This is a genomic window from Mixta sp. Marseille-Q2659, from assembly GCF_940807255.1.
Classification (GTDB): domain Bacteria; phylum Pseudomonadota; class Gammaproteobacteria; order Enterobacterales; family Enterobacteriaceae; genus Mixta.
This window is the reverse complement of the sequence record NZ_CALNWY010000004.1, coordinates 114,249-209,341: the sequence shown is the minus strand read 5'-3', so window position 1 is coordinate 209,341 and position 95,093 is coordinate 114,249. Positions and strand designations below refer to the sequence as shown.

Here is a 95,093-nt window from a genome sequence, read left to right as displayed (position 1 = left end):
GCCGAGCAATATCTGCTGGAAAACGAAACCACAAAAAATTACCTCAGCATTGATGGCCTGGCAGACTTTGCTCGCTGTACTCAGGCCTTACTGTTTGGCACGGATAGTGCAATTATCAGCGCCAAACGCGCTCGTACAGCCCAGACGCCTGGCGGCACCGGCGCCCTGCGCGTAGCCGCTGATTTTCTGGCAACTCAGACCAGCGCGAAGCGCGTCTGGATCAGCAATCCCAGCTGGCCAAACCATAAAAATGTATTCCATTCCGCTGGCCTCGAAGTGTGCGAATACGATTATTATGACGCTGCGAATCACCAGCTTGATTTTGACGCTATGCTTGCCAGTCTGCGTGGCGCAAAAGCGGGTGACGTAGTGCTGTTCCATGGCTGCTGCCATAACCCAACCGGCATTGATCCAACGGCAGAACAGTGGGCTCAACTGGCGGAGCTGTCTAAAGCGAGCGGCTGGCTGCCGTTATTCGACTTTGCCTATCAGGGCTTTGCACGCGGTCTGGAAGAAGATGCGGAAGGTTTACGTATTTTTGCTGCCAGCCATAGCGAATTGATTGTCGCCAGTTCCTATTCCAAAAACTTTGGCCTGTATAACGAACGCGTGGGCGCTTTCACGCTGGTTGCCGCTGACAGCAGCGTCGCGGATACTGCCTTCAGCCAGGTAAAATATACCATTCGCGCAAACTACTCTAACCCACCCGCTCACGGTGCCGCCGTTGTTGCGACTATTCTTGGCAATGACGCGCTGCGTGCAATTTGGGAGCAGGAATTAACCGACATGCGTCAGCGTATTCATCGTATGCGCCAGCTGTTTGTTAATACCTTGCAGGAGAAAGGCGCTAACCGTGATTTCAGCTTTATCATTCGTCAAAACGGCATGTTCTCTTTTAGCGGGTTAAATAAAGATCAGGTTATTCGTCTGCGCGAAGAATTTGGCGTTTATGCCGTCAATTCAGGACGTGTTAACGTGGCAGGTATGACGCCAGATAATATGGCGGCGCTGTGCGAAGCTATCGTGGCGGTTCTGTAAGTTCTGCTGTAAAAAATGGGCCAGGCGGCCCATTTTTTATAATCAAATTAAAAAAGGATTACTGATCCGTTCACGTCCCAGGGTTGACAGAGGGCCATGGCCAGGAATAAAGGTAATATTATCGCCCAGCGGCAGTAATTTATTTTTAATAGCATCGATCAGGGCCTGATGATCGCCCTGCGGAAAATCAGTTCGGCCTACGCCGCCGCTAAAAATCACATCGCCGGAAATTAATAAGCGCCCTGCACGATCGAAAAAGACGATATGGCCAGGTGTATGACCAGGGCAATGTAAGACTTCCAGTCTCGTATTACCCACCTGTACGCTTTCACCCTCTTCCAGCCAGCAATCGGGGACCAGTGGCGCGCATTCCGCCAGTCCAAACATTTGACTCTGCACCGGCAGCGCCTCCAGCCAAAACGCATCCTGCTTATGCGGACCAATAATCTGCACGCCATAATGGGCAGCCAGTTCAGCGGCTGCGCCCACATGGTCAAGATGTCCATGGGTAAGCAGCACTGATTTTACCGTAACGTTCTGCGCTTCAACCTGTTGTTTAATCAGTTCCGCATCGCCGCCCGGATCGACTAGCGCCGCCTCGCGCGTTTCACTACACCAGATCAACGAACAGTTCTGCGCAAATGCCGTAACGGGAATAATATGATAATCCATAAAGCTCCATGACCCGCCCGGTCAAAAAGCCGTCGGGGTATTCTCTGCATTACCAGTGGCGCACCGGCCCGGTATCAATATGCACAAAGTTACTACGTGGATAATATCCTACACCACCAGCACGCATTTTCAGCGCCGCTTTACGAATATTGCTCAGAGAAATTCCTTCAATATGAAAATCCATGGCTTGCCCAAGCGTATGGTAGCTATGTTTCGCCACGCCGCTGCCTTTTTCACGCAGCATATTATTGGTCGCTAATGAGCGGTAGCCAGAAATAAGCTGTACGGGCTTGCGAGTTTCCAGCATGGCCTGGAGACGATAAAGCTGATCAAACAGACCGGGATCGATACTCTTAACCTTATTAGCCCGATAATCACGGAAAAAATGATTCAACCGCGCCAACTCATCCTTATCGTAACTTTTCCCATTAAAAAACTCGGTTTTAAGGGTTTCACCGGTATGAAGATTATTAAGCGTAAGTATACGAGGGCGAGAAGTCGAAACTGAGGCAAGAGCTGAACCTGGCAGCAGCGCAAGCCCAGCTGCCGCACCACCTAAAACCAGCAGCTTACGACGTTGTGAATCAAAATTAGCCATAAAATGCGTTTACCTGCAAAAAGAAAGCGAAGCGTGTAAAAAGTACACAAGCCCGCACCATAACCGCCACTTTTAAACACGTCAAGGTACTAAACGGCAGTAATGTGAAGATAAACGGAGAAGGGATATATAAGACGATAGCCTGCAATTGCAGGCTATCGGAGAAAAGTTTAACGAATCAAGGATTAAAGCATGAGCTGACCGGCCTGAGTCAGGATACGCGTACCTGACTGAGCGGTAGTATCATAATTGTAAATATCTGTGCGGAACTGTGTCATACCATCATCGGATACCCAGGCGGTAAGATAAAAGAGATTGACCGGGATCCGGTGTCGAATCGGAACGTAACGGGTGTCGCCCTGCTGCAGGCTGCTGGAGATACGCGCATTATTCCAGCCGGCATCCTGTAACAGCAAATTGGCCAGTTCTGAGGCTTTATTAACGCGTACGCAGCCGGAACTCAGCGCCCTTATATCCTTCTGGAAAAGATTATGGTTCGGCGTGTCATGTAGATAAATGGCATCCGAGCTGGGCATATTAAATTTGAAGCGTCCCAGGGAGTTATTGGCGCCGGGAGCCTGGCGAATTCGATACGGGAAAGTTGCAGCGGAAACCATGCTCCAGTCAATCATGCTCGGATCGATAACTTCTGCATCATTACTCCAGCCGGAAAGTAATGTATACCCGTGCTTATACAGGTAAGAGGGATCGCGTTTCACCTTAGGAATAATATCCTGACGTACCAGCGTAGTGGGAACATTCCAGGGCGGATTTAATACCACGTTATTTAAAGCGCTACGCATCAGAGGCGTCTTACGATCGGGACGCCCGACAATGACACGGGAAGAGAGAATTTCATTGCCGTTGGCGTAATAGACCAGCGAATAGTTGGCAATATTGACCATAATTCCATTGCGCATATCATCCGGCAATAAACGCAGACGTTGTATATTCAATGCCAGCAGCGAGGCGCGCAACTGAGGTGAAACATTTAGCCACTCCCGCGTGCGTGGGCCAATGGCGCCGTCAGCCTCAAGCCCTTGCCAGCGCTGAAAGCGTTTAACGGCTTCGATTAGCGTTGGGCTATAAATATTGCTGCTTGCTGCCACCGGCTGTGAAGGCGCAACATTACCCCGATTAGTCGGCGTAGAGGTAGCCATATCAGTCACGTTAGCTGCCGAAGGACTGACGGTAAAAGATTGATCGCTGTGGCTGACATCCGAAGTAGCAACGGCATCCTCATCAGGTGCCGGTACATCTTCAGCTTTTAACATACCGGTACGCTGCAAAATCTCTTCAAGCGCAGGCACATCATCGCTTACCTGCCCAGGCCGCAGCGTCTGCTTATCTTTCAACTGTGGCCACGGACGATTATCCGCCAGCAGCTGTTTTAACGCTTTATGCATAGGTGCATATTGCGGATGTTGAGGAGCCAACGAATTCACGAAGCTGGCTAAATTGCCGTTATCTACTGCCGACAGCCATTGATTGGTTACCGAGAGCGGCGGCAATGCCATTTTGTAAGGTACGCGGCTGTAAAGCCAGTTCTCGCCCTGCTTCGGCACGTTAGCGACAAATTGCAGATAACCGAGCATAGCGTCCGACAAAATAATATCGCGCGCCATACCGGTAATATCGGAACGGGTTAATAACTGTACCCACTGAGTAAACTGCGGCTGAACACCTGAGATAGCGACTTCGGCCAGCTGTTGTTGAAAATGCTGTACTGCCTCTCTGTCCTGCCATACCGGCTGCATATGGCGCGCAGCATACAAGGAGGCCAGCGTGCCGGTATAGAATGGTTTAACGCCTTGCGGTAATGCGGCCAGCATTTGCTGTTGGCTCGCCGCAGCGCTCATGGTTTCACTGGCCCGTTCTCCCGGCACGGCCGTAATAATAGCCGCTTCAGCAGTACATACCTGTAACAGGCTGATTACGATAGCCCAGGCCAGCGTTGTTTTTTTCAGTGCCTTACATTTTGCCAGCAACATCCTTGCCCCCTGCCAGTTTTGGTTCACGGTTAACAAACCGTCAAGATTGTTAATTATTATAATAAGTATATAAACGAACAACGGCATTTGTCTCATAGAGCAAATGCCGTTGATTAGATTAAACGCGGGGCAACAGTTTTACCACATTTATACCTGCGTTTTTTCGTCCTCCAGCTGGTCCTGCCCGGAAGGCGATGTCGTTGCGCCAGGCAGCGGATCGGCAGAGAAACCTCTCAATCCAACAACATGGACATGTTCAGTATTATTAAAGACCTTACGCACCAACTTATAGGTGGTGCCTTTCTCCGGACTGATATTTTCCGGCGCGGCAATAATAAGCTGCATTTCCAGACGTTCGCAGAGTTCAAACAGGGTAGCAATAGACTTGGCGTCGAGACGCGCGGCTTCATCAAGAAACAGCAGGCGGCACGGGCTAATATCTTTACCACGCAGACGGCGCGCCTCTTCCTCCCAGCTCTGTACAACCATCACCAGAATAGACATCCCGGTACCGATCGCCTCACCGGTTGAAAGCGCCCCGCTCTCAGCACGCAGCCAGCCGTCCGAACCACGGTTAACCTCAACTTCCATTTCCAGGTAGTTACGGTAATCCAGCAACTCTTCGCCGATGGTTTGTGCCGTGCGCTGTCCCATATCAATCTGTGGATTGAGACGCTGCCAGAGCTTCGCCAACGCTTCAGAGAAGGTAAGGCGATTGCTGTTAAACAGATCCTGATGCTGCTCATGTTGTTCAGACAGCACATCCAACAACGTCGCATGACTTTCACGTACGTTCACATTCAGGCGAACGCTGCGTACCTGACCAAAGCTAACGCTTTGCAGCCCCTGGTTAAGCTGACGAATGCGGTTTTGCTCACGCTGAATGGTTTTACGAATAATGTTCGCTACGCTGCGCGAGCTGATAGCCAGCATCTGCTCGCGTGCGGTCAGCTCCTCAGTCAGACGGCTCAGCTCGATTTCCATCTGTTCGATAGCTTCAACCGGATCGTCGGTACGGATGATGTCCTGACGAATACGTTCGCGCAGATGTTGATACACGGCGATAAAAAACTGAATTTTACGCTCAGGCCGCTTTGGATCCTCCGAAAGGCGCAGCACATCACGCAGGTGTTCATTATCGGCCACCGCCAGACGCAGCGCGCCCAGCGCTTTATCCGACATTGAACGTAGCTCATCACCGCCCAGATAGGCCAGTTCACGGCGATGCAGTCGGCGTTCGACGCCATTATCTTTCACCAAACGCATCACAGCGCACCAGCCTGCCTTAGCGGTCACGACCTGTTCACGGCTGATATGGTAATCACGCTCCAGGCGACGCAGTTTCTTCTGCAGGCCATCCATTTCCGCTTCGCAGAATGTCAGCTGTTTTTCCAACTGATTGCGGCGAGAACGGTTATGGCTTAAGGCATTATGCAGCTCATCGCGACGTATTCTGGCGCGCTCTTCAGCACTGGAGTCCGCCTGGACGCCAATCTCCTGCATCTCCTGTTGCAACTCTTTCAGCATATCGCGCTTGGCATCGTAAGCGCTTTTTAGCGAAGCCAGCACCTGCGAATACTGCGTCAGTTTTACCTGATGCTCGCGCAACTGTTCACGCGCCCGCGCACGTTCCGCTTCCGCATGTTCCAGACGCTGACGCAGTTTTTCATTTAGATCGCTGTTGCCGGTAAGCATACCGGCGGAGTCCGCATAGTTAAAATGTGCGCGACGCTGCACGACTTCGGTGATAGCAAAGGCCTGCTGTCGCGCTTCGCGCTGTGCCTGCTGCGCCTGCTGATAATCAGCTTTGAGCTGCTCATGCTGTTGCGGATCGCTTTGCAGCACCGACAGCAGCGGTTCCAGACGCGCCAGGTGATTGCCGTGCTGTTGAATAAAGCGCGCGGCTTCCTGCGCTTCGCTTACCAGCTCACGCAGCTCTTCACAACGATCGGCCAGCGTCTCATCAAGGAGCAGACTGACGCGCGGCAAAAGGCGGTTCAGCTGTGCCACGCCCTCTTTCGCCTGCTCGAACTGCTGACGATGCTGCTGGTTTTCGCTTTCATGAGCGTTTAGCGCACGTTCGATTTCCCCACGACGCGCGTTTAGCTGACGAATTTGCGCTTCCGGATCTTCTTCAAACGCGACGGCCAGGTGGCTGCCGATAAAACGGCTAAAGGACTGATGCAGGCGCTGCGTTTTTTGCACGTCAAACGAGAGCGTGGCATAGGTTTCCGCCAGCTGCTCGCGTTCGGCATGTAACAGCTCCAGCTGTTTTTCACGGGCAGCGCGGCCAAACAGCGGCACCTTAGGAAAACGCGAGTAGCGCCACTGGCGCTCGGCAACCTTCACAACCACCGCTTTTTCCAGCTCTTCCGTGCTGAAAACGCTGTCATCAAAAGATTGCGGATCCCCTTCGATCAGATAGAGATCTTCCGGGCAATCTTCCAGGCCGTCCAGCTGTTCGCGCACCAGTGAAAGATCGGGCACCACGATGGCATGACGAGACGGCCCATACAGCGCCGAGAAGTAAGGCGCGTCTTCCAGCGTCACATCATCGTAAATTTCTGAAAGCAGCACGCCGCCGAAACGCTCCGCCAGCGCATTGAGCCGCGGATCCTCTGAACCACCGGGCTGGCTTAAGCGCTCAATTTGCTGTTCTGTTTCACGCTTGCGCGCCGCTATTTCATCACGCTCAACCGTGGTTTCACGCTCGCGTTCCAGCAGCTGCTGCATAAATTCAGTCACCTGCTGGCTGCTTTCCAGCGGCTGGCCGGTCTGCTCGCTAAGCTGCGTCAGAATCTCCTGCGCTGCCAGCCAGTGCGGCGCACGGGCGGTCAGCTGCGCGATCCGTTCGCGTACCTGCTCCAGCTCCTGGCGCATCATCATGCGCTGTTCGCCAGCGTCCGCTACGCTCTGTCCAAGTTGCTCAATGCGCGCTTCCAGCTCCTGCTGCAACGCCTCAAGCTCGTGAGCGTCGTACTGCTGGCCCTGACGTTTGCAAAATTCATTAAGCAAACGCTCAGCTTCATACTGCTCGCGCAGACGCTGTTCCATTTCGGACAGGCGCATACGCAGCGAGGCAAGCTGATCGGCCTGATGGCGCTGGTTAGCCGCGTCACGCAACAGTTCCCGTCCGGTCTGCCAGGCTTCGCTGCGACTGACCGGGCCGGCAATTTTACATACCAGTTCGAACGCCTGTTCGAACTGGCTGTGCGCCGCCTCAGCAACGCTCATTTTCTGCTCAAGCAGCAACAGATTTTCTGTCGTTTCCTGCTCGCGCGCCTGGAATGTTTCCTGCCACTCTTCCGCGTTATCCACGTTCAGTTCAGGCAGACGGCAAATCTCCTGGGCGCGCTGTAACGCCTGAAGCGCCTGCTGATACTGAATAGCACGCGTTTGCTGGACATCCAGCGCCTGCTGGTAATCCGCCAGCTGGCTTTTTAGCTCATCAACTTCCAGCTCCGCCGCTTCCCGACGCGCCTCATTCTCTTCCTGGATTTCCCGCGCTTCGGTTACGACCTCGTTCTGCTCTTCCAGCCGATAGGTCAGCTCGTCAATATCGGCCTCATAGCGCTCGATTTTCTCCTGCTGACGCACCGCTGTTTGCACCAAATTAAGATGGTCGCTGGCAGCCTGATAATCGGTTTCCAGATCGCTTTCGGCCGCGCTGTGTTCCGCCAGCTCGCGCGCCATTTCAACGTGGCGGTACTGTTCGGCAGCCAGTTGCTTACGGCTGGTAAACAGATCGTTACGCAACGCCAGCGCGCTATCCAGATGAATGCGGCGCTCGTTAGCGTGGCGCATATAATCCGCCGCCACATAGTTGGTCGCTTCAGAGATCAAATGCTTAAACAGGTCGCGGTCGGACTGGGTAACGCGAATCGCCTCCAGCGTCATGCGGTTTTCGCGCAGCGCCGCTTCCATATCCTGAAACGCTTTGCGCACGCCGCTGTTTTCCGGCAGCAGGTAATCGCGCAGCGAGCGGGTAATAGCGCTGGAAATCCCGCCGTATAGCGAAGCTTCAATCAGGCGATAGAACTTGCTGCGATCGCTGGCCGAACGCAGACGACGCGCAACGATGCCCAGTTCAAACATCAGGCTGTGGTAATCAGTAATGGAGTTGTACTGTTTAAACTGCACCCCTTCCATCGCCTCAACGCGATCTTTCAGTTCGTTAAGCGGCAATACGCGCGCCTGACGGGTGCCTACGGTTTCCGTCAACATTTCCGTAGGATGCAGCGCGGTCGGCAGGCCGTGAATGCTGAAAGGACGAATATCCACTTTCTTATCGCGTCCGGCGACCTGTTGCAGGCGCACGCCGACAATCACCCGCTGATGGCGCGAATTGACCACATCCAGCACCGAGTAACAGACGCCGGGCCGCAGTTTGCCGTGCAGCCCTTTGTCGCGCGATCCGCTGGTGGAACCCGCTTCGGTTGTGTTACGGAAATGGAGCAGTGTCAGATCGGGGATCATTGCCGTAATAAAGGCCGCCATCGTCGTGGATTTACCGGCACCGTTACCGCCGGAGAGCGTGGTGACCAGATTATCAAGCTCGAAGGTGCGTGCAAAAAAACCATTCCAGTTAATCAGCGTTAGCGAGCGAAACTTACCGCGTTCAATCATTCCTCTTCATCCTCCGCCGTTTCTGCCTGGCGTTGCTGCTCATCCTGTTCTTCCACACTGCTTTCCGCTGTTTCGAGCGTCATGGCTTCGCCAACGCGAATCATGCGCAACTGTGCTTCACGCGGATCGTCGCCGCTGCGCACATCGGCGCCAAAGCGAAAGACGGATTCCATAATGCGGAATTTACTGCTGTCGTTGCCCATAAACCACACCATACCAAGACGGCGCAGGCGGCTCAGCGAAGCGCGCATTTTTTCCTGCAGTTTTTGTCGATCGAGATCGGAGCCCGTTGAGCGCTGGTTAACGACTTTTAGCAATTTGCCCTCATCCGCCAGGCTCAGTAGCTCGTCATAAAGCTCCTGCTGGGTAAAAATCCCTTCGTTTGCCAGACGCTCCGGGCTGAGATAGAGGTAACAAAGAATTTTCCCCACCAGCATATCCAGTTCGGAAAGTACCGAACGCGGAATGAGTGTAGTGGAGCGCGGACGCAGATAGAAAAACCCTTCCGGCGCCCGCACCAGCTCTACGTTGTAGCGGGCATAAAACTCTTCAAGATATTCCTGGTAATCCATTAGAAAGGCATGGTTGTCCAGCTCTTCAATACCTATATGTCGTCCCGCACGCAGCTGGCTGTCCAGCGCGGGAAAAAGCGGATTCGCCAGTGCCTGTGCCAGTTTAACCGGCATCACTTGTTCAATATTTGTCGATGACATGTGCCTGCACCTTGGCTCCGTAATCATTAATGGGCTGCCATTGCGCCGGCAACCCTGAGAAATCAGCTTCCGCCACGCCTAAACGCACCGCCTGGTCGACGACAATGCGCGCCACGTCGAAATGACGAGCCCGTGGATACTGCGCCAGATAATCCCGCATCACCTCGGCAAGGTTAAGCGGTTTATTTTCCGCTTTGTAAATTTGCAGCGCTTCTTCGATCATCGCTGCAAGCTGTTCGCGGATTTCATTAAATTCTTCGTATTCCAGCTCAGAAGGCAGCTCGCCGGTTACCTCTTCATCGCGCAGCGTCATCTCTTCATCGCGCATATCGAACAGGCGATCGGCATTGGCATAGGTGAGCGCCCAGGGCTGTTCGAAATAGTTCTGAACCGACTGGCGTAAACGCTGCGCGAAAACGCGGTTTTTATCCATATCGATCGCGGTACGAATAAATTTATGAACGTGGCGGTCATAACCTATCCACAGGTCGATTGCCTGCTGGCCCCAGCTGATAATACGATCGAGTTTGTTCTGCAGATCGAACACCAGCTTATCGACAAAGCCGAGATCCGGGCTGCCGAGCGTGGCATCCTGAATGCGCAGCAGATTGGCCTGGAGCTTATCGCCCGCGGCTTCCAGCGTATCTTGTAATTCACGCAGGGTGCCGGAGGTTTCTGAAAGCAGCAGTTCACAGCTGGAGATAGCCGCCCGCCAGTCCTGATTCAGCAGTTCAGCGATGTCATTTTTCACCGTTTGCTGCTGCTCATCCATCAGACGCTGGGTTAAATCGATGCTGTCAAAGATTTCCGCAACGGAATATTTGAGCGGCGCGAAAACGTTGCGATGCCAGTGAAATTCATCACCGTCCTCTTCCGCCGCATCCGCCGCGCGTTTGAGTTCCTGTGCGACAATAGAGAGCTGCATCGAGAGACGCAGAGTGGAAAATTCGCGCTGGCGGATATAGTAATCGGTAATGCCGATCGCCAACGGCGTTAAACGATAGATCGCGTTGCCATCCGCCAGCTCGCTGGTAAAGCGATTAAGCAGACGCTGGCGAACCATATCGTTAATCGCGTTGTTTGCGCGTACCACCACGGTTTCATGGCTTTGCTCAAAGGCTTTACTGACGTGCCGAAACGCATCGATCAGCTCACCTTCGCTCATTTCGCCATCCATACGCTCGCTGTTTAACGTGGCGATAGCCAGCAAAAACGCCAGACGTTCGGTAGGTAACGAAACGGAAAAATCGTTTTTCCGCGCCCAGGAAACCAGTTCCGGGACGGTCTGGGAAAAATCACTCATAGTAAGTCCTTCGGGCCGGGTTTGCGCGCCGTGACATGGATATAACGCCCCAGGCTGATAAAAGGTTCCTGACGGCAATATTGGGTTTCCATTGCCAATAGCCGATCAAATTCATCTGTTCGTCGTTGTTTATCGTGCATGTAATCGTGAAATACCCGAATACCGGCGCGGCGTTCAATAATAAATCCGCAGGATTGCAGCCACTGATAGACCTGGTGAGGATCGCGCGGATAATCAGGCGAAAGCGTTTTCTTTTTACCTTTCTTCATGCCTGCTTCCAGCCAGCCGAAATTACCATGCGCTACCGTACTCAATATCTGCCCATGCAGATTAAAAAACATCAGCGATAATATACCGCCCGGCATCAGGGCATCATACAACGCCGTCAGGACCGCTTCAGGCTCGGCGACCCATTCCAGCACAGCGTGAAACAATACCAGATCTGCAGGCTTATCCAAATGTTGCGCCACCTGCTGAGCGCTAATTTGTTTAAACTGCATGTTGGCAATCACATTTTGCTGCTCTGCATTGGCACGGGCACGCTGCAACATCTCACCGGAAATATCACACAGCAAAACCTGATGGCCGCGCGCTGCCAGCCCACAGGCGACTTGCCCCTGACCACCGCCGACGTCAAGAATGCGCAGCGGCCGCTCCGGGAGCGTGCCTAACAGCGCATCCAGTTCCTGCCACAGGATCGCCTGACGGATACGCCCTTTAGTGGTACCGTAAATGTTTTGCGCAAATTTATCTGCAATATCGTCAAAATTACGATCCTGCATGCCTCAGCTCCGGTGGATTGCAGTTTCAGGGCGTCTATTTTGTCATACCCCGGCTCAGAATGAACCTTTGATGCAAAGTCTGGCTATCAGATGGTGTTTTTTCGGACAAAAGGAATTCGAAATCGTGCTTTTTACGCTAAAAAAAATAGTTGGCGGCCTGCTGTTACCTTTGCCGCTCCTGCTTTTAGTCATTGCAGTCGGGCTTTTACTGCTTTGGTTCACGCGCTGGCAAAAAAGCGGAAAAATTATCATTTCCGTTGGCTGGCTGGCGCTGTTCGCTTTTAGCTTGCAGCCCATAGCAGATGGCCTGTTACGTCCGCTGGAACAGCGCTACCCCACGCAGAATAAAACCACCTCTGTCGATTACATAGTGGTGCTTGGCGGCGGCTATACCTGGAATCCAGACTGGGCGCCCAGCTCCAATTTGATCAGTAATAGTCTGCCGCGCGTAACAGAAGGTGTACGTCAATGGCGTCTGAACCCTGGCGCGAAACTCATTTTTACCGGCGGGCCGGCGTTAACCAATCCGGTAAGCAATGCGGAAGTCGCCGCGCGGGTTGCCATGTCACTGGGCGTACCACAAACGGCTATTATTCGGCTCGATCGGCCACGTGATACGGATGATGAAGCGATAGCGGTAAAACAGATTGTCGGGGAGCGCGCTTTTTTACTGGTGACATCTGCCAACCATCTGCCTCGCGCCATGACCTTTTTCCATCATCAGGGACTGAAGCCGATTGCCGCGCCGGCAAACCAGCTGGCGATTAATTCGCCGCTTAACTGGTGGGAAAAAGCGCTGCCTTCACCGCTGTGGCTAAGCCATAGTGAACGCGCTATTTATGAAGGGCTTGGTGGCCTGTGGCAACGGCTGAATGGAAAAACCACCGCCGATCCGACAACGGCCAGCGAGTAAGCAAACCATAATCAAGGGAGAAGCCGGGCGGCCTCTCCCCTTTTGCTAAAAAATGCACGTTTTACCGTAAAACGGCGCGGACGCGAGCCAGGTCTTCAGCGGTATCAACGCCTGCGGCCGGCGTGGTTTCCGCGACATCGACATGAATCTTCTCGCCGTACCACAGCACGCGCAGCTGTTCCAGCAGCTCGATCTGCTCCAGCTGGCTTGGCTCCCAGCTGACATAGCGACGAATAAAGCCCGCCCGATAGGCATAAATACCAATATGGCGCAGTAGGCTGTCGCCGATGCTGTCACGCGACTGCGCAAAACGTTCGCGGTCCCACGGAATAGTGGCACGGGAAAAGTAGAGCGCATAACCTTGCGCGTCGCGTACCACTTTAACCGCGTTCGGATTAAAGGCTTCTTCGGCGCTGGTAATCGGCACGGCCAGAGTCGCCATTCCCGCTACCGATCCGGCCAGGTTATGCGCCACCTGACGAATAATCTCTGGCGGAATCAGCGGTTCATCGCCCTGTACGTTGACAATGATCGTTTCATCGCTGAACTGATACTGCTCAACAACTTCAGCCAGCCGTTCAGTACCGGACTGATGATCGGGGCGCGTCAGGCAAACCTCGCCGCCTGCCGCCGTCACGGCTGCCGCCACATCAGGATGATCGGTTGCGACGATAACCCGCTCGGCACCGGACTGAATGGCCCGCTCCATCACATGCACCAGCATGGGTTTACCGTGAATATCCACTAACGGTTTACCGGGCAAACGCGTTGATGCAAAGCGCGCCGGAATGATGGCAACAAAACTCATGGATGTATCTCGTCGGCTGACAGCGTACGCGCTTCGTTTTCCAGCAAAACCGGAATGCCGTCACGAACCGGATAGGCCAGGCCATCAGGTTTGCAAATCAGCTCCTGTTGCTCTTTGTTGTAGTAGAGCTTGCCGTTACAGACCGGACAAGCAACGATTTCAAGTAAACGATGATCCATGTTTCCTCCGTAATAGACCGAAGCCTTAGTGCGGCAAGCATAACACAGCCGTGAAAGGGGCGATAATGTCACGCCTGACCGGTTAATTCCCATCCTGCGCCCAGCGCCTGCGACAGTTTGTCCGGCGCCTTTTCCAGCATCACCTGCTCAGCACTCTGCCAGCGGGCAAAGCGACTAATGGTGGTGCGCAAATCATTAATCAGCGACGCATTGACCTTTGTTGCCTCTTCCAGCCACAGATTTTTTATTTGCAGGATCCGCTCATGGCGCAGCATTTTGGCATCCAGCCTTGCTTTTAATTCACCGCGATGCAGTAGCGGCAGAGTGAAATAACCATACTGCCGTCGAGAAGCAGGCGTATAGCATTCCAGGCGATATTCAAAATCAAACAGCTCCTGCACCCGGCGTCGGTGCCAGACCAGCGGGTCGAAAGGAGAGAGAATGGCGGTATGCGTCGCCTTTAGCGGTGCTTCAAGGTGAGCCAGCGCATCATGATGCAGCCACATCAGTCCCATATTTTCGACCATTACCGGCACCACAAATCCCTCTTCCTGCCAGCATTGCAGCGTCTCTTTTAGCGCCACGCGCTTCAGTCGATAATAGTCCGGCAACCATTCGGCACGAAAAATCCCCAGACTGCGGGCGCTGTTACGCAACATCTGTTCACGCGCCTCGCGTTCGCTGAGCATATGCAAGGCATCGTTCCATTCGGGCAGCACGCGCTGTCGCAAGTCATAAATGCGTTGAAAATTTTTCCTGCCGACCACCATTAGTTCTCCGGCAGTAAAAAGATTTTCCAGATGACGCTTATGGGGTTTCCATGACCACCAGCCGGGCTGATGCGATAAAGGCGTCGCGAAATCTGCTGATCGCACCGGGCCGTTTTCAGCGATATGTTGTAGCAGATCGGCAATTTCATCAGCATGCAGCCTCATCCAGTCAGCGTTGTATTTCCAGCCCATGGTTTCCGGCTGTAGCATTCGGTGGCGCAATAAAGGGTAATCTTCTGCCGGAATAAAACAGGCTTCATGTGCCCAGTATTCAAACAGATGCCCTGCAGCCAGCGCTTCCTCCAGCCATACCGTCGGCCAGTCTCCCAAACGGCTATAAACGACGAGATAAGGACTACGCGCAACGACATTAATGGTATCAATTTGCAAAAGCGACATGCGTCTGATGACTGCCAGCAGATCTTCATAACGCGCTTTACGTTTTGGCGTATGAAGCAGGCCTTGTGCGGCAAGATGCAGGTTACGGGCGGTTTGACGAGAAAGAGAAATGGGCGCCATCAACTTTTCCTTTCGTTCAGATAGCACCCAGTTTAGTGGCTCCGCTCAGCGCTGTTAAAAAATTAACGGCACAGCGCGATGATTTTTTGCAGCAGCGGTTCGGCGGAGGCAGACAGATGAGCGTCAACCGGTAAATACCACCAGTTGTCGTGCGCAAAGGCGCGGCATTTTACCGCATCCTTTTCCGTCATCAACAACGTCTCATTATTGGGCGTTAATGCGGTTAAAGCGGCTTCGCTGTAGGCCTGATGATCGGCAAAGGGAACGGTACGAATAACGTCTACCGCATGCTGGCGCAGCGTAGCAAAAAAGCGTGGCGGATGGCCGATTCCCGCCATTGCCACAACCGGGGATAATGCCGAGGCGGGCATGCTGGCGCCGGTTTTCAGGTTTACCGCTGCGCCGGGCTGTAATCCCATTGCGATCTCCCCTTTTCCCGCTTTACCGCCGTTAACAATAACGGCATCAACCTGACGCAAGCGTCCGGCGCGCTCACGCATCGGGCCGGCGGGCAGCCACCAGCCATTGCCAAAGCGCCTGACGCCGTCTACAACAACGATTTCTATATCGCGCGCCAGCGCATAATGCTGCAATCCATCGTCAGTAATAATGAGATCCAGTGGAGCTGCGGACAACAAAGCGCTGACTGCTTCGCTACGCACCGGCGATACCGCAACCGGCGCGCCGGTTCGTTGGGCGATCAGAACCGGCTCATCCCCTGCTTCCTGCGTGGTAGTCTCTGAGGACAGGACCAGCGGATAATGCGCGGCTTTACCGCCATAGCCTCGTGAAACGACGCCGACGCGCAATCCCTGTCGCTGCAGCTGCTCAACCAGCCAGATAACCACCGGCGTTTTTCCGTTCCCGCCTGCGGTTAAGTTTCCCACTACCACCACCGGTACCGGCGCGCGCCAGGCCCGGCGCAGACCCAGCAGGTAGCTAAGCCGGATTAACGTGGCGATCAGGCCATACAGCAGGCTGAATGGCAGTAGCAACACATATAGCGGCGAGCGCCCGCTCCAGATGCGTTCAATCATTGACCGAACTGCATTTTATGCAGCTGAGCATAGGCGCCCTGACGGCTAAGCAACTCATCATGCGTACCGCGTTCGATAATCCGCCCGTCTTCCACCACCACGATTTCATCGGCTTTTTCAATGGTTGACAGACGATGCGCAATAACCAGCGAGGTGCGGTTCTTTTGCAACTCATCCAACGCTGACTGGATAGCGCGTTCAGATTCGGTATCCAGCGCCGAAGTCGCTTCATCAAGAATTAAGATTGGGCTGTCACGCAACAGCGCGCGGGCAATGGCAATTCGCTGACGCTGTCCACCGGATAGCAGTACGCCGTTTTCGCCAATTACCGTGTCCAGGCCATTTTCCATTTTACGGATAAAATCCATGGCATGGGCCATTTCTGCGGCCTTTTCAATCTCTTCGCGGTTGTAAACGTCGTTACGCGCGTAGGCGATATTATTGGCGATAGTATCGTTAAACAGATGCACATTTTGAGAAACCAGCGCCACCTGATTACGCAGTGAACGCAGGGTATATTCACGCAGATCATGGCCATCCATCAGGATTTCTCCCTGCTGAATATCATAAAAGCGCGTCAGCAGGCTGGCGATAGTAGATTTACCGGAGCCAGAGCGCCCAACCAACGCCACGGTTTTTCCGGCCGGAAGGCTAAGGTTAATATCGCGTAAGGCTGGAATATCGCGTCCCGGGTAGCTAAACGTTACGTTACGGAACTCAATATCACCCTTCGCGCGCTTAATTTCGCGCGTGCCGTTATCGACTTCCTGTTCACTATCAAGAATTGAGAACAATGTCTGGCAGGCAGCCATACCGCGCTGGAACTGAGCATTGACGTTAGTTAATGATTTAAGCGGACGCATCAGCGCAATCATTGAGGAAAAGACCACGGTAATGGTGCCGGCCGTCAGCGTATCCATTACGCTGGGGAAGCTGGCGGCATACAGTACAAAGGCCAGAGCCAGAGATGCGATGAGCTGAATGATAGGATCGGAGATCGATGAGGCGGAAACCAGCTTCATCCCCTGGTGGCGCATGCGATTACTGACTTTATCAAAGCGTTTTGCTTCGACATCCTGCCCACCGAAGATCAGCACTTCTTTGTGCCCCTTCAACATCTGCTCTGCGCTGGTTGTCACCTGTCCCATGGTGTTCTGCATATTTTTACTGATACTGCGGAAACGTTTGGAAACGGTACGAATAGCCATTGAGACGACTGGCGCCAGGACAATAAGAATCAGCGAAAGCTGCCAACTGTAATAAAACATCATTATGAACAGGCCAATAATTGACGCCCCTTCACGTACCACCGTCACCAGCGCGCTGGAGGAGGAAGATGCTACCTGTTCAGAATCATAAGTGATGCGCGACAGCAGCGTCCCTGTAGACTGCTGATCGAAGAAGGAGACCGGCATGCCCATCATATGATTGAACAAACGACGGCGCATATTCATAACGACATTGCCGGAAACCCATGAAATACAATAGCTTGAAGCATAGCTGGTTACACCACGAACCAGCATCAGGCCGATTACGGCCAGCGGCATCCATATTAAGACCGATTTATCGGCCTTACCAAAGCCATCATCCAGTAAAGGTTTCAGCAATGACAGCATAAGGGTATCGCCCGCCGCGTTGAGGATCAGCGCTACGGCTGCCACAATCAGTCCCGCTTTGTGCGGTGCGATCATCGGCCAAAGGCGACGAAAAGTCTGCCATGTTGAGAGATCTTTATCTTGATGCATTATTTAACCAGCATAGTTTGAAATAGCCGCTCATTTTACCTGGATTCCCCCTGTACGCCAAACCACTGATGATACCAGCGGGGCATTATTTGTTCTCTTAATCCCTTGACTTGCCATCTGTCACGATAAAACTCGACGCTAAGCTGACCCGCATGCGCGGTATCAAACCATTGATAACCATTTTTACCATAGCGCTTGATAACGTTAGCTGAGGGCAGTCGCCAGGCGTTATAACGCGCAACGGACGCCAGCGCTACGCTGCCTTTAACATTGCGCAAAAAGGCCGGAGAGGAAGAGGTTTTGCTCCCATGGTGCGGCACCTGAATCAGATCGGCTTTAAGAGACCAGCGGTTACGCTTCAGTAAGTTTTTTTCGGCATCCGCTTCCAGATCGCCAGTTAAAAGCAGCTGATAACGCCCATCGTCAACTTTAAGGACACAAGAGTCATTGTTATTACCATGAGCGTTAACCGATAACGGCCATAGCGCACTAAAATGCAGGTTTTGCCACTGCCATCGCAGGCCGGCTATACAAGGCTGATGGCCAGGCAGCGTAAGCGCGCTGCGTATGGTGGCTTCAGGCCAGGCACGTTGCATATCATCTAAACCGCCAATATGATCGAGGTGCTGATGGCTGATAATAATCTCATCTACCGTAAGTCCCTGCCACTTTAGCCAGGGTAACAGCGCTTGCTGCGCAGCGCTTCCGCCAGGCCAGCGGTTCCCCGTGTCATAAACTAACGCGTGCCCATTACGTGAAATTACTGTCGCCAGGCCATGACCAATATCTAACATATCAAAGCGCCATTCCGGCTGGTCTCTGGTGATATGCCACAAGCAAGGGACACAACAGGCCGCAAACAACGCTGTCGGCGCCCGCCGCCACCAGCCCAGACGAAAAGCGATAAATAACAGCCATACCAGCAGACCGGCAATAAATGCCTTTTTACCAAGCCAAAACCAGCCTTCCGGCAAAAAATTGAGAAGCTTAAATACCAGCGCCAGGGAGCGATTGGCTAACCACCAAAGCGGGAATGCCAGAGACTCTGCGGGCATTAACAATGCCAGCAGCAGAGCAGGAACCGTAATAAAAGAAACAATGGGGATCGCGAAGATATTCGCTGGCAAGGATGTCAGGCTCACGCCATGAAAAATGAAAACCTGAACAGGGATGAGTAACAGCATCATTCCTGTTTGTAGATGCATTAGCTGTAAAAGCATCCAGCGTTTATGGTTGCGCCAGCGCGCGGGTAAAGGAAACCACTGAAACCAAAACAATAGTGTTGCCACCGCCAGAACCGAAAGCCAAAAACTATCTGACAGTACTGCTACAGGATCAAAAAACAGGATCCCGCCCACACCGACCAACCAAATGTGCCAACTGCTACAGTTGATACCCTGAAAACGGACTACCGCCCACAGCGTTAAAGCCGTCATCGCCCTTAGCGCTGGTGGGCCGTTGCCCGACAGCCAGCAGTAAATCCCGGCTATACTCAGACTGAATAACAGCGGCAGTGGATAGCGTATACGCCATGCAGGCATAAGGAACTGAAATATTCTTGCCGCAGTCCAGCCTAGCGAGGCGGCCAGGCTAATGTGCATACCGGAAATCGCCATTAAATGCGCGATGCCCGTATCCCGCAGAACAGCGCGTGTTTCTGCCGTAAGTCCCTGACGATCGCCGAAAAGTAAAGCTGTCATAACGCTATGCCAGGGCAAAAACTGATATTGCTTCTGGGCATGCGCCATAATGTCGTGTCGCCATGAACAACGGCTATCAAGCGGCTCAGCGGCAACCAGGATCCCGCGTAAAGGTGCGCTGTTTGCCAGCGCAAAATGCTGCGCATCAAAGCCACCTTCATTCAAGTTTCCATGCACCGGTCGTAAACGGAGCCGCATTTTCCAGCGCTGGCCTGCGCACCATGCCATGTTCAGCTGCCCTGTTAACACGCTGGCATAAAGGGGCGGAAATAATGGCCGCTTGCCATCATCACGCAGCTTTACCACCAGCCTGCCTTTTTCGTGTAAAACCTGAGTAATTTCAGCCGTTGCCGTAACGGTTCCGGCGCTTAGCTTACTGAGCGGCGCCAGCGACTGCTGCGCCGCCAGCATTGACCATACTGCCAGCATGCCTGTAATGCCGAGATAACGGAAAAATTTTACCGGCAACGCGAGTAACAGTAAGGAAGCTATCAGAAGGCTTATAAGTTTATTCAGCTCAGGCAAATGCGCTAAAAACAGTAAGGGAAGCGTTGCAGTGGCAGATAACAGCGCAAGAATATGAAGTGGATATGGCATGGTTTCATCCTTATAACCTTAGGATGAGTATGCCTGACTGGTTGAATTAACGCAGGCTATGCTGCTGATTAACGGAAGCTATTACGTAAAGAGATACTATTGCTTGCAGCCGTAAAAAATTCATTGAGAGACCGCTCGCATTTACAGAAACAGAAGACAAAAAAAAACGACACTGCGTGTCGTTTTTTATTTATCGTCATTTTGCCTTAACCGTAAATGTTCGCACGGTCGCGCAATTCTTTACCCGGTTTAAAATGCGGAACATATTTACCTTCCAGTTCCACTTTATCTCCCGTTTTCGGATTGCGGCCAACGCGCGGCGCACGGTAATGCAATGAGAAGCTGCCGAACCCCCGGATTTCGATGCGTTCGCCCTGAGCAAGGGTTGTGGCCATATGCTCAAGCATCTCTTTTACTGCATCCTCTACGGCTTTCGCCGGTATGTGAGTTTGCTGGGCTGCAAGTCTTTCGATAAGTTCTGACTTGGTCATTAATCCTCCGGTTAATCCCTGTTGGAATGGTCTGGCAGCTTGCTACAGGAACCGGGCGCCCAAAGGATGCCCGGAACCCAAAGACGATTATTCGCCTTTAGCGGCTTTGAAAGCTTCAGCCATAGCGTTGGAGAAGTTGCTTTCTTCCTGTTTGTTGTTAACAGTCGCGATAGCATCTTTCTCGTCAGCTTCGTCTTTAGCACGTACAGACAGGCTTACAACGCGGTTTTTACGGTCAACGCCAGTGAATTTCGCTTCAACGTCATCACCAACATTCAGCACCTGAGTTGCGTCTTCGATACGGTCGCGTGAAGCTTCAGAAGCGCGCAGGTAGCCTTCAACGCCTTCTGCTAATTCAACTGTAGCACCTTTAGCGTCAACTGCAGTTACTTTACCAGTAACAATCGCACCTTTCTTATTCAGAGAGATGTAGTTGTTGAACGGATCTTCTGCCAGCTGTTTAACGCCCAGGGAGATACGCTCGCGCTCTGCGTCAACCTGCAGAACCACGGCTGCGATTTCGTCACCTTTTTTGTACTCACGAACCGCTTCTTCACCTGTTGCGTTCCAGGAGATGTCAGACAGGTGAACCAGACCGTCGATGCCGCCTTCCAGGCCGATGAAGATACCGAAGTCAGTGATTGACTTGATTTTACCTTCAACACGGTCACCCTTGTTATGGGTTTCCGCGAACTGCTGCCACGGGTTAGCTTTGCACTGTTTCAGGCCCAGAGAGATACGACGACGTTCTTCATCAATATCCAGAACCATCACTTCTACCACGTCGCCAACGTTAACAACTTTGGACGGGTGAATATTTTTGTTGGTCCAGTCCATTTCAGACACGTGTACCAGACCTTCAACGCCTTCTTCGATTTCTACGAAGCAGCCGTAATCAGTCAGGTTGGTTACGCGACCGGTCAGTTTGGTACCTTCCGGATAACGTTTAGCGATAGCTACCCACGGATCTTCGCCCAGCTGTTTCAGGCCCAGAGATACACGGGTACGCTCGCGATCGAATTTCAGCACTTTTACAGTGATTTCGTCGCCAACATTGACGATTTCGCTCGGATGCTTAACGCGTTTCCATGCCATGTCAGTGATGTGCAGCAGGCCGTCAACGCCGCCCAGATCAACGAAGGCGCCGTAGTCAGTGAGGTTCTTAACGATACCTTTGACTTCCATGCCTTCCTGCAGGTTTTCCAGCAGCTGATCGCGTTCTGCGCTGTTTTCAGATTCGATAACGGCACGACGAGAAACAACAACGTTGTTGCGCTTCTGATCCAGCTTGATTACTTTGAATTCAAGCTCTTTGCCTTCCAGGTGCAGCGTGTCGCGCACTGGACGTACGTCAACCAGAGAACCTGGCAGGAACGCACGGATACCGTTCAGCTCAACAGTGAAGCCGCCCTTGACTTTGCCGTTGATAACGCCAGTTACAGTTGCAGCTTCTTCGTAAGCTTTTTCCAGCATCAGCCATGCTTCGTGACGCTTCGCTTTCTCACGAGACAGCAGGGTTTCACCAAAGCCGTCTTCTACTGCATCCAGAGCAACGTCAACTTCGTCACCAACCTGGATTTCAATCTCGCCCTGGGCGTTCTTGAACTGCTCAGCCGGAATGGCAGACTCAGATTTCAGACCGGCGTCAACCAGTACGACATCTTTGTCGATAGCAACAACAACACCGCGAACGATGGAACCCGGGCGGGTTTCGATTTCTTTCAGGGATTCTTCAAAGAGTTGAGCAAAAGATTCAGTCATATTTAATCTTTAGATAGGTAAATTTAACGTCCATCTGACTTCCTGCCGGATGGGGTTGTTTAACATGCCTGATGACGTTCCTTGTCACCAGGTTATTACATCTGTTAGCCGCCAGCCCTACGATAAAGCCAGTTTTTCACGGGCATAATTGAGGGCAGTATCAATCACCTGCTCGATACTCATGCTGGTTGAATCCAGCACCAGAGCATCTTCCGCCGGCACCAGCGGCGCAATAGCCCGATTACGGTCGCGCTCGTCGCGCTCCTTTATCTCGGCTAAAAGGCGTTCAAAGTTAACACTAAAGCCCTTTTCCTGCAACTGTAGCATGCGGCGATGCGCACGCTCTTCAGAACTGGCGTCCAGAAAAATTTTCACCGGCGCATCAGGGAAAACCACCGTTCCCATATCCCGCCCATCGGCAATCAGGCCGGGGACGTCACGAAACGCACGTTGGCGACGCAGTAACGCTTCCCGTACGCGAGGGAAAGCTGCCACTTTTGATGCCGTATTGCTAACTTCCTGGGTGCGAATTTCGCTGGTGACATTTTCGCCTTCAAGAATGACAGCCATTTCACCATCAGTTGAAATAAAGCGCACATCTAAATGCGCGGCGATAGGCACCAGTGCTTCTTCTGATTCGATATTTACCTGATGATGCAGGGCTGCCAGCGCTAATACACGATAAATTGCGCCAGAATCAAGCAGATGCCACTGCAGCGCCTCAGCCATTGCCTTACAGAGCGTGCCCTTACCCGCGCCGCTTGGACCATCAATGGTAATTACCGGGGCTGTTGCCGTCATTTTATTCTCCTGTCGCAGCTGGTCGTTCTTATGGCTACCTGCACTCATTCACAAGTCGCGGCATATTATACGCTGCAATCCTTCGGAACGATATCTTTAAGCATAGGCAGTCGGTAAATATTCTTCTTTTTAAGAACATCCGCTAACGGATAAAAAATGACGAAACGTGGATGCCGTCACTTCCTGAAGAGAAAATGACGGCGTTGATTGTTTAGGCTGGCGTACTGATGGCAGCGAGCCGCTCAAAATAATCAGGAAAGGTTTTGGCTGTGCATTTAGGATCAAGAATAGTAACGGGCGTATCCGACAACGCTACCAGCGAAAAACACATCGCCATGCGATGATCGTTATAGGTTCCAATTTCAGCGGCGATAAGCTGTTGCGGCGGAGTAATAAGGATAAAATCATGCCCCTCTTCAACTTCCGCGCCGACTTTGCGCAACTCAGTCGCCATCGCAGACAGACGATCGGTCTCTTTAACTCGCCAGTTATAGATATTGCGCAATACCGTCGTGCCTTCAGCAAACAGTGCGGTCGTAGCGATAGTCATCGCCGCATCGGGAATATGATTCATATCCAGATCAATGGCGCGGAGTTTGTTATGTGTGCAGGCTATATAATCATCGCCCCACTCGATTTCGGCACCCATCTTTTCTAAAACGTCGGCAAAACGAATATCGCCCTGAACGCTGTTACGACCAACGCCTGTAACGCGTACGGTTCCACCTTTTATAGCAGACGCGGCAAGGAAATAAGATGCAGAAGAGGCATCACCTTCCACTAAGTAGCTGCCGGGGGAAACGTAGCTTTGCTGCCCGCGGATAACAAACCGTTGATAGTTATAATTTTCTACTGTTACGCCAAAGGTCTTCATCAGATGCAGCGTAATATCGATATAAGGTTTTGATACCAGCTCACCTTTAATAGTGATTTGCGTATCCTGCATCGCCAGCGGTGCCGCCATCAGCAGAGCGGTTAAAAACTGGCTGGAAACGCTACCGTCAACGCTAACCTCTCCGCCGGTAAAACCACCGCGAATGCGTAACGGGGGATAATCGGTTTGCTCAAGATAATCAATCTGCGCGCCGCCCTGACGCAACGCATCTACCAGGTGGCCAATCGGGCGCTCTTTCATACGCGGCTCGCCGGTCAGCACAATATCATTGTTGGCGAGGCAAAGCGCCGCAGCCAGAGGACGCATTGCCGTTCCTGCATTCCCAAGGAAAAGTTCTAACGCTTTATCTGCCTGTAATGGGCCACCAGCGCCGTTGACTTCACAGAGAGTACGATCCGCTGACAATGTATAGCTGATTCCTAATGCGCTAAGCGCATTCAGCATATGTTTTACGTCATCACTGTCTAACAGGTTCGTCAGGCGCGTCGTCCCCTGAGCCAGCGCTGCCAACAGCAAAGCGCGGTTAGATACGCTTTTAGAACCTGGCAAATTTACCGTGCCGTTAACGCGTTTTATAGGTTGTAGTGTCAGGGATTCCTGCATGTAAAACTTTTCTCCGTAAAGCCCGTACGATAAAACCTCGCATCAAAGCGAGGTTTCTAAAGAATATTAAACTGGTGGTTAATCAGCCGTGCCGGCGTTCAAAATCCGCCATGAACTCGGTTAGCGCTTTTACACCTTCCAGCGGCATAGCGTTATAAATAGAAGCACGCATTCCACCAACGACACGATGCCCTTTTAACGCATGCAGGCCGGCAGCAAAGGACTCTTCCAGGAAGAGTTTGTCCAGCGCGGCGTCAGCCAGCTGAAACGGTACATTCATTCTTGAACGGTTACGGTCCGCGACATCATTGCGGTAAAAGTCGCTGCGGTCGATCGTGCTATACAGCAAGTCGGCCTTCGCCTGATTGGTTTTATCCATTTCACTAATACCGCCACGCTCTTTCAACCATTTGAACACCAGCCCGGAAAGATACCAGGCGAAGGTTGGCGGGGTATTGTACATAGAGTCATTTTCAGCCAGCGTTTTATAATCCAGCACCGAAGGCAGCGCCTGCTGCGCTTTACCTAACAAATCATCACGGACAATAACTAACGTAAGACCGGCCGGGCCGATATTTTTCTGCGCGCCAGCATAAATTACACCATAGCGGTTAATATCCAGCGGACGCGAGAGAATCGTAGAGGAGAAATCGGCTACCACGATTTTATCGCCAAAATCAGGTTGCTCATCAATGGCTACGCCATCGATAGTTTCATTGGGGCAAAAATGTACATAAGCGGCATCATCGCTTAATGCCCATTTACTCATCGGCAATAAAGCCCGCTTGCCGTCAATGTTTGATTTAATGTCGATTACATTCGGAGCGCAGTACTTTTTCGCTTCCTGAATCGCGCTATGTGCCCAGTAGCCGCCATCAATATAATCAGCGGTTTTGGCTGTCCCCAACAAATTCATAGGCACTGCGGCAAACTGCGCGCGTGCGCCGCCCTGACAGAACAAAACTTTATAGTTATCGGGGATTTTCAGCAAATCGCGTAAATCTTTCTCGGCTTCTTCTGCAACCTGAATAAATTCCTTGCTGCGATGGCTAATTTCCATCACTGACGTACCCAGTCCATTCCAGTTGCAAAGCTCTTGCTCTGCACGACGAAGCACTTCTACCGGCAACATTGCTGGGCCGGAGCTAAAATTATAAATCTGCGTCATTTCCCGTCACCACTGTCAGATCTGCTGTTTATGAATAGGCTATCGGTTTTATCACTGCCCTTCGCAGGCTGCAAACATTTATCCGAAAGCACGCCCATTTTTCAGGCGCTTGCCGCAACAGCTTATGTGGTGAAAGTAAACCAGTGCGATATTTTGTGAGGCTCCGCGCGTGGCGAAATTGTTGAAACAGAAAGAAAGCGATAATTTTGCCATGATGCAGAAAAGTAAATCGCAGCGCGCTAATAGCGCCGGCAAGGGAAAATACGTATCATTGCGCGCTTTACGCCCAACCAACATATAGCAGGCCACATGACCCAAACCTTTATTCCTGGCAAAGATGCCGCCCTGGAAGATTCCATCGCTCGGTTCCAGCAAAAACTGCGGGATTTCGGTTTCAATATTGAAGAAGCTTCCTGGTTAAATCCTGTTCCTCATGTTTGGTCAGTGCATATTCGCGACCGTGATTGCCCACTTTGCTTTACCAACGGCAAAGGCGCCAGCAAGAAGGCTGCGCTTGCTTCCGCACTGGGCGAGTATTTTGAACGCTTATCGACAAACTACTTTTTTGCCGACTTTTGGTTGGGCGAATCCATCGCTAACGGCGAGTTTGTACATTACCCTAATGAAAAATGGTTCCCGCTACCAGATGATGACAGCCTGCCAGAGGGCATTCTGGATCCCCGCCTGCGCCAGTTTTACGACCCGGAAAATGAGTTAAGCGCCAGCGACTTGATCGATCTACAGTCGGGGAATATCGAACGCGGAATCTGCGCCTTGCCCTTTATTCGTCAGTCCGATGAGCAGACCGTTTATATTCCCATGAACATTATCGGCAATCTGTACGTGTCCAACGGCATGTCCGCTGGTAATACGCGTAATGAAGCACGCGTACAGGGCCTCTCCGAAGTGTTTGAGCGTTATGTGAAAAACCGCATTATTGCAGAGGCAATCAGCCTGCCGGCTATCCCGCAAAATGTACTGGATCGTTATCCCGGTGTTGTCGAAGCCATTAACAGCCTTGAAGCTGAAGGCTTCCCCATTTTTGCCTATGACGCTTCGTTAGGTGGAAAATATCCCGTCATTTGCGTGGTGCTATTTAACCCTGCAAATGGCACCTGCTTCGCGTCATTCGGCGCCCATCCTGATTTTGGCGTCGCGCTGGAACGTACAGTTACAGAATTGTTGCAGGGCCGCAGCCTCAAGGATTTGGATGTGTTTACCCCGCCAACGTTTGACGATGAAGAAGTGGCGGAACATGCCAACCTGGAAACGCACTTTATCGATTCCAGCGGTTCGATTTCCTGGGATTTATTTAAAGAATCTGCAGATTATCCATTTGTTGACTGGCGCTTCGACGGCTCTACTGAAGAAGAATTCGCGACATTAATGGCGATCTTCAAAGCTGAAGATAAAGACGTTTATATTGCCGATTATGAGCATCTGGATGTTTATGCCTGCCGCATCATTGTTCCTGGCATGTCTGATATTTATCCAGCCGAAGATCTTTTACTGGCTAACAATAATATGGGCGCCAATCTGCGGGAAACACTGCTGGCATTGCCAGATAGCCAGTGGGATAAAGCCGATTACCTGGCGCTGATAGAACAACTGGACGAAGAAGGCCACGATGATTTTACCCGAGTCCGTGAACTGCTGGGGCTGGCCACAGGTAAGGATAACGGTTGGTATACGCTACGTATTGGCGAACTAAAAGCGATGCTGGCTCTGGCGGGCGGCGACCTTGAACAGGCGTTAATCTGGACAGAGTGGACGATGGAGTTCAATGGTTCGGTGTTCACCGCTGAGCGCGCTAATTATTATCGTTGCTTGCAAACGCTGTTACTGCTGACTCAAGAAGAAGAACGCGATCCATCACAGTATTATCACGCCTTTGTACGTATGTATGGCGCAGCGGCAGTTGAAGCAGCCTCGGCCGCAATTAGCGGCGAAGCGCCCTTCTGGGGCTTACAGGCTGTTGACAGTAACCTGCAAGCTTTCCCAGCGCATCAGGCATTACTTGCAGCGTATGAAAAGCTACAACAAGCCAAACGTAATTATTGGAAATAAAGGCAACACTTTTGAAATTTTAAGCCAGCTGATATAAATCAGCTGGCTTGTTTATTTAGGTTAAATATTTATTAAATAAACCACTCATTCATTATCAATTCATTTACTTTTAATAGAAATTAACTCACTTAAGAATAACGATACCTTTTGCATCAAATGCTATATTCAATTTTTAATGCATAAATTAAAATAATTTTTATTATTAAATTTCAATTATTTATATCAATATCGCCATTCAAAATTAGCGCTTCGCTTTCCAACGCTCTCGCCCAATATGATCTATATCAATTTTCGCGAAATACTCCTTTGTTAGTATCTCTACGAAAATTTTTTATGGGAGTCCGTTAGTGTGAATACTGACAATCCTTTCAATTTATTATTGCCACAGGCTATGGCAAAAGTTGCAGAAGAAGCGGGTGTTTATAAAGCCACGAAACATCCTCTCACCACCTTCTTTCTGGCCATTAATGCTGGTGTTTTTATCTCTATTGCCTTTGTTTTTTATATTACCGCCACGACAGGCACCGCGGATGTTCCTTATGGTCTGGCGAAGCTGGTTGGCGGTATTTGCTTTTCCCTTGGACTGATGTTGGTCGTTGTATGCGGAGCAGACCTGTTTACCTCTACCGTTTTGATTGTGGTCGCGAAAGCCAGCGGTCGCATTAGTTGGGGACAGCTGGCACGCAACTGGATTAATGTTTATATCGGTAACCTGTTTGGCGCGCTGTTCTTTGTTGGTCTGATCTGGTTTTCCGGCGAGTATGAAGTTGCGAACGGCGCGTGGGGATTAAATGTTTTACAAACCGCCGATCACAAAATGCATCACACCTTTATCGAGGCCGTTTGCCTCGGTACCCTGGCAAATTTAATGGTTTGTCTGGCTATCTGGATGAGTTATTCCGGTCGCAGCCTGACAGACAAAATGCTGGCGATGGTACTACCGGTAGCCATGTTTGTTGCCAGTGGTTTTGAACATAGCATCGCCAATATGTTCATGATCCCTTTAGGCATCATCATTCGTGATTTTGCATCACCCGAATTCTGGCAAGCGACTGGGACAACTGCCGCTCAGTTCCCAAATCTGACACTTAGCCACTTTATTATGGATAACCTTATTCCCGTCACTATTGGCAACATTATCGGTGGTGGTCTGCTGGTAGGGTTAACGTACTGGGTTATTTATCTGCGCGGTAACGCTGCACACTAGCAGCAACCGCACAACGAATTCGAACCGGCAGCCAGTCGCTGCTGGTTCAAAAAAAGAACTTTTATCAGAAGGTAGGTATATTATGACCGAGCTCAATGAAAAACTGGCTGCCGCCTGGGAAGGTTTTGCCGCAGGCGAATGGCAGAAATCAGTTAACGTTCGCGATTTCATCCAGAAAAACTACACGCCGTATGAAGGAGATGAATCCTTCCTGGCCGGCGCTACCGATGCAACCACCCAGCTTTGGAACAAAGTGCTGGAAGGCATCAAAATTGAAAACCGCACCCACGCGCCGGTTGATTTTGATACCAGCGTTGCTTCTACCATCACTTCACATGATGCAGGCTATATCGACCAAAGCCTGGAAAAAATCGTCGGCTTACAAACTGACGCACCACTGAAACGCGCCATCATTCCTTTTGGCGGTATCAAAATGGTGGAAGGTTCCTGCAAAGCGTATAACCGCGAGTTGGACCCGCAGCTGAAAAAAATCTTTACCGAATATCGTAAAACCCATAACCAGGGTGTGTTCGATGTTTATACGCCGAATATTCTGCGCTGCCGTAAATCTGGCGTCCTGACTGGCTTGCCGGATGCTTACGGTCGTGGTCGTATCATTGGTGACTATCGTCGCGTAGCGCTGTACGGTATTGATTATCTGATGCAGGATAAGTTTGACCAGTTCACCTCTTTGCAGAGCGATCTGGAAAACGGCGTTAACCTTGAAGCGACGATTCGTCTGCGTGAAGAGATCTCTGAACAGCATCGCGCTCTGGGCCAGCTGAAAGAGATGGCAGCTAAATATGGTTGCGATATTTCTCGCCCGGCAACTAACGCTCGTGAAGCCGTACAGTGGACCTACTTCGCTTATCTGGCCGCAGTGAAATCACAGAATGGCGCAGCGATGTCCTTTGGTCGCGTGTCTACCTTCCTTGATGTCTATATCGAACGTGACATGCAGGCAGGTAAACTGTCTGAGCTGGAAGCGCAAGAGCTGATTGACCATCTGGTAATGAAGCTGCGTATGGTGCGCTTCCTGCGTACACCAGAATATGATGAACTCTTCTCCGGCGACCCAATTTGGGCGACAGAGTCTCTGGCTGGTATGGGCGTTGACGGCCGTACGCTGGTTACCAAAACCACGTTCCGTTTCCTAAACACCCTGTACACCATGGGGCCGTCTCCAGAGCCGAACATGACCATTCTGTGGTCAGAAAACCTGCCGATTAATTTCAAAAAATATGCGGCCAAAGTTTCCATCGATACGTCTTCCGTTCAGTATGAGAACGACGATCTGATGCGTCCTGACTTTGACAACGACGACTATGCTATCGCCTGCTGCGTTAGCCCGATGATTGTCGGCAAACAGATGCAGTTCTTCGGCGCTCGCGCCAACCTCGCCAAAACATTGCTGTACGCAATCAACGGCGGCGTTGACGAAAAAATGAAAATGCAGGTCGGCCCGAAAGAAGCGCCGATTACAGATGACGTGTTGGACTTTGACACCGTTATGACTCGCCTTGACCATTTCATGGACTGGCTGGCTAAACAGTATGTCACTGCGCTGAACATCATCCACTACATGCATGATAAATATAGCTACGAAGCGGCGCTGATGGCACTGCATGACCGCGACGTATATCGCACTATGGCTTGTGGTATCGCCGGACTTTCCGTAGCGGCAGACTCCCTGTCAGCGATTAAATACGCCAAAGTTAAACCGGTTCGTGATGAAGACGGTCTGGCTGTTGACTTCGAAATCGAAGGTGAATATCCGCAGTTCGGTAACAACGATCCGCGCGTAGATGACCTGGCCTGCGATCTGGTTGAACGCTTCATGAAGAAAATTCAGAAGCTGAATACGTATCGTAATGCCGTACCGACACAGTCCGTACTGACCATTACCTCCAACGTGGTTTATGGTAAGAAAACCGGTAATACGCCGGACGGACGTCGCGCCGGTGCGCCTTTCGGCCCGGGTGCTAACCCGATGCACGGACGTGACCAGAAAGGTGCTGTTGCCTCTCTGACTTCTGTGGCGAAACTGCCGTTTGCCTACGCGAAAGATGGTATCTCCTACACCTTCTCTATTGTGCCGAATGCGTTGGGTAAAGATGACGATGTACGTAAGACTAACCTTGCTGGCCTGATGGATGGTTACTTCCATCACGAAGCGGCAATCGAAGGTGGTCAGCATCTGAACGTTAACGTTATGAACCGTGAAATGCTGATGGATGCGATGGAACATCCAGAAAAATATCCGCAGCTGACCATTCGCGTTTCAGGTTATGCGGTTCGCTTCAACTCTTTGACTAAAGAGCAGCAGCAGGACGTAATTACTCGTACTTTCACTCAGTCCCTGTAATTCTCTTCCCGCCAGTAAAAGGCTCCTGCGGGAGCCTTTTTAGCAACAGCCTGCTTTGCCAGAGATCTATAATAAGGTCTCTGGCAAAACAGACTCACTTAGCGCAGCGCCCGTTAAAGACTGCGCCGCCTGCCAGGCAGGTTCACCTTGGAGAACTCATCGCAATGTCATCATCTGTCGGTCGTATTCACTCATTTGAATCCTGTGGTACCGTTGATGGTCCAGGTATCCGCTTTATTACTTTCTTTCAGGGCTGCCTGATGCGCTGCCTCTACTGCCATAACCGCGATACCTGGGATACGCATGGCGGTAAAGAGGTGACGGTTGAAGAACTAATGAGAGATGTTCTCTCTTACCGTCATTTTATTAATGCATCGGGCGGTGGGGTTACCGCATCCGGCGGCGAGGCAATACTACAGGCGGCCTTTGTTCGTGACTGGTTTCGAGCCTGTAAGGCAGAAGGTATTCATACCTGCCTTGATACCAATGGCTTTGTGCGTCGCTACGATCCCGTTATTGATGAGCTGCTGGAAGTGACCGATCTGGTTATGCTCGATCTGAAACAGATTAATGATGATATTCATCAGATTCTGGTTGGCGTATCCAATCACCGCACCATGGATTTTGCCCGCTATATTGCCAGGAAAGGGATCCGCACCTGGATACGTTATGTCATTGTGCCAGGCTATACGGATGATGACGACTCCGCGCATCGCCTGGGCGAGTTCACTCGCGATATGAAGAACATCGAGAAAATTGAACTGCTTCCCTATCACGAACTTGGCAAACATAAGTGGGAAGCAATGGGTGAAGAGTACAAGCTGGATGGCGTAAAACCGCCAAAAGCGGAAACGATGGATCGCATCAAGCATATTCTGGAAGGTTACGGTCACAAGGTTATGTATTGATCTGATGACCAAAAGCTAAGGGCGACATCGTCGCCCTTTTTTCATGTCTGATTATGCCTGCGCAACCGGCGTAATATGATGATCCGCTTTACGCAATAGCATCACTAAATAGATCAGCGCAACGGCGGCGATCATGACGAAGAGTAGCCTGTCAGAATAATTCTGCATCAGCATCGCAGTCATGCTTGGTCCGGCCAGGCTCCCGATGGTATAGCTTAAAAGCAGCGCCTGATTCATTGCCACCAGTTCATGATGTTTAACGGTTTCACACGCCCAGGACATCGCTACCGGGTACAGCGTAAAACCGGACGCGCCCAAAATGAAGAGCGCCGGAACCATGGCCATATTGCTGAGCATTGCAATAGAGCCGAGGATGACAATAAACACCTGCACACGCAGCACCAGCAAACGGCCATAGCGATCGGCCATACGACCTACCGGCCACTGACCTACGATCCCTGCGCTTACCAGTAATGCCATCCAGTAACCTACGTTTGCATCGCTGATGCCCTGATGTGAAAGGTAGAGCGGCATCAAGCCATACAACGACCCCAGCACCATGCCGGAAATAATACAGCCGTTGATGCCAAGCCGTGAGCTACGACGACGCAGCATTGGCCAGATACGGCTCGGCGCGCCCTCTTCTTCATGGGCAGCAGCAGTAATTTTCATAAAAATAATCGGCAGCACGCCTGTCACAATCACAGCGCTCACCCAGGGCAAAACGCTCATCAGCTCTGTAGAAACTTTACTTAACAGTAGCTGGCCAGCAACGGTACCAAAATAGTAAACAATCATATAGGCAGCTAACAGCTGGCCGCGATTACGTAGCGTGCCGCTGCAAAGCAAGGCGCTTTCAACTACTACCCAAATCCAGGCGCAGCCGATACCCGCTACCAGACGCCAGAGCGTCCAGCCCCAGAACCCCTCGCTCAAGCCCAGTGCCGCCGTAGAGATAGCAAAAACCAGCGATGCGAAGTAGTAACTACGGTTAAATCCATAGTGCTTGATCAGCCAACCCGCCAGTAAGGTTCCGATGAGGTTTCCGGTGTAATAAGATGAACTGACCAGACCCACCTGCCAGGTAGGTAAGTTATCGTGCGTCAGCCATAAAGGCACCAGGGTATTAAGCACGGCAATAGAAACCGTCAGCAGCAGCAGGCCACACAGTAAAAGCACAACGGGACGAGACCAGGTGGACATCGGTTAAATCACAGGGAAGAGAGAGAAAGTGCGCGAATATTGCCACTCTTGTTTTTAAAGTCAATCGGCGGAATTTTAGCGCCGCACAATTTGCTTCAGGCCGATTTAATATTTTTATCTTCAGCGTTTGAGGAGTGATGAAAAGTTGCGCAACGTAACGGCTATAAACAATAAAAACAACGGGATAAAAATAAAAAACGAGGCGAGATCGATATATTTATTTAATAAAAAAAAGCCCGCCGGTAATAACGACGGGCCTGATACTTTACAGGGAAAATTTATCCGATAGAGGTTAAACCGCCCATATAAGGACGCAGTACTTCTGGTACTTCAATCGTGCCATCAGCCTGCTGATAATTTTCCAGCACTGCCACCAGCGTACGGCCAACCGCCAGGCCGGAGCCATTCAGCGTATGCACCAGACGAGGCTTCTTGTCGTTTTTGCTACGGCAGCGCGCCTGCATACGACGCGCCTGGAAATCCCACATATTGGAGCAGGATGAAATCTCACGATAGGTGTTCTGCGCCGGCAGCCAGACTTCCAGATCGTAGGTTTTGGTAGCGCCAGCACCCATATCACCGGTACAAAGCAGAACTTTACGATACGGCAGGTTAAGCAACTGCAGCACTTTTTCCGCATGGCCCGTCAGCTCTTCCAGCGCCTGCATGGAATCTTCCGGGCGAACGATCTGCACCATTTCAACTTTATCAAACTGGTGCATACGGATCAGACCGCGCGTATCACGACCATAAGAGCCTGCTTCTGCGCGGAAACATGGCGTATGAGCGGTGAGTTTAATCGGCAGAGATTCTTCCTCGACGATTTCATCGCGCACCAGGTTAGTCAACGGGACTTCAGCGGTAGGGATCAGCGCATAATTGCTGCTGTCCGCTTCTTCTTCCAGCGGACGGGTATGGAACAGATCTTCGCCAAATTTCGGCAGCTGACCAGTGCCATACAACGTCGCATGGTTAACCAGGTAAGGCACATAGGTTTCAGTATAGCCATGCTGCTGCGTATGCAGATCGAGCATAAACTGGCTTAGCGCGCGATGCAGTCGAGCAATCTGGCCCTGCATCACGACAAAGCGTGAGCCGGTCAGCTTGACGGCCGAAGCAAAGTCCAGACCTTTCGCCATTTCGCCCAGATCAACATGATCGCGTACGGTGAAATCAAACTGGCGCGGCTCGCCCCAGCGCAGGATTTCCTGGTTTTCGCTGTCATCTTTCCCTACGGGCACTTCGTCCGCGGGCAGGTTGGGTAAGGCAAGGGAGAAATCACGGATCTGATTTTGCAGCACATCCAGTTCGGCTTTAGCAGCATCGAGACGCTCACCCAGCGCATTCACTTCCTGACGCAGCGGCTCAATATCTTCGCCGCGCGCTTTAGCCTGCCCGATAGATTTGGAACGCGCATTACGCTCGGCCTGTAGGTTTTCAGTTTCAACCTGCAGCACTTTACGGCGCTCTTCAAGGGAGAGCAGCGTTTCCACATCCAGTTTAAATCCTCGGCGTGCCAGTTTTTCTGCGACTGCGTCTGGCTCGTTACGCAGCAGATTGGGATCGAGCATGCTTATCCTGTGCTTACTGTAATTAAAAAAAGGTTTTGAACCAAAGCGTTCCTTCAGGGTCCACCTGGCTTTGCGCTAACCTTACCGCAACGTCTGGGTTAGCGGTAGCGTTTTGTCGGGCTATTTTGATCCTGCTCGGCAAGCCAGGCGAGCTTTTCACCAATTTTACCTTCCAGCCCGCGGCTGGTGGGTTGGTAATAGCGCGTTTGCGCCATTTCCGGCGGAAGATAGTCTTCGCCTGCGGCGTAGGCGTTTGGCTCATCGTGGGCATAACGATAGGCTTTGCCAAGCCCCATCTCTTTCATCAGGCGCGTAGGCGCATTGCGCAGATGTTCCGGCACATCAAAATCGGGCTTTTCGCGTGCATCGCGCAGTGCGGCTTTAAAAGCGGTATACACCGCGTTGCTTTTTGGTGCGCAGGCCAGATAGACAATCGCCTGAGCGATAGCGCGCTCGCCTTCCGCTGGACCTACGCGGGTGAAACAGTCCCAGGCGGCGATAGCGACCTGCATCGCACGCGGATCGGCATTGCCAACATCTTCCGAGGCGATAGCTAACAGGCGCCGAGCGACATAAAGCGGATCGCCGCCAGCGGTAATAATGCGTGCGTACCAGTAAAGCGCGGCATCAGGCGCCGACCCTCGTACCGATTTATGCAGGGCGGAGATTAAATCGTAATAGCGGTCGCCTTTGTTATCAAAGCGCGCCGCCCGCTCGCCGGAGACCTCATTTAACAGTTGCGGCGTCAGCGTCCGTTTACCCTGCTCGTCGCTCTCAGCCATATCCGCCATCATTTCCAGCGTATTAAGCGCCCGGCGCGCATCGCCGTTCACCAGTTCGGCGATGCTCCGACGGGTAGCCTCAGGCAGCTCAATATTTTCTTTGCCCAATCCGCGCTCGCGATCGGTCAGCGCCTGTTGTAGCACCATTTCGATATCATCAGCCGTTAAAGATTTCAGCAGATAAACACGAGCGCGTGACAGCAGCGCGGAATTGAGTTCAAACGAAGGGTTTTCAGTCGTCGCGCCAATAAAGGTGATCGTGCCGTCTTCTATATGCGGCAAAAATGCATCCTGCTGGCTTTTATTAAAGCGATGCACTTCATCCACAAACAGAATGGTGCGCCGTCCAGCCTGACGGTTTTGGCGCGCGCGCTCAATCGCTTCACGGATCTCTTTAATGCCGGAGGTGACCGCAGAAATGCGCTCAACATCCGCATTCCCGTAACGCCCAATTAACTCGGCCAGCGTGGTTTTACCGGTGCCGGGAGGCCCCCAAAGGATCATTGAATGCAGATGCCCTGCTTCAATGGCGCGCGTTAAAGGCTTGCCTGGGGCGAGGAGATGTTGCTGGCCAATATACTGCGCCAGCGTTGTTGGCCGCATACGCGCGGCCAACGGCTGAAACTGCTCGGAAGAAAAATCAAGGGAGAGATTACTCAACTCAACCTCACTGACGTTGGTCGTCTACCGTCACCCCTTTCGGTGGCGTAAAGGTAAATTTATCAGCGCTGACCGGCCCGTTGTTCTGGCTTTTCAGCACATAGCTGCTGCGCTGGCCGTCCTGCTCAATAGCGCTGAACTGATTAATGGTGCCATTGCCGGAAACATTAATCATAAACTGCTTCAGGTTGCCGGCATCGGTTTTAGGCGTCAGTTCAAAATTATCGCCCTGCTGCTTCACATTATACTGTTTCCAGTCGCTGCGCTGGTTACGGGCAATCAGCATAAACGGCGTATTGCTGGTTGCGCTGTTCAGCCAGGTCGCGCTGACCTGCTCGACGAAAGGATTATAGAACCACAGGGTTTTACCATCAGAAATAATCACGCTTTCATCCGGCGCAGTCATATGCCAGTTAAACAGATTAGGACGTTTAACCCACAGTTCGCCTTCACCTTCCTGCACATTTGAACCGCTACTGTCGGTAACCTTCTGGCTAAAGCTGGCATGGAAGCTGCTGACTTTATCCAGACGCTGTTGTAGTTCACTGGACGCATCGGCCAGTGCGGCGCCGGAGGTCAGAGCTGAAAGCAAACCGCAAGCAAGTACTAATTTTTTCATGACTACCGATTCCTTTTTAAGTCGTGTTATTCCGCATCAGGCGGCGGTTCTTTTATACATTAGACCGACCGCCCACTTCCCGACAGGAGAAAATGCTGAAAGCGCCGCGGTTAACCGCCCTTTGATGCTTAAATAAACAACGGGCCGGTAAATCCGGCCCGTATCACTCTCTGACAGCGCATGGCCGTTGTATTACATTTCGTGCGGCGGCGGCGCCAGCACTTCACGGTTACCATTATGCCCCGGCGGAGAAACGATACCCTGAACCTCCATCTGCTCAATAATGCGCGCAGCCCGGTTATAGCCGATACGGAACTGGCGTTGCACGCCTGAAATTGAAGCGCGGCGTTTTTCAACCACAAAGGAGACCGCCTGATCGAACAACGGATCCAACTCTTCGTCACCTTCCAGCCCAAGGCTGCCGCCTTCACTTTCTTCACCGGCGGTGATGCTTTCAATATACTGAGGTCGTCCGCGCGCTTTCCAGTCCTGAACCACTGCATGCACTTCCTGATCGCGAACAAAAGCGCCATGAACACGTACCGGAATTGATGAGTTTGGCGGCATATAAAGCATATCGCCCATACCCAGCAGCGATTCCGCGCCGCCCTGATCGAGAATAGTACGCGAGTCGATTTTACTGGACACGGTAAAGGCGATACGCGTGGGTATATTCGCCTTAATTAAGCCCGTAATGACATCCACCGATGGCCGCTGAGTAGCCAGTACCAGGTGAATGCCGGCAGCACGCGCTTTTTGCGCCAGACGCGCAATTAGCTCTTCGACTTTTTTGCCGACGGCCATCATCAAATCAGCGAATTCGTCGACCATCACCACGATGTAAGGCAGTTTTTCCAGCGTCGGCGGCAGCGTATCCATGCTGTCGCCGGGTTTCCAGAACGGATCGGGAATAGGACGGCCCATCGCTTCAGCCTGCTCGATTTTCTCGTTATAGCCGGCCAGGTTACGTACGCCCAATGCAGACATTAACTTATAACGACGCTCCATTTCCCCTACGCTCCAGCGCAGCGCGTTGGCGGCATCTTTCATATCGGTAACCACCTCCGTCAGCAGGTGAGGAATACCTTCATAGACGGAGAGTTCCAACATTTTCGGGTCGATCATAATAAAGCGCACCTCTTCCGGCGTGGCTTTATACAGCATGCTGATGATCATGGCGTTTACGCCAACCGATTTACCCGAGCCGGTAGTACCGGCAACCAGCAGGTGCGGCATTTTTGCCAGATCGGCCACTACCGGCTGTCCCGCAATATCTTTACCCAACACCACCGCGAGCGGCGATGGATTATCCCGGAAGCTGGCGCAGTCAAGCACTTCACGCAGGTAAACGGTTTGACGGCGCTTGTTCGGCAGTTCCAGGCCGACATAAGGCTTACCAGGGATCACTTCCACCACGCGCACGGCAACAGCGGAGAGCGAACGCGCCAGGTCACGCGACAGATTAGAAATGCGCGCTGCCTTCACGCCCGGTGCCAGATCAAGCTCAAAGCGGGTGATAACCGGGCCAGGAGAAATTCCGACCACTTCCGCTTTGACGCGATAATCAGCGAGACGCGCCTCTACCAGCCGGGCCGTTTGCTCAAGAGCAAACATGTCTACCGGCTCTTCCTCTTCCGGTGGCGAGGTCAACAGATCAAGTGTCGGCAGCGGAGTCGTCGGTTTATGGGTCGGCTGCTCGTGACGCATCAGGAACGGATGAATCAGGCTGTCCGGCAGGGTTTCAGGTTGTTGCGGCGCTTCAGCGGCAGGCGCATAAGCGGGCTGTTCTCCGCCCTGCCACTGAGAAGCTGGCGCCGCCGCCTGCTGAGGCTGCGGAGCCGGAACCACCGTCGGCTGGCTGTCATACTGCGGCTCGGCCGATGGCTGACGCCACTGCGGCTCCGTTGCCGGAAGCTCAGGCTCAGGCGTTGCGGCAATGGTAAACAGCGGCTCCGACGGCCCATCATCTATCAGATCTTCCATCGGAGAAAAATCGAAAGCGGCAACAGGGTCTATCGTGAAGCTGGAAACATCGTGCGGCTGCGCACGGGTTTCTGCCACCGGCTGCGCGTCAGAACGATGCGTTTCCGTCGAAAGCGGCTGAGCAGGATGCTGCGGCTGAGCCTGATAGATCACTTCTGGCTGTTCAGGCTGCACATAGCGCTGCTGAAGATTCTGCTGCGGCGGCTGTTCATCACGCTGCTGAAGCGGCGCTTCCTGCTGCGGCTGCCCGTAACGCTGTTGTTGCTGCTCGGCGAACTGCTGTGCCAGCGCTGCCTGCTCCTGAGCCTGCTCGTCATCTTCAGGCGTAAACTCTGCGCCATAACGTGCCTGCTGCTGCGCCATAAACGCATTACGTAGCTGCTCTTGCTGCTGGGCAGTAGCCTGCTCGTCATCAGGCTGAGAAGTGACCTGTTGCTGAGCTTCCTGCTTCGCTTTCTCTTCAGCCAGACGCTGTGAAGGCAGTTTAATGCCATAAGAGGCTAATTCGCGACGCGTAGGCAGCTTGACCGGTTTCGGGCGCGGCAGTTCCGGCCCGATACCCTGTTTAATCTGCGGGTTGCTTTCCTCTGGCGCGGCGGAAGGCATAAACGGTGTCGCCATAGTCTGAGCGGCTGCGGCAACGGTGGGAGCGGCCGTGACGCTTTGCGCTGAAGGTGAAGCCACCGTTTCCTGCCAGTTGCCCATTTGCGGGCCATCATCATCTGGCACAGGCATAAACGACGCAGCTTGCTGCTCAGGCACTTCAAAACGGTAAAGCGGCGGCGACGTATTTGCATTTTCGGGCTGAACGGCTGCACGCGGAGAAAGAGAACCTGTAGCGGCGACGGCTTCAGCGCTGGACGGCGTTACGCTCTGCGTATGGGATTGCGGCGCGGTTGGCGCTTTATGTCCGGTGTCCTGGGCTGAAGCGCCCTGCGGCGCTGAATCGACCAATGGCTGAGCGGACTCGTTCACTATCGGCTGAGCGGATGAAGGAAGTTCGCTTCCGTTAGCGCGTGACTGAACGGCTACCGCAGCGGCAGACGGCTTAGCAAACAGCGGATCGTCTTCAGCCTCTGTTGCGGTGTCCATAGTTTCAGCAGGCTGAAGCTTACGCGGCGGCGAGAGTAGTACATCATCTTCTTCTTCCAGCTGAACCGCACTTTTGATTACCGGCGCCGGATGGTCCTCTTCCTCTTCATACCACCTGTCGTCAGCGCGCGAGCGATTGCTGGCAAACGTCAGCACGCCCATCACAACCGCACCGATTTTTTCAGCGATCGTCAGCCAGGACCAGCCGGTATAAAGCGTCAAGCCGGCCGCCCACAAACATAATAAAGCCAGGGTTCCGGCTGCACCGTTTAAATAAGGCCCCATGGCATTGCTGACCAGGCTGCCGATCACGCCGCCGGAAGCGAAATACCAAATATCATCCGCATTCAGCGCCGCGAGGCCGCAGGTGGTTACCACCAGCGCCAGTACGCCGATCAGGCGCAGGCCAACAGCGAAATAGTCGATGTAATCCTGGCGATCGCGCTGACGGAAGGTTATCCAGCACAGACCAAGAATAACGGGCGGAATGGCATAGGCCATTATCCCGAAAATAAACAGTAACGTATCGGCCAGCCAGGCGCCGACGTTGCCGCCCAGGTTATGGATAGGTTCATGCCAGGCGGTCTGCGACCAGCTGGGATCGGAAGGGTTAAAACTAATCAGCGCCACCATCAGATAGACAGCAAATAGCGCAACGAGAATCAGCAACGCTTCGAGCAGACGGCGACCACTACTAAGCGGCTTAAGTGACACTTCTTTATCTTCTGTATATTCCTGGCTCAAGAGAACTCTCCAGGTACCTGTAAACTATGAAGGAAACAGCGCCGGCTTTACCGACGCTGTGCCTGTATGAATTCACAGGAGTGTACCGAATACCACCAGGTTTTGCACCTGCCCTGTGTTACCGCGTTTTAATAACCAGACGATTACTCTGTTTAACCTCTTCCATGACCACATAAGTACGCGTATCGTTCACGCCCGGCAGACGCAGCAGGGTTTCGCCCAGCAGCTTACGGTAAGCGGACATATCGGGCACGCGGGTTTTCAGCAGGTAGTCGAAATCACCGGAAACCAGGTGACACTCTTGAGTTTCCTCAAGTTTTTGCACGGCGGCGTTAAATTGTTCAAACACGTCAGGCGCGCCGCGATTCAGAGTAATCTCAACGAAAACCAGCAGCGATGCGTCGAGATAGTGCGGATTGAGCAATGCGGTATAGCCAAGAATGAAACCCTGGCGTTCCAGGCGGCGTACACGTTCCAGGCACGGCGTGGGCGATAACCCAACACGTTTGGAAAGCTCAACGTTAGAGATACGACCATCCTTCTGCAGCTCATTCAGGATATTTCTGTCGATTCTGTCGAGGTCTTTTCCGGGGCGTTTTTTATTGTCTACCATTATTATTGTCTCTCTTCATTCCTTCCCTTTACCTGCCATACCCTGAACGACGTCACTGTACAGGGTCTTTCGTTAAGTGAAGACATAGAGCCTGTTGCTATTGCAGCGCCCATCCGCATGACGCATGCTGTCTGTCCACACCATGCGTCATTACGAATGACAGGCTGAGTTTATTCGGCGTTGTACGCAAAAGCTGGTACGAAACCCTGTTTACATAGCCCAAATATTCTCTGCTTCCCACAATGTTTTCGCAAAAGCGCAGGCGATTGTCAAAGCAAAACATTGAAAATCAGGAGAACATGCCAGCCAGCTGGCGTCACGGCTATTTTTAACCGGTTATTTTGTGCGTTTTGCCTGCGATTTATTCCTTATGCCCTCTTTTTTATGATGCCGTTACCGTGAGAATGCCTCATCGTTTAAACCTGTTGCATCAATTGTTAACAAAATCGCAGAACGCTTTTTTTGCGCCGTTAAATTCCCTACAATCTGGCTCCATGTTGCCAGTTAACTAATGAGGATCTCATGGGCACGGCCAAACACAGTAAATTGCTTATTCTGGGCTCTGGTCCGGCGGGCTACACCGCAGCCGTTTATGCGGCACGCGCGAACCTGAATCCGGTAATGATTACCGGCCTGGAAAAAGGCGGTCAGCTAACCACAACTACCGACGTTGAAAACTGGCCTGGCGATCCAAACGATCTAACTGGTCCGCTGTTGATGGAACGTATGCACGAGCATGCGCTGAAATTTAATACCGAGATCATTTTCGATCATATTCATACGGTCGATTTGCAAAACCGCCCTTTCCGTCTGACGGGCGACAGCGGCGAATATACCGCCGATGCGTTAATTATCGCCACCGGCGCGTCCGCCCGTTATCTTGGCTTGCCGTCAGAAGAAGCGTTTAAAGGAAAAGGGGTTTCCGCCTGCGCTACCTGCGACGGTTTCTTCTATCGTAAACAGAAAGTCGCCGTTGTCGGCGGTGGTAACACCGCAGTGGAAGAAGCACTTTATCTTTCAAACATCGCTTCTGAGGTTCATTTGATTCATCGTCGCGACACGTTCCGTGCCGAGAAGATTTTGATTAATCGCCTGATGGAAAAAGTACAGAGTGGCAACATCGTTCTGCACACCGACCGCGAACTGGACGAGGTGTTAGGCGATCAGATGGGCGTCACCGGCGTACGTCTGCGCGGCACCCAGAACAGCGACCTGACGGAGTCGTTAGAGGTTGCCGGTCTGTTTATCGCTATCGGCCATAGCCCAAACACCGCGATTTTTGCCGGTCAGCTGGAGCTGGAAAACGGCTACATTAAAGTGCAGTCCGGCCTGCAGGGCAACGCGACGCAAACCAGCATTCCTGGCGTATTTGCCGCTGGCGACGTGATGGATCATACCTATCGTCAGGCGATCACGTCTGCGGGCACCGGCTGTATGGCTGCGCTGGATGCAGAACGTTATTTAGATGGTCTGGTTAAAAACGATAAGTAACTTGTTAATAAACTGATCGTATTTTCCTGAGGCGACTGTTATACAGTCGCCTTTTTTCTGTCCGCCATGCTACATTGCCTGCGCCTCTGCTGGCACAGTATCTGGCGATATTGGCCAGCCTGCTTTTCTTATGAAACGGCTTCGGATGGAAAAGAAACGTCAACAACAACTTACCCGCTGGCTACGTCAACAACGCGTACATGCCCGGCCCTGGACTACCCTTTCAACTCTGTTGGGCTTGCTAAGCGCGCTGCTGATTATTGCTCAGGCATGGCTACTGGCTACGCTGATGGATCGTTTGATTATCGGGCAACAGCCGCGCACGCAATGGCTGCCAGCCATGCTGCTGCTTTTATCCTGTTTCGCTGCTCGCGCCCTGCTCAGTTGGCTGCGCGAACAGGTCGGCTACCGGGGGGGAGAAAAAATCCGCCGCACCCTGCGTAAACAGGTACTCGATCGCCTGCAACAGCTTGGGCCCGCCTGGATTCAGGGAAAGCCTGCCGGAAGCTGGGCGACCTTGCTGCTGGAACAGACCGAAGATATGCAGGATTATTATGCCCGCTATCTGCCGCAGATGAGCTTAGCCGTCACCATTCCCTGTCTTATTCTGCTGGTGATTTTCCCGGTAAACTGGGTCGCTGGATGCATTCTGCTGGCGACCGCCCCGCTGATTCCACTATTTATGGCGTTAGTCGGCATGGGTGCCGCTGATGCCAATCGCCGTAATTTTCTGGCGCTGGCGCGGCTGAGCGGCGATTTCCTCGATCGCCTGCGCGGTTTAGACACGCTGCGTCTGTTTCATCGCGGCGCGGCAGAAACCCAGGCGATCGCCGCCTCCTCTGAAGCGTTTCGCCAGCGCACCATGGAAGTATTAAGACTCGCTTTCCTTTCATCGGCAGTGCTGGAGTTTTTCGCATCGATTTCAATTGCCATCGTCGCCGTCTATTTCGGTTTTTCCTATCTGGGCGAACTCGATTTTGGTCATTATGGCAGCGGCGTCACGCTGTTTGCCGGTTTCCTTGCCCTGATTCTGGCACCGGAGTTTTTCCAGCCGCTGCGGGATTTAGGCACCTTTTATCATGCCAAAGCGCAGGCGACAGGTGCAGCGGATGCGCTGCATACCTTCATGACCGCGCAGGATGATAGCTACACTGCGGAAGGCACTCAGCCGCTGGCGCCTTATCAACCCTTACGGATCGAGGCACAGGGGCTCATTATCACCGCTCCAGATGGGACGCCGCTGGCGGGCCCGCTCGATTTTTCGCTGCCCCCAGGGCGTCGCATTGCGCTGGTCGGGCAAAGCGGTGCGGGAAAAAGCTCGCTGGTCAATGTGCTGCTGGGCTTTCTTCCTTATCAGGGTTCGTTACGTATTAATGGTCACGAGCTACGCTCGCTGCAGCGCAGCAGCTGGCATCAGGCGATTGCCTGGGTCGGACAAAATCCCCAGCTGCCGGCGCTGACGGTACGGGAGAATATTCTTAACGGCCAGTCGGCTTCCGCCGCGCGTTTGCAGGAGGTGCTGGCGCTGGCTGGCGTCGATGAGTTTATTGCCCGGCTGCCGCAGGGTCTGGAGAGCGAAATCGGCGATCAGGCTACGGGCTTGTCGGTCGGGCAGGCGCAGCGTATCGCCGTAGCGCGCGCGTTGCTGAAATCCTGCGGCTTGCTGTTGCTGGATGAGCCGGGTGCCAGCCTGGATGTCCGTAGCGAACAGCATGTGATGCGTGCCCTGCTGGCTGCGTCGCATCAGCAAACCACACTGCTGGTTACGCATCAGCTGAATGAACTGGCGCAGTGGGATGAGATTTGGGTCATGCGCGCAGGAAAAATTATCGAGCGCGGCAGCTGGCAACAGCTTAGCAGCCAGTCCGGCCCGTTTGCCGCGCTGCTGGCGCATCGCCAGAAGGAGAGGAGCTAATGGCGAAACTACGTCCTTTTCTGCAGCTCTATCGCCGCCACTTTTGGCGACTGCTGCTGGGTATTTTGCTGGCCATCATCACACTGCTTGCCAGTACCGGCCTGCTGACGCTTTCCGGCTGGTTTCTGGCGGCCTCATCGCTGGCCGGCAGTGCCGGTCTGTATAGTTTTAACTACATGCTTCCCGCGGCGGGTGTGCGCGGCGCAGCGATTATCCGCACCGCCGCGCGCTACTTTGAGCGTCTGGTGAGCCATGACGGGACTTTTCGGGTACTTCAGCATCTGCGCGTGTTTACCTTTCGCCGTTTATTGCCGCTGGCGCCTGCGGGACTTGCCGTATTCCGCCAGGGTGATTTGCTAAACCGCTTTGTCGCCGATGTGGATACGCTTGATCATCTTTATCTGCGCGTTATCTCGCCGTTCCTCGGCGCGGTTGCGGTCATTATTGTAGTAACGCTCGGCCTGAGCTGGCTGGACGTCACGCTGGCGCTGACGCTGGGAAGCATGATGTTGTTTACGCTTTTACTGCTTCCGCCGCTATTTTATCGTGCCGGACGGCCTGCGGGCGAAACCATTACCACACAGCGAGCGTACTATCGTTTACAGCTCACCCGCTGGCTGCAGGCTCAGGCTGAGCTGTCGCTTTACGGCGGCCTTGAATCCAGCCGTCGGCAATTGGATGAGAGTGAGCAACGCTGGCAACAGGCGCAATCCCGGCAGGCCAGCCTGGCGGGCTTATCGCAGGCGCTGCTGCTGCTGATTAGCGGTATAACGGTAACGCTAATGCTCTGGCTAAGCGCAGGCGGCGTAGGCGAATGGCCGCAACCCGGCGCGCTAATCGCCCTGTTTGTTTTTTGCAGCCTCGCGGCGTTTGAAGCATTAGCGCCAGTGAGCGCGGCTTTTCTTCATCTTGGCCAGGTTTTTTCCTCTGCCGACCGCGTCAGTCAGATTATCAACGCCAGATCTGGCGTACAGTTTCCCGACGGGCCAGGCGATCCTGCCCCGCAAGTCGGCGCGCTGGAGTTAAAACAAGTTACCTTTACCTATCCGAACGGGCTTTCCCCTGCCCTTCATCGTCTGTCACTGAAGGTTGCCCCCGGCGAGACCGTGGCGTTGCTCGGTCCAACCGGCTGTGGCAAAACCACCTTGCTGCAGTTGCTGACGCGCGCCTGGGATCCTCAGGAAGGAGAAATCTGGCTACAGGGCCGACCGCTAACGCAATGGCGCGAACCCGCGCTGCGCGCCGCCATCAGCGTAGTCAGCCAGCGTGTTCATCTGTTTAATCAAACGCTACGCGACAATTTATTGTTAGCCGCGCCGGGCAGCAGTGATGCCGAACTGGCAGCCGTGCTGAAACAGGTCGGTCTGGAAACGCTGTTAACCACCAGCGAAGGGCTGAATGCCTGGCTCGGTGAGGGTGGACGTCAGCTTTCCGGCGGCGAATTACGCCGTCTGGCGATTGCGCGCGCCCTTCTGCACGATGCGCCGATTATGCTGCTCGATGAACCCACTGAAGGGCTGGATGCGGAAACGGAGCAGCACATTCTTACCCTGTTGGCCCGCGTTACCGCTCACAAAACGGTGATAATGGTGACGCATCGCCTGCAAGGGTTGGATAAAGTGGACAGAATTTGCGTGATGGATCAGGGCGAGATCATCGAACAGGGAAACCATCGCGAATTAATCTCAAAAGGCGGACGCTACTGGCATTTTCAGCAGCGGTTTACGCTATAGTCATAGCTTCTGAGACTGCGGGACATCCGATAAATGCGACTGATTCAGCTGTCACGGGAATCGCTTAACTTTCCGCCGCCGGAGATGGCGTTGCGCGAACCCAATGGTTTGCTGGCTATGGGCGGCGATCTCAGTCCGGCGCGTTTGCTTAACGCTTACCATCGCGGCATTTTCCCGTGGTTTTCACCAGGCGATCCTATTTTATGGTGGTCGCCCGATCCGCGAGCCGTACTGGTTCCGCAGGAGTTTCACTTCAGCCGCAGCATGAAGCGATTTCATCGCCGCTCCCCTTATCATGTCACCATGAATCGCGCCTTTGCTGAGGTGATCGAAGGCTGCGCCAGCGATCGCGACGAAGGCACCTGGATCACACCGGAAGTCAAACGCGCCTGGTGGCGTCTGTTCGATCTCGGCTACGCGCACTCTGTTGAAGTCTGGCGCGACGGAGAACTGGTGGGCGGTCTGTATGGTCTGGCGCTGGGGCAAATTTTCTGCGGCGAGTCGATGTTTAGCCGCAGTGAAAATGCGTCGAAAACGGCGCTGCTGGTTTTTTGCCAGCATTTTAGCCAGCATGGCGGACAGTTGATTGACTGTCAGGTATTAAATCCCCACACCGCCTCGCTGGGTGCGAAAGAGATCCCGCGCATTGAGTATTTGCTGGCGTTAAGCAGACTGGCGGATACGCCGGTCAGCGAAGCCTGCTGGCAGGCAGATACGCTTTTTCCCGCCGGGCCGATGTTTTACACGCAACCGTGAGGAATGGTGGTATAATAGGAAAGTTTGGTATGTCGTCCGTTTATTGCGTAAGCGCACCGGAATTACCAGGCTGGGAATCACCACGCATCACAGAACTGTTTTCTGGCTGTGGCCGATAAACAGATTCTTAGCCGCTATTCCCCCTTCGCTCGCGTCACTGTCATCAGACGACAAAGGTTATGCTTGTATGCTGCGCGATTGCAGCATGCGGGCGTTGGTATAATAACCAACAATTCTTTACATAATTAGTGGAATTCGGCATTATCTTGCCGATTCAAAACTTGGATGTCCACCCAGAGGATTCGATGGCCAAAGAAGACAATATTGAAATGCAGGGTACCGTACTGGATACGTTACCTAACACCATGTTCCGCGTGGAATTAGAAAACGGACACGTGGTTACCGCTCATATCTCCGGTAAAATGCGCAAAAACTACATCCGCATTCTGACGGGCGACAAAGTCACTGTTGAGCTGACCCCGTACGACCTGAGCAAAGGCCGCATTGTCTTCCGTAGTCGTTAATAAAGTTCTGCGTTAATCTGAACATTAACGCCTGCATGACAAAAAAGGCCAGCTAATGCTGGCCTTTCGCTTTTGTATTAACTTAGTACATTCTTTTTCTGACGCTTGCTGAATGGGTTGCCATTTTGTCCAACCCTCTGCCAGACATCGTAGAACTGACAGTAAAAAGGCCGGATTAACCGGCCTTTTGTTTTTAAGCTATGACGAGACTGGATGCGCTTACTGCACGGTCCCTTCCGTTTTGCGCTTCTCAGCGCTAACGAAATGATAGGTCAGCTGGTTCTTCTCTTTATCAAGATTCACCGCGACCGATCCGCCATCCACCAGCGAACCAAACAGCAGTTCGTTAGCCAATGGTTTTTTCAGGTTTTCCTGTACGGTACGCGCCATCGGACGCGCGCCCATCGCTTTGTCATAACCTTTTTCAGCCAGCCACTCACGCGCTTCGTCGCTCACTTCCAGCGAAACGCCTTTCGCATCCAGCTGCGCCTGCAGCTCCACGATGAACTTATCAACAACCTGATGGATCACCTCAGGTGAGAGATGCTGGAACCAGATAATATTATCGAGGCGGTTACGGAACTCCGGCGTAAAGATCTTTTTGATCTCTTCCATCGCATCGGTGCTGTTATCCTGATGGATCAGGCCGATAGATTTACGCTCGGTTTCACGTACCCCGGCGTTGGTTGTCATCACCAGCACCACGTTACGGAAATCCGCTTTGCGCCCGTTGTTATCGGTCAACATCCCGTTATCCATCACCTGCAACAGCAGGTTGAAAACATCAGGGTGCGCCTTTTCAATCTCATCCAGCAGCACAACGGCATGCGGATGTTTGATAACCGCATCGGTCAGCAAACCGCCCTGGTCGAAACCGACGTAGCCCGGAGGCGCGCCGATCAGACGGCTAACGGTATGACGTTCCATATATTCGGACATATCAAAACGCAGCAGCTCAATGCCCAGCGCCTTCGCCAGCTGTACCGTGACTTCGGTTTTACCTACCCCGGTCGGCCCGGCAAACAGGAAAGAACCTACCGGCTTACGCTCGTGGCCAAGTCCGGCGCGGCTCATCTTGATCGCCTCGGTTAAGGCCTCAATCGCATTATCCTGTCCAAAGACCAGCATTTTCAGACGCTCGCCGAGGTTTTTCAGCGTATCGCGGTCGGTTGCGGAAACGCTTTTCTCAGGAATACGCGCAATGCGCGCCACGACCGATTCAATATCCGCCACGTTAACGGTTTTCTTGCGCTTGCTGACCGGCATTAAACGGCTGCGCGCGCCCGCTTCATCGATGACGTCAATCGCCTTATCGGGCAGATGGCGATCGTTGATATATTTCACCGCCAGCTCAACTGCAGCGCGTACCGCTTTCGCGGTGTAGCGTACATCATGATGCGCTTCATATTTTGATTTCAGTCCATTAAGGATCTGCACCGTTTCTTCCACGCTCGGTTCGGTAACATCAATTTTCTGGAAGCGACGCGCCAGCGCACGATCCTTCTCAAAAATATTGCTGAATTCCTGATAGGTGGTTGAACCCATCACGCGGATACGTCCGCTCGACAACAGCGGCTTAATCAGATTGGCTGCGTCTACCTGTCCACCAGAAGCGGCGCCGGCACCGATGATCGTATGGATTTCATCGATAAACAGAATGCTGTTTTCATCCTGCTCCAGCTGTTTCAGCAGCGCTTTAAAACGCTTCTCAAAGTCGCCGCGGTATTTGGTACCAGCCAGCAGCGAACCAATATCCAGTGAATAGATAGTGCAATCTTTAATGATTTCCGGTACGTCACCCTGCACAATCCGCCAGGCGAGGCCTTCGGCGATGGCGGTTTTACCTACGCCCGATTCGCCCACCAGCAGCGGGTTATTTTTACGACGACGGCACAACACCTGAACTGTGCGTTCCAGCTCTTTGTCGCGGCCGATCAGCGGATCGATACCGCCAACGCGAGCAAGCTGGTTAAGATTGGTGGTGAAGTTTTCCATACGTTCCTCCCCGCCTGCTTGCTCTTCGTTAATCTGATTTTCCGGCCCCTGTTGCTGGCCTGATTCGTCTTTACGCGTGCCGTGGGAAATAAAATTCACCACGTCAAGACGACTGACTTCATGCTTGCGCAGCAGATAAGCCGCCTGCGACTCCTGCTCGCTGAAAATAGCCACCAGCACGTTCGCGCCGGAAACTTCGCTGCGCCCGGACGACTGAACGTGAAAAACCGCACGCTGTAAAACACGTTGGAAGCTGAGCGTCGGCTGGGTATCGCGCTCTTCTTCCGTTACCGGCAGCACCGGCGTGGTTTGTTCGATGAAGGCTTCGAGTTCCTGCCGCAGAGCCACGATGTCCACCGTACAGGCTTCCAGTGCCTCTCTGGCCGACGGGTTACTGAGCAACGCCAGTAACAGATGCTCGACGGTCATAAATTCATGACGGTGCTCACGCGCTCTGGCGAAAGCCATATTTAAACTGAGTTCCAGTTCTTGATTGAGCATTAGGCACCTCCCCCAATTATCGCCCTACGGTTTATGCCGGAATAGCACAATGCCGATCAGGCTTTTTCCAGCGTACACAGCAACGGATGCTCATTTTCTTTAGCATAGCGATTCACCTGCGCGACTTTCGTTTCAGCCACTTCGGCGGTAAAGACGCCGCAAATTGCTTTGCCCTGATAATGCACTCTGAGCATCAGTTGCGTTGCACGCTCAATATCATAAGAAAAGAACTTTTGCAGAACGTCAACAACAAATTCCATAGGTGTGTAATCGTCATTATTAAGTATAACTTTATACATCGAAGGCGGCTTGAGACCCTCGCGCAGTTTCTCTTCTGCAAGATGTTCAAAGTTAAGCCAGTCGTTAGTGTTTCCCATAATGTTCCGTCGTAATCTGTGTTGCGTACTGGCACGAAAGCCGCATGCCATATTCAGTGTAACACGCGCGCCGTCAGGCTTCGCGCGGGTGAAAAAATATCCGTACTCTTACGGGCGCGACCGCTATCACAAATTTGGCAATAGCGTTAACTACCTCAAAGTTTAGCGATTTTATCAATGCCTGAACCGGCCGATGGCTTGACGCTCCCCCTCGTTTCTCTACATTCTACAAGCACAAGCTGATGGAGTTTTAAACAACTCGCTACAGCTTCACTACCTCACCTACATAGTAAAAAAACGTCTTGCGAGGGAACCAGAAGTATGGAGAAGGGTACAGTTAAATGGTTCAACAACGCCAAAGGATTCGGCTTTATCTGCCCGATCGGCGGCGGCGATGATATCTTTGCCCACTATTCCTCAATCCAGATGGAGGGATACAGGACGCTCAAAGCCGGGCAACAGGTACAGTTTGCTGTCCATCAAGGCCCTAAAGGTAATCACGCCAGCCTTATCGTTCCGGTGGAGGTCGCTGAAGGCATCCGGGCCTGAACCGCGCTAACACATTCTGTACAACCCGACTAAAAAATGCCAGCGACGGATGCTGGCATTTTTATTAACGTATTTGGGACACCTTATAAAGATGGGGGCTAAGAAATTTCTTTCAACCCCACATTTATCCCGCTGTGATTATTCTTAGCAGAGCGATTTTCTTCTTTGCCAAAGGATAATGAGCAGGCAATCTCAGGCTACACCATTTGTGCCTCGCACGATTAACCTGCTGAAGAAAAGCACATTTTATTTTTTGATAAGCCGGTAATAAAAGAAAGGTAAATTTCGCCTCGCCAGTGCCTGGCGAGAGAAAGATAACGCTGCGGACAGCAGCAAACGGCAGTCTGATCTTTATCAGCTCGGACGATGAGCAGTGCGCGAAGGATACCGCCTCCTGACAAAACAGGAGGCCGTTCAAAGATGTTACTCGCCGCGCAGCGCGCGTGGGAACAACAGGTTGTTTTCAGATGAATATGCAGCATCAGATCTTTGATAAATCGATCGATGCCGCTGTAGAGCGCGCGCCAGGTGGTGCAGGCGCCTTCCGGCGGCGTAAGGTTATTGGTCAGCGATTTGATCACTTCCAGCTGCTCGCCCGCTTCATTATGTTCAAATTCCATCACGGCGATAGGATCGGAAGCATGGGAGCCGAAACCCTGCTCAATCATCGGAAACAGCACACGCTCTTCTTTCATCATATGATTGCTCAGGTGCTGATAAACGTCCTGAATCACTTTGGTCAGCCCAAGCGGACAAGCGGGTTTAGCGCCATGCACGCGTTCAACCTTTTCCGCCATGCTAATCAAATCGGGCAGCTGCTGACGATGCTGGTTATGGAAGCGCTCAATAATATGTGCAATCAGCGCAGGGAGCGGCGCATTACGCCAGTCTTCTTCATTCATTTCCTGCTGCGTCAACTGCTGGAATTCTTTTTCCAGCTGGTCAATATCCAGGCCGCGTTTTTGAGCCATCTTTTCCAGCGTATGCTTACCGCCACAGCAGAAATCGAGATCGTATTGATGAAACAGCGCGGTGGAGCCAGGAATTTCAATGGCAATCTGTCCCAGAGAGAGTGTGCGTAATGACATTGCTTTTACCTCAGGATGTAATCATAAGTTGCATATTAAATGCATCTTTAACCCCGCACCACTGAATTTTGGCTTAACCTCATAAAACAGCTCTTATGGAAAAACCACTGACTGGTTGATTTCATTTACTTAATTTCCGCATAACCGCCATGACGCCAGTTATTAACAAATCCAGCGTTGGGCTTTACGACTCTGCTAATTTTCGCTAGCGTGAGGTTCGTCAAATTTACTTATGGACTTACAGGGATATGTACTCAGGCCTGCTTATTATTCTCCTACCGCTGATTATCGGCTACTTGCTACCGCTTAAATCCCACACCTTACAGCGTTTGGTTAACCGCTTACTCAGTTGGATGGTTTATATCATCCTGTTTTTTATGGGCATCAGCCTGGCGTTTCTCGATAACCTGGCGGCCAACCTGCTGGCGATTTTGCATATCGCCAGCGTCAGCGTGATCGCGATTCTGGCCTGTAACCTGCTGGCGCTGCGCCTGCTGGAAAAACGACGTCCCTGGCACCATCAACACCAGCAGGAAGCGCTGCCTTCGCGGCTTCATATGGCGCTGGAATCGCTCAAGCTGTTAGGCGTCGTGGTCTTAGGTTTTTTACTCGGCCTGACCAGCTGGACATTTTTGCATCATGCCACGCAGGCCAGCGAATATGCGCTCTTCCTGCTGCTGTTCCTGGTGGGTCTCCAGCTGCGCGGCAGTGGGATGACGTTGCGCCAGATTGTGCTAAACCGGCGTGGAATGATCGTGGCGGTCGTGGTCTGCTTAAGCGCCTTTGTCGGCGGCATGCTGGCGGCGCTGATGCTGGGGCTACCGTTAACCACCGGTCTGGCGCTGGCCAGCGGTTACGGCTGGTATTCGCTATCGGGCATTCTGATGACGGAAAGTTTTGGACCGGTGATCGGCAGCGCTGCGTTTTTCAACGATCTATTGCGTGAGCTGATCGCTATCATGCTGATTCCGATGCTTATTCGCCGTCACCGTTCGGGCGCGCTCGGTCTGTGCGGCGCCACTTCAATGGATTTTACGCTGCCGGTTTTACAGCGTGCAGGTGGCCTGGAAATTGTGCCTGCCGCGATAGTGCATGGCTTCGCCCTGAGCCTGGCGGCGCCGGTACTCATTGCCCTCTTTTCCTCCTGATAAGAAGGCGGCCAAAATTCAGGCCGCCTCCCCTTTTCTTTTTGCTTCAGATCAAATCGGCTGCAATTATCTCAGCCTCCGCTTGCCTGCCAGCCATGCTTGTCCTTATAAGTTGCATGTAAAATACAACTTATAAAGGGATACCTAAATGTTCTGTGTGCAATGTGAGCAAACAATACGCACTCCGGCTGGCAATGGCTGCGCTTTTGCGCAGGGCATGTGCGGCAAAACCGCAGAAACTTCCGATCTGCAGGATCTGCTGATTGCGGTGCTGCAGAGCCTTTCTGCCTGGGCGCTGCACGCACGTAGCGCAAATATCATTGAGCATGAAATTGACAGCTTTGCGCCGCGCGCTTTCTTCTCAACCTTAACCAACGTTAACTTCGATTCCGATCGCATTATTGCGTTTGCCGTTCAGGCGCAAAACTATCGTGACCAGCTGAAAGCCCGCTGCGCCGTTCTGGGGCTGAACGAGCCGGAACATCCGCTGGCTCATCTGTCGCTTAACGGCAGCGATGCGGAAGTATTACAGCAGCAGGCGCAGGCGTTCGCGCTGAATGCCGGTGACGACCATGAAGATATTGTCGGCCTGCGTCTGCTCTGCCTGTATGGCCTGAAAGGCGCTGCCGCCTATATGGAACATGCCCATGTGCATGGCCGCTACGATAATGATGTTTATCAACAGTATCATCAGATCATGTCGTGGCTCGGCACCCGCCCCAACAACGTCGACGCGCTGCTGGCGGAAGCGATGCACATCGGCAAAATGAACTTTGCCATTATGGAAATGCTGGACGAAGCGCAGACCACCACCTATGGCGATCCGCAGCCGGTTAAGGTCAATGTGCGTCCGGTTGCTGGCAAGGCGATCCTGATTTCCGGCCACGATCTGAAAGATCTGCAGCTGCTGCTGGAGCAAACCGCCGGCACCGGCGTGAATGTCTACACTCACGGCGAAATGCTACCTGCTCACGGCTACCCGGGCCTGAATAAATATCCTCATCTGGTCGGTAACTACGGCAGCGGCTGGCAGAATCAGCAAAGCGAATTTGCCCGCTTCCCTGGCCCGATTGTAATGACCTCCAACTGCATTATCGATCCAACCATCGGCGATTATCAAAACCGAATCTGGACCCGTAGCATTGTGGGCTGGCCGGGCGTCAACCACCTCGACGGCGATGATTTCGCGCCGGTGATCCAACAGGCGCAAAGCATGGCAGGCTTCCCGTGGAGCGAAATTCCCCATGAGATTACCGTTGGTTTCGGTCGTCGCGTCCTGCTCGATGCCTGCGATTCCATTATCGATCTCGCTACGCAGAAAAAACTGCGTCACGTCTTCCTGGTGGGCGGCTGTGACGGCAGCCGCGACAAACGCAGCTACTACACCGACCTGGCAACGGCGGTGCCGGATGATTGCCTGATCCTGACCCTTGCCTGCGGCAAATATCGCTTCAATAAGCTTGATTTCGGTACGCTGGAAGGCCTGCCGCGCCTGCTGGATGTCGGTCAGTGTAATGACAGCTACGCTGCGATTGTGCTGGCGGTCAAACTGGCGGAAAAACTGAACTGCGGCGTCAACGATCTGCCGCTGTCGCTGGTGCTTTCCTGGTTCGAACAGAAAGCGATCGTAGTGCTGCTGACGCTGCTGTCACTTGGCGTGAAAAACATCCGCACCGGGCCAACCGCGCCAGCTTTCCTGACCGATAACCTGCTCGCCATTCTGAAAAAAGAGTTTGGCATGATCCCGGTTACCACCGTTGAAAACGACCTTGCCGCGATCCTTGGCCCACAGGAGTAAACCATGAATACCACTACGCTTTGTCCCTGGCGCATGCAGGTTCACCATATTACTCAGGAAACGCCGGATGTCTGGACGCTGGCGCTAATCGACCATGACTTTTACCGCTGGCAGGCGGGCCAGTTTGCGCTGGTGCGCATCGGCAACAGCGACGAGGTACGCGCTTACACGCTCTCCTCGACGCCGGGCCAGAGCCGTTTTATCACCCTGACCATTCGCTATATCGAGCAGGGTAAAGGCTCCGGCTGGCTGACGCAGCAGGTGAAGCCGGGCGATTTCGTCTGGTTATCCGATCCGCAGGGCAGCTTTAGCTGCGAGCAGCATCAGGATTCGCACTATCTGCTGCTGGCGGCGGGCTGCGGCATAACGCCAGTAATGTCGATGGCGCGCTGGCTGCACGCGAATCGTCCGCAAACCGATGTGCATCTGATCTACAGCGTGCGCTCGCCGCGTGATGTGATCTTCGCTGAAGCGCTGCAGGCGCTGCGCCCGTGGCTGAAGCTGACGATCATCGCCGAGCAACAGCCGGAAGCCGATATGCTTGCAGGCCGCCTGACGCCAGACATTCTGGCGCAGCAGGTGCCGAACCTGGCGCAGCGCACGGTTATGATGTGCGGCCCGCAGCCTTATATGGACGCGGCGGAAAATGCGGTACGGGCGCTCGGCGCCACCAAAGTGCTGCGTGAACAGTTCACCGCCCCTGCAGCGGATGAGCTCGAGGATAACGGCGTGCGCTACCACCTGAGTAGCGCAACGCAGCAGCTGAGCAACGCTGCATTTCCGGCGGGCTGGTCGCTGCTGGCGGCGATGGAACAGCACAAGGTGCCGGTGGAAGCGGTTTGCCGCGCCGGGGTATGCGGCTGCTGTAAAACGCGCGTGGTGAGCGGCGACTATCAGACCAGCAGCACAGTTGGCCTGACGGAGGAAGAAATCGCCGCCGGTTACGTGCTGGCCTGTAGTTGTCAGCCTGCGGGCGATATCGCGCTGGCCTGATCGTTCAGACATACCCGGTTGCATAGTGACTCACCCGATCGGCGCGGCGTTGACTAGACTTTTTATCGTCTGACGTCTCGCCATCGGGATGATGGCCAACCACAGTAAGGAGCCACTATGAAGCAAACCGTTGCCGCGCTAATTGCCCAAACGCTGGAAAGCGCCGGAGTAAAACGTATCTGGGGAGTCACCGGGGATTCCCTGAACGGGCTGAGCGACAGCCTGAACCGTATGGGCACCATTGAATGGATGCCCAGGCGTCATGAAGAGGTTGCCGCTTTTGCCGCAGGCGCCGAAGCGCAAATCAGCGGTGAGCTGGCGGTTTGCGCCGGATCCTGTGGGCCAGGCAATTTGCATCTGATTAATGGGCTGTTTGACTGTCACCGCAATCATGTGCCGGTGCTGGCCATTGCCGCCCATATTCCTTCCAGTGAAATCGGCAGCGGTTATTTTCAGGAAACGCATCCGCAGGAGCTGTTCCGCGAATGCAGCCATTATTGCGAGCTTGTTTCCAACCCTGAACAACTGCCGCAGGTTTTAGGCATCGCCATGCGTAAGGCAATCCTTAACCGCGGCGTTTCCGTGATCGTGCTGCCGGGCGATGTCGCGCTGAAACCGGCGCCGGAAACCATGTCTCCCGCCTGGTATCCGCCACAGCCACCGGTTATTCAGCCGTCGGAAAGCGAGCTGGATAAGCTGGCGGCACTGCTGAACGATGCGCAAAACATCACATTAATGTGCGGCAGCGGCTGTGCAGGCGCCCATCAACAGGTAGTCGGGCTGGCCGCTACGCTAAAAGCGCCGGTCGTGCATGCGTTGCGCGGAAAAGAACATATTGAATATGACAATCCTTACAGCGTCGGCATGACCGGACTGATCGGCTTCTCCTCCGGCTATCACGCCATGATGAACGCCGATACGCTGGTGCTGCTCGGCACCCAGTTCCCCTACCGCGCTTTCTATCCCACCAAAGCGAAAATCATTCAGTTAGACATTAACCCCGGCAGCATCGGCGCCCACTGCCACGTTGATATGCCGCTGGTGGGCGATGTGAAGGCTACGCTGAATGCGCTGCTGCCGCGCCTGCAAAATAAAAACGATCGTGAATTCCTGGACAATGCGCTGGAACATTATGCCGACGCGCGCAAAGATCTGGACGATCTGGCGAAAGCCAACGACAAACAGGCGATCCATCCGCAATACCTGGCGCAGCGGCTAAGCCACTTTGCCCGTGAAGATGCGATTTTTACCTGTGATGTCGGCACGCCGACGGTCTGGGCGGCGCGCTATCTGCAAATGAACGGCAAACGTCGTCTGCTGGGCTCCTTCAATCACGGTTCGATGGCCAATGCCATGCCGCAGGCGCTGGGGGCGCAGGCGCTGGACAAGAATCGTCAGGTCGTAGCGATGTGCGGTGACGGCGGCTTTAGCATGCTAATGGGCGATTTTATTTCCGTAGCGCAGCTCCGGCTGCCGGTGAAGCTGGTGGTCTTTAACAACAGCGTGCTGGGCTTTGTGGCGATGGAGATGAAAGCGGGCGGCTACCTGACCGACGGCACCGATCTGCAAAACCCTGACTTTGCCGCCATCGCCAACGCCTGCGGAGTGAAAGGCATTCGCGTAGAAAAAGCCTCCGATTTGGACGGCGCGATTCAGGAAGCCTTCGCCCATGACGGGCCGGTATTGCTGGATGTGATTACGGCAAAAGATGAGCTGGCGATGCCGCCGCAGATCAAAATGGAACAGGCCAAGGGCTTCAGCCTTTATATGCTGCGTGCGATTATTAACGGGCGCGGCGACGAAGTCGTCGAGCTGGCAAAAACCAACTGGCTGCGGTAAAACCATAGACAATTTCTTTTACGGGCACGCAGGTGCCCGTTTTTTTGAGGAGCAGCAACGTGATTGATTTACGCAGCGATACGGTGACCCGACCGTCGCCCGCCATGCTGTCGGCGATGATCTCCGCCCGCACCGGCGATGATGTTTACGGCGACGATCCGACAGTTAACGCACTGGAGGCGGAAGCCGCACGCCTGAGCGGCAAAGAGGCGGCGCTCTTTTTACCGACCGGCACCCAGGCCAACCTGGTCGCCCTGCTCACGCACTGCCAGCGCGGCGAGGAATATATCGTGGGCCAGCAGGCGCACAACTATAAATATGAAGCGGGCGGCGCAGCGGTGTTAGGCAGCATTCAGCCGCAGCCGATTGAGGCGGCCTCTGACGGCACCCTGCCGCTGGCTAACGTGGCAGCGGCGATTAAGCCTGACGATATTCACTTTGCCCGTACGCGCCTGCTCAGCCTGGAAAACACCATCGGCGGCAAGGTGTTGCCGCTCGATTATCTGGCTGAGGCGTATCGTTTTACCCGCGAACATCAGCTGGCGCTGCATATCGACGGCGCGCGTATTTTTAATGCCGCCGTAGCACTGGAGCTGCCGCTGGAGTCGCTCACCCGCTATTGCGATACCTTAACCATCTGCCTGTCGAAAGGGCTGGGAACGCCGGTCGGCTCGCTGCTGTGCGGCGATGCGGACTATATTCAGCGCGCGCGCCGCTGGCGCAAAATGACCGGCGGCGGCATGCGTCAGGCGGGCATTCTGGCGGCAGCCGGGCTTTACACGCTGGAAAATAATGTGATGCGCCTGAAAGAGGATCACGATAACGCCCGCTGGCTGGCGGAGCAGCTTAGCGCGCTCGGCCTGCAGGTCAGCCAGCACACCAATATGGTCTTTGCACAGCTGCCATCGGAGCAGGTCGCGCCGCTGAAAGCCTGGATGGAAGCGCGCAATATCTTGATCTCTGCGGGGCCGGTAACGCGCCTGGTTACCCACCTGGATATCGATCGCGCCGCCCTGCAGCAGGTGGTAAATCAGTGGCAGGCGTTTCTGGCGACGCAGTAACCCGCAACGTAAACCGTTACGGCGCTGAAACTCTCAGCGCCGTTTTTATTGCACCGACGCTAGCGCCCGTACTTCTCCAGCAGCGCCTGCGCGATAGCCAGGGTTTCCGCATCGGCCTGTCCGGCGTAATTCGCAGGCCGGAAGTGCATCTGGAAGGCAGCGATCAGTTTCCGCTGCTGGGTCGGCGTCACCGCCGCCTTAACCTCATAGCCATATTGCTCCAGCAGCGCCAGCAACGCCTCCGGCGCCACCGGCTGATAAGGATCGCGCCCCTGCAACAACGTCGCTACACGCTGTTTCTCCGGCCAGGCGCCGATGCCCGCCGCTGCCAGCTGCGCCCAGGGAAAACGCGGCCCCGGATCCTGCTTGCGCTGCGGCGCAATATCGCTGTGGCCGACAATATTTTGCGGCGCGATCTGATAGCGGCTGATTACGTCCTGCAACAGCGGCAGCAGCGCGTTGATTTGCGCGGAGGAAAAGGGATAAAACTGGCGTCCCTGCGGTGTATTGCGATAGCCGGGATTGACCAGTTCAATCCCAATAGAGGTATCGTTAATGCGCGTGGCGCCGCGCCAGTAGCTGGTGCCGGCGTGCCAGGCGAGATCTTTTTCCGGTACCAGCTGCCAGATTAACGGCGTGCCGTGATGCTGTGGCGGCTGCGTGGGGATCAAATAATGGACGCTAACCTCTTTATCCGTCAGCGTGGCCAGCGAAGAGGGAAAATCTTCCGCCGTATAGTGGATAACGATCACCTTGACGCGTGGTTCGGCGCCAAACGCCGCCTGGCGCCTATCCACGCTATAGCCCTGGCGCTGCTCCAGGCCGGAGGTGCAGCCTGCCAACAGCAGCAGCAGGCAAAGCCCAATACCTCTCGTCACCGCGTTTTCACTGCCGTACCGCTCACGCTAACCATCAGCATACTGCTGTCCTTGCCGACGGTTTCGTAGTCAATATCGATTCCCACTACCGCATCGGCGCCCAGCGCTTTCGCCTGTGCCTCCAGCTCGGAGAAGGCGATTTCACGCGCCTTGCGCAGCTCTTTTTCATAGGCGCCGGAGCGGCCGCCAACAATATCGCGGATACCGGCAAAAAAATCGCGAAAAACATTCGCGCCGAGAATCGCCTCGCCGGTAACCACGCCGCAATAGTCGGTAATGGTTTGTCCTTCAAGGGTGGGCGTTGTGGTTAATTTCATCATCTTCTCCTTTTCCGATTCAGCTTCAGTTTAGCCCGTGCAGTTAAAAAGCAGGGCTATACTGTATGCTAAAACAAAGCTTTGCCCGATGACCATAAGGAAAATGAGATGAAAAACAAAGCGTTTGCCGCCCTGCTGCCGGCAGCTCTGCTGCTGAGCGCCTGTACCACCGTGGAGCCGGCCTATAAAGACATCGGCACGCGTGCAGCCGCTTGCGTGGATGGCGGACCGGATACCGTGGCACAGAAATTTTATGATTTACGTACGGCTCAGCCGACGCAGGGCCTGCCGGATAGCCAGCTGCTGGCGCGCTACCGTCCCTATCTGAGCGAAAAGCTGTATCAAAGCCTGTTGAAAGCCAATGCGCAAACCGATAAACCGGCCGAGTGGCGCCAGGGCGATCTTTTCTCCAGCCTGGCGCAGGGGCCGACTGAAGCCAAAGTCGCCGACGCCTCAACCATCCCCAATACCGACGCACGCAATATTCCGCTGCGCGTGACCTTAACCCGCGCCGGTGATAAAAGCGTGAGCTGGCAGGATGAAGTGCTGATGGTGCGCGAAGGCACCTGCTGGACGGTGGATGATGTGCGTTACGTCGCCAACTGGCAGCGTCCCGGCGGCGGCGCCCTGAGCCAGCTCCTCGAAAAATAATAGTGTTGGCATAGCACCGCCTGTCTGCGGTGCTATGGTTATCACGAAAAGAATAAAATCTCCCTGCTTATTCACTTCCACTTCTCTGCATTGCGGAATCTTGTGCTAGCCTTAAGGCATTCCACTGCCCATTAATAAATTTTAACGCACAATGATTGCATAACTATTCTGTGAGCGTTAAGATTCGCGGCATCAATTGCTATTCATTTTCTGCGCATGAGTATTCAACTTAACGGTATTAATTGCTTTTATGGCGCCCAGCAGGCGCTGTTTGATATACAGCTGACGTGCCCGGAAGGCGAAACGCTGGTGCTGCTTGGCCCAAGCGGCGCCGGTAAAAGCTCGCTTCTGCGCGTATTAAACCTGCTTGAAATGCCGCGTTCCGGCACGCTCAGCATCGCCGGTCATCATTTTGATTTCAACAAAAAGCCCGGCGACAACGCCATTCGCGAGCTGCGCCAGAATGTGGGCATGGTCTTTCAGCAATATAATCTCTGGCCGCATCTGACGGTAAAACAGAACCTGATCGAAGCGCCTTGTCGCGTGCTGGGTCTGGCGAAAGATCGCGCCCATGAGCGCGCCGACAAATTGCTGGAACGCCTGCGCCTGACGCCGCACGCCGACCGCTTTCCCTTACAGCTTTCCGGCGGTCAGCAGCAGCGCGTCGCCATCGCCCGCGCGCTGATGATGGAGCCTGCGGTGCTGCTGTTTGATGAGCCAACCGCCGCGCTCGACCCGGAAATCACCGCCCAGATTGTTAATATTATTCGCGAGCTGGCGCAAACCAACATCACTCAGGTCATCGTGACTCACGAGGTTGAAGTCGCCCGTAAAACGGCCAGCCGCGTGGTGTACATGGAAAATGGCTATATTGTTGAACAGGGTGACGCCAGCCGTTTTACACAGCCGCAAACCGAAGCGTTTGCTAACTATCTCTCGCACTGAGTAAGGCCATAAAGATGAAAAAAATTGTTCTTGCCGCTCTGTTAACCGGTATCAGCCTGAGCGCTTCCGCTGCCGACACTATTCGCTTTGCGACGGAAGCCTCTTATCCTCCGTTTGAATTTGTCGATGCCAATAACCAAATTAAGGGCTTCGATGTCGATCTGGCTAACGCGCTGTGTAAAGAGATGAACGCCACCTGTATCTTTACTAACCAGGCGTTTGACAGCCTGATCCCCAGCCTGAAATTCCGCCGTTTCGATGCGGTGATGGCCGGTATGGATATTACGCCGGAGCGCGAAAAACAGGTGCTGTTCAGCAAACCCTATTATGAAAACTCCGCGCTGTTTATCGCGCAAAAAGGCAAAGTGGCCGATGTCGCAGCGCTGAAAGGCAAACGCGTCGGCGTGCAAAACGGCACCACGCATCAGAAATACCTGACCGATAAGCAGAGCGATATCACTACCGTGCCTTACGACAGCTATCAGAATGCGATTCTCGACCTGAAAAATGGCCGTATTGATGCGGTATTTGGTGATACGGCGGTGGTAAACGAGTGGCTGAAGCAAAACCAGAACCTGACCGCCGTCGGCGAGAAAGTGACGGATAAAGCCTACTTCGGCACCGGCCTTGGCATTGCGGTTCGCCAGAACAAAAGCGCGTTACAGCAGAAATTCAACGCCGCGCTGGATAAAGTCAAAGCGGACGGCACCTACAAAACCATCTACAGCAAATGGTTCCAGCAGTAAGTCAATGAACGAATTCTTTCCTCTTGCAAGCGCCGCCGGGATGACCGTCGGCCTTGCCGTCTGCGCGCTGCTCGTCGGCCTGACGCTGGCGATGCTGTTTGCCGGTTGGGAATCGGTGCGCTGGCGGCCGATCGCCTGGACTGGCACCGCGCTGGTAACCCTGATTCGCGGCCTGCCGGAAATTCTGGTGGTGCTGTTTATCTATTTCGGCGCTTCGCAGCTGTTGCTGATGCTCTCTGACGGCTTTGTCATTCCGTTCGGCCTGTTCTCACTGCCGGTACAGATGCAGATCGATAATTTCGACGTCAGTCCTTTCCTGTGCGGCGTCATCGCTCTGTCGATTCTCTATTCCGCCTACGCGTCGCAGACGTTGCGCGGCGCGCTTAAGGCGGTGCCGGTCGGCCAGTGGGAATCGGGCCAGGCGCTGGGGATGAAAAAATCAGCGATCTTTTTTCGCCTGATTATGCCGCAAATGTGGCGTCACGCGCTGCCAGGGCTGGGCAACCAGTGGCTGGTGCTGCTGAAGGATACTGCGCTGGTTTCGCTGATTAGCGTTAACGATCTGATGCTGCAAACCCGCAGTATCGCCACCCGCACGCAGGAACCTTTTACCTGGTATCTGATTGCGGCGGCCATTTATCTGATTATTACGCTGCTAAGCCAGGCGGTGTTGAAGCGCATTGAATTACGCACCACGCGTTTTGAACGGGGGAACAGCTGATGCTGGCCTATCTTCCTGAACTGCTGAAAGGACTGCAGACCAGCCTGACGCTGACGGTGGCCTCGCTGCTGGCGGCGCTGATCCTTTCTCTGCTGTTTACCATGGTGCTGGCACTGAAAACGCCGGTCGTCAGCCAGCTGGTGAAAGGCTATATCACGCTGTTTACCGGCACGCCGCTGCTGGTACAGATCTTTTTGATTTATTACGGACCGGGCCAGTTTCCTTCTATTCAAAAAATTGACTGGCTCTGGCAGCTGCTTTCACAGCCCTGGCTCTGCGCGCTGCTGGCGCTGTCGTTAAACAGCGCGGCCTATACCACCCAGCTGTTTTACGGCGCGGTGCGCGCTATTCCGGCGGGCCAGTGGCAATCCTGCGCGGCACTCGGCATGACACGTCGCGATACGCTGCGTATTTTGCTGCCTTATGCGTTTAAACGCGCCCTCTCCTCCTATTCGAATGAGGTGGTGCTGGTGTTTAAAAGCACCTCGCTGGCCTACACCATTACGCTGATGGAAGTGATGGGCCACGGTCAGCTGCTCTATGGCCGCACCTATGATGTGATGGTCTTTGCCGCTGCCGGTCTGATCTATCTGTGTGTGAACGGCCTGCTCACCCTGCTGATGCGCCTGATTGAACATCGTGCGTTGGCCTTTGAACGCCGCAACTAGCAAGCAAGACTCATCCCAGTTAATAAAAAGGCGGCCAAAACCCGCCTTTTCCATTATTTATACACTTTAGTTGCATAAACATTCATTCAATGGCATCTTGTTTCTCGCCGCTGGGCAACAATCATAATGAGAGACAGGAGCATTCCCAATGAAAAAATGGTTACTGGCCGCCGCGCTGGCAGGCATTGCGCTTAACGCTGGCGCAGCGGAAAAAATTCGTTTCGCCTCTTCAGCCACCTATCCGCCGTTTGAATCTTTAAGCAGCGATAACCAAATTGTCGGCTTTGACATCGATCTGGCGAAAGCCCTGTGTCAGCAGATGAAAGCGGAGTGCAGTTTTACCAATAACGCTTTCGACAGCCTGATCCCGGCATTGAAATTTCGTCGTTATGACGCGGTGATTTCCGGCATGGATATTACGCCGGAGCGCAGCAAGCAGGTCGCCTTTACCCAGCCCTACTACGCCAACTCGGCGGTGGTGATTGCCCAGAAAGGCAAATATGCCGATATGGCGGCGCTGAAGGGAAAACGCATCGGCATGGAAAATGGCACCACGCACCAGCGTTATCTGCAGGACAAACATCCTGAAGTTAAAACCGTCGCCTACGACAGCTATCAAAATGCTATCCTCGATCTGAAAAATGGTCGTCTTGACGGCGTCTTTGGCGATACGGCAGTGGTCAATGAGTGGCTGAAGGCCAATCCCCAGCTGGGCACCGTTGGCCAGGCCGTGACCGATCCGCAATATTTCGGCACTGGACTGGGCATTGCGGTGCGCCCGGACAATCAGGCGCTGCTGACTAAACTGAACGCGGCGCTGGCGGCGGTAAAAGCAGACGGCACGCTGCAGAAAATCAACGACAAGTGGTTTGCTCACTAAATCCTGCCCGCCAGCCACAGGCGCTTCAGACCAAACCTCACTTTCTCCCGCCACGCTAAGGCGGGAGAATTTTTTCCTTGTTATGCCGACTGCCGTTCCAGCAGCGTCAGCACTTCGTAGTGGGCAGTATGCGGAAACATATCAAACAGCTGCACGCGGCGAATGCGGTAATGCGGCAGACGCGCAATATCCTGCGCCATGCTTTCTGCGTTACAACTGGAATAGAGCAGCCAGTGCGGCGCCATACGGCTGAGATAATCGCACAGCTCGGCGCCAATGCCGCGCCGGGGCGGGTTCACCAGCACCAGCTCCGGTATCTCGCCTTCTCCGCTGGCGAAACGCGTGGAGTCCAGCGCTGCGAACCGCACCTTCTCCAGCCCAATTTGCCGCGCCGAACGTTGCGCACAGGCGATTGCCTCGGCGCTAATCTCAATGCCGGTGAGCTGCATCTCCGGCGTGGCGCAGTGCAAGCCAAAGCCGCCCACGCCGCAAAAGAGATCCCACATCGCCTGCACGCCCAGCTCGCTGACCCACTGACGCGCAGTGTCATACAGGCGCGCCGCCACGGCGGGATTAGTCTGGAAGAAACTGCGTGGTCGAATCCAGAGCGGCACATGATTCAGCTGGTCGGCCAGCGCCTGGTTTTCCGTTAACGCAATCTCCTCGTCGCCTTCCAGGATCGCCATATGCACCGGCTGAATATTAGCGGAGATCACCGACAGCTGCGGTAGCTGTTGCTGCAACCACGGCAGCGCGGCGCGCAGCTGCGCCAGCTTGGCGGTGGAGCGCAGCACAAAACGCAGCATCAGGCGGCCATCCAGCGAACTTTCGCTGAGCAGCAGGAATTTCAGCTCGCCACGGCGGCGCGCCACGTTATAGGGCGTTAAGCCAGCACGGGCAATAAAGGGCTTCAGCACGGCAAAAACCGGCGCAAAGCTTGCGGGATAGAGCGGACAGGCGGTTAAATCAACCGGATCGCCGTCCCGCTGCACGATGCCCAATATCGGGCGCTCAACGCTGCCGCTGACCACCATTTTCGCCTTGTTGCGAAACGCCTGCTGCGGCGAATCCACCGGCGGCAGCCAGCGCTCAACCGGAAACGCATGCAGCAGTTGCTGCAGATGATCCTGTTTCCGTTGCAGCTGTTGAGAATAAGGTGTGGTCAGCCACTGGCAGGAGCGACAGCGGTCTGCATCGTAAAGTGCGCAATACATGTTAAAGCCTGTGATGAGTGTGGATGCCGGTGCGGGGCAGGATTGTAGCACCGGCGACTCAGCCGCGCTGGAAAAATTGCCGACTGCTGGCAGGCAGGAACAGCAACAGCAATACCAGCAGGTCGGGCATTTTATGCAGAATCAGCCGATGGAAGATCTCAAGATTGTTAGCACCGCTGATGCTAAAAATTTCCGGGTAAATCCAGCCAATGGAGGCGGTCCATAAATAGCACAGAACGATCAGCTGGGTGAGCAGATAAACCAGGCGGCCACGGCGCGAGCCGCGCATCAACGTCAGGGCGCAGCGCAGTTCAATAAAGAAAATCATCTGGCTGGCAATAAAGATCAGCGTGGAATCCCAGGCCTGGGCGCTGCGGTGAATAAAATCGGCAATGCCGTCGTAGCCCAGTTCGTTCGCCAGCAGCAGTACGCTCAGGCAACGCATAGCAATAATCGCCTGACCGGCAATAATCACCGGCACCGGCGCCTGTGGGCGGCTGATGACCGCTTTTCCGGCTCTGAACACTTCCGACATTGACCGAACTCCTTCCGTTGCGACAGCAGGCTCAGGGCTGCGCCTGAGGCCCGCTATCTATAGTGGCAAAGGTTTCGGACTTTAGCCACGTCGCGCTTTCTGAATATCCTTTACGCGCTGCTTTTCTTCATGCGCCATAAAGCGCCAGGCGATAAAGCCTACCAGCCCAACAACAAACAAAATCAGCGACGCCAGCGCGTTGATTTCCGGGTTTACGCCGCGCCGCACGGTAGCGAAGATCGCCATCGGTAAGGTGGTGGCGCCCGGCCCGGTAACAAAACTGGAAATCACCAGATCGTCGAGCGACAGCGTAAAGGCCAGCAGCCAGCCGGTAACCAGCGCTGGCGCAATCATCGGCACGGTGATCACGAAAAAGACTTTCAGCGGCGTGGCGCCCAAATCCATTGCCGCTTCCTCAATGGAGCGATCCAGCTCACGCAGGCGCGAGTTGATCACTACGGAAACGTAGGCGGTACAGAAGGTCACGTGCGCCAGCCAGATGGTCAGCATCCCGCGATCGCTGGGCCAGCCAATGGCATGGCCCATGGCGACAAACAGCAGCAACAGCGACAAACCGGTAATCACATCTGGCATTACCAGCGGCGCGGTCAGCATAAAGGCGAAGCCGGTCGAGCCTTTAAAGCGGCCGAAGCGCACGATAATCACCGCCGCGATGGTGCCCAGCACCACCGCCATGGTGGCGCTGAGCGCGGCAATAGTCAGGCTGAGCGTAACCGCGCTGATCATCGCGCTGTCCTGAAACAGCACCCGATACCAGTGCAGAGAAAAACTTTCCCAGACGGTTACCAGCTGCGAGCTGTTAAAGGAATAGGCCACCAGCAGCAGCATCGGCGCGTAGAGAAAACTAAAGCAGAGCAGCAGAATGACCAGCCGCCACGGAGAGCGAACAGCGGGCAGATTACTCATTCTTTTTCTCCCAGAGTCTTATTTTGATGCTTGTGGAACCAGATAATCGGCAGAATCAAAATCAGCAGAATAATCACCGCCAGCGCCGAGGCCACCGGCCAGTCGCGGTTATTGAAAAACTCCTGCCACAGAATGCGGCCAATCATAATGCTGTCCGGCCCGCCCAGCAGTTCAGGGATCACGTATTCCCCTACCGCCGGAATAAAGACCAGCATCGATCCGGCGATAATGCCGTTTTTGGTCAGCGGCACAATCACGCTAAAGAAGGTTTTCAGCGGACGGGCGCCAAGGTCAAGGGAAGCTTCCACCAACGAATAGTCGATACGCGTCAGCGCCGTATAGATCGGCAGTACCATAAACGGCAGATAGCAGTAAACGATGCCGATATAGACCGCCGTATTGGTATAGAGGATCGCCAGCGGATGATCGATAACGCCCTGCCACATCAGAAAGCGGTTCAGAATGCCGTTGCTGTTCAGCAAGCCCATCCAGGCGTACACGCGCACCAGAAACGAGGTCCACGACGGCAGGATCACCAGCAGCAGCAGAATATTGCGTACCGAGGATTTACTGTGCGCCACCGCCCACGCCAGCGGATAGCCGATCAACAGACAGATCAGCGTGGAAATCGCCGCCACCTTCAGCGACTGCAAATAGGCGTCGATATAGAGCGGATCGTCCGTCAGCTGCAGATAGTTGGCGAGATTAAACACCAGCGTCAGCTGATCGTCCGCCCAGCTAATCAGCTCGGTATAAGGCGGGATCGCACGCGCAATCTCCGCAAAGCTGATTTTCAGCACGATCAAAAACGGCAGCAGGAAGAACAGCACCAGCCACAGATAAGGCAGCGCGATAACCAGCTTACGGCCATGGCCCATTTTTAACCGGGTCAGCGTGCGGCTAAGGCTGCCGGGCTGCGCGACGGCAGGAGGTTGTTTCATATCTGCCCTCTTATACTGTCAGCACGACACAGCTGTCGGCATCCCAGCTGAGACGCACTTCATCGCCCCAGGTCGGCGCGCCGTGACGGAAGCGATGCGCGTTTTGCAGCTGCGCGCTGATCATCTGTCCGCTGTGCAGCCTGACATGATAAATGGATAAATCGCCCAGATAGGCGATATGCACCACTTCGCCCACGGCAAAGTTACAGCCGTCCGCCGGCACCTGCTCGCAGAGCATGACTTTTTCCGGGCGCAGCGCAATGGCGACCGGCACGTTATCCATAATGGAAACATCAGAGGCGACCTTCAGCGGATGCACCAGTCCGGGGCTGTCGATCACCAGGCCATCGGCGCGGCGCTCGCGCAGCAGCCCTTCAAAGACGTTGACGGAGCCGATAAATTCAGCGCTGTAGCGGCTGGTCGGATGCTCATAGATCTCCTCCGGTTCGCCAATTTGCACAAACTTGCCGCGGTTCATAATGGCAATACGTCCCGCCATGGTCATCGCCTCTTCCTGGTCATGGGTCACCATCACGCAGGTGGCGCCGACGCGCTCCAGAATATCCACCACTTCCAGCTGCATGCGATCGCGCAATTTTTTATCCAGCGCGCCCATCGGCTCATCCAGCAGCAGCAGTTTTGGACGCTTCGCCAGGCTGCGCGCCAGCGCCACGCGCTGACGCTGGCCGCCGGACAGCTGATGCGGCTTACGTTTGGCATACTCCTGCATATGCACCAGCGCCAGCATCTCCGCGACGCGCTCGGCAATGTCGCCTTTGGGCAGTTTGTCCTGCTTCAGGCCGAAGGCGATATTCTGTTCCACCGTCATATGCGGAAAGAGCGCATAGGACTGGAACATCATATTGATCGGACGCTGATAAGGCGGTACGTGAGAAAGATCCTGCCCGTCCAGCAGAATCTGGCCGTGGGTCGGCGCTTCAAAGCCCGCCAGCATACGCAGCAGGGTCGATTTGCCACAGCCGGAGGCGCCCAGCAGAGCGAAAATTTCGCCTTTATAAATGGTCAGGCTGACATCATCAACGGCGTGCTGCCCGTCAAATGATTTGGTCAGGTTACGGATTTCCAGCAGCGGCGTCAGGGCCTTTGCCGTTTTATGGGGATGACGGGGAATCGCGTCGTTCACTAACTTTACTCTCCGGCGCTCGGCGGAAACTCGCGGCACGCAGCCGCCCAAATGAGACAACAGAGGCCGATACCGCGCCTCTGTTGTGGTTAACCTGGCTATTGCGTCAGGCGAATTACTTACCGCTTTTGACTCGGGTCCATGCGCGTGTACGGACGCGATCGAGTTTCGGCTCCTGCACTTTCAGCACAAACAGTTTGGACATGGTTTCCGGCGTCGGGAAAATGCCCGGATTGTTACGCACCTCGGCGCTAATCAGCGGCAACGACGCCTTATTACCGTTAGCGTAGAACATCTTGTCGGAAATGTGCGCAATCACTTTCGGATCCATGATGTAGTTCAGCCACTGATAGGCTTCATCGAGGTTTTTGCATCTTTCGGGATCGCCATCATATCGAAGAAGGCCAGCGCGCCCTCTTTCGGAATGCTGTAGGCGATGTCCACGCCGTTTTTCGCTTCTACCGCACGATTTTTCGCCTGCAGAATATCGCCCGCCCAGCCGATAGCGACGCAGATATTGCCGTTCGCCAGATCGTTAATGTACTGGGAAGAGTGGAAATAACGGATATTTGGCCGCAGCTTCAGCAGCAGATCGGTCGCCGTGCCGGAGTAATCTTTCGCATCGCTGCTGTTCGGATCTTTGCCGAGGTAGTTCAGCACGGTGGCAAAAATCTCTTCAGGCGCATCGAGGAAAGAGACGCCGCAGCTTTTCAGCTTTTCAAGGTTTTCCGGCTTCAGCACCAGATCCCAGCTGTTGACCGGCGCATCTTTGCCCAGCGCCGCCTTCACTTTCTCGACGTTATAGCCGATACCGGTGGTAGCCCACAGGTAAGGAATCGCATATTTATTGCCTGGATCGTGCTGTTCCACTTTTTTCAGCAGTTCGGGATCGAGGTTTTTATAGTTAGGGAGCTTACTCTTATCCAGCTCCTGGAAAACGCCGGACTGCAGCTGACGCGCCAGGAAGCTGGAGGACGGCACCACCACATCGTAGCCGGTGCTGCCCGCCATCAGTTTACCTTCCAGCACTTCGTTGGAATCGAACACGTCATAAACCACTTTGATACCGGTTTGCTTTTCAAAATCCGGCACGGTATCCGGGGAAATATAATCCGACCAGTTATAGACGTGCAGCGTTTTCTGTTCCGCCATCGTACCGGCGGAGACCGCCATCAGCACACCCGCCACCACACCAGACAACCATTTTTTGCCGTGGTTGTTTAACATGTTTTCCTTCCTCCAGACATGGGGTCAATCTTAACGATGCAGAACAGCAGAAGCCGGTCGGCTTCCCGCATATAAAGCGACAGAATGAATCATTATTCATCGCAGGCATAACAGGAAAAACTGATAGCTCTGCGGCAGTTACCGCATACCTTATGCAGCCCCGCAAGCATAGCCGCAGGTTGGCAAACAGGCTATACCTCAGAGTAAAAAACGCCTTTTATCGATTATTTATGCATGTTTCATCTATGTGATGCGCCAAACAGGGCATAAACGGCGAGAAATATCTGGCATTAAAGGGCAAAGTGCAGAATAAAAATGTGAATTGCGCCGCTTGCCCGACGAGAATATCGGGAAGAGACGCAGAAACGGGAAGTGATGCGGAAAATGGTTAGTGCAGAATAGGCAGGCGGCTGGCGGTGAGGGCCGGCTCATCGTCTTCCGCCTCTCCCATCATCAGCAGGTTATTCGCGAAAGCTTCCATAATCACCATTGAGATTTGTTCTTCGCTCTGGCGCAGGAAGTGCGCAAACTGTCCATAAGTAATGCCCGCTTCGATTAACAGCGACTGGCAGACGATCAGCTTCGGCAGATTATCATCCTGAATATCGAGGAAGGCTTTCACCGTCAGCGAGGCGGCGTTAATTTGCGAGAGATCGCCCACCAGCGGAATTAAAGCCGTCGGTTTAACCTCGGCGAGGGCGGAAAAGAGGATGACGTTATCGACCAGGTCGATTTTGGCATCGAAAACGCCATCGAAATTCTGCATGTGCGGCAGATGAAGCGCCTGACAGGCGTCGCATTCAAACCAGGTAATGCTTTGCTGATCCAGCCAACGTCGTAATACGTCTAAGTCTGGAACGACGAGTGAATCCATATGCTACTGCCCTATATACCGCGTTGAAATAAGCGCAATAGCTTACGGAAAAAGCAAGCTGAAAACCACGCCCGCCGGTCAAAAAGGGGCATCATCCCCCGGTTTTCAGACTGAAACCGGGGCGGGCATGCTGTTCAATCCAGTCGATCATCATCGCGGCGATATTCAAACCCGTGGTGTTTTCAATACCTTCCAGCCCGGGCGAGGCATTAACCTCCATCACCAGCGGGCCGCGGTGGGCGCGCAAAATATCCACGCCTGCGACATCCAGCCCCAGCGTCATCGCCGCTTTCACCGCGATTTCACGCTCGCGCGGGGTGATTTCCACGCAGCGCGCGCGGCCGCCACGGTGCAAATTAGAGCGGAACTCGCCCTCTTTCGCCTCGCGCTCAATGGCGGCGACCACTTCATTGCCGATCACCAGACAGCGAATATCGCGCCCCTGTGCCTCTTTAATAAATTCTTGTACCAGAATATGCGCGTTCAGCCCGCGAAAGGCATCGATAACGCTCTCCGCCGCCTGCCGCGTTTCCGCCAGCACCACGCCGATGCCCTGCGTGCCCTCAACCAGCTTTACCACCAGCGGCGCGCCGCCCACCATTTCAATCAGATCGCGGGTATCGTCAGGTGAATGGGCAAAGCCGGTTACCGGCATATCAATGCCCTGCCGCGCCAAAAGCTGCAGCGAACGCAGCTTATCGCGCGCGCGGGTAATGGCGACCGACTCATTAAGCGGATAGCTGCCGCACATCTCAAACTGGCGCAGCACCGCCGTGCCATAGAAGGTTGTCGCCGGACCGATGCGTGGGATCACGGCATCGAAATGGTCCAGCGGCTTGCCGCGATAGTGCAGCGCCGCCGAGGCCGGGTTGATATTCATATAACAGGAAAGCGGATCGATAATATCGACCTGATGGCCGCGCGCCTGCGCGGCCTCACGCAGACGCTTACAGGAGTAAAGCGCCGCGTCACGGGAAAGGATGGCAATTTTCACCCAGCGGTCTCCGCACCAAATTACCGAGTTGCCCAACCCTGCTTGTGCAGGTAATCAAGAATAAAAGGCCGGCTTTCACGCACGATAGTACGGCGAATATGATTGCTGAAATTATCGCTACGCTGGTGGCTGTCGCGATGCTGATAATAGTCGTCAAGCTGACGATCGTATTCATCCAGCTGCTGTCGATCCAGCGGCTGATAGCGGTTTTCATGCACCAGCATTGTCGCAGGCATCCGCGGCTTAATATCGGGCTGCTGAGCCGGCCAGCCGAGGCACATGCCGAACAACGGCAATACATGCTGCGGCAGCTCCAGCAGTTCGGTTACCTGCCCGATACTGTTACGGATCCCGCCGATATAGACGCCGCCCAGCCCAAGCGACTCAGCGGCAACCATCGCGTTCTGGCCCAGAATCGCGGTATCAACGCAGCCTAACAGCAGCTGCTCCGCCAGACCCAGCTGCGCTTCCGGGCAGATTTGCAGATTACGCTGGAAATCGGCGCAGAACACCCAAAACTCTGCGGCCTGAGCGATATATTGCTGGCCGCCGCTGAGCGTGACCAGCTGCTCGCGCAGCGCTTTATCGGTAATACGGATAATGGAAGAACATTGTAAAAAGCTGGAGGTGGAAGCCGACTGCGCGGCGGCGATAATCGCCTCTCGCTGTTCATCGCTAATCGGTTGATCGGTAAAAGCACGAATCGAACGATGCGTACGTAACAGCTCAATGGTCGGCGTCATGTGAATCTCCGGAATTTTTTGATGGGATATCGCCCCGGCGACGGCCAAACAGTTCAGGCGCGATAGCCTGCGCCGTGCGCCACATCAGCCCAACGGCGGCGGGCAGCATCAGGACGATACCGATAAAAATAAGCGCAGTGGCGATCCGTTTGCCGGCCCATCCGGCAGGCAACGGCACCAGCTGCTGTACCACTAAAAAGGCCAGCACCAGCAGCAGGATGCCGCCAGCTTCCAGTATCAGCACCGTTTTTGGCAACTGCATGATCTGTTTCACTGCGTCGTTTCCTTCTGATGGCCTGTCTGCGGGGGTTCTATATTAAAGCGTAACTGGCACAATGCTGCATAGCCTGCACACATCATAGCAACAGGCAGCGCCTTCTTTACAAGCGCGGAGCCGGAAGGCCATGATGCGTTTACTAAGTTTAAAAGTGTGACATAATTCACACAAAAATGTGACATAAAGGAGATACCGATGCTTGCAGTGATTTTTGGTCGCCCGGGTTGCCCTTACTGCGTGCGTGCAAAAGAGCTGGCGGAGAAACTGACCGCAGAGCGTGACGACTTTAATTTTCGCTACGTAGATATTCAGGCGGAAGGCATTACCAAAGCGGATCTGGAAAAGACCGTCGGTAAGCCGGTAGAAACCGTTCCGCAGATTTTCGTTGATAAACAGCATGTCGGCGGCTTTACCGATTTCAACGCCTGGAGCAAAGCGAATCTGGGCACCGCGCTGTAAACTGCTGATGTAAAAAAACCGGCCCGCCCTGCGCGCGCCGGTTTTTTTATGGGATTTAACGCGTAATGCGCGATGCCGCCAGCGTTCGCCACAGCATTACCAGCAGCGCGCCAAAACCACACCAGAAGATTGCGCTGGTCAGCCAGGCCAGCTCCTGCAACAGCGAAGCAGAAATAAATGACTCACTTATGCCTATGAGCAGACAGCACGGCGTGGCCGCGATGGCAGCCACCAACGCCAGCGCCAGCGGCGTATGGCGGTTAATCAGCCCCGCCACCAGGCCTGGCAGCATAAACAGTAACAGCTCAGTCTGTTCGGATGAATTCCCCGGCGCATCTTCTGCGCCGCCGTAACGTGCCAGGAAAAATGTTGCGCAGTAAAGCGTCATACAAATCATTACGCCCGGCCAGCGGACGCTATACAACAGCATAAATTTTCCTCGTTTATTCCTACGAACCAGGAGCGTCAATAAATATAAGTATTCGCGTTATTCCTGTTAAATAATTACGGGATTAACGTTAATAAATATTTTGTTTCACAAGGGCTTTCTGCTGGAGGTCTGCGGAATAAATGAATAAAATGAAGCGCACTTTATCCTTACTCCTGAATAAAATTTCCAGAAGGTAACCTGAACAGCTACCCTTAGCCTTACAGGAATTAACGTTAGCCTGGAATTTCAGGCCTTTCAACAAGTTACTGGTAAACAAGAAGTTAATACGTGAATATAAACGTCGCAGATTTGTTAAGCCGTAATGATATATTGTTATTATTCGTGGTGCTGGCCTTAGGCCTTTGCCTGGGTAAATTACGTCTTGGATCCGTGCAACTGGGTAATTCCATTGGTGTTTTAGTGGTTTCACTATTGCTTGGTCAGCAGCACTTTGGAATTAATACCGATGCGCTTAGCCTGGGCTTTATGCTATTTATTTTTTGCGTCGGCGTAGAGGCTGGCCCCAATTTCTTTTCTATTTTCTTTCGCGACGGTAAAAATTATCTGATGCTGGCGCTGGTGATGGTCATCAGCGCCATGCTGCTGGCGCTGGCGCTGGGTAAAGTGTTCGGCTGGGACATCGGCCTGACCGCAGGTATGCTGGCGGGCGCGATGACCTCCACGCCGGTGCTGGTCGGCGCAGGCGATACGCTGCGTCAGTCGATGAGCGACAGCCGGCTTTTAGGGCAAATGCAGGATCACCTCAGCCTCGGCTATGCCCTGACCTATCTGGTCGGCCTGGTAAGCCTGATTTTCGGCGCGCGTTATCTGCCGCGCCTGCAGCATCAGGATCTGCCGACCTGCGCCCAGCAAATCGCCCGCGAACGCGGCCTTGATACCGACAGCCAGCGCAAAGTTTACCTGCCGGTCATCCGCGCCTACCGCGTCGGCCCGGAGCTGGTCGCCTGGGCAGATGGCAAGAATCTGCGCGAACTGGGGATTTATCGTCAAACCGGCTGCTACATCGAGCGCATCCGCCGAAACGGCATTTTAGCCAGCCCGGACGGCGATGCGGTGCTGCAGCTTGGCGATGAGATTTCGCTGGTCGGCTATCCCGACGCCCACGCGCGCCTCGATCCCAGTTTCCGCAACGGCAAAGAGGTGTTCGATCGCGATCTGCTCGATATGCGCATCGTGACCGAAGAGATCGTGGTGAAGAATAACAATGCGGTAAACCGACGCCTCAGCCATCTGAAGCTAACCGATCACGGCTGCTTCCTGAACCGCGTGATCCGCAGCCAGATTGAGATGCCGATTGATGAAAGCATTATGCTGAACAAAGGCGACGTGCTGCAGGTCAGCGGCGAAGCGCGCCGCGTGAAAAGCCTGGCCGATCGCATCGGCTTTATCTCCATTCACAGTCAGGTGACGGATCTGCTGGCCTTCTGTGCCTTCTTTATTATCGGCCTGATGATCGGCATGGTGAGCTTTCAGTTCAGCGCCTTCAGTTTCGGCATCGGCAACGCGGCGGGCCTGCTGTTTGCCGGTATTATGCTCGGCTTTCTGCGCGCCAACCATCCCACCTTCGGCTACATTCCGCAGGGCGCGTTAACCATGGTGAAAGAGTTCGGCCTGATGGTCTTTATGGCGGGCGTCGGCCTGAGCGCCGGCAGCGGCTTGGGTAAAGGGCTGGGCGAAACAGGCCTGCTGATGCTGGCGAGCGGTCTGATAGTGAGTCTGGTACCGGTGGTTCTCTGCTATCTGTTCGGCGCCTACGTACTGCGCATGAACCGCGCGCTGCTGTTCGGCGCGATTATGGGCGCGCGCACCTGCGCACCGGCGATGGAAATCATCAGCGATACTGCCCGAAGCAATATCCCGGCGCTCGGCTACGCAGGCACATATGCCATTGCCAACGTCCTGCTGACGCTGGCAGGTACGCTGATTGTGATTATCTGGCCCGTGCTGGGCGGCTAAAAATATTTTAACGATTGTTCGAACTTCTGTGCGGTCGGGCAGTCTGAATAAGTGCCACTGCTTTTCTTTGAAATCCCAAATTGTGGAGCCCGCTAATCGATGATTAGCGGGTTTTTTTATTCCTGATTTCAGACGGCCTCTTCTTAATGTTTTCTTAAGCGCCACTCATCACTATAGCCTGCCTCTATTCTGCTACGGGCACGGTCATGCAGCTGACTTCAAAGTTAAACCAAACTGAAACGTCCACTCCGATTAGGATTAAGGCGCTTTACCCTTTACCCCGACGCTTCTACGCTATCCACGCTGTTTTACTGATGGTTTTTGGCCTGCTGTTTTTGTGGTTCGCACGCGAAGGCAGCCTGGACACGATGCTGACCGGCTACTGGTTCGACCCGCTGACGCAGCGCTTTCCCTGGAAAGAGAACCGCTGGCTGGATCTGATCAATCACCGTGTGCTGAAGGATATGGTGATTGCAACCGGCGTAACGCTGCTGTTTGCCGGGCTACTGCGCCGTCAGCCGCGCTGGGTGCTGGTGGCGCTGCTGATCGGGCTGGGCCCGCTGGTGGTGGGCATATTGAAAGCGACCAGCGCACACGCTTGTCCCTGGGATTTAGTAGAGTTCGGCGGCAAAGCATTTTCTTACCCGCTGCTGGGTACGCCGACCGGGGATAGCGGTCCTGGCCGTTGTTTTCCCGGCGGGCATGCGTCGAGCGGCTTCAGTTTAATGGCGCTGTTTTTCCTTTACTGGCCTGAGCGTCGCAGAATGGCCTGGTTCTGCTGGAGCGGCGCACTGGTTCTGGGGCTGGTGATGGGCTATGGACAGATGATGCGCGGCGCGCATTTCCTTTCCCACAATCTATGGGCTGGCTGGTGGGTGTGGCTGGTGCAGTTGCTGACTTACGGGTGCATAACGCACCTGACAAAGAAGATGAGGAAGAAATAATGATGGAAGAGTTGAACCGGACGCTGTTTCTCTGGATCAACGCCACGCCGCAGTCAGCGGCCTGGTTACTGGAACTGGCGACGTTCATCGCCAAAGATTTAATCGCCATTGTGCCGCTGCTGATTGTGGCGCTCTGGCTGTGGGGCCCGCACAGCGGCATACGGGTACTGGTGCTAAAAACCGGTATCGCCCTGCTCTATGCGCTGGCAATCTCCTGGTGCGTCGGCCAGCTGTTTCCGCATCCACGCCCTTTCGCTATCGGCTTTGGCCATCAGTTCCTCTCCCATGCGCCGGATGATTCCTATCCCAGCGATCATGGCACCACGATTTTTACCTTTGCGCTGGCGTTTATTTTCTGGCATCGCGTCTGGTCAGGTCTGTTACTGCTGGGCATCGGTTCCGCCATTGCCTGGTCGCGCGTCTACCTCGGCGTTCACTGGCCGATGGATATGCTGGGCGGTTTGCTGGTGGGTATTCTTGGCTGCCTGTTTTCACAAATGGCCTGGCCCTGGTACGGTGAAGCCTTAATGAAATTGCTGCATCAGATTTATCGCCTGATCTTTTCTGTGCCGATCAGAAAAGGCTGGGTACGTAATTAATTCGCTTCTCTTTCCGGGCCTGTTTAACAGGCCCTTTTTGTCTGTCATTTATTTCTCTACCTTCCTTTTCCGCCATTCGATTTATTGCGCAAAGAGCAGGTTTGTTCACGATTTAAATAGCCGCGTTGCGCAATCTGAATATATTTAAAACACTTAACAATTTAATTCCTTGATTTATCAAATATAAAATACAAGAGCGATTAAAAAATAATCATCACCCTGCATTATTTACAACCAATAAATAAATAAAAACTCAGCTTTATCCTCCACATTTAACAACAAATCCAGAGAATAAAATTAAAAATAATTAAACAAGCAGTTTATCAGGCCAGATTTATTCTTCGCATTGTGATCGTTATCACCAATTAGGCGTATTCCAGCACTTTTAACTTATTTTCATGGTGGTAGAGTGTGCCGCGAAAATGGAAATTTCTGATATTCATTTTTTTTACCGGCGACGGGAAATTTAGCTGAATTTCGCTAAACGCCGACGGTTTTATATTCATTTGTTACTCATGGAGATGGTAATGGCCTCACAGCAAACCGCAATCCAGAACGGGCAGACGGCAATGCACGTCAGCACCTGGCGCAAAACCGACACCATGTGGATGTTAGGACTTTATGGCACGGCAATCGGCGCGGGCGTTCTCTTTCTGCCGATCAATGCCGGCATCGGCGGCCTGATCCCGCTGATCATCATGGCTCTTTTAGCCTTCCCAATGACCTACTACGCGCATCGCGGCCTGTGCCGTTTTGTCTTGTCAGGCAGCAAGCCGGGCGAAGACATTACCGAAGTAGTGGAAGAGCATTTCGGCATTGGCGCCGGGAAAATCATTACCCTGCTCTACTTCTTTGCGATTTACCCGATCTTGCTGGTTTACAGCGTAGCCATTACCAATACGGTAGAGAGCTTTCTGACGCACCAGCTGCACATTACGCCGCCGCCGCGCGCGCTGCTGGCGCTGCTGCTGATCGTCGGGCTGATGATGATCATACGTTTTGGTAAAGAAGCGATCGTGAAAACCATGAGCCTGCTGGTGTTCCCGTTTGTCGCGGTGCTGATGGTGCTGGCGCTGTGGCTGATCCCGAACTGGAGTACCGCTATTTTCCAGAACGCGTCCCTGAGCGGTAGCGGTAATGGCCTGGTGATGACCCTATGGCTGGCGCTGCCGGTTATGGTGTTCTCCTTTAACCATTCACCGATCATCTCCGCATTTGCGGTAGCGAAGCGTCAGGAATATGGCGACGGCGCCGAAGCGAAATGTTCGCGCATTATGGCCTTCAGCCATCTGATGATGGTGCTGACCGTGATGTTTTTCGTCTTCAGCTGCGTGCTGTCGCTGTCGCCAGCCAACCTGGCGGAAGCCAAAGCGCAAAACATCTCTATTCTTTCCTATCTGGCGAACCATTTTAATACGCCGATGATGGCGTGGATGGCACCTATCGTGGCGATCGTGGCGATTACTAAATCCTTCCTCGGTCACTATCTCGGTGCGCGTGAAGGCTTTAACGGCCTGATTATCAAATCGCTGCGCAGCCGTGGCAAAAGCATGGATGAGTCAAAGCTGAACCGCTTTACCGCGCTGTTTATGCTGCTGACCACCTGGCTGGTCGCCACCTGGAACCCAAGTATTCTCGGCATGATCGAAACGCTGGGCGGCCCAATTATTGCGGTTCTGCTGTTCCTGATGCCGATGTACGCTATTAACAAAGTACCGGCGATGCGTCGTTACAGCGGCGCCCTGAGCAACATTTTCGTAGTGATCATCGGTCTGATTTCGATTTCCGCTATCGTCTTCTCACTGCTGGGTTAAGTTAAATAAAGTGATAAAAAAGGCCGGCACATTGCCGGCCTTATGGTTTTCATCGCTTAAACTTATGAGAACCACTGCCCGAACCAGCCGTTCAGCTTCATCATAATAAAGTCGAACATTCGGCTGAAGAAGCTGCCTTCCTGCACCGGCTCCAGCACCACCAGCGGCCGTTGCGCAATGGTTTTGCCATCCAGCTGGAAGTTAATGGTGCCGACCTGCTGATGCTTTTTCAGCGGCGCCTGAATCTGCGGCGCGCTGAGCGTAAAGCTGGCCTTCAGGTTTTTCATCTGGCCTTTCGGAATGGTAAGGGCGGCATCCTGCGCCACGCCAAGGTTGACCTCGCTGCGATCGCCAAACCAGACGCGCTGGCTGGTAAACGGCGTATTGGCTTTAATCGGCGTAACCGTTTCATAAAAACGGAAGCCCCACGTCAGCAGCTTTTCGCTTTCACGAAAGCGGATCGCGTCGGTCTCGGCGCCCATCACCACCGAAATCAGGCGCATATTGCCTTCGGTCGCCGAGGCCACCAGGTTATTACCGGCGCCCGCTGTATGGCCGGTTTTAATGCCATCGACGTTAAGGTTGGTACTCCACAGCAGGCGATTGCGGTTGCGCTGGGTAATATTATTAAAGGTAAACGATTTCTCTTTATTCAGCGCATATTCTTCCGGCACGTCGCGGATCAGCGCCTGACCGATCAGCGCCATATCGCGCGCGGTGCTGTACTGCCCCTGCGCATCCAGCCCGTGAACCGTTTTAAAATGGGTATTTTTCAGCCCCAGCGCGCTAACGTAATTATTCATCAGCCCGACAAAGGCATCCTGACTGCCCGCCACGTAGTCGGCCAGCGCGATACTGGCATCGTTACCTGACTGAATCACTATGCCTTTATTCAGCTCCGAGACCGGAATGCGGTCGCCAGGCTTCAGAAACATCAGCGAGGAGCCTTTAAGTATGGGATTGCCGGTCGCCCAGGCGTCCTGTCCGACGGTCACCATATCATCGCGGGTAATTTTGCCGCTTTTCAGTGCCTGGCCAATCACGTAGCTCGACATCATTTTGGTCAGGCTGGCGGGATCGAGCCGCTCATCGGCGTTCGCCTCAGCCAGCACCTGACCGCTGGCATAATCCATCAGGATCCAGGCCTTAGCATCAATTTGCGGCGCGGCAGGCGCCTGTTCAGCATTAACTACAACGGGAAGCAGCAGCAGCGTGCCGCTTATCGCCAGCGAACAGAGGCTGGCGTGAAGGCGCATTTTTTTCATGTTGGAATCAGATAACCTGTGGAAATATCATAAGTTTCATAAAGATATGAAACGCAGCGTTCTACGCTAACCTGTCAGCGCATTGATTAAAACCGCTACATCGTAAAGTTTTTTAGAGTTTATTAGATAAACCTTAGCCTGCACCTTAATCCAAACCATAGCGAGTACGGCTGATTCTGATTTTGCTTAAATCAACTAAGTCGATCACAAAACTCCGCTAATCTGAACAAATCAGGTCTGAGGAGAATCACCATGGATTTAGCGCTTTTCGATTTAGATGAAACGCTGATTTGTGCAGACAGCAACAGCCTGTGGATGCGCTGGCTGGTATCACAAGGCTACGCGCCGGAAACCTTAATCGCCGAAGAACAGACATTAATGGCGCAATACCGTCAGGGATTGCTGCCGCTGGAAGCTTATATGCACCATACGCTGGCGCCGCTGGCAGGGATGGGCACGCTGACGGTCAGCGGCTGGGTGCGCCGTTTTATTCAGCGCGATATTCTGCCACGTGTCTATCCTGCCGCCAGAGAGCGGCTCGCCTGGCATCAGCAGCGCGGGGATACCGTCATGCTGATCTCCGCCGGAGGCGAGCATCTGCTATGCCCGATCGCGCAACGGCTTGGCCTGCATGGTGCGCTGGCGGTCGGCGTGGAGATTATTAACGATCGCTACAGCGGCCAACCGTGCGGCGCGGTCAGTTGGCAAACGGGCAAGGTGACGCGGCTGGCTGACTGGAGGGCGTTGCAGCAGGAGAACCGTTTCCGTCACACCTGGGCCTATAGCGATTCCATTCATGATTTGCCGCTACTGGAGCAGGCCGATTACGCCTGCGCCATTAATCCCGATGCGCTGCTGTTGCAGGAAGCGGAGCGGCGCGGCTGGGAAGTCTCCCGCTGGGTGAAATAGACACCTTCGCCTGCGCTTGTAACAACGGCTTTGGTTAACTGGTTGATTAGCTGGTTGGTTGGCTGATTAACTGGCTAGTTAGCTGTTGGCTGTTGGCTGTTGGCTGTTGGCTGTTGGCTGTTGGCTGTTGGCTGTTGGCTGTTGGCTGTTGGCTGTTGGCTGTTGGCTACCCTAACAATGCCTGGGCAGCCAACACAACCGCATGCGCTTTCCCGTTCAACATGGCAGACGCCCAGGCAATCCAGCCCGATTCGCCTGCTCAGGGTTTCAGCCCTACTTTTAGCAGCTTGCCGTTGCTTTCATCGGTCAGCACATAGAGATAGCCGTCCGGCCCCTGGCGCACATCGCGAATGCGCGCGCCACGATCCTGTAACAGCCGTTCCTCCGCCACCACCTTGTCACCGTTAAGGGTTAACCGGATCAGATTCTTTTCCTTCAGCGCGCCGATAAACAGCGAGTTTTTCCACTCAGGAAAACGGTCGCCGTTATAAAATGCCATGCCGCTGATGGCAGGCGACGCTTTCCACCACCAGACCGGTTGCTCGGTGCCAGGCGCGGTACCGCCCTGCGACTCCGGCACCTTATCGCCGCTATAGTCGATGCCCCAGGTCGCCAGCGGCCAGCCATAGTTCTTCCCCTTTGCAGGAATATTCACTTCATCGCCGCCGCGCGGCCCGTGTTCGCTCTCCCAGATTTGCTGCGTCCAGGGGTTGAGCGCCAGGCCCTGCGGATTGCGCAATCCATAAGCCCAGATTTCCGGGCGCGCATTTTTGCGTCCGACGAAAGGGTTATCGTCCGGCACCGAACCATCTGCCCGCAGGCGAATCAGCTTGCCCGGCAGCTTATCCAGCTCCTGCGAGCTGCTGCTCCGGAAATTGTCGCCAAAGGCGATCCAGAGATAGCCCTGCCGGTCGAAAGCCAGACGTGTGCCAAGGTTAGCGCCGCTGGAGAGCTTCGGCTGCTGGCGCAGCACCACTTTAAAATCCTCCAGCTGGCGATTATCGTCGCTCAGCCTGCCGTAGCCGACCACCGCGCCCGCGCGCCCGTTGCTGTCCGCTTCGGTATAGCTGAGCCAGACGCGGCGGCTGTCGCTAAAATCGGGCGCCAGCGCCACATCCAGCAGGCCGCCCTGACGCTGGTTCCAGACGTCAGGCACGCCGCCAACGGGCGATGATAATCCCTTGCCGGGTTGCCACAGCCGCAGCGTGCCCGACCGTTCAGTCAGCAAAAGGGATTTGTTATCGGGTAAGAAAGCCAGCGACCAGGGATGATCAAGCCGATCCTGCAACTGCTCCACCGTGACCTGCGCGGCCTGCAGCGACGCCGAGAGCAGCAGCGCCCCGCTTAATGCTAAAGAGAGTAATCGACGAGTCATTATGCGCTCCTTCCAGAAAACCTTGCTTAAAGGTAGCAGCAATAACCAACAAGCACGGATTACGTGCAGCGCACTGGACGGATAAAAGATCAATACCGCTTACGATTTCGTCATTTTTTAACAACTCAGCAAGAAATCGGCGCCAGTTTTCTGGCATCTTTTGTGAGTTTTTTCACGCTTTAGCGCATAAAAGCGTCAAAAACTTGCTCGAACATCAAACCAAACTAATATTTCATCAGGCGTTAAAATTTAGATTTCCCTGGTGTTTGGCCCGTCTGCTGGCGGGCTATTTTTTTATCCCCCTATTTTTTCGCTACAAACCATTGAATTTGGGTAGCTCTCTTCATCCTGTCTGACAATTTGCCCTGATCACATTATCAACCCTAACCCGCCAATGGTTTAACAAAGCAAATTTAACAAATTATTCTTATCGCTTGTCGGCGAAGCGCGTTGAACGGCATCATTCCTGAGCCATAGCGAGATCGGTACTGGTACGTAGCCTGTAAAGATCGATCGCTTTATCCCGGATCACATTCATTTTGGTTTCCGCCGCGACCAGCGGCCAGACAGATCCCTGCTGCTGCTGATAAAAGCTGGCGATCGCCGTGTTATAGCTGTCGCGATACTGGATCCAGCTGCGCTGCGCCGCCTTAATAGTGCCGCGCACGCTCTCCGGCTGGCTGTTAATCAATAGTTGATACTGCTTATTCAGTTCGCCATCCCACTGCTGAATCGCGGCGCTATAGCAACGGGCATTATCCTGAGTGCTGTTGGCGTGCAGCTTACATTCCTGCAGCTGCATATCAATATTGTTACCTGGCTGCTGCGCCAGACACAGCGCGGGCAGCGCCAGTAAAAGTAACGGCGTCAGTTTCATCGATCACCTTTTATGGCTGACGCGCAAACGGCGTGCGCGTGAGAATTTATGGTTCAAAGGGAAAACGGATGCCCCAGCGTTGACGGATATCGGTCATCAACGCCACCACATCGTTGGTCAGATAATGCAGCGGATTGCCGCCTTCGATAGCATATTTCTCCAGCGCCAGAATCTCATACTGCAGGGCGCGTTCGGTTTCACTTGCCTCAAGCGTTTCTGTGCTGCCGTCCAGCCAGCTAATCTGCGCCAGCTGCGCGCGCGGGAAATTATCCACGGTAATAAAGCCTTTTTCACAGGCGATAATCCCGCGCTTCGGCATTTTGGCGCGAAACGCCAGCGAGATGGTGACCATTTCATCCTGCGCGTTTTGCAGCAGAATGCCGCACTGCTCATCCACGCCGGTAGTGAATTTGCTGACCGAGGTTAGCAACTGGTCAGGCTGCTCGCTAAGAAAGAAACGGGCGAAAGAGAGCGCGTAGGTGCCGATATCCAGCAGCGCGCCGCCGGCCAGTTCAGGATTGAAGAAACGGTTGGTGGCGTCCGCCTCTTTGACCGTGCCGAACGAGACCTGAATCATCTTCAGCTTGCCCAGCCTGCCGCTGGCAATCAGCGCTTTTAACTGATGAAACAGCGGCATATGGAAAATCGTCATCGCCTCAGCAACAATCAGATTTTTTCAGCCGCGAGCCGGTTAATCCTCCAGCTCGCGGCTGCTGACAGTAATCGCCTTCTCCACCAGCAGATGCTTGCCCTGCTCCAGCGCCTGTTTCATATAGGTGAAGTGGCTGGCATGAGGCGTCGAGATATAGACCGCATCAATTTGCGGATCGGCCAGCAGCGCGCTGAAATCATCAAAAACCCGTTCAATACCGTAGCGTTGCGCAAACGCCTCGCCCCTTTCCCGATTGCGGGCGCCGACCGCGTAAACCTGGCGCCCCAGCGCCTGTTGCGCGGCGGCAAACTGTTGCGCAATGGCGCCTGGCCCAATAATCGCCCATCTTAACGACTTCATTTTCTTCTCCTTTTATCAGGCGTGAAGGGTAAGTGTAGTCTGCAGGCCTGGGCTTTCAGGTTTTCAACTTCGGATCGAGCGCGTCACGCAGGCCATCGCCCAGCAGGTTAAAGGCCAGCACCGTCAGAAAAATCGCCAGGCTGGGGAAGATGGCGACATGCGGCGCCATTACCATATCGGCGCGCGCCTCATTCAGCATCGCGCCCCACTCCGGCGTTGGCGGCTGTGCGCCCAGGCCGAGGAATGACAGGCTGGCGGCAGTGATAATCGAGGTGCCGATACGCATGGTGAAATAGACCACAATCGACGAGACGGTGCCGGGCAGAATATGGCGCGCGATAATTGTCCAGTCAGAGGCGCCGATGCTGCGCGCCGATTCAATAAAGGTCTGATGCTTCAGCACCAGCGCATTGCCGCGCACCAGACGGGCAAAGGCGGGAATACTGAAAATCGCCACCGCCACCACCACGTTGGACATGCCGCTGCCCATGATCGCTACCACCGCAATCGCCAGCAGGATGCCGGGAAAGGCGAACAGCACATCGCAGATGCGCATAATGATGCGATCCCACCAGCCTTCATAAAAGCCCGCCAGCAGGCCAAGTACGGTGCCGATCGCTGCGCCGATGGCCACGGAAAAAAAGCCCGCCAGCAGCGAGATGCGGGTGCCAACCAGCACCCGACTAAATATATCGCGCCCCAGCGAATCGACGCCGAACCAGTGCATGGCGGACGGCCCTTCCGTCAGCCGGTCATAGTCAAAATAGTTTTCGGCATCAAAAGGGGCAATCCAGGGCGCTATCACCGCCAGCACGATCAGCGCCAGCACAAACAGGCCAGCGACCAACGCCACGTGCTGACGACGAAAGCGCTGCCAGAATTCGCGCCACGGCGTTCGTACCCCATCGTTACGCTGCAGGGGCATCGCTTTTAACGCCGCCTCGCGTCGCCAGTTTTTCATTGCTGCTCCTTATTTGTAACGAATGGCGGGGTTAATGGCGGCATAGAGCATATCCACAACCAGGTTGATCAAAATAAACTCCAGCGAAAACAGCAGAACTTCCGCCTGAATCACCGGGTAGTCGCGCATCTCCACCGAATCCACCAGCAGCCTTCCCAGGCCCGGCCAGTTAAATACCACCTCCACCACAATCGAGCCGCCCAGCAGAAAGCCGAACTGCAGGCCCATCATGGTCACCACCGGGATCATCGCGTTGCGCAGCCCATGCTTAATTAAAACCCGCGGCTCGCGTACCCCTTTAGCGCGCGCGGTGCGCATATAATCTTCCTGCATGACCTCAATAAACGAGGCGCGGGTAAAGCGCGCCATGATCGACGCCACCGCCGCGCCCAGCGTAATCGACGGCAGAATATAGTGCTGCCAGCTATCGGCGCCAACGGTCGGCAGCCAGCCCAGCTCGACGGAAAAGATCTGCATCAGCAGCATACCCAGCGCAAAGGCGGGAAAAGAGATGCCGGAAACCGCCAGCGTCATGCCGATGCGATCCGGCCAGCGGTTGCGCCAGACGGCGGAAACAATCCCGATCGCCATGCCCAGTATCACCGACCAGGCCATGCTGGTAAGCGTCAGCCAGAGCGTCGGCAGAAAGCGCGAGGCGATCTCTTCCGATACCGGCCTTCTGGAGACCATCGAGGTACCGAAATCCCCTTGCAGCGCGTTAAATATAAAATGCAGAAACTGCTGCGGCAGCGGCCGATCCAGTCCCAGCTCCTGGCGCACCAGCTCAACGACTTTCGCATCCGCTTCCGGCCCGGCGATCAGCCGCGCCGGATCGCCCGGCAGCAGATGGACAAACAGAAAGACCAGCACCGCCACAATCAGCAGCGTCGGGATCAATCCCAACAGACGTTTCAGGAAATAGTTCAGCATGCGTTTCCCTGCGTCGCGGCCGCCAGCCTGCACGGCTGGCGGCGCGGACATTACTTCAGATCGGCTTCATCAAAATTAAAAGAGGTGTCCGGCATCATATAAAAACCGCTCAGCGATTTGGTATGCGCCGACACCAGCTTCTCCACTACCAGCGGCGCCCAGGGACGATCGTTCCAGATACGATCCTGCGCATCTTTATAGAGCTGCGCCTTTTTCGCACTGTCGGTGGTTTTCAGCGCGTCGGTCAGGTCTTTATCCACCTGTTCGTTGCTGTAAAAAGCGGTATTAAAGATCGCGGGCGGCCAGGAGGCGGTAGCGAACAGCGGCGTCAGCGCCCAGTCCGCTTCGCCGGTGGAGGCGGACCAGCCGGTGTAGAACATGCGCACGCCACTCTCTTTCTGCCCTTTGCCCTCTACTTCCGCCGCGCGCTGTCCGGCATCCATCGCCGTCACCTTCACCTTAATGCCGACCTGTGCCAGCTGTTGCTGGGTGAACTGCAGAACTTTCTGCGCGGTGCTGTGGTTATGGGAAGACCAGAGCGTGGTGCTGAAGCCGTTGGGGAAGCCTGCCTCTTTCAGCAGTTCGCGCGCCTTCGCCGGATTGTATTCAATTGCCGGGTAGCTTTGCGCGTAAGCAATTGACGGCGGCACGATGCCGGTAGCAGGCGTGGCGTAACCGGCGAAAGCAACCTTGACCAGCGCCTGGCGGTTAATAGCGTAATTAATCGCCTCGCGCACTTTCGGGTTATCAAACGGCTTCTGCGTCACGTTAAAGCTGATATAGCGCTGCATAATCGACGGCGTGCTGACTAAATCAAGCTTGCTGTTTTTCTCCAGCAGCTTCGCCTGCTCGTAAGGGATCGGGAAAGCAAAGTTGGCCTCGCCGGTTTTCAGCATTGCCGCGCGCGTGTTGTTATCGACAATTGGCCGCCAGGTGATGCTGTCGAGCTTCGGATAGCCTTTTTTCCAGTAGCCGTCCCATTTTTTCACCTTCACAAAATCGGTCTGATTCCAGGTGACAAATTCATAAGGGCCGGTGCCGACCGGATGGAAACCGATCTCTTTGCCATATTTTTTCAACGCGGTCGGCGAGATCATCGCCGCCGCCGGATGGGCGAGAATATTGATAAAGGCGGAGAACGGCTGCTTCAGCGTAATCTTCACCGTGGTTGGATCAATCACTTCGGTGGTGGCGATACTTTTGAACAGGTTATAGCGCTTCAGGTGGTTATCCTCATCGCTGGCGCGATCGAGATTGACCTTTACCGCTTCGGCGTTGAAATCGGTGCCGTCCTGAAATTTAATGCCGGCGCGCAGCTTGATGGTCCAGGTCAGGCCGTCCGGGCTCGCCTGATAGCTTTCCGCCAGCACGTTCACCAGCTTCATATCTTTATCAAAGCCGAACAGCCCCTGATAGAACGATTTCGCCACCGCCTGCGACAGCGTGTCGTTGGCATCATAGGGATCGAGCGTGGTGAAGTTCGAGCCGACGGCAATTACCGCATCCTTCGCCGCCCATGCCGGTACGGCGGCAAACTGCCAAGCAGCCCGGCGGTTAACAGCCATCTGCGGGTGGTTTGAGTGGTCATAGTATTCTCCTGTAATCCCTGTCTGAGTTATGCAAACCAGGCGGCTCAGGCGCCGCTGATGGTGTGTTTTGCCACGTAATGGTCAGCACCGACTTTAACCAGCGGCGCCACTGCAGGTTCATCGCCCGGCGCGCGCAGCGGGCTGGGCAGCTCATCCACCAGCAGCGCCCGCTCGCGTCGCCGGCGTCCCGGATCGGCCACCGGCACCGCAGACATCAGTTTGCGCGTATAGGAATGCTGCGGATTTTCAAAGATCGCCTGCCGTGGGCCGATTTCAACAATCTGCCCCATGTACATCACCGCCACGCGATGGCTGATGCGTTCAACCACCGCCATATCGTGGGAAATAAACAGAAAGGCGATGCCAAACTCGCGCTGCAAGTCGAGCATCAAATTGACGATCTGCGCCTGGATAGAGACATCCAGCGCCGACACCGATTCGTCGGCAATCACCACCTTCGGATTGAGCGCCAGCGCGCGGGCGATACAGATGCGCTGGCGTTGCCCGCCGGAAAACTCGTGCGGATAACGCCGGGCATGTTCCGGCAGCAGGCCCACCTTCTCCAGCAGCCAGGCGACGCGCTGCTCCGCTGCGGCGCGCGACATCACCTTGTGGATCAGCAGCGGCTCCATAATCGAAAAACCGACCGTCAGCCGCGGATCGAGCGAGGCGTAGGGATCCTGAAAAATAAACTGAATATCGCGCCGCAGATGCGCCAGCTGATGCGGCTTCAGCCGATCGATACGCTGGCCGTTGAAGGTGATGCTGCCCCGGCTCTCTACCAGCCGCAGCAGCGAGCGGCCGGTGGTTGATTTGCCGCAGCCCGATTCGCCGACCAATGCCAGCGTCTCTCCGGCGTGCAGATCGAAACTCACCTTCTCCACGGCGTGAACGCGCCATTTCACGCGGTTCAGCAGGCCAGCGCGAATATCAAAGCGGGTAACCAGATCGCGCACCTGCAAAATGGGCGCTTCCTGCTGCTTTACCGTATCCTCCAGCGTTTCGCTGCTTTCCTCTTCGCCCGGCAGCGGAAATTTGCGCGGCAGCGGCTGGCCGTGCATCGCGCCCAGGCGCGGCACCGCCGCCAGCAGGGCGCGCGTGTAATCCTGCTGCGGCGCGCGGAACAGCGTGGCGGTATCATTACTTTCCACTACGGCGCCGCGGTACATCACCTGAACCCGATCGGCCATTTCCGCCACCACACCCATATCATGGGTGATAAAAATCACCCCCATCGCCATCTCTTTCTGCAACACGCGGATCAGCTGCAGGATTTGCGCCTGAATAGTGACATCCAGCGCAGTGGTCGGCTCGTCGGCAATCAACAGCGCCGGACGGCAGGAGAGCGCCATTGCAATCATCACGCGCTGGCGCATGCCGCCGGAAAGCTGATGGGGAAAACGGGTCATCACGTTTTGCGCTTCGGGAATGCGCACCAGATCGAGCATGCGCCGAGCCTCTGCCAGCGCCTGCTGGTGGCTTTTGCCCTGATGCAGCCGCACCGACTCGGCAATCTGTTCGCCCACCGTAAAGACCGGATTGAGCGAGGTCATCGGCTCCTGAAAGATCATCGCCATATCGGCGCCGCGAATAGCGCGCATCTGCGACTGCGGCAGCCGCGCCAGATCCACCAGCGAATTATCACGCCGCCGCAGCCACAGCTCCCCGCTGTCGAGACGGCCGCCGCTCTGTTCGATCAGGCGCATCAATGCCAGCGAGGTGACCGATTTTCCCGATCCCGATTCGCCCACCAGCGCCAGGGTTTCGCCGCGCCGCACGTCGAGGGAGAGCTGGCGCACCGCCTGGGTGACCTGCCCCTGTTGATGAAAACTGACGCTGAGATCGCGTACCGCCAGCACGCTATCGTCGGCAAGTGAAAAAGCAGAGTGCTGCATACTGGCTCCTCAGGATCCCCGGTAGATGTTCACCACCGGGCTGGCGCCCAGCCAGCCGTAGCCGCGATACATGCCTTCGGTATTAAACGGCAGCGCGATGTTGCCGTCGGCATCAATGGCGATCAGGCCACCGCTGCCGCCCAGCGCCGGAATTTTTTCGAAGATTACGCGATCGGCGGCCTGCGGCAGCGTAAGGCCGCCATATTCCATCAGCGCGGCAACGTCATACGCCGCCTGGGTGCGGATAAAGGTTTCGCCAGTGCCGGTGCAGGAGACCGCCACACGACCGTTGCTGAAACAGCCCGCGCCCGGCAGCGGCGAATCGCCGACGCGCCCGACCTGTTTATTGGTCATGCCGCCGGTGGAGGTTGCGGCGGCAAGGTGACCCGCGCTATCGATTGCCACAGCGCCAACCGTTCCCAGTTTGCGATCGTTATCCAGCGGCGCGTTTTCCTGCGCCGCGCCGTCGTGATCCAACAGGGTTTGCTGTATGGCCTGCGCGCGTTGCAGCTGCTGCCAGCGCGCCTCGGTAGAGAAGTAATCCGCCGCCACCGGCTCCAGCCCGTGATCCATGGCAAACTGCTCCGCGCCCGCGCCGATCATCAGCACATGCGGGCTTTTTTCCAACACCGCCCGCGCTGCCAGAATTGGATGACGAATATGCGATACGCCCGCCACCGCGCCCGCATCCTGAGTGATACCATCCATGATGCAGGCGTCCAGCTCATGCGTGCCCGCATGGGTAAAAACGCTGCCTTTACCGGCATTAAATAGCGGACAGGCCTCCAGCAAACGCACCGCCTCGGTTACTGCATCCAGCGCGCTGCCGCCTGCGGCGAGGATCGTCTGTCCGCTGGCGACGATGTCGCGCAGTGCCTGTAAATAGTGCTGTTCCTGCTCCGCGCTCAGCGCCGCGCGAGCAATCGCGCCCGCGCCGCCGTGAATGGCAATGGCTGCTCTGCTCATTCGTTTTTACCCTGTGTTCTGAATCTGCCGGAAACGGCTAAATTGATGTGATGTTATGATTTTTCGGCAAATTTTGACTATAGGTAGCAGCAGGGGCGATGTAAAGCGCAAAGCCGAAGAAGGTTTAATAACAAAGCGTTATATCTCATAACCAAATTATCTTCCGGCGCAGGCAAGGTGATCGTTACGGCATTTCGCGCCATAATAGGCGCTATCTGAGGTATCTGGCCGGAGGCCAAATGGAAAGTTTTACTGCGGGATTAATCTCCCTTGAAGAAGCTCTGCAGAAAATGCTGGCGCAGCTCTCGCCGCTTACCGAGCGCGAAACCCTGTCTGTTTTTACTGCGGCTGGCCGCGTGACCGCCGCGCCGGTGATCTCGCCGCTGAACGTGCCGCCATTTGATAACTCGGCGATGGATGGTTATGCCGTGCGTCTGGCCGATCTCGCCAGCGGCGATGCGCTGCCGGTAGCGGGCAAAGCCTTTGCGGGCGCCCCCTTTACCGGTGAATGGCCCGCTGGCAGCTGCATTCGCATTATGACCGGCGCGCCGGTGCCGGACGGTGCCGAGGCGGTGGTGATGCAGGAACAGACCGAGGCCGACGGCGAACGCATCCGCTTTACCGCTGAAGTGCGCGCGGGGCAGAACATCCGGCGCGTCGGCGAAGATATTTGCCAGGGCGCCAGCGTACTGGCGGCGGGCGTGCGCCTGGGCGCGGCGGAGCTGCCACTGATCGCCTCGCTGGGCATCGGCGAGGTCGAGGTGGTGCGTCGCCTGCGCGTTGCGGTGTTCTCAACCGGCGATGAGCTGCAACCGGTGGGCGAACCGCTGGCGGCGGGCCAGATTTATGATACTAACCGCTTCGCCGTGCGGCTGATGCTGGAGCAGCTCGGCTGTGAGGTGATCGATCTTGGCATTATCCGCGACGATCCGCAGGCGCTACGCGCCGCCTTTGTGCGCGCCGATCGCGAGGCGGATGTGGTGATCAGCAGCGGCGGCGTCTCGGTAGGCGAAGCAGATTACACCAAAGCGATGCTGGACGAACTGGGCGCCATTACTTTCTGGAAGCTGGCGATTAAACCCGGCAAACCTTTCGCCTTTGGTCGTCTGAGCAACAGCTGGTTCTGCGGGCTGCCGGGCAATCCGGTTTCCGCCGCCCTCACCTTTTATCAGCTGGTGCAGCCGCTGCTGGCGAAGCTGAGCGGACAACAGCGCCCTGCTCTGCCGCCGCGTCAGCGCGCACGCGCCGTCACGCGCCTGAAGAAAACCCCTGGACGCCTCGACTTCCAGCGCGGCCTCTTTAGCCGCGGCGATGACGGCGAGCTGCAGGTCGCCAGCACTGGCCATCAGGGTTCGCATGTCTTTAGCTCATTTAGCCAGGCCAACTGCTTTATCGTGCTGGAGCGCGAACGCGGCAACGTCGAAGCGGGCGAATGGGTAGAGATCGAGCCGTTTAACGCGCTGCTGGGAGGCTGACATGCTGCCGGAGCTGAGCGATAACGAAACGCTGCGTTATAATCGGCAGATTGTGCTGCACGGCTTTGATTTCGACGGTCAGGAAAGGCTGAAGGCCGCCAGCGCGCTGGTGGTCGGGCTGGGCGGGCTGGGCTGTGCCGCCGCGCCTTATCTCGCCTCGGCGGGCGTCGGCACGCTGACGCTGCTCGATTTTGATACCGTCTCCCTGTCGAACCTGCAACGTCAGGTGCTGCACAGCGATGCGGAGATCGGCGAGCCGAAAGTGGAATCAGCCCGGCGGCGGCTGGCGCAGATCAATCCGCTGATCGCGCTGCACACCGTTAACGCGCAGCTGGACGACGCGGCGCTGGATGCGCTGGTGGCGCAGCATCAGGTGGTGCTGGATTGCAGCGATAACGTGGCGACGCGCGAACAGCTTAATCGCCTTTGCCGTCAGCGCCGTATTCCGCTGGTTTCCGGCGCGGCGATTCGCATGGAAGGCCAGATCAGCGTGTTTAGCTGGCAGGATGACAGTCAGCCCTGCTACCGCTGTATCAGTCGTCTGTTCGGCAGCGATACCCTGAGCTGCGTGGAGGCGGGCGTGATGGCACCGCTGGTGGGCGTCATCGGCTCGCTGCAGGCAATGGAGGCGATTCGCCTGCTGACGCGTTACGGTGCGTCGGTGGCGGGAAAACTGCTGATGTATGATGCGATGACGCTACAGTTCCGCGAAATGAAGGTTGCAAAGGATCCCGCCTGTGAGGTGTGCGGCAGTGCGGCCTGTGGCTGACGTTACTGGCGGCTCAGCCGTTTCCTTATCTATAGTTGAAAGATGGATAACGGAAAAGTGACGCCCTCCCAGGTGAGCGATAAGACAGGCAGCGACAGTAGCGTGGCAAAACCCGTACTGCGCCAGATGATGCTGCTGTTTCTGGTGGTCATCAGCGGCGCGGTTATCGCCATTAACGGCTGGACACTGTGGAATAGCTGGCAGCGAACCCTGCATCTGAGCGAAGAAAACGCCCGTAACCTCTCGGTATCGCTGTCGCGGCAGGCGGAAGATACTTTTCTGCAAATCGATCTGACCCTGCAGGATGTCCGCGACCGCATTAATGAAGGCGGCATCCAGAGCAACCTGCAGCAGCTGCTGCAGGCGCGCAAAGCGGCGTTGCCCACGCTCGACAGCATCGTCATCTATAACACTGACGGTTACGTCACGCTCTCCTCTTTCACCACACCACTGCCAAAAACCAACAGTGCGGATCGCGAATATTTCCGTTTCCATCAACGTTCCGAAGAGAGCGGTCTGCATATTGGCGATGTGATTCGTAGCCGTATCAGCGGCAATATGGTGATTCCGGTTTCCGCCAGGTTAAACAATCCCGACGGCAGCTTTGGCGGTGTGGTGATGGCCTCTATTCGTCTCGATTACTTTCGCCAGGTTTATGATTACTACAATCTGGGCGACCGCGATTTAATGGCGCTGATGAAGGCGGACGGTAATCTGGTTTATATCCGGCCCTACAGCGAGGCGCTGATTAACCAGAATATTTCCCTAAGCCCGCTGTTTACCCAGCTGTTAAAAACCACCGCCAGCGGCGCGGCGATCTATCGCGCGGCGGTAGATGGCAGGCCACGCATTTTTGGCTATGCCAGCCTGAAA

At 54.4% G+C, this 95,093-nt stretch carries 81 protein-coding genes and 3 pseudogenes (1 of these 84 only partly in view); 32 read left to right on the top strand and 52 right to left on the bottom strand.

What is annotated here, in order from left to right; all coding sequences use genetic code 11:
• Positions 1-1,038: amino acid aminotransferase (locus P3C52_RS05130; protein ID WP_275554118.1), on the top strand; the 1,038-nt coding region annotated here is incomplete at its 5' end.
• Positions 1,039-1,080: 42 nt separating this feature from the next.
• Here P3C52_RS05130 and P3C52_RS05125 read toward each other — a convergent pair.
• From P3C52_RS05125 to cmoM, 7 genes are all read right to left on the bottom strand, one after another.
• Positions 1,081-1,710: an MBL fold metallo-hydrolase gene (locus P3C52_RS05125; protein ID WP_275554117.1), complete on the bottom strand. Its 630-nt coding sequence runs from the start codon at positions 1,708-1,710 to the stop codon at positions 1,081-1,083.
• A 49-nt stretch (positions 1,711-1,759) separates the two neighbouring features.
• On the bottom strand, positions 1,760-2,308 hold the full coding sequence (locus tag P3C52_RS05120; RefSeq protein ID WP_275554116.1) for a YcbK family protein: 549 nt from the start codon (positions 2,306-2,308) through the stop codon (positions 1,760-1,762).
• 185 nt (positions 2,309-2,493) lie between these two features.
• Positions 2,494-4,299, bottom strand: a complete 1,806-nt coding sequence (gene ldtD / locus P3C52_RS05115; RefSeq protein WP_275554115.1) for a L,D-transpeptidase — start codon at positions 4,297-4,299, stop codon at positions 2,494-2,496.
• A 147-nt stretch (positions 4,300-4,446) separates the two neighbouring features.
• The gene (gene mukB, locus P3C52_RS05110) at positions 4,447-8,925 is read right to left on the bottom strand and encodes a chromosome partition protein MukB (RefSeq protein ID WP_275554114.1); all 4,479 of its coding nucleotides are present in this window, start codon (positions 8,923-8,925) and stop codon (positions 4,447-4,449) included.
• Positions 8,922-9,638, bottom strand: a complete 717-nt coding sequence (gene mukE, locus P3C52_RS05105) for a chromosome partition protein MukE (protein ID WP_275554113.1) — start codon at positions 9,636-9,638, stop codon at positions 8,922-8,924. Before mukE ends, mukB begins: the two co-directional genes overlap by 4 nt.
• Positions 9,619-10,941, bottom strand: coding sequence for a chromosome partition protein MukF (mukF, locus tag P3C52_RS05100; protein ID WP_275554112.1), 1,323 nt, complete (start codon positions 10,939-10,941; stop codon positions 9,619-9,621). Before mukF ends, mukE begins: the two co-directional genes overlap by 20 nt.
• A complete protein-coding gene (gene cmoM / locus P3C52_RS05095; protein WP_275554111.1) occupies positions 10,938-11,723 on the bottom strand; it encodes a tRNA uridine 5-oxyacetic acid(34) methyltransferase CmoM in 786 nt (261 codons plus the stop codon). Before cmoM ends, mukF begins: the two co-directional genes overlap by 4 nt.
• Before the next feature lie 124 nt (positions 11,724-11,847).
• On the opposite strand from cmoM, the gene elyC reads away from it, so the two are divergent.
• Positions 11,848-12,636: an envelope biogenesis factor ElyC gene (gene elyC / locus P3C52_RS05090; RefSeq protein ID WP_275554110.1), complete on the top strand. Its 789-nt coding sequence runs from the start codon at positions 11,848-11,850 to the stop codon at positions 12,634-12,636.
• Positions 12,637-12,697: 61 nt separating this feature from the next.
• Here the strand turns inward: elyC and kdsB are convergent, their stop codons facing one another.
• From kdsB to P3C52_RS05030, 12 genes are all read right to left on the bottom strand, one after another.
• Positions 12,698-13,444, bottom strand: a complete 747-nt coding sequence (gene kdsB / locus P3C52_RS05085; RefSeq protein WP_275554109.1) for a 3-deoxy-manno-octulosonate cytidylyltransferase — start codon at positions 13,442-13,444, stop codon at positions 12,698-12,700.
• Entirely contained in the window at positions 13,441-13,623 is a 183-nt protein-coding gene (locus P3C52_RS05080) for a Trm112 family protein (RefSeq protein ID WP_038627028.1), read from the bottom strand. The genes kdsB and P3C52_RS05080 overlap by 4 nt, the downstream gene beginning before the upstream one ends.
• A 68-nt stretch (positions 13,624-13,691) precedes the next feature.
• Positions 13,692-14,912, bottom strand: coding sequence for a winged helix-turn-helix domain-containing protein (locus tag P3C52_RS05075; protein ID WP_275554108.1), 1,221 nt, complete (start codon positions 14,910-14,912; stop codon positions 13,692-13,694).
• 62 nt (positions 14,913-14,974) lie between these two features.
• Positions 14,975-15,949, bottom strand: coding sequence for a tetraacyldisaccharide 4'-kinase (lpxK, locus tag P3C52_RS05070; RefSeq protein WP_275554107.1), 975 nt, complete (start codon positions 15,947-15,949; stop codon positions 14,975-14,977).
• Positions 15,946-17,694: a lipid A ABC transporter ATP-binding protein/permease MsbA gene (gene msbA / locus P3C52_RS05065; protein ID WP_275554106.1), complete on the bottom strand. Its 1,749-nt coding sequence runs from the start codon at positions 17,692-17,694 to the stop codon at positions 15,946-15,948. The genes lpxK and msbA overlap by 4 nt, the downstream gene beginning before the upstream one ends.
• A gap of 35 nt (positions 17,695-17,729) precedes the next feature.
• A complete protein-coding gene (locus P3C52_RS05060; protein ID WP_275554105.1) occupies positions 17,730-19,991 on the bottom strand; it encodes a ComEC family protein in 2,262 nt (753 codons plus the stop codon).
• A gap of 206 nt (positions 19,992-20,197) precedes the next feature.
• The gene (gene ihfB / locus P3C52_RS05055) at positions 20,198-20,482 is read right to left on the bottom strand and encodes an integration host factor subunit beta (RefSeq protein ID WP_038627039.1); all 285 of its coding nucleotides are present in this window, start codon (positions 20,480-20,482) and stop codon (positions 20,198-20,200) included.
• An 87-nt stretch (positions 20,483-20,569) separates the two neighbouring features.
• The gene (gene rpsA / locus P3C52_RS05050) at positions 20,570-22,243 is read right to left on the bottom strand and encodes a 30S ribosomal protein S1 (RefSeq protein WP_275554104.1); all 1,674 of its coding nucleotides are present in this window, start codon (positions 22,241-22,243) and stop codon (positions 20,570-20,572) included.
• Positions 22,244-22,360: 117 nt separating this feature from the next.
• Positions 22,361-23,044 carry a (d)CMP kinase gene (gene cmk / locus P3C52_RS05045; protein ID WP_275554103.1) on the bottom strand — a complete coding sequence of 228 codons (684 nt, stop codon included), beginning with the start codon at positions 23,042-23,044 and terminating at the stop codon, positions 22,361-22,363.
• A 211-nt stretch (positions 23,045-23,255) separates the two neighbouring features.
• A complete protein-coding gene (gene aroA, locus P3C52_RS05040) occupies positions 23,256-24,542 on the bottom strand; it encodes a 3-phosphoshikimate 1-carboxyvinyltransferase (protein WP_275554102.1) in 1,287 nt (428 codons plus the stop codon).
• Between the two features lie 82 nt (positions 24,543-24,624).
• Positions 24,625-25,710 carry a 3-phosphoserine/phosphohydroxythreonine transaminase gene (serC, locus tag P3C52_RS05035; RefSeq protein WP_275554101.1) on the bottom strand — a complete coding sequence of 362 codons (1,086 nt, stop codon included), beginning with the start codon at positions 25,708-25,710 and terminating at the stop codon, positions 24,625-24,627.
• A gap of 78 nt (positions 25,711-25,788) precedes the next feature.
• The gene (locus P3C52_RS05030; RefSeq protein ID WP_275554100.1) at positions 25,789-26,028 is read right to left on the bottom strand and encodes a hypothetical protein; all 240 of its coding nucleotides are present in this window, start codon (positions 26,026-26,028) and stop codon (positions 25,789-25,791) included.
• On the opposite strand from P3C52_RS05030, the gene ycaO reads away from it, so the two are divergent.
• From ycaO to pflA, 4 genes are all read left to right on the top strand, one after another.
• Complete coding sequence (ycaO, locus tag P3C52_RS05025) at positions 26,020-27,777, top strand: 30S ribosomal protein S12 methylthiotransferase accessory factor YcaO (RefSeq protein WP_275554099.1); 1,758 nt, start codon at positions 26,020-26,022, stop codon at positions 27,775-27,777. The two genes, P3C52_RS05030 and ycaO, sit on opposite strands and share 9 nt — an antisense overlap.
• Before the next feature lie 349 nt (positions 27,778-28,126).
• Complete coding sequence (gene focA / locus P3C52_RS05020; protein WP_275554098.1) at positions 28,127-28,984, top strand: formate transporter FocA; 858 nt, start codon at positions 28,127-28,129, stop codon at positions 28,982-28,984.
• 82 nt (positions 28,985-29,066) lie between these two features.
• On the top strand, positions 29,067-31,349 hold the full coding sequence (gene pflB / locus P3C52_RS05015) for a formate C-acetyltransferase (RefSeq protein ID WP_275554097.1): 2,283 nt from the start codon (positions 29,067-29,069) through the stop codon (positions 31,347-31,349).
• A 164-nt stretch (positions 31,350-31,513) separates the two neighbouring features.
• Positions 31,514-32,257 carry a pyruvate formate lyase 1-activating protein gene (gene pflA, locus P3C52_RS05010; RefSeq protein ID WP_275554096.1) on the top strand — a complete coding sequence of 248 codons (744 nt, stop codon included), beginning with the start codon at positions 31,514-31,516 and terminating at the stop codon, positions 32,255-32,257.
• Positions 32,258-32,308: 51 nt separating this feature from the next.
• Here pflA and P3C52_RS05005 read toward each other — a convergent pair whose 3' ends face one another.
• The 6 genes from P3C52_RS05005 to lrp all read right to left on the bottom strand — a co-directional run bounded on the left by P3C52_RS05005 (position 32,309) and on the right by lrp (position 41,524).
• Entirely contained in the window at positions 32,309-33,460 is a 1,152-nt protein-coding gene (locus P3C52_RS05005) for an MFS transporter (RefSeq protein WP_275554095.1), read from the bottom strand.
• A 278-nt stretch (positions 33,461-33,738) separates the two neighbouring features.
• Positions 33,739-35,031 (bottom strand): serine--tRNA ligase, encoded by a 1,293-nt coding sequence (gene serS, locus P3C52_RS05000; protein ID WP_275554094.1) that lies wholly within the window; start codon positions 35,029-35,031, stop codon positions 33,739-33,741.
• A gap of 98 nt (positions 35,032-35,129) precedes the next feature.
• A complete protein-coding gene (locus P3C52_RS04995) occupies positions 35,130-36,473 on the bottom strand; it encodes a replication-associated recombination protein A (protein ID WP_275554093.1) in 1,344 nt (447 codons plus the stop codon).
• Positions 36,474-36,480: 7 nt separating this feature from the next.
• Complete coding sequence (gene lolA, locus P3C52_RS04990) at positions 36,481-37,092, bottom strand: outer membrane lipoprotein chaperone LolA (RefSeq protein ID WP_275554092.1); 612 nt, start codon at positions 37,090-37,092, stop codon at positions 36,481-36,483.
• Positions 37,093-37,284: 192 nt separating this feature from the next.
• Positions 37,285-40,911 (bottom strand): DNA translocase FtsK 4TM domain-containing protein, encoded by a 3,627-nt coding sequence (locus P3C52_RS04985; RefSeq protein WP_275554091.1) that lies wholly within the window; start codon positions 40,909-40,911, stop codon positions 37,285-37,287.
• A 118-nt stretch (positions 40,912-41,029) separates the two neighbouring features.
• Entirely contained in the window at positions 41,030-41,524 is a 495-nt protein-coding gene (lrp, locus tag P3C52_RS04980) for a leucine-responsive transcriptional regulator Lrp (protein ID WP_017347019.1), read from the bottom strand.
• Between the two features lie 522 nt (positions 41,525-42,046).
• Here lrp and trxB point away from each other — a divergent pair.
• From trxB to infA, 5 genes are all read left to right on the top strand, one after another.
• Positions 42,047-43,015, top strand: coding sequence for a thioredoxin-disulfide reductase (trxB, locus tag P3C52_RS04975; protein ID WP_275554090.1), 969 nt, complete (start codon positions 42,047-42,049; stop codon positions 43,013-43,015).
• A gap of 145 nt (positions 43,016-43,160) precedes the next feature.
• Complete coding sequence (gene cydD / locus P3C52_RS04970; RefSeq protein WP_275554089.1) at positions 43,161-44,930, top strand: cysteine/glutathione ABC transporter permease/ATP-binding protein CydD; 1,770 nt, start codon at positions 43,161-43,163, stop codon at positions 44,928-44,930.
• On the top strand, positions 44,930-46,663 hold the full coding sequence (gene cydC, locus P3C52_RS04965; protein WP_275554088.1) for a cysteine/glutathione ABC transporter ATP-binding protein/permease CydC: 1,734 nt from the start codon (positions 44,930-44,932) through the stop codon (positions 46,661-46,663). Before cydD ends, cydC begins: the two co-directional genes overlap by 1 nt.
• A 33-nt stretch (positions 46,664-46,696) precedes the next feature.
• Positions 46,697-47,419, top strand: a complete 723-nt coding sequence (gene aat, locus P3C52_RS04960) for a leucyl/phenylalanyl-tRNA--protein transferase (protein ID WP_275554087.1) — start codon at positions 46,697-46,699, stop codon at positions 47,417-47,419.
• A 305-nt stretch (positions 47,420-47,724) separates the two neighbouring features.
• Positions 47,725-47,943: a translation initiation factor IF-1 gene (gene infA / locus P3C52_RS04955; protein WP_002211347.1), complete on the top strand. Its 219-nt coding sequence runs from the start codon at positions 47,725-47,727 to the stop codon at positions 47,941-47,943.
• Between the two features lie 219 nt (positions 47,944-48,162).
• On the opposite strand, the gene clpA is transcribed toward infA, so the two are convergent.
• Both clpA and clpS read right to left on the bottom strand, forming a co-directional pair.
• Positions 48,163-50,439, bottom strand: a complete 2,277-nt coding sequence (gene clpA, locus P3C52_RS04950) for an ATP-dependent Clp protease ATP-binding subunit ClpA (RefSeq protein ID WP_275554086.1) — start codon at positions 50,437-50,439, stop codon at positions 48,163-48,165.
• A 56-nt stretch (positions 50,440-50,495) separates the two neighbouring features.
• Positions 50,496-50,816, bottom strand: coding sequence for an ATP-dependent Clp protease adapter ClpS (gene clpS / locus P3C52_RS04945; protein WP_275554085.1), 321 nt, complete (start codon positions 50,814-50,816; stop codon positions 50,496-50,498).
• A gap of 321 nt (positions 50,817-51,137) precedes the next feature.
• Between clpS and cspD the strand changes: the two genes are divergently transcribed.
• Positions 51,138-51,365: a cold shock-like protein CspD gene (cspD, locus tag P3C52_RS04940; protein ID WP_275554084.1), complete on the top strand. Its 228-nt coding sequence runs from the start codon at positions 51,138-51,140 to the stop codon at positions 51,363-51,365.
• A gap of 423 nt (positions 51,366-51,788) precedes the next feature.
• Here cspD and ytfE read toward each other — a convergent pair.
• Positions 51,789-52,453, bottom strand: a pseudogene (gene ytfE / locus P3C52_RS04935) (iron-sulfur cluster repair protein YtfE).
• 248 nt (positions 52,454-52,701) lie between these two features.
• On the opposite strand from ytfE, the gene P3C52_RS04930 reads away from it, so the two are divergent.
• From P3C52_RS04930 to ltaE, 5 genes are all read left to right on the top strand, one after another.
• A complete protein-coding gene (locus P3C52_RS04930; protein ID WP_275554083.1) occupies positions 52,702-53,601 on the top strand; it encodes a lysine exporter LysO family protein in 900 nt (299 codons plus the stop codon).
• Positions 53,602-53,749: 148 nt separating this feature from the next.
• Positions 53,750-55,399, top strand: coding sequence for a hydroxylamine reductase (gene hcp / locus P3C52_RS04925; protein WP_275554082.1), 1,650 nt, complete (start codon positions 53,750-53,752; stop codon positions 55,397-55,399).
• Between the two features lie 3 nt (positions 55,400-55,402).
• Positions 55,403-56,392 carry an NADH oxidoreductase gene (gene hcr / locus P3C52_RS04920; protein WP_275554081.1) on the top strand — a complete coding sequence of 330 codons (990 nt, stop codon included), beginning with the start codon at positions 55,403-55,405 and terminating at the stop codon, positions 56,390-56,392.
• Positions 56,393-56,509: 117 nt separating this feature from the next.
• Positions 56,510-58,231: a ubiquinone-dependent pyruvate dehydrogenase gene (gene poxB, locus P3C52_RS04915; protein ID WP_275554080.1), complete on the top strand. Its 1,722-nt coding sequence runs from the start codon at positions 56,510-56,512 to the stop codon at positions 58,229-58,231.
• A 59-nt stretch (positions 58,232-58,290) separates the two neighbouring features.
• A complete protein-coding gene (ltaE, locus tag P3C52_RS04910; protein WP_275554079.1) occupies positions 58,291-59,292 on the top strand; it encodes a low-specificity L-threonine aldolase in 1,002 nt (333 codons plus the stop codon).
• Positions 59,293-59,351: 59 nt separating this feature from the next.
• Here ltaE and P3C52_RS04905 read toward each other — a convergent pair whose 3' ends face one another.
• A complete protein-coding gene (locus P3C52_RS04905) occupies positions 59,352-60,170 on the bottom strand; it encodes an N-acetylmuramoyl-L-alanine amidase (RefSeq protein WP_275554078.1) in 819 nt (272 codons plus the stop codon).
• Positions 60,167-60,487, bottom strand: a complete 321-nt coding sequence (locus P3C52_RS04900; protein ID WP_275554077.1) for a heavy metal-binding domain-containing protein — start codon at positions 60,485-60,487, stop codon at positions 60,167-60,169. Before P3C52_RS04900 ends, P3C52_RS04905 begins: the two co-directional genes overlap by 4 nt.
• A 108-nt stretch (positions 60,488-60,595) precedes the next feature.
• Between P3C52_RS04900 and P3C52_RS04895 the strand changes: the two genes are divergently transcribed.
• The 6 genes from P3C52_RS04895 to P3C52_RS04870 all read left to right on the top strand — a co-directional run bounded on the left by P3C52_RS04895 (position 60,596) and on the right by P3C52_RS04870 (position 65,098).
• Positions 60,596-61,138, top strand: coding sequence for a lipoprotein (locus P3C52_RS04895; RefSeq protein WP_275554076.1), 543 nt, complete (start codon positions 60,596-60,598; stop codon positions 61,136-61,138).
• Between the two features lie 216 nt (positions 61,139-61,354).
• Positions 61,355-62,083, top strand: a complete 729-nt coding sequence (gene artP / locus P3C52_RS04890; RefSeq protein WP_275554075.1) for an arginine ABC transporter ATP-binding protein ArtP — start codon at positions 61,355-61,357, stop codon at positions 62,081-62,083.
• 14 nt (positions 62,084-62,097) lie between these two features.
• Entirely contained in the window at positions 62,098-62,829 is a 732-nt protein-coding gene (artJ, locus tag P3C52_RS04885; RefSeq protein ID WP_275554074.1) for an arginine ABC transporter substrate-binding protein, read from the top strand.
• Positions 62,830-62,833: 4 nt separating this feature from the next.
• The gene (artQ, locus tag P3C52_RS04880; RefSeq protein WP_275554073.1) at positions 62,834-63,550 is read left to right on the top strand and encodes an arginine ABC transporter permease ArtQ; all 717 of its coding nucleotides are present in this window, start codon (positions 62,834-62,836) and stop codon (positions 63,548-63,550) included.
• Complete coding sequence (artM, locus tag P3C52_RS04875; RefSeq protein ID WP_275554072.1) at positions 63,550-64,218, top strand: arginine ABC transporter permease ArtM; 669 nt, start codon at positions 63,550-63,552, stop codon at positions 64,216-64,218. Before artQ ends, artM begins: the two co-directional genes overlap by 1 nt.
• Before the next feature lie 148 nt (positions 64,219-64,366).
• A complete protein-coding gene (locus tag P3C52_RS04870) occupies positions 64,367-65,098 on the top strand; it encodes an arginine ABC transporter substrate-binding protein (RefSeq protein ID WP_275554071.1) in 732 nt (243 codons plus the stop codon).
• A gap of 80 nt (positions 65,099-65,178) precedes the next feature.
• On the opposite strand, the gene rlmC is transcribed toward P3C52_RS04870, so the two are convergent.
• The 10 genes and pseudogenes from rlmC to P3C52_RS04820 all read right to left on the bottom strand — a co-directional run bounded on the left by rlmC (position 65,179) and on the right by P3C52_RS04820 (position 73,971).
• Positions 65,179-66,312: a 23S rRNA (uracil(747)-C(5))-methyltransferase RlmC gene (gene rlmC / locus P3C52_RS04865; protein WP_275554070.1), complete on the bottom strand. Its 1,134-nt coding sequence runs from the start codon at positions 66,310-66,312 to the stop codon at positions 65,179-65,181.
• A 58-nt stretch (positions 66,313-66,370) separates the two neighbouring features.
• Positions 66,371-66,847, bottom strand: a complete 477-nt coding sequence (locus P3C52_RS04860) for a YbjO family protein (protein ID WP_275554069.1) — start codon at positions 66,845-66,847, stop codon at positions 66,371-66,373.
• Between the two features lie 81 nt (positions 66,848-66,928).
• Positions 66,929-67,774, bottom strand: a complete 846-nt coding sequence (gene potI, locus P3C52_RS04855) for a putrescine ABC transporter permease PotI (protein WP_275554068.1) — start codon at positions 67,772-67,774, stop codon at positions 66,929-66,931.
• Positions 67,771-68,715, bottom strand: coding sequence for a putrescine ABC transporter permease PotH (gene potH, locus P3C52_RS04850; protein WP_275554067.1), 945 nt, complete (start codon positions 68,713-68,715; stop codon positions 67,771-67,773). Before potH ends, potI begins: the two co-directional genes overlap by 4 nt.
• 10 nt (positions 68,716-68,725) lie before the next feature.
• Positions 68,726-69,859 (bottom strand): putrescine ABC transporter ATP-binding subunit PotG, encoded by a 1,134-nt coding sequence (gene potG, locus P3C52_RS04845; RefSeq protein WP_275554066.1) that lies wholly within the window; start codon positions 69,857-69,859, stop codon positions 68,726-68,728.
• 115 nt (positions 69,860-69,974) lie between these two features.
• A pseudogene (gene potF, locus P3C52_RS04840) lies at positions 69,975-71,086 on the bottom strand (spermidine/putrescine ABC transporter substrate-binding protein PotF).
• Between the two features lie 388 nt (positions 71,087-71,474).
• On the bottom strand, positions 71,475-71,960 hold the full coding sequence (locus P3C52_RS04835) for a YbjN domain-containing protein (RefSeq protein WP_275554065.1): 486 nt from the start codon (positions 71,958-71,960) through the stop codon (positions 71,475-71,477).
• A gap of 91 nt (positions 71,961-72,051) precedes the next feature.
• Entirely contained in the window at positions 72,052-72,954 is a 903-nt protein-coding gene (gene rimK / locus P3C52_RS04830) for a 30S ribosomal protein S6--L-glutamate ligase (protein WP_275554064.1), read from the bottom strand.
• 20 nt (positions 72,955-72,974) lie between these two features.
• A complete protein-coding gene (nfsA, locus tag P3C52_RS04825; RefSeq protein WP_275554063.1) occupies positions 72,975-73,697 on the bottom strand; it encodes an oxygen-insensitive NADPH nitroreductase in 723 nt (240 codons plus the stop codon).
• On the bottom strand, positions 73,681-73,971 hold the full coding sequence (locus tag P3C52_RS04820) for a DUF1418 family protein (protein WP_275554062.1): 291 nt from the start codon (positions 73,969-73,971) through the stop codon (positions 73,681-73,683). The genes nfsA and P3C52_RS04820 overlap by 17 nt, the downstream gene beginning before the upstream one ends.
• Positions 73,972-74,169: 198 nt before the next feature.
• Here P3C52_RS04820 and P3C52_RS04815 point away from each other — a divergent pair, with 198 nt between their 5' ends.
• Entirely contained in the window at positions 74,170-74,433 is a 264-nt protein-coding gene (locus tag P3C52_RS04815) for a GrxA family glutaredoxin (protein ID WP_275554061.1), read from the top strand.
• 55 nt (positions 74,434-74,488) lie between these two features.
• Here P3C52_RS04815 and ybjM read toward each other — a convergent pair whose 3' ends face one another.
• Positions 74,489-74,863 carry an inner membrane protein YbjM gene (gene ybjM, locus P3C52_RS04810; RefSeq protein WP_275554060.1) on the bottom strand — a complete coding sequence of 125 codons (375 nt, stop codon included), beginning with the start codon at positions 74,861-74,863 and terminating at the stop codon, positions 74,489-74,491.
• Positions 74,864-75,151: 288 nt separating this feature from the next.
• Between ybjM and P3C52_RS04805 the strand changes: the two genes are divergently transcribed.
• The 3 genes from P3C52_RS04805 (at position 75,152) to ybjG (ending at position 78,383) form a co-directional block, all read left to right on the top strand.
• The gene (locus tag P3C52_RS04805; protein ID WP_275554059.1) at positions 75,152-76,840 is read left to right on the top strand and encodes an aspartate:alanine antiporter; all 1,689 of its coding nucleotides are present in this window, start codon (positions 75,152-75,154) and stop codon (positions 76,838-76,840) included.
• A 206-nt stretch (positions 76,841-77,046) separates the two neighbouring features.
• Positions 77,047-77,784, top strand: coding sequence for a phosphatase PAP2 family protein (locus tag P3C52_RS04800; protein WP_275554058.1), 738 nt, complete (start codon positions 77,047-77,049; stop codon positions 77,782-77,784).
• A gap of 2 nt (positions 77,785-77,786) precedes the next feature.
• Positions 77,787-78,383 (top strand): undecaprenyl-diphosphate phosphatase, encoded by a 597-nt coding sequence (gene ybjG, locus P3C52_RS04795; protein ID WP_275554127.1) that lies wholly within the window; start codon positions 77,787-77,789, stop codon positions 78,381-78,383.
• A gap of 365 nt (positions 78,384-78,748) precedes the next feature.
• On the opposite strand, the gene P3C52_RS04790 is transcribed toward ybjG, so the two are convergent.
• On the bottom strand, positions 78,749-78,889 hold the full coding sequence (locus P3C52_RS04790; protein WP_275554057.1) for a hypothetical protein: 141 nt from the start codon (positions 78,887-78,889) through the stop codon (positions 78,749-78,751).
• A gap of 21 nt (positions 78,890-78,910) precedes the next feature.
• Between P3C52_RS04790 and P3C52_RS04785 the strand changes: the two genes are divergently transcribed.
• A complete protein-coding gene (locus tag P3C52_RS04785) occupies positions 78,911-80,197 on the top strand; it encodes an HAAAP family serine/threonine permease (protein ID WP_275554056.1) in 1,287 nt (428 codons plus the stop codon).
• A 62-nt stretch (positions 80,198-80,259) separates the two neighbouring features.
• Here P3C52_RS04785 and P3C52_RS04780 read toward each other — a convergent pair whose 3' ends face one another.
• Positions 80,260-81,462, bottom strand: coding sequence for a serine hydrolase (locus tag P3C52_RS04780; protein ID WP_275554055.1), 1,203 nt, complete (start codon positions 81,460-81,462; stop codon positions 80,260-80,262).
• 252 nt (positions 81,463-81,714) lie between these two features.
• Between P3C52_RS04780 and P3C52_RS04775 the strand changes: the two genes are divergently transcribed.
• A complete protein-coding gene (locus P3C52_RS04775) occupies positions 81,715-82,371 on the top strand; it encodes an HAD family hydrolase (RefSeq protein ID WP_275554054.1) in 657 nt (218 codons plus the stop codon).
• 259 nt (positions 82,372-82,630) lie between these two features.
• Here P3C52_RS04775 and P3C52_RS04770 read toward each other — a convergent pair whose 3' ends face one another.
• From P3C52_RS04770 to P3C52_RS04730, 9 genes and pseudogenes are all read right to left on the bottom strand, one after another.
• Positions 82,631-83,746: a PQQ-dependent sugar dehydrogenase gene (locus tag P3C52_RS04770; RefSeq protein ID WP_275554053.1), complete on the bottom strand. Its 1,116-nt coding sequence runs from the start codon at positions 83,744-83,746 to the stop codon at positions 82,631-82,633.
• A 460-nt stretch (positions 83,747-84,206) separates the two neighbouring features.
• Positions 84,207-84,623: a lysozyme inhibitor LprI family protein gene (locus tag P3C52_RS04765; RefSeq protein ID WP_275554052.1), complete on the bottom strand. Its 417-nt coding sequence runs from the start codon at positions 84,621-84,623 to the stop codon at positions 84,207-84,209.
• 46 nt (positions 84,624-84,669) lie between these two features.
• Positions 84,670-85,275 (bottom strand): Gfo/Idh/MocA family oxidoreductase, encoded by a 606-nt coding sequence (locus P3C52_RS04760; protein ID WP_275554051.1) that lies wholly within the window; start codon positions 85,273-85,275, stop codon positions 84,670-84,672.
• A gap of 39 nt (positions 85,276-85,314) precedes the next feature.
• The gene (locus P3C52_RS04755) at positions 85,315-85,635 is read right to left on the bottom strand and encodes a Gfo/Idh/MocA family oxidoreductase (protein ID WP_275554050.1); all 321 of its coding nucleotides are present in this window, start codon (positions 85,633-85,635) and stop codon (positions 85,315-85,317) included.
• Positions 85,636-85,690: 55 nt separating this feature from the next.
• Positions 85,691-86,596 carry a glutathione ABC transporter permease GsiD gene (gsiD, locus tag P3C52_RS04750; RefSeq protein WP_275554049.1) on the bottom strand — a complete coding sequence of 302 codons (906 nt, stop codon included), beginning with the start codon at positions 86,594-86,596 and terminating at the stop codon, positions 85,691-85,693.
• A gap of 9 nt (positions 86,597-86,605) precedes the next feature.
• Complete coding sequence (gene gsiC, locus P3C52_RS04745; protein ID WP_275554048.1) at positions 86,606-87,526, bottom strand: glutathione ABC transporter permease GsiC; 921 nt, start codon at positions 87,524-87,526, stop codon at positions 86,606-86,608.
• A 50-nt stretch (positions 87,527-87,576) separates the two neighbouring features.
• Positions 87,577-89,114, bottom strand: a pseudogene (gene gsiB / locus P3C52_RS04740) (glutathione ABC transporter substrate-binding protein GsiB).
• 45 nt (positions 89,115-89,159) lie between these two features.
• Positions 89,160-91,010: a dipeptide ABC transporter ATP-binding protein gene (locus P3C52_RS04735; RefSeq protein ID WP_275554047.1), complete on the bottom strand. Its 1,851-nt coding sequence runs from the start codon at positions 91,008-91,010 to the stop codon at positions 89,160-89,162.
• A gap of 9 nt (positions 91,011-91,019) precedes the next feature.
• Positions 91,020-91,976, bottom strand: a complete 957-nt coding sequence (locus P3C52_RS04730; RefSeq protein WP_275554046.1) for an isoaspartyl peptidase/L-asparaginase — start codon at positions 91,974-91,976, stop codon at positions 91,020-91,022.
• 239 nt (positions 91,977-92,215) lie between these two features.
• On the opposite strand from P3C52_RS04730, the gene moeA reads away from it, so the two are divergent.
• The 3 genes in view from moeA to P3C52_RS04715 are tightly spaced (at most 57 nt apart) and all read left to right on the top strand, a layout consistent with a single transcriptional unit that may run on beyond the window.
• On the top strand, positions 92,216-93,451 hold the full coding sequence (moeA, locus tag P3C52_RS04725; protein ID WP_275554045.1) for a molybdopterin molybdotransferase MoeA: 1,236 nt from the start codon (positions 92,216-92,218) through the stop codon (positions 93,449-93,451).
• 1 nt (position 93,452) lies between these two features.
• Positions 93,453-94,220, top strand: coding sequence for a molybdopterin-synthase adenylyltransferase MoeB (gene moeB, locus P3C52_RS04720; RefSeq protein WP_275554044.1), 768 nt, complete (start codon positions 93,453-93,455; stop codon positions 94,218-94,220).
• Positions 94,221-94,277: 57 nt separating this feature from the next.
• On the top strand, positions 94,278-95,093 hold the 5' portion of the coding sequence (locus P3C52_RS04715; protein ID WP_275554043.1) for a GGDEF domain-containing protein. Its footprint extends 759 nt past the window's final position; 816 of the gene's 1,575 nt are visible here — the first part of the coding sequence; the start codon lies at positions 94,278-94,280; its stop codon lies off the right edge, out of view.

Bases quoted from the DNA above. Each gene is read 5' to 3' on its own strand.
- lolA (WP_275554092.1), bottom strand. From the start codon at position 37,092: ATGAAAAAATTAGTACTTGCTTGCGGTTTGCTTTCAGCTCTGACCTCC.
- P3C52_RS04765 (WP_275554052.1), bottom strand. From the start codon at position 84,623: ATGAAACTGACGCCGTTACTTTTACTGGCGCTGCCCGCGCTGTGTCTG.
- P3C52_RS04780 (WP_275554055.1), bottom strand. From the start codon at position 81,462: ATGAAAAAAATGCGCCTTCACGCCAGCCTCTGTTCGCTGGCGATAAGC.
- ldtD (WP_275554115.1), bottom strand. From the start codon at position 4,299: ATGTTGCTGGCAAAATGTAAGGCACTGAAAAAAACAACGCTGGCCTGG.
- artQ (WP_275554073.1), top strand. From the start codon at position 62,834: ATGAACGAATTCTTTCCTCTTGCAAGCGCCGCCGGGATGACCGTCGGC.
- artP (WP_275554075.1), top strand. From the start codon at position 61,355: ATGAGTATTCAACTTAACGGTATTAATTGCTTTTATGGCGCCCAGCAG.
- P3C52_RS04835 (WP_275554065.1), bottom strand. From the start codon at position 71,960: ATGGATTCACTCGTCGTTCCAGACTTAGACGTATTACGACGTTGGCTG.
- ybjG (WP_275554127.1), top strand. From the start codon at position 77,787: ATGGAAGAGTTGAACCGGACGCTGTTTCTCTGGATCAACGCCACGCCG.
- ycaO (WP_275554099.1), top strand. From the start codon at position 26,020: ATGACCCAAACCTTTATTCCTGGCAAAGATGCCGCCCTGGAAGATTCC.
- pflB (WP_275554097.1), top strand. From the start codon at position 29,067: ATGACCGAGCTCAATGAAAAACTGGCTGCCGCCTGGGAAGGTTTTGCC.
- gsiC (WP_275554048.1), bottom strand. From the start codon at position 87,526: ATGCTGAACTATTTCCTGAAACGTCTGTTGGGATTGATCCCGACGCTG.
- moeB (WP_275554044.1), top strand. From the start codon at position 93,453: ATGCTGCCGGAGCTGAGCGATAACGAAACGCTGCGTTATAATCGGCAG.
- P3C52_RS05075 (WP_275554108.1), bottom strand. From the start codon at position 14,912: ATGGCGCCCATTTCTCTTTCTCGTCAAACCGCCCGTAACCTGCATCTT.
- msbA (WP_275554106.1), bottom strand. From the start codon at position 17,694: ATGCATCAAGATAAAGATCTCTCAACATGGCAGACTTTTCGTCGCCTT.
- clpS (WP_275554085.1), bottom strand. From the start codon at position 50,816: ATGGGAAACACTAACGACTGGCTTAACTTTGAACATCTTGCAGAAGAG.
- mukF (WP_275554112.1), bottom strand. From the start codon at position 10,941: ATGAGTGATTTTTCCCAGACCGTCCCGGAACTGGTTTCCTGGGCGCGG.
- lrp (WP_017347019.1), bottom strand. From the start codon at position 41,524: ATGGTAGACAATAAAAAACGCCCCGGAAAAGACCTCGACAGAATCGAC.
- P3C52_RS04870 (WP_275554071.1), top strand. From the start codon at position 64,367: ATGAAAAAATGGTTACTGGCCGCCGCGCTGGCAGGCATTGCGCTTAAC.
- P3C52_RS05005 (WP_275554095.1), bottom strand. From the start codon at position 33,460: ATGTCCACCTGGTCTCGTCCCGTTGTGCTTTTACTGTGTGGCCTGCTG.
- infA (WP_002211347.1), top strand. From the start codon at position 47,725: ATGGCCAAAGAAGACAATATTGAAATGCAGGGTACCGTACTGGATACG.
- P3C52_RS05120 (WP_275554116.1), bottom strand. From the start codon at position 2,308: ATGGCTAATTTTGATTCACAACGTCGTAAGCTGCTGGTTTTAGGTGGT.
- artJ (WP_275554074.1), top strand. From the start codon at position 62,098: ATGAAAAAAATTGTTCTTGCCGCTCTGTTAACCGGTATCAGCCTGAGC.
- rlmC (WP_275554070.1), bottom strand. From the start codon at position 66,312: ATGTATTGCGCACTTTACGATGCAGACCGCTGTCGCTCCTGCCAGTGG.
- P3C52_RS04860 (WP_275554069.1), bottom strand. From the start codon at position 66,847: ATGTCGGAAGTGTTCAGAGCCGGAAAAGCGGTCATCAGCCGCCCACAG.
- lpxK (WP_275554107.1), bottom strand. From the start codon at position 15,949: ATGATTGAACGCATCTGGAGCGGGCGCTCGCCGCTATATGTGTTGCTA.
- P3C52_RS04755 (WP_275554050.1), bottom strand. From the start codon at position 85,635: ATGAAGTCGTTAAGATGGGCGATTATTGGGCCAGGCGCCATTGCGCAA.
- P3C52_RS05125 (WP_275554117.1), bottom strand. From the start codon at position 1,710: ATGGATTATCATATTATTCCCGTTACGGCATTTGCGCAGAACTGTTCG.
- poxB (WP_275554080.1), top strand. From the start codon at position 56,510: ATGAAGCAAACCGTTGCCGCGCTAATTGCCCAAACGCTGGAAAGCGCC.
- P3C52_RS04770 (WP_275554053.1), bottom strand. From the start codon at position 83,746: ATGACTCGTCGATTACTCTCTTTAGCATTAAGCGGGGCGCTGCTGCTC.
- trxB (WP_275554090.1), top strand. From the start codon at position 42,047: ATGGGCACGGCCAAACACAGTAAATTGCTTATTCTGGGCTCTGGTCCG.
- ihfB (WP_038627039.1), bottom strand. From the start codon at position 20,482: ATGACCAAGTCAGAACTTATCGAAAGACTTGCAGCCCAGCAAACTCAC.
- P3C52_RS05080 (WP_038627028.1), bottom strand. From the start codon at position 13,623: ATGGATCATCGTTTACTTGAAATCGTTGCTTGTCCGGTCTGTAACGGC.
- P3C52_RS04790 (WP_275554057.1), bottom strand. From the start codon at position 78,889: ATGAATATAAAACCGTCGGCGTTTAGCGAAATTCAGCTAAATTTCCCG.
- cmk (WP_275554103.1), bottom strand. From the start codon at position 23,044: ATGACGGCAACAGCCCCGGTAATTACCATTGATGGTCCAAGCGGCGCG.
- P3C52_RS04930 (WP_275554083.1), top strand. From the start codon at position 52,702: ATGTACTCAGGCCTGCTTATTATTCTCCTACCGCTGATTATCGGCTAC.
- P3C52_RS04900 (WP_275554077.1), bottom strand. From the start codon at position 60,487: ATGAAATTAACCACAACGCCCACCCTTGAAGGACAAACCATTACCGAC.
- cmoM (WP_275554111.1), bottom strand. From the start codon at position 11,723: ATGCAGGATCGTAATTTTGACGATATTGCAGATAAATTTGCGCAAAAC.
- moeA (WP_275554045.1), top strand. From the start codon at position 92,216: ATGGAAAGTTTTACTGCGGGATTAATCTCCCTTGAAGAAGCTCTGCAG.
- P3C52_RS04735 (WP_275554047.1), bottom strand. From the start codon at position 91,010: ATGCAGCACTCTGCTTTTTCACTTGCCGACGATAGCGTGCTGGCGGTA.
- cspD (WP_275554084.1), top strand. From the start codon at position 51,138: ATGGAGAAGGGTACAGTTAAATGGTTCAACAACGCCAAAGGATTCGGC.
- cydC (WP_275554088.1), top strand. From the start codon at position 44,930: ATGGCGAAACTACGTCCTTTTCTGCAGCTCTATCGCCGCCACTTTTGG.
- P3C52_RS04760 (WP_275554051.1), bottom strand. From the start codon at position 85,275: ATGACGATTTTCCATATGCCGCTGTTTCATCAGTTAAAAGCGCTGATT.
- serC (WP_275554101.1), bottom strand. From the start codon at position 25,710: ATGACGCAGATTTATAATTTTAGCTCCGGCCCAGCAATGTTGCCGGTA.
- serS (WP_275554094.1), bottom strand. From the start codon at position 35,031: ATGCTCGATCCCAATCTGCTGCGTAACGAGCCAGACGCAGTCGCAGAA.
- artM (WP_275554072.1), top strand. From the start codon at position 63,550: ATGCTGGCCTATCTTCCTGAACTGCTGAAAGGACTGCAGACCAGCCTG.
- gsiD (WP_275554049.1), bottom strand. From the start codon at position 86,596: ATGAAAAACTGGCGACGCGAGGCGGCGTTAAAAGCGATGCCCCTGCAG.
- P3C52_RS04815 (WP_275554061.1), top strand. From the start codon at position 74,170: ATGCTTGCAGTGATTTTTGGTCGCCCGGGTTGCCCTTACTGCGTGCGT.
- nfsA (WP_275554063.1), bottom strand. From the start codon at position 73,697: ATGACGCCGACCATTGAGCTGTTACGTACGCATCGTTCGATTCGTGCT.
- P3C52_RS04895 (WP_275554076.1), top strand. From the start codon at position 60,596: ATGAAAAACAAAGCGTTTGCCGCCCTGCTGCCGGCAGCTCTGCTGCTG.
- potI (WP_275554068.1), bottom strand. From the start codon at position 67,774: ATGAGTAATCTGCCCGCTGTTCGCTCTCCGTGGCGGCTGGTCATTCTG.
- P3C52_RS04800 (WP_275554058.1), top strand. From the start codon at position 77,047: ATGCAGCTGACTTCAAAGTTAAACCAAACTGAAACGTCCACTCCGATT.
- rpsA (WP_275554104.1), bottom strand. From the start codon at position 22,243: ATGACTGAATCTTTTGCTCAACTCTTTGAAGAATCCCTGAAAGAAATC.
- kdsB (WP_275554109.1), bottom strand. From the start codon at position 13,444: ATGAGTTTTGTTGCCATCATTCCGGCGCGCTTTGCATCAACGCGTTTG.
- P3C52_RS04730 (WP_275554046.1), bottom strand. From the start codon at position 91,976: ATGAGCAGAGCAGCCATTGCCATTCACGGCGGCGCGGGCGCGATTGCT.
- pflA (WP_275554096.1), top strand. From the start codon at position 31,514: ATGTCATCATCTGTCGGTCGTATTCACTCATTTGAATCCTGTGGTACC.
- P3C52_RS04775 (WP_275554054.1), top strand. From the start codon at position 81,715: ATGGATTTAGCGCTTTTCGATTTAGATGAAACGCTGATTTGTGCAGAC.
- aroA (WP_275554102.1), bottom strand. From the start codon at position 24,542: ATGCAGGAATCCCTGACACTACAACCTATAAAACGCGTTAACGGCACG.
- aat (WP_275554087.1), top strand. From the start codon at position 46,697: ATGCGACTGATTCAGCTGTCACGGGAATCGCTTAACTTTCCGCCGCCG.
- clpA (WP_275554086.1), bottom strand. From the start codon at position 50,439: ATGCTCAATCAAGAACTGGAACTCAGTTTAAATATGGCTTTCGCCAGA.
- P3C52_RS05060 (WP_275554105.1), bottom strand. From the start codon at position 19,991: ATGCCATATCCACTTCATATTCTTGCGCTGTTATCTGCCACTGCAACG.
- hcp (WP_275554082.1), top strand. From the start codon at position 53,750: ATGTTCTGTGTGCAATGTGAGCAAACAATACGCACTCCGGCTGGCAAT.
- P3C52_RS04785 (WP_275554056.1), top strand. From the start codon at position 78,911: ATGGCCTCACAGCAAACCGCAATCCAGAACGGGCAGACGGCAATGCAC.
- ybjM (WP_275554060.1), bottom strand. From the start codon at position 74,863: ATGCTGTTGTATAGCGTCCGCTGGCCGGGCGTAATGATTTGTATGACG.
- potH (WP_275554067.1), bottom strand. From the start codon at position 68,715: ATGAAACAACCTCCTGCCGTCGCGCAGCCCGGCAGCCTTAGCCGCACG.
- hcr (WP_275554081.1), top strand. From the start codon at position 55,403: ATGAATACCACTACGCTTTGTCCCTGGCGCATGCAGGTTCACCATATT.
- mukE (WP_275554113.1), bottom strand. From the start codon at position 9,638: ATGTCATCGACAAATATTGAACAAGTGATGCCGGTTAAACTGGCACAG.
- cydD (WP_275554089.1), top strand. From the start codon at position 43,161: ATGGAAAAGAAACGTCAACAACAACTTACCCGCTGGCTACGTCAACAA.
- mukB (WP_275554114.1), bottom strand. From the start codon at position 8,925: ATGATTGAACGCGGTAAGTTTCGCTCGCTAACGCTGATTAACTGGAAT.